Origin of the sequence: Streptococcus hyointestinalis (genome assembly GCF_011039275.1) — a bacterium.
Lineage (GTDB): Bacteria > Bacillota > Bacilli > Lactobacillales > Streptococcaceae > Streptococcus > Streptococcus hyointestinalis_A.
Genome location: NZ_JAAKGB010000001.1, coordinates 286,169 through 400,505, shown reverse-complemented (window position 1 = coordinate 400,505; position 114,337 = coordinate 286,169). Strand labels below are relative to the sequence as shown.

Below are 114,337 nucleotides of genomic sequence, written 5' to 3'. Positions count from 1 at the left end.
ATAAATAGTATGCAACAATTTCTTGAAATGCTTTAGTATTTAAGTTTTCCTTAGTCATCATTTCTGGCTTGTTAGTTAAACTTTTACACTCAAAAATAACACCCACTTTTGAATCTGCTGTCTTACCGTTATAAATGGCTAAATCAATGCGATTAGAAGTATTTATAAAATTATGAGGTAAAACTTGCTCTAGAAAATGTTTAAGCAAATTTTTTTGATACTCTTCACTTTCAGTTTCATTATTTTTAAGATGAGCCAGATACTCTGTTAAGTGTTTTTCAAAATGTAATTTTTCATCATCTAATGGCATGATAGCTTGTACAAACTTATTCATGCTTTCCTTCAAACTAAGTCCTTTTCTACTATTTGTCAAGTATATCAACGATTTTTAGAAGAAATTATTACCAGAAGCTACTCTATTTAACTGGTATAGGAGTAATTTCCTTTATTTAACAGGAAACAGTGCACAACAAAACAACACCCTATCTAGCTATATTTTTAATAAGGTGCTAAAATGATAGTGCATAAAACTTTTAGTAACTTTTAGCTAAATCATAGTCATAAAGTTTGTTGTGCACAATGAGGTAATGTATCGTCCGAATGAGACGGTGCATAGCGGCAATCGTAGCTGATTTAGTTGAAATCACTTGCGATTGTCGTTTTCTTTTCTCGTAAAATTCGGCAATGTGACAAGGATGGTAATGTCCAGCCGTGGTGATATTGTGAATTGTCTTGAACAAAATCTTTCTGGCATAAGGGTTACCCCGTTTGGTAATGTGTTCCTGAGCCAGATAAATCCCAGATTCGTAATGTCTCAAATCAATACCGATAAAAGCATTGATTTGATTGGCAGACTGAAACCGACGAACGTCTCCCAATTCGCCAATAATGCTTGTTGCAGTAGTCTCTGCAATACCAGGAATAGAAAGCAGAATATCATATTCTGGTAAAGGCTGAGCTAGTTCTATCATGTTATCTAAAGTAACTTGTCGGCGTTCTGTAAGTCTAAGCAACTCTTGTGCATAGTATCTAACCTCTTCAATCATCGGAGAGGCTATCTTAACCGCACAATAAGATTGTTTAGCTAGCTCAAGTAATTTGGTTACCAAATAAGATACACGCTTGTCTGACATACGTTTAGCTGTTGATTGACGAATAACTTTAGTTAAGTCAGCTTCGCTCCAATCCAAGATAAAGTCTTTACTTGGAAAAGCAGTCACTAGGGACCAATATTGTTTACCTGTTGGTGCTGACAAAAGTGTTTCCAGCTCTGGAAAAGTGACCTGTAAGGCCTTATGAAGTCGATTTTTGGTACGGACAATGTCTTCAGTCAGGTTTTGATAGAAACGACTTAAATCACGCAACTCTTGATAAACACTCTTTTGAACATAAGATGGCTTACGATTGAGACTAAATTGTGATAGTGCGAGTTTCTCAGCGTCAATCTTGTCGGTTTTACGAACACGTAGGCTATCTAGCTGCTTTTTTGCTTCTAAGGGATTCAGCCGAGTATAAGTGTAGTCATTATTTTCAAGAAAGGTTTGAAGGCGACGCGAATAAACACCTGTTGCCTCAAAGATGACCTCTGGTTGATAGACAGAGTCAAGGTCGCTGAGGAGACGTGAAAAGCCAATACAATCATTGGGCATCGTGTAGCCGTGAACCTTTTCTCCATTAACTAAAATAGCTACTTCCGAACTCGCCTTACTCACATCAATTCCAAACACTGTTCGCATAATCTTACCTCTTTCGTCTTGAATTATTTCTGGTTTTAGTCATCTCATTTTCAATACACGACGTTAAACGTCCCACATACTTTGAACAGATTTTAACTAAAACAGATGTCTTGCCAGTTTTAGATACGACGTCTAGCGCCTAAGGACTTAGCGACTTAACAAGACACCTCTACTTTAACATAAAAAGTAGTGAAGAATTCTCCCGTCGGAGATTTCCTCACTACTAATCTTAGTATGTTTTACTGCCATACACAACTCCAATAAAAATCTTTTTCTTTAACTGATAGTTATTAGTCTTTTGTGTAAGCAAAAGACTAACCTAGGTTAGAAATTTCTATGCTCTAATTATATCATGGATTTAAGTAAAAAATTAACCCCTACCAAGAAAATTCTTGGTAGGGGTTGGTCGGAAATAAAATCATTCTCCCAATTTTTAATCTCCCTGAACAACTTAAAATCCTTTATTGCTAAGCTTTCTCAATCAAATCGCAATACCTATTATTTGACCCCGACAACAGCTGCGATAACGACAAGGGCAGCCAGTCCTAGATAGTATTGGTTAAAGGCAAAGCCTGCTAGCATAATGATAGACAGGATAAGGACTGCTAGAAAACGAGGGCTTAGTTTTTTCATACTAACCTCTCCATTCTATAAAGCGTAGTCGTAGATGGCTTTTGCGACGCCACAGTCATCGTTTGAGCTTGTCGTGTAGCGACATCTTTTTTTGATGTCGTCTGAGGCATTGCCCATAGCGACACTGACACCTGCAAAATCAAGCATTTCAATATCATTTGCCGCATCCCCAAGCGCCATAATCTCTGCTGGCAGGACGTCCAGTTTCTCCGCCAACTGTCTCAGCCCGCTAGCTTTGGTAGCACCTTGTGGCAAGACCTCGTAGATGTATTCTTGACTTCTTACCGTGCTAAAGTCCTGTGACAAGTCTCCATCTACCGCCGCTTGGAAAATATCCAGATACTCTTTTTTTGCCATGTACATGGCTTGGAAAATCAGCTCACCCTCTGCCTTTAAGCCTGCCATATCAATAGCTCTAGCCGTATCAAAGACAAGACTAGCGTCATACTGCACCAAGTCAGGCACCTCATCTGCCAAGGCATAGTAACTCTTATCTCCAGTAAGCGTCAAGCAGACCTCAGGATAGCTGGCACAAACCTGCGCCAAGCGCTCAATCTCGTCATAGGTCAACTCCTCAGCAACCATCAAGTCCCAATTTTTAGTGTTGTAAACACTACAGCCATTGTTCATGATGATATACTCCTCATCTGTCAACCCAAGCTGCTCAAAATAGGGCACAATCCCAGATTTTGGACGCCCTGTACACAGGACAATTTTGATACCTGCTTGGCTGGCTTTTTGGATGGCAGCGATATTTTCAGCAGGGATTTTCTTTTGGCTGTTTAAAAGCGTCCCGTCCATGTCAATGGCAATCAATTTTACACTCATCTCTTCTCCTCATTTCTAGCGTTCTTGTGACTATACTTTCAGTTTACCATTTTTAGTGCCGTCTGAAAACAATCTTGTCAAACAAAGTGACTTTTAGTACAATAAAACCAGTAACTACACATAAGGAGATGTTATGCCTACTATCGTTGCTAAGCGTGTTTCAAACTATGAATTGTTTTATGATTTGGTCTTTGTCTATGCGACCAGTCGCCTAACGACCTTGCTCCATCAAGACCATGTGACTTTTGGTGTTTTTCTCAACTTCATCATCTCAAGTGTCTTGGTGCTTTTCATTTGGATGCAGCAGACCTTTTACCTCAATAAATACGGTGAGCGTGACCGCCTTGATATTTACACCAACATCGCCGCTATGTTTGTCATTGGGAACTTTGCACTTAATATCGGCAAGCTCAACTACACGACAGTTGATGTCCTCGTCTACAATGGGCTCTTGATACTGGCTTATGCGCTCATCGTCTACCAGTACTACATGCGAGGGCGCCAGCACGGCTTCACGCAAAACATCAAGGTCAGCATGTGGACTTTGACGGGCTCAATCCTAGGCTTTGCACTTTTGACAGGTATCTGGCTCATCCTAAAACAGGTGGCAGACGCTGGGCTAGCTTATTTTCTGAGTCAGTATTTCTATGTGGCTTGGCTCTTGCCGGTTATTTTTCCCTTTTTCTTTTACAAGCGTTTTGATGAGACCTTAATTAATTTCCCACACCTTGTGGAGCGTTGTCAGTTGATTACCATTATCAGCTTTGGCGAGACGGTGCTTGGTATCATCCAGACCTATCCACTAGCAGACTATCCGATAGCTGGCTTTGCTTTCTTTGTCGGTATGTCCATGATGTTTATCGCCTATATCTCACAAACTTATCTCAATATCGACCATCATCAAATTACTCGGGCGCGTGGGCTTGTCGTCTCTCATGTCCTTCTCGTCATTGGGGTCAATCTCATGACAGTGGGTATCGAGTTTTTTGCTAATCATCACCATGTGGAAACTGGCTTTGTCCTTTTCCTAACAGCCCTTTATATCTACTATGTCGGGCTGCTGTCAACGTCGGTCTACAACCGTGAAACCTATCGTATCAATAAGCGTGTGCTATTTGAGTATGCTTCCTGGTTACTTATCTATAGTTTTCTCTTTTATGCCCTACGTCACGACCTTGTCTTTCTCAGCATTGCCTATGCTGTCTTTGGCTATATCATGACTCGTGTCGGCTTTTTGCAGCGCAGACGAGCTAGAGAAGCAGCAGGAATTACACTATAAGCAAAAAAAGCGACTAGGTCGCTTTTTTGTTTTAGACTTCATCGCCAAGCTCATACTTGGTGTCTTTTAGAGCACGCTTGAGGGAGAGTTTGAAGGGTTTACCTGTCACTGTGACTTGCCCTTTTTCAAGGTTGACGTCTACTTTTTCAACGCCACGAACAGCGCTCAATTTTTCGGTTACGGTGTTTGCACACCCTTCACATTTCATACCTGATACTTGATATGTTTTTTCCATAAGAATACCTTCTTTCTATGATACACGGTTATTCAAAATACATAGGCGAACAATGGTGATGGTGTTCAAAAGAACTCCGGTCACACTCGACAGCTGACTCGATGATATTGTGCGCTTGAAAAATATGATGAATCTGGTCTCGCACCAAGTCCATATCAGCGCCCTTTTGGCACTCGATATGCACCATGGCGATGTGATGTCTGCCATCAATCGACCAGACATTGAGTTGATTGATCGCCTTTAGACCGTCAATCGTCATCATTTCTCTCTTTAGCGGTTCAATAGCCAAGCTCGCTGGGCGTTTTTCTAAAAAGATTTGAAGATTAGAGATAAATTTTGGCAGTGCTTTATAGAGGATAAAGACTGCGATAACAAGGGACAATAAAGGATCAAGGAAGTACCAATCGGTAAAGCGTAAGATGATAGAAACAACAATCACAGCCAACCAACCCAGCGTGTCCTCCAAGAAATGCAGGCTCAAAATCGACTCCTGCTCTGAGTGCTCACCGTCTAAAACACGACTAGCAAGCACATTGACCACAACGGCTAGAATCCCCAAAACCAGCATACCATCATAGTTGACTGGCTGCGGGTTAAAGAGCTTGCCGACATTTTCAATCAAAACAAAGAGCGAACCTACAATGAGGATAACTGAGGTCAGCATGGCGCCTAGAAGGCTAAAGCGCAGGTAACCAAGCGTGTAGTTACCATCGCTCTCACGCTTAGAGAACCGCTCAAAGTAGTAAGATAGACCAATGGCTAGCGCATCTCCCAAATCATGCACCGAGTCCGCTACGATAGCACTGGAGTTAAAGAGTGTACCAAAGAGCAACTCGACAATGGCAAAGCCTAAATTTGAGATAAATGCGATAAATATCGGTCGGCTAGAACTTTTCTGTGACTTCGTTGTTGTCTCCATAAATACTCCTTTATGATAATTTCATGACCTTTAGACGTAGAGCATTTAGGATAACAGACACAGAGCTAAAGCCCATAGCAAGTCCTGCTAGCATTGGATTGAGGAGTGGTCCACCAAACAAGTGAAGCACACCCATAGCTACTGGGATAGCAAGGACGTTATAGATAAATGCCCAAAAGAGATTCTCTTTAATAATTTTAATCGTCAAACGACTAATTGTCAAACTTTTTACCACATCAGAGAGCTCAGGCTTCATGAGGATAATGTCCGCAGACTCGATAGCAATATCAGTCCCAGACCCCATGGCAATACCGACGTCACTACTTGCAAGGGCAGGGGCGTCATTGATACCGTCCCCGACCATAGCGACATTGCGTCCTTTGTCTTTGAGGTCAAGAATAGCTTGCGCCTTTTGGTCAGGAAGCACATCACTGATGACTTGGTCGATACCGACTTGTTTGGCAATGGCTTTTGCGGTCTTGCTGTTATCACCTGTTAACATAACAACATTGAGTCCTAGGCTGTGGAGTTTATCCACAGTTTCTTTACTGTCTGCCTTGACTTGGTCAGCTAGAGCAATCACAGCAAGAACCTTGCCGTCTTGTCCCACATAGATAGGGGTTTGACCAAGCTCAGCTGCTGTGTGCACAGCTTCTGTGGCTGGTGCGACATCAATCGCTTTGTCCGCCATGAGTTTATCATTGCCGACATAGAGGGTGCGTCCTGCAATATCCGCTTGCAAGCCAAGACCTGTCAGAGACATGAAGTTATCCACAGTGTGGAGGTCAAGTCCTTTTTCAGACGCTTTTTCCACAATGGCTTGGCTGAGTGGGTGCTCTGAGAGTTTCTCGATAGAAGCCACTTGAGCTAGCAAGTCATCCGCATCCACACCAAAGGTTGTCATATTAACAACTTCTGGTTTTCCTTGAGTGATAGTACCTGTCTTGTCAAAGACGATAGTGTCCACGTGGTGGGCATTTTCAAGCGTATCACCACGTTTGAAGAGGATACCATTTTCAGCGGCACGTCCAGTACCAACCATGATAGCTGTCGGAGTGGCAAGACCTAGCGCACATGGGCAGGCAATAACAAGGACAGCAATGGCAGTCTTGAGGGCAAAGACAAAGCTCTCACCCATAGCAAAGTACCAGAAGATACCTGTCACAAGAGCAATCCCAATAACAATCGGTACAAAGACACCAGACACACGGTCCGCAATCTTAGCGATTGGCGCCTTGGTTTGTTGCGCATCCTCAACCAGTTTGATGATTTGTGAGAGGAGGGTTTCGTCTCCAACTTTTTCAGCACGGATTTTCAGAGAGCCTTGTCCATTGATGGAAGCGCCGTAGACTTGGCTGTCCACAGTCTTTTCAACAGGGATAGACTCACCTGTCAGCATAGACTCATCAATGGCAGAATGCCCAGAGATAACCACACCGTCAACAGGGATTTTTTCCCCAGGTTTGACAAGGATGATGTCACCAACAACTACTTGGTCAATCGGGATAGACGCTTCCACACCATCACGGATAACCGTTGCTTCCTTAGCAGACAAGGTTAAGAGTTTTTTAATGGCGTCAGAGGTGCGCCCTTTCGATAAGGTTTCAAAATATTTCCCAAGAGTGATGAGGGTTAGGATAACCGCCACAGACTCAAAGTAGAGGTCGTGAGCGTGGTGGGCGTGACCAAGTCCGATATGATACATGCCATAAAGGCTGTAGATAAAGGCTGCCAAGGTAGCAATCGCAACCAACGAATCCATGTTCGGATGTCCCTTAAAGAGGGAGCGAAGCCCATTGACATAAAAGCGACGACCAAAGTACATAACAGGAAGTGTCAAAATCAACTGCACCACCGCAAAGGTCATCGGAGCGTGGTGTGGAGATAGAAAATCTGGCACCCAAAGCCCCATCATGCTCCCCATAGAGATGTAGAGAAGCGGTACTGCAAAGACCGCCGACCAGAGAAACTGGTGCCACATGTTGCTGGTTGCCTTGTCTTGGCGCTCAGCCTGCGAGCTACTCGTCTCAGGGTCAAAGATACTAGCAGAGTAACCTGCGTCTGCGACTGCCTTTTTGATGGCTTCTTCAGTTGCTTCGCCACCTTGGTAGTCAACGGTCATCTTTTCTGTAGTAAGGTTGACGACGGCATTGTCCACATTGTCCAGTTTATTAACCGCTTTTTCTATCGTTAGTGCACAAGACGCACAAGTCATCCCTTCAATCAAAAATACATCTTCTTTTTCAGCCATGTGATGCCTCCAGTTCTAAGTGTTCTTTACAGGTGCATTGCCCAGGAATACAGGTACAAGTCACCTCATCAACTGCAGTTGCTTTTTTGGCTTCAAGAAGCTCTTGCAACTGCTCTATATCGTCTAGTGTCATATCAGTTCGTGTGATGACATGACGGATAATATCCAAGTGCTTGGTCGGACAAAACTTATCAAAAAGCTCATCGACCTGATGATAAATGGCTTCCTGCTCAGAAATTAAGGCTGAGTAAACAAAGCCCTTGCCGACTTTCTCTGTCGCTAGATAACCCTTATCCACTAGGCGCTTGAGCAGCGTCTTGATGGTAGAGGACGTCCATTGCAACTTTTGGTTTAAAATAGTGAGAATAGCAGAGCTTGTGACACGCTCTTGTGCCCAAACCACTCGCATAATGTCCCATTCGGCATTTGATATGGTCATCACTGACTCCTTTCGTTTACGTTTGTAGATTTATTATAAATCATTCGTCTACATTTGTCAACAATAAAATCTAAAAAAATAGCTTCTTTTGACAAGAAGTTATCTATATGTCCATAATCTGCAGGGTTTTCCACTTAGTTTGCCAGTCTTTTTTCTGCTGTCGCTTGCGGTAAGTCTCCATCCGAGCGCTATCTTCTGTAAAGTGTGGCGTTGGACGAACGATAAAATTCACAATGTCCTCATCTCCATAGGGAAGAAACAGCTCCATTTTATCCTCTTTGAGCCTTGCAGCAATGGCTGTGCAACGCTCTGGGTACTTAGAAACAGCATCGCAAGCACTGGTGTAAGGAAGTGTGTTTGGACTGTGGATGTGCATGTAGACTTGATTTTTCAGCTCCCACTGATAGTTTGGAAAGCATTTCTGCAAGTCATGCTCTATCTGACAAGACGCCTCGTAGGACAGCTCTGGGTCAAAAAAGACCACGTCAACATCAGACATTTCCTCTAACCCATTTTTACCAGAGAGGGAGTTCCAGACATAGTTGCGAAGCGTCCCAGCAGCCAGCCAAGCATCCTTTAGTCCCAAGTCAGCAATGATGGACAAAATCACCATCAACTCCTCATCACTGGTAAATAAATGATCTAAATCCACAAACTATTCCTTTCTAATACCAATCACGTATAGACATGGTGCTCATGGCAAAGCCCTTTTCCAGATTTTCTCTCAAGGAAGAAGACGACAGCTTGTGATAGAGCTGACTGACTCCAACGCTCAGCTTTTCTTTTTGAGCCAGCTGTTGAAGAGCTAATCTCTCAAGAGCTGACTTCAGCTCACGACAAGCGACTTCAAAGTCCTTCCCAGACTCGACACTATGGTTAAACGCCAGAAGGAGCTTGCGCTCTTTCTCGCTTGTCCTCTCATCCAGTATCACGTTATAGCTCTCTGTGAGGAGAAGTTCTCTTTCCTTTTTCGTTTTCATAACACACCTCAACTCTTTCTATCACTGTCCAACATCCTCCGTGTGTGAACAACTATAAGGAGGGAAAAGACCAGAAAAACACAGCCATTAAAAGCAATCAATAGCGGATGAAAATGCCTCATGCAACTCCACACAATTACCAAAACAAAGCCAACGAAGAAACAAAGAGGCAGAATAAAGCTTTTGATACCTTTCATGACACACCTCAACTTTTTCTTTTGATGTCAATCAGCTGCTTGATAAACACTACTATAAGTGTTGAAAAGCCTACAAAGCCAATGGTGTTGCAAACAAATAAGAACGGACTCAAAGGTTTTGAGTAGTAATTATGGATAGCAGCAATGACAAAACCAATGGAAACAAGTAAGGATATGGTAAGATTTCTTGGATTTTTCATAGTAATCTCCTCTCTAGACCATTAAGAATGACCCTTTTTCATAAATAGCATTTTGAGTTTATGGTTGATTGATTTTTCAACAGACACGAGTCTACCTAGTGACAAAATCGCACCAATGGCATAGTAGGTAATGACAATATAGCCATAAAAATAAACCATGAAAGATGACACGCCACTTGTCAAAAGGTCATACAAAAGGACAAGGACAATCATGATAGGCACTAGGCTGGTGTACTTGGCAAAGAGCCAAAACTGTCTAGCGTATTCTTTTGCTGATAGCACTTCTTTTGAGTGCTTATAGACGGCTAAAAAGGCTGTTAGATAAAACATCAGACTCCATGCTATAAGAAGCAGATTTTTCGTCACAGAAAAGTGATAAAAGCTCCCAAGAGCAAACATAAGCAGGGCAGAAAGAACGACAATTCCTATAAATCTTAGCATGTTACGCATAAGAAACACCTCTTTTCCTTTTTAAAAACCAAATAATTGTACCTTTTTGTTAGTTTAAGTATATCACAAAAACGGTTACATGTTAATCCGATTTCCTAAATGGTCGCATTTTCGTCCTAAAAGGTCATCAAAAAACCAGTTTGACAAGTCAAACTGGTTTTTGCTTTATTTTTTAGCGTCCAAATCACGCAACATCTGGTCAATCTTATTGCCGTAAGCGATAGACTCGTCCTTGATAAAGGTCAAGTCTGGAATCTTATACATGGATAAGTTCTTTCCAAGCTCACGTTTGATAGTACCTGTTGCTTTTTCAAGTCCGATTTGGGCTTTTTCATTGTCAGATGCCAGGTCGCTCATGACGGTGTAGAACACCTTAGCCATGGACAAATCCCCCAGCATTTGAACGTCTGTTATCGTGACATTTTGCACACGTGGATCACGGACTTTTTTCTGCAAAATCTCGTTCACTTCACGCTTAATTTCCATACCGACACGATCAACACGAAATGAATTTGCCATAATAGTCCTCTCTATCTTCTAAAAAACTAGCTTATGGAATTAGCGACGGTCGATTTCTTCCATGATGTAGGCTTCAATCACGTCATCAACCTTGATGTCGTTGTAGCCTTCAATCATAAGACCACCCTCTTGGGCATTGCCGATTTCTTTAACGTCGTCTTTGAAGTGTTTCAGACTAGCCAGTTTACCATCGTAGATAACGACACCATCACGGATGACACGAACGCTAGAATCTCTAGTTACCTTACCACTTGTCACCATGAAGCCTCCGATAGTACCCACTTTAGAGACTTTGAAGGTTTCACGGACAATTGCTTCACCGATGATTTTTTCTTCAAATTCAGGGTCAAGCATACCCTTCATAGCGTCTTCGACTTCTTCGATGACCTTGTAGATGATAGAGTGCAAGCGAATCTCAACATCGTCGCTATCTGCTTGCTGGCGAGCTTGCGGTGTCGGACGGACGTTAAATCCGATGATGACAGCGTTAGAGGCTTCCGCAAGTGTCACGTCTGATTCGTTGATGGCACCAACGGCAGAGTGAACGACATTGACCTTGACACCTTCAACATCAATCTTAAGAAGAGACGCAGCCAAGGCTTCGACAGAACCTTGCACATCTGCTTTGATGATGACGTTAACAGACTTGACTTCACCAGCTTTGAGGGTATCAAAGAGGTTTTCAAGGCTGACACGGTGTGTCATTTGACGTTGTTTGAGAAGGGCACGTTTAGCACGTTCTTCACCGGCAGCACGAGCAGCTTTTTCATCTGCATAAACCGCAAAGTGGTCTCCTGCCATAGGCGCTTCATTGAGCCCTGTGATAGAGACTGGTGTTGATGGTCCAGCGACCTTAACACGACGTCCAAGGTCATTGACCATGGCACGGACACGACCAAAGGTATTGCCGACAACGATTGGGTCTTGGACATGCAAGGTACCTTGCTGTACAAGAAGGGTCGCAACAGCCCCTTTTCCTTTGTCAAGGCGTGCTTCGATAACAGTACCGATAGCACGAACCGTAGGGTCTGCTTTTAGCTCTTCCATCTCAGCAACCAAAAGAACGGTCTCTAAAAGCTCATCGATGTTTTGTCCAAATTTAGCAGAGATTTCGACAAACTCGCTATCGCCACCCCAAGCTGTTGAGATGACACCGTGCTCTGCCAATTCACCGATAACACGCTCAGGATTAGCTCCTGGCTTATCAATTTTATTGATAGCAACGATGATTGGGACACCAGCTGCTTTTGAGTGGTTGATGGCTTCGATGGTTTGTGGCATAACACCGTCGTCTGCTGCAACAATCAAGATAGTAATATCAGTGACAGAAGCACCACGTGCACGCATACTTGTAAAGGCAGCATGCCCTGGTGTATCAAGGAAGGTAATCTTCTTGCCATCTGCTTCGATCTGATAAGCTCCGATATGCTGAGTGATACCACCAGCTTCACCTGTTGCCACACGTGAATTACGCAGCGTATCTAGAAGAGTTGTCTTACCGTGGTCGACGTGACCCATGATGGTAACAACTGGTGGACGCTCCTCGAGTTTATCTTTGTTGAGGTAATCGTCATCAACAAAGAAGCGCTCGATATCGGCTTCATCCACTTCTACCTTGGCATGTGCCTCAATACCATAATCCACCATCAAAAGCTCAATGGTATCACCATCTAGTGATTGGTTTTGCGTTGCCATCACACCCATCATAAAGAGTTTTTTAACAATCTCAGCAGGTTCACGTTTGATACGTTTTGCGATTTCGGCAACAGTCATGCCTTCTGTGTACTCAAATTCTTTTGGCAATTCATGGAACTTACGCTCTGTGACTGGTTTTGGAGCGCTATTACGATTGTTCTTGCCTTTTTTGTTTTTCTTAGGATTCCAGTTACTATTTCGTTGATTTCTCACTTGGTTCTGACTATTCCAACTTCTCTTATTTTTTGTTTGTTTTGGTCCGTCCTCGTTGTCACGATTGTAATCACGACTTTTATCGGGACGGTTTTGTTTTTTACGTCTTGTGTCAACCGCTTCTTTGGCTGGCTCTTGAGCAACAGCCACTTTAGCCGCTGGGGCTTGTTTGGCTTTTTTCGCTTCTTCTTGAACTTTAGCTTCGCTCTTAGCTTTTTTAGCCAGAGCTTCTTCTTTTTGGCGGTTGGCTTTGGCTTCTTGTTCCTTGTGGAAACGCTCCTCGCTCATACGAGAATACTCTGCATTTTGCTCTGCCTTGAGCGCCGCAGCTCTTGCCTTAAAGTCAATGCGACCACCAGACTGTTTATTGGCACGATTATCCGCTTGACGGTTGTTTGCAAAGCGATTTTGTCCGTTTTGCGGACGATTGTTGCGGTTTTGAGATGATTTTTGGTTGCGATTATCACGACGCTCACCTCTATCAGCCTTGCGGACGTTTCTGCGATTATTTTGGCGACGTTGCTCTTGCTCACGTGCCTTTGCTTCACGCTCAGCCTTAAAGTTACGGCTTTGCGGTTTTGCTTGCGTAGCTGGTGCTGACTGTACTTTTTGCGCCTTAGGCGCTTCCTTACGCTCAGCAGCTGGTTTTGCTACGACGTTCTTGTCATTTGTCTTTTGTGGAGCTTTTTCAACTTTTTTAGGAGCTGAAAAATTCGCTACAATACGTTTAGCATCGCTCTCTTCGACACTAGAGGAGTGGCTTTTCACCTCTAACCCCAGTGATTGAGCATAAGCGACAATTTCCTTACTAGGCTTGCCGACTTCTTTTGCGATTTCGTATAATCTCTTCTTTGACAAATTATGTCCTCCTATTCTATTCGTTCATAAGAGTCCTCATTTTCTTTGAAAATCCAGCGTCTGTAATGGCAAGAACCTTGCGAGCCTTGCCAACAGAAGCGCTTAATTGCAATGTTGTTAACACTGTGGAGACTTCTATTTGATAATATTTACCTTTATCTGTTATCTTCTTGGTCAGATTGCTCTTAGCGTCACTCGCTAAAAAGACAAGCTGCGCTTTTTGTGTTTGGATGGCTTTAATCACCTGCTCTTCGCCAGAGACAAGACAGCCTGCACGCTGCGCTAGACCAATCAGATTGCACAATTTTTCTACACTAGTCAAGACCGAGCTCTCTTCTTTTGACTTTATGATCGACATAAGCAATCAATTCATCATAAAAACTATCTGGTACATCCATGGAAAAACTGCGATTAAAGACCTTGTTTTTCTTAGCCAAAGCAGCCTCGCTATTATCTAACTTGATATAAGCTCCACGACCATTTTGTTTGCCAGTCGGGTCAATGAAAACCTCACCGTCTTTGTTTTTGACGATACGCAGAAGGTCACGCTTGTCAATGACCTCCCCTGACACAACTGACTTGCGTAAAGGTATTTTTCTTGTTTTAGCCATGAAACACCTCTATTTCTGTTTTATTCTGCTGCAGTCTCTTGCTCATCACTTGTTTCTTGAGCTTCTTGACTGGTCAAATCTTCTGCCAATTCTGCGATATTTTCAGCCAAATCCTCTGCTAAGCTATCGCTAGCTTCAAGAGCTGCTTCTTCGATGGCTTTAGCTTTTTCAGCTTCAATCTTTTCGTATTCACTAGCTGACTTGATGTCGATACGATAGCCTGTCAGATGTGCTGCCAAGCGGACATTTTGCCCACGGCGTCCAATAGCAAGAGAAAGTTTGTTGTCTGGAACGACAACAGTAGCACGCTTGCTATCCTCGTCATCAAACAAGACCATATCCACCTCAGCTGGTGCAATGGCATTGTAGATGAATTCAGCTGGATCTTCTACCCACTGGATGACATCGATATTTTCCTCAACAGGAATTTCAACGCCTGTCTTTGGATCGATGCGTTTTGGATGGAAGTTGCTGACCACTTTTTTGATGTTGCTGCCACCACGACCAACGATTGTCCCGATAGCGTCAACATTTGGATTGTGGCTACGAACAGCAACCTTTGTACGGTCTCCAGCCTCACGAGCCACACTCATAATCTCAACTGTGCCATCAAACACTTCTGGAATTTCACGCTCCATAATGCGCTTGATGAACTCTGGGTGGCTACGGCTTACAAAAACATTGACCCCTTTAGGGTTGTTTTCAACCTTGTAGACATAAACATCAATCATGTCATGCGATTTGAAGCGCTCACCAGCAATTTGGTCTTGGTGAGACAATTGCGCCTCAAGTGAGCCGAGATTGACATAGATAAAGCGTTGGTCAAAACGTTCAACCGTTCCTGTCATGATTTCACCTTCATGCTCTTTGTATTCATTGTAGGTAATTTCACGCATTTGACGGCGCATTTTTTCCATGATGGTCTGTTTAGCGGATTGTGCTGCGACACGCCCAAATTCATTGACAGACTCTTCAAAGCGAATCTTGTCTCCCAACTCATAAGCTGAGCTAATCTTAAGAGCATCTTTTAAGCTAATTTCCAAGCGACTATCAAAAACTTCGTCTACAACCTCACGAACGGTAAAGACTTTAAAGTCACCTGTCTTTTCATCAAACTCAATGGCACAGCTTTCAGACTGTCCATAACGACGCTTATAAGCCGCTTTTAGGGACTCAGTCACAGCATCGATGATGTCAGCTTTATTGATGTGTTTTTCTTCTTCCAAAACGCGGAAGGCTTCTAGCATTTCTTTGCTCATAATGTCTTCTTCTTGCTTAACAAGAAATTTCCTTTCTTAAAGTTTAACAGCTAAGCGGGCTTTGGCTACCGTCTGATAGGGAATCGTAACGGTTTTTGTACGTGTCTTGTCCTTATAGTTTAGCGTCAGCTCATCCCCATCAAAAGCAACCAAGTCTCCCTCAAACACCTTGACCTTATCAATAGCTTGATAAAGGCTGATATTGACATAAGAGCCAACAGCATTTTGTAAGCTTTCTTTGGTCTTTAACGGACGCTCTAAACCAGGACTTGAAATCTCTAGCATGTACTGCTCTGGAAATGGATCTGGCTTTATAGTATCAAGTAGTGGGCTGATGACCTCAGTCAAATCCGCCGTATCCTCAACGGTGATCCCTTCTGGCTTATCCACCAAAATACTTAACACATAATCACCGCCAAGCTTTCCATACTCGACATCCACCAACTCAAATGGTGCCTTGATCACAGGACTCACAGTCTCTGTGACAATGGCAATAATATCTGCTGCTGCGATACTCATCCCCTCCTTACTCTCTAGCCTTAGAAAGACAGAGCTTTCTAAGCTATTTATTCAACTTGTGCTTTGGCACTTTTCGTACAAGATAAGAGGCGAAGTCATCAACTCCGCCCCTCCTATTCTAGTACTACTTTATAGTCATTATACCACAGACTTGACTATAAGACAAGTCCTAAACTCAAAGGAGAGGAAGCTCTATTAGATAATTAGCTTGAACATAACGTCATAAAAAGAGTGACTGGTAAAACTGTACCAATCACTCTTATATAGTCAAAGAGATTTTTCAAAAACTTGAAATTTAACGGATGAAAAGCGGGTGAAACACTCTAAACCCTTGATATATCAACACATTAAAAGGAGAGGAGGGGATTCGAACCCCCGAGCCCCGTTAAGGACTACACGCTTTCCAAGCGTGCGCACTCGGCCTCTATGCGACCTCTCCACATAAGAAGTCTATGGTAGACATAAACTCCATTTATTGTATCATGAATTGAAAGAAACTTCAACCCTGTAGATCACCTGACCTTTGTTTGAAAATTTCTCTTCGTACTCTGTCATGACATTTCCCTCAAAGTCACTAGCATGCAAATCTAGCCAAACCTGCTTGATGGTCATGCCGTACTGGGACATGCTAGCAAGACTGTACTCAAACAGACCACGATTATCCGTCTTAAAGTGAATCTCACCCTTTTCAGGCAAAATCTGCTGATAAGTGTCCAAAAAAGTCTTGTAGGTCAAGCGACGTTTTTCATGACGTTTTTTAGGCCAAGGGTCGCTAAAGTTCAGATACATCAGATCCACTTCGCCATTTTCAAAATAATCAGTCAAGCTAGAGCCGTCTACTAAGAGCAGCTTGACATTGGGACAATCACTTGCAATCACTTTATCAAGCGCATAGCTAAGCACAGACGGCTGCAGGTCAATGCCGATATAGTTGATATCAGGGTTTTGCTTTGCCATTCCTGTGATAAAAGCACCTTTTCCTGAGCCAACCTCGATGTGGATGGGGTTGTTATTACCAAAAAGCTCCTGCCAATGTCCTTTGGCGTCTTCTGGTTTTGAAACTACAAACTGAGGATGGTTTGCTAGGTGTTCCTCGGCACCTTTACGTCGTCTAACTCGCATCTTCTTTTGTCATCATTTCTCTAAATTTACGTAAACCATAGATTTCTTGGTTGACATACTCCATATCACGTTGGTCAAAACATGTGGTAATCTGATTGAGATAAGAGAACTGCCCAAACCAATTGATTTTACGGCGGACCTTCTCATTATCCTTGTAGCCATAGCCTTTTAGCCACTCATGCCAACGATTTCTAGGGATGTAGTGACTAAGGAGATAGGCCACATCATACATCCGATCGGTCAAGCGTACAGAATCCCAATCCACCAGATAAATCAGCCCACTCGTTGTGATAATCCAGTTGCTGTTTTTAATGTCACCGTGGACAATGGTTGCAATATCTGAATTGAACTCAGGGAGACTACGGCGAAGATCCTTGACAACGCTTTGCAGATAAGTATTTTCACGGATTTGCAGCGCAGCATTTTTCTCCCAAGACACTAATAAATCATAGGGATTTTCAATTTTATAGTCCAACTGTAAGAGTTGGTTGACTAAGGGTCTTGACTTGTGCAGGCGCACTAGGATTTGCATGACTTGTTTACTGGTCATGTCCTCACGTGTCAAAATCCGTCCATCCAACCACTCCTGCGCACTCATCATATCACCATTTGCGGTACGTCTTGCCCACAAAAGTTGCGGAGCGATTTGTTCTTTTGCAAGGGCAGGTAAAATCGGAGTGGTATTTAACTTGACAAAGATACGCTCTCCATTAGGATATTGTCCAATATAAGCCTTGCCACTCTTGCCACGTAAAGGCGTGAGGGTAAGCTCTTGTTCTGAATTAGCCACAGGCTTCTCCTTTCTAGATGACTTGATTTCTATCACCATTTTACTTGTTTTTAAGCACTTAGTCAATCATCTTCCGTATCTTGTAAGAAAGATAGCCCTCAACTAAGACAACCATCACAAGCACAAGTAAGAGGCTAGCTTGAAGATTAAAGGTCAATACCAGCTCGACAGCTGTCATAAGATAAGCAAGCACACGTAAAAACTGCTTGAGATCCTGCTTTTTTTCTTGATTTCCAATCGGATAGAGTTTGATGAGGTATTGGTAATCATAATGGCTATAGAGTGCTAAGAGCTGAAAGAGCAAGAGATAGTTAAAAACGAGAGCCAGACCTGCTGCTAAAAAGCGGTTGCTAATAAAGAGCAGAGACAACACAGCTAGCGCAAATAGACGCACAAAAAGGGAAAAATAGTCACCACTGCGTAGGAACGCCCTCACATAGAGGTTGGACCAGAGTTTTTTCTTTTGTAGGAGCTTGAGTACACCGTCTAAGAATTTACGGCGCTTAACCGAGGTGGAGATACCCTTGACTGTTGTAAACAGGGCAAAGAACTTCAAGAGAGATTGCTTGCGTCTCTCCTCATCAAAAATAGCACGCTCCCAGTCTAACTTGCCAGCTTGCACCCATTTTTTTGCTTTATAGTCCATGATAAACCACTTGACAAAAGCTAGAATCACAAGCATGAGCACAAAACTCAAAGGCGCAAAACCGAGCTTTAGAAAAATCGGTGCTAAGATAATAAGAACAATAGTCTGCACACTCACCCATACACTGTAAGCTCTGGTCTTTGCACGCTTGATTTGCGCAAGGACTGCCTCTTCTTTTGGCAATAAAAACTGCTGGTCAGCACTCTCCAAATAAGTCGCAATGCTTCCAAAACCTAAAAGGACGAGTATCACCAAAATCATAACTAGCCACACGACCCAGGTGTCTTTTGGAAAATGCGCTAGCAATTGGCTGTATTGTAGCAAAACAAACCCAAGCAAGAACATGAGAGCTAGGACAAAATGGTCATTAAAAACATAGCGCAAATACTTCAGCACCTGATTGGTAAAGGTGCGTCGCCTCTTATCAAATAGTTCTCTCATCCTAGACCTCTTTTGTTAGTAGCATGTAAATGTCATTGAGACTAGCGTTTTCCATGTGAAATTGCTGACGCAAATCAGCCAGTGTCCCATCTGCTAAAACCTCGCCATGGTGCAAAATGACAAAGCGATCACACATCTTCTCTGCCGAATCCAGCACATGCGTACTCATAAGAATCGACGTCCCCTTCTGCTTTTCCTCCTCCAAAAGAGCAATCAAGTCTGTAATCGCCAGCGGGTCAAGCCCTAAGAAGGGCTCATCCACAATCAGCAAACTCGGCTGGATGATAAAGGCACAAATAATCATGACCTTTTGCTTCATCCCCTTTGAAAAATGCGTTGGAAACCAATCAAGCTTGTCCTTAAGACGAAAGAGCTCTAATAGCTTCTCGCTACGCTCCAGGGCTCCTTTGACGGGAATATCATAAGCCATAGCCACCGTCTCAATATGCTCACGAAGGGTCAACTCCTCATAGAGACTAGGCGTCTCAGGGATGTAGCCAATCTTTTTGCGGTAGCTCGCTTGGTTTGCCTCAATCGTCTCACCATCAATCCTAATCTTGCCTTGATAAGGCGTCAAAAGACCGATAATTTCCTTAATCGTCGTTGACTTTCCAGCACCATTTAGCCCAATGAGACCTACCAACTCACCGTTAGCGACCTCAAAAGAGACCTTTTTTAACACGGGGATATTGACATATCCGCCAGTAACATTTTCGAGTTTTAACATGCGATTTCTCTCTAACTTTGTTATACTTATAGTAAGTATTATAACAAAAAGACGGATAGAAAGGGTACTTTTATGGATAATTGTATTTTTTGTCGTATTGTCTCTGGAGACATTCCTTCTTCTAAAGTGTATGAAGACGATGAGGTTTTAGCCTTTTTAGATATTTCTCAAACCACCAAAGGACACACACTAGTCATTCCAAAACAGCATGTGCGAAATGTCCTTGAGATGGACGAAGACGCTGCAAGCACTGTCTTCTCACGTGTCCCTAAGATTGCACGTGCCCTCAAAAAAGCAACTGGCGCTGCTGGCATGAACATCATCGCTAATAACGAAGAAATCGCTGGACAAACAGTCTTTCACGCTCATATCCATCTTGTCCCACGCTACGGTGACAATGACGGGCTCGCTATTTCCTACACAGAGCATGAGCCTGACTTTGAAGCATTAGCTAAGCTCGCTGAAACCATCCAAAAGGAGATGAGCGTATGAAAAAACGTCAAGCCATCACCTTAGGACTCGTCGCAACGGCTGGTCTTGCGACTTATCTGACTTACAAAAACCGCTACCGTATCCGAGCACTGCTCCAATTTGGTAAAGATGAGATAACAACAGCAGCCGCTTCTATGGATAATATCCAAAAAAACATCCAAATCATCCAAAACCAAACAGAGCTCATCAAACAGCTGAGCCAAGAGAGCAAAGAAAAATGGCGTCTCTTCCAGCAAGAAACCGCACCAAGATTAACAGAAATCAACACAAGACTTGATCACATTAAAGAACTCACTCAATAACAAGAAAAACTCTGAGGAAATCCTCAGAATTTTTTTACTGCCCATAATTGTAATAAGAGTTTTGTGTGCCGGTATCATAGGTCTGACCAGAGTAGGCACTGCTTGCCGTTCCTGTATCTGAATAGGTACCGTAGGTGTTTTGACTACTGTAGTTACTATAGGTCGAAGCTCCTCCACCTGTATCATAACCTGAGTAAGAACCATAAGATTGATTGTAATCCGTGCTATCACCTGACGATGACAGACCATAGTAATCTTCATAGGTAATCGCCGTTGTGGTAAGAGTCTTGGATGTTTTCTTACCAAGCGCTTTTTTGATGTTATTTTGAATCTTGAGCAGGTGGTCATTACTTACAATCTGATAAGACACACCGTTGATCTCTTGACCGTCACCTTTTAGCTGATAAGACTTGATGTTTGAAAGAGCGTCCGAATAGCCTAAGAGACTTGGAATGGTGCTGGAGTTAATCTCGATATTGGTCTGCATGTTCTTGCTGACCGCTGATAAAATCTTACGATAAGAAGCGACACTATCGAGTGACAAAATCTTCTTCATCACTTTTTGGATAACCTCACGCTGACGCTTCTGACGTCCATAGTCACCCTCTGGGTCGTCGTAGCGCATACGAGCGTAGACAAGGGCTTGGTCACCATTGATTTTATGAGTTCCAGGCTCTACTGTCGCCGTATAATCGGGCTCATTTTCAGCAATAGAGATTGGGAAATCAAAGTTATTGGTTACGGTGATACCACCAACGGCATTGACCAAGTCAACAAGCCCTTGCATGTTCATCTGCATGTAGTAGTCAATATTCATATTGAGAAGTTTATTGACCGTCATCAGTGCCATCTCAGCGCCACCAGAAGCGTAGGCAGCGTTGAGTTTTGCAGCAACACCGTTCATGTCATTGTCTTCTGGACCAGTCAGATTGACATAAATATCACGCTCAAGACTGGTCATAGTCGTCTTTTTGGTCTTAGGATTAATGGTGACAACAATCATGGTATCACTATTTCCCGACCAAGTGTCTGTACGGTTATAAGTCCCTGTATCTACCCCCATAAGGAGAATCGAAATGGGTTTGTTTTCCTTGATGGTCGTATTGTCAGACTTGATATTTTTGTAGTTTTTAAAGGTTTTTGAAAACTCATTGGCTGAGAAAAAGTAAGCAGAGGTGGCATAAGCCCCAATCGCAATCACCGTTGTCACAAAAATCGTGACAAGCATTATTAAAATCTTCTTTCCGATACTCATCTTCGTTTCTTTAGTTACCTTCGATCATTTTACTCATCATACAGACGTCTAAAAAGTCACCTGTCTGGGCTCTTGCCCCACGTTTTTTTATACCTTCTAGCAAAAAGCCATGCTTTTGGTAGATGTGAAGCGCCGCTTGATTACGCTTTTGCACGGTCAACTCTAAGCGCCTTATCACACCGCTGTGCTCTGCCCAGTCAATCGCTTCTGCTAAAAGTAGCTGCCCCAGACCACAGCCCCAGTAGGACTTTTTCACCGCTAGAAAAATATCGCCGATATGGCTGACGCTGTAGTCTTGCTTTCCTGCGACATTGAGCACTGCTATCGCTTCATCCTCCAACATCACCAGTAAACACAAACAATTGTCGTGAAGCTGACTTGAGCTGATAAATGCTTCCATCTCATTTTTAGTCAGCTGGTCTTGACTATCTTCTGTGATAAAGTCAGACTCAAGACGCACGCACTCTAGCAATTTAACAAGTGCATCAGCATCACTTGGCTCAGCCACTTTTACAATAACTTCTTTAGCTTCTTTCATGGATATCGTCTATAATCGCTTGAGAACGCTCGCCGTGTGCTTTAAATCTAAGCGTGCGTCCATCGTCTTTACGCTCAAGGATAATTTCTAAATAATCGCCTAAAAGCGCATCATCTAACAGCTCACCCCACTCGATAACAGTGACACCCTCTCCATACAAAAAGGTATCAAGGTCAATCGAATCTGGATCGTCACCGATACGGTAAACATCCAAGTGATAGAGCGGAAACCTGCCCTCATACTCACGAACAATGGTATAAGTCGGACTTTTCACCATCTGCCTAACACCTAGCCCTCTAGCTATGCCTTTTGTTAGCGTGGTCTTTCCAGCTCCCAAATCACCTGTCAAAACGATAATATCACCAGCCCGCAGACTTTTAGCGAAAGCTTCGCCATAAGCCTCAAGCTCTGTTTCATTATGACTATACAACATGACACCATTATACCAAAATTTAAAGAGACTTCCAAATTAAAATTAAGAGAAAAGTCAAAAAGAAATAGCACCTACCTAAGTAAGCGCTATTTCTGACCTCATTATAATAAAGCAAGACTGACAAAGTTTAGGATAAAGAGAATATCAAGAACCCAGATAAGTCCATGCACTTCTCTTGCTTCGCCCTTAAAGATTTTTGCCAAGGTGTAAAAGAGGAATCCAACAGCAATACCGTGTGTGATACTGTAAGCAAATCCCATGAAAATAGAGGTGAAAAATGCAGGAATCGCAACACTCAAATCATCCCACTCGATGTTTTTCAGATTAGACAACATCATAACCCCAACGATGATAAGAACAGGAGCTGTCGCTGCATTTGGCACAATAGCAAGTAGTGGACTAAAGAAACTTGAGATAGCAAAGAGAATAGCCACAACAAGAGCTGTCAATCCTGTACGTCCACCAGCGCCAATCCCTGCTGCAGACTCAACGTAAGTCGTCACATTTGACGTACCCGCAATAGCCCCAACGGTTGTGCCGACAAGGTCTGAAAAGAGGGCACGGTCAAGTCCTTTAGACTCATTGTTTTCCCCTGTTTGTGCTACAATACCAACCTTTTGCCCTGTTCCGATAAGTGTCCCAATGGTATCAAAGATATCTGTCAGAGAAAAGGCAAGAATGGCCATCAAGACACTTGGGATACGAGACACGTCTGAAAAGAGCGAGCCTAGCCCCTCATGACCAAGCGCAACACCAAAGATAGATTTAAAATCCTTGAAAGCTGCTGTGATATTGGTTGAGGCAAAGTTAATGTCTGAGAGATTCACCACACCTGCTAAAATCGCAACAACAGTTGTTAGGGCAATCGAGATGATAACCCCACCCTTGATGTTCTTGATAACAAAGAAAGCTGTAATCACAAGACCAATAATAGCGACAATCACAGATGGCTCTGTAAAGGCAACTAGAGACGGTGTTGCAGAAGCATTTGCTGTGATAGAGGCTTTAGCAGCGTCTGCACCTTTTCCAAGAACCGTGTACTTGCCTGGGTCAATAGCAAACTGCAAGAAACCAGCGTTTTTAATCCCAACATAGGCTAAAAAGATACCGATACCAGCTGAAATGGCTGATTTCATAAAAGCAGGAATGCACTCAATAATCATCTTGCGCACCTTGGTAACGGTGATGATAACCGAAATGACACCACACAAGAACACCATAGCAAGCGCTTCTTGCCAAGTGTAGCCTAGCGACCCACAAACGGTGTAGGTAAAGAAAGCGTTAAGCCCCATCCCAGGCGCTTGCGCATAAGGCATATTGGCATAAAAAGCCATCATCAAGGTTCCTGCGATTGCTCCAATGATAGTCGCTAAAAAGACACCTTGTGCTGGCATACCAGTTTGAGATAGCATGGCAGGATTGACAAAGAGAATGTAGCTCATTGCAAAGAAAGTTGTCAAACCAGCAGTCACTTCTGTTTTGACATCAGTACCATGCTCTGTTAATTTAAAAAACTTATCCATGATAATATACGGATACTCCTTTTGATAATAGCATCGTCTCTTATAAATACCGAACGATACTTCTATATTATCAAATAAACGTTTCTATTTCAAGCTTTATTTAAGGTTTCATCTTCTAGAAAGACAAGTGTCAAGATTTGTAAAAAAGTAAAGCCCAGCACAAAATAAGCAGCTGTTCCTGTCGACCACACGCTAGCCAACTCATCAATAACAACTTTTGGTCGGGTGAGAATATCCCAGCTGTTGAGCCTTGCGTAGCGTCCAATATGAATGGCAAAACTAGAAATCACAGATAAAGCGCAAATCAAAGCGAGACGCAAAGGATAAGAGGTCACCTTAAACGATTTGAACATGACCTTGACACTCTCAGTGCCTGATAAAACGCCAAAAAGGATACTGGAGACAAAGAGCATGTACAAAATCAAGCTAGTCTTTTCCCACAAGACTGTGCTTGTAAAGTTCATGTGCACGATGTCTGTTAGCATGTAAAAGGTATTGGGATAGAAAAAGAACCAAAAAAGTGCGAGAAAAAGCTTAATAATCGGCTGTTTTACAAAATAAACCAAGGCTGCAAAATCAAAAGCCACCAGCGCTAAAAACATATTCCAAACCAAATCTGGACCGCTAACCTGATAATACTTAATCCCTAATGAAATCACAGCAAAAAACAAGTGAATGAGGATAATTTTTTTCTTCATGAGTCCCTCCTTCTTTTGGTGAGTGTTTTTTATTATATCAAAAAAAGCGACTAAGACCCAAAAAAGACTGTCTAAAAATCGGACTGAAATGGATTTTTACAGTCAAAGATAAGCTTTTGTGCTATAATCTTAACATGACTAAAAAAATAATTGCACTAGATTTAGACGGTACTTTGCTGCGCTCTGACAATACCATCTCAGATTACACGGTGGATGTGATTAACCGTATCAGTAAGCAAGGACACAAAGTCGTCATTGCAACAGGGCGTCCTTATCGCATGGCGCTTGAGCACTACAAACGTCTGCAGTTAGACACGCCCATGATTAGCTTTAACGGCTCTTTGACCCATTTGCCAGAGAAAAAATGGAGTAAAGAGCAAAACGTCACCTTGGATAAGAAATATCTCCTTGGCACGCTCCAGATGAGCGAGACCATCCAAGCTGACTTTATCGCTAGTGAGTACCGCAAAAACTTTTACATTACCCTTAACTACCCAAACAGTATCAATCCCGCTCTTTTTGGTGTCCATAAAATCACAGAAAACATGCGCATGGATGTGGATAAAATCACAAGAGACCCCAATGCCCTTCTCATGCAGACACGCCATAAAGACAAGTATCAGCTGGCTAAAGAGCTGCGCAAGCACTTTGATTACAATGTCGAAGTCGACTCATGGGGTGGTCCGCTCAATATCCTCGAATTCTCCCCAAAAGGAGTCAACAAAGCCTTTGCTCTAAGCTATCTCCTGTCTGCTCTCAATATGACCAAAGATCAGCTTATCGCCTTTGGAGATGAGCACAACGATACTGAAATGCTTGCCTTTGCAAGTACTGGCTACGCTATGAAAAACGCTAGCGAGACACTTCTGCCATACGCTGATAAGCAGACAGACTACACCAACGAAGAAGACGGTGTCGCAAAAGAGCTTGAAAAACTTTTCTTATAGCTTATGGTTTACACTTTTTGAAAAATACGATATAATGACAACAACGGATAAGTAACGCTATCGCCCTTTTTAGAGAGTCTGCGTGTGGTGTGAGCAGATAAGAGTCAGCGTGAAATCTACCGTGACTATCTTTATCGTAATCAATAAATCAAGTGCACTCAGGTGAAGCTGGATGGAACCGCGCATTATGCGCTCCAGCGGCTTTGCTTGGGTGCTTTTTTTGGAGGAAACTGATGTTAGATTTGAAACGTATCCGAACAGACTTTGAAGCAGTCTCAGACCAGCTGGCGACACGTGGTGTCAAAAAAGAAACGCTTGAAGAACTCAAAGCGCTTGACCAAAAACGCCGTGACTTGCTCGTGACATCCGAAGAGGCAAAAGCAAAACGCAACACTGCGTCAGCTGCCATTGCACAAGCAAAGCGTAACAAAGAGGACGCTAGCCAACAAATCGCAGCCATGCAAGAATTGTCTGCGACTATCAAAGGCATTGACAAAGAACTGGCAGAGCTTGATGAGACCGTTCACTCTATCATCACAACTCTTCCAAATATCCCAGCAAAAGATGTGCCAGTCGGTGCTGATGAAGACGAAAATGTTGAAGTGCGCCGTTGGGGCACACCTCGAAACTTTGACTTTGACGTCAAAGCACACTGGGACTTGGGTGAAGACCTTGGTATTCTTGACTGGGAGCGTGGCGCTAAGGTCACTGGTTCACGTTTTCTTTTCTACAAGGGCTTAGGCGCTAGACTTGAGCGTGCACTTTACAACTTTATGCTAGACGAGCACTCTAAAGAAGGCTATACCGAAGTGATCCCACCTTACATGGTCAACCACGACTCTATGTTTGGTACAGGGCAATATCCTAAATTTAAAGAAGATACTTTTGAGTTAGCAGATAGCGACTACGTGCTCATCCCAACTGCTGAAGTACCACTCACTAACTACTACCGTGGTGAAATCATTGACGGTCAAGAGTTGCCAATTTACTTCACAGCTATGAGCCCTTCTTTCCGCTCTGAAGCTGGTTCTGCTGGACGTGACACACGTGGGCTTATCCGCTTGCACCAATTCCACAAGGTTGAAATGGTCAAATTCGCTAAGCCAGAAGAGTCCTACGATGAGTTGGAAAAAATGGTAGCTAACGCTGAAAACATCCTTCAAAAACTAGAACTCCCTTACCGTGTGATTACCTTGTGTACTGGAGACATGGGCTTCTCAGCTGCTAAGACTTATGACCTTGAAGTGTGGATTCCAGCGCAAAACACTTACCGTGAAATCTCATCATGCTCTAACACCGAGGACTTCCAAGCTCGCCGTGCGCAAATCCGCTACCGTGACGAAGCTGACGGCAAGGTGAAATTACTCCACACCCTAAACGGTTCTGGTCTCGCTGTTGGACGTACTGTCGCTGCTATCCTTGAAAACTACCAAAACGAAGACGGCTCTGTCACTATCCCAGAAGTGCTTCGTCCATACATGGGTGGCGTTGATGTGATTAAGCCCTAATAAATACTAAAAGACGACTCCAAAAGGAATCGTCTTTTTCTTATACTATAGCCATTTTTCCATGTAAACCATATCCATGCCTGCCTGCTCTGGTTCGACCTTGATAGGCTTGTAGCCTAACTTTTCATAAAAAGCGACCAGCTCTTTTTCTTGTAAAACTGTGCATAAAACCCAGCGCTTGACAGAAGGATAAAGCCTCTCCAAGTCCAACATGGCCTTGCTGGCATAGCCTTTTTTCCTGGCACTAGGAGCTAGACCAATCAGACCAATCCAGCCTTCATCGGCATTTTCAGCCACAGTCGTCCGAATGAGACCGACAGTCCTCTTCTCCTCAACGATTTTATAGTAGCGACAATTGGGTCTAGAAAAGCGTGAACAAAAATCCTCCAAGCTTTCTATAGCCGGATTGTACTGGTCATGGTAGGTCTCATAGAGTGCAGCAAAAGCACTGTGCTGCAAGTCTAACAATTTTTTTGCTTCTGAAACATCTGCTAATACTAACATCACAACCTCCACAATAAGTTTATCTCTATCTTTCATTATACCATAAAAACGCTTTCAAAAATAGACTTGTCTTTCTCAGTCTAATCTGCTAGTCTGATAGTGAAAAGGAGGAGTATTCTATGCTATTTATTGTCATCAAATTATTTGCTCTAGTCGTTTTTGGCTTTTTCCTCTTTTTGGCTATCGCTGTCATGCGCTTTGTCGCTAAGCGTTTATCACCCTTTTGGCAACTCGTCACCTTCATCCTCATTTGTCTCGGGCTTGGTGCGCTTCTTTACCCCGTCCTTTTTATCCTCATGTTTGGCTACAACTCCTAGCTTCCCAGACTAAGTCTGGGATTTTTTTGTCAAATGAGCTAGTATCTCATCTGTTGACAAGATAGTGGCAAACTCGTCCTTGAGACTAGCGAGATTGATCCTGTGGATAAGCTCCGCTGAGAGAAGATGATTATCCACATCAGAAAGAGCAAAGCTAGCTGTCGCATCGCTGATGAGATAGGTTGAAAAGCCAAAATTATCTGCCATACGAGTGGTCGTTGATACACAGTGTGGCAAGGTCAATCCACAAATCACCAGCGTCTCTAGCTTTTCCTTGTGCAGATACGCTTCTAACGCTGTCCCGATGAAAGCACTGTTGACCGCCTTTTGAAAAAGAACCTCACCTGCTAGAGGTTCAAAACCAGCCTTGAAAGCACAGCCGTCTTTCTTTTCATAAAACTGCGACTCTGGTATCGAACTCACGTGCTGGATATGCACAATCGGTAACTCTCGCTCCCTAAAAAAGGCCAATAAACGCTTGGCATTTTCTTCAGCAAAAGGGTTATTGCGCTCACCCCAAGTGCCATTGTCAAAAGCCTGCTGAAAATCAATCATAACCAATGCTGTGTCCATCTACGCCTCCTTTGTCGCCCAATAATAAGGCAGAACCTTTTGAAAACCATCTGCCAGCTTATCCGTCAAGTCCTCTAAAGTCTGCTCCTTAGAAAGAGGCACGTCATACTTGACCAGCACTTTCCGAACTAACTTATCTCGCACCTGCTCTTTTAGCATTTGGCGGTTAGATTCACTTCCTGAAACAGGATAGCTCTCCCCATCTTTTTGCACTTGATAATAAAGAGGAGCAGCAATGGGCACATCCAAGACACGCTCCTGCCTAGTTAAGGTCGTTTCTGACTTTTTACGCTCAATAAAACTCACCTCGCAGCTAATCCCAAAAGCGTCCGTCTTGCCATAAAGTCTAATAGCTAGCGCCACCTCGTCCTCTCCATCTTCTGGGCGTTTAAAATAGCACCAAAAATGCGGTCGCCCAAGCTGGGCTTGACTCGCCCAATTGCTGACACGCTCCATCTGAAAAGGAGCCACCTTTTCTTCTAGCGCCTTTGAAATAGCGGTAAAAGCCTTTCTCGCTTCTTGGCCTGCAGCTTTAAAGGTCAGCATTTCCTTCTCTAGCGCACCTGCTTTTTCAGGCTTGATATACTTCATCCCTTGATAAGAGAGGTAGTGGTTTAGTGCTTGGTACATTTTCAATCTCCTTACAATCTCTTAGAACGACTAAAAAGACGACTCCGTCTTTGACGAGCAATCTTTTTAGTATTTTCGAAAGCGTTGATAACGCTCTTCTAGCAATTTTTCTAAAGGTAACTGGCTAAGCGAGTCGATCTCTTCAATGAGTGCTGCTTTTAGCATATCGACAATTTCACTAGAGAAATAGCCGTGCTCTGGGATGATACGGTCAATCACACCCATCTGTAGCAGCTCGCCTGCTGTTAACTTCATCAATTCTGCCGCCTCAGGTGCTCTGCTGCCATCTTTCCACAAGATAGAGGCAAAACCTTCAGGACTCAAAATAGCATACATGGTATTTTCAAGCATCCATACCTTATCAGCTAGCGCCAAGGCAAGCGCCCCACCAGAGCCACCCTCACCGATGATAACGGCAATGATAGGCACCTTGAGGTCACTCATCTCAAGGAGATTGCGAGCAATCGCCTCACCCTGTCCACGCTCCTCAGCACCAACACCGGGATAAGCGCCAGCGGTATTGATAAAGGTAATAACTGGACGACCAAATTTTTCTGCCTGCTTCATCAAGCGGCATGCCTTACGGTAGCCTTCTGGATTAGGCTGTCCGAAGTTACGCTTGAGGTTGTCTTGTAGGTTTTTACCTTTTTGGATACCAATGACAGTGACAGGACGACCATCTAGGCGTGCGATACCTCCGACAACAGCACCATCATCACCATAGTGTCTATCACCATGTAGCTCGATAAAATCGTCAAACACTTTCTCGGCATAATCCAGAGTCGTCAGACGATTTTGGTCCCGAGCTTCTTTTAAAATGCGGGATACATCACTCATAACTCACCTCCGTGCAATGCTAATAGCTGAGCGATGGTCTGACGTAAGTCTGTACGCTCCACAATCTTGTCCACAAAGCCATGCTCCAAGAGAAACTCTGCCTTTTGGAAACGGTCTGGCAAATCCTCACGCACCGTTGTCTCAATGACACGACGCCCAGCAAAACCAATAAGAGCTTGCGGCTCAGCAAGGATAATGTCCCCTTCCATAGCAAAGCTAGCTGTCACCCCGCCCGTCGTTGGGTCAGTTAGAACAGTCAGATAAAAGAGACCAGCGTTTGAGTGACGCTTAACAGCTGCAGAAATCTTTGCCATCTGCATCAGACTCATGATACCCTCTTGCATTCTGGCACCACCAGAAGCGGTGAAAATGACAACAGGGAGCTTTTCTTTTGTCGCTAGCTCAAAGAGGCGAGTGATTTTCTCACCGACAACCGTTCCCATACTTGCCATGATAAAGTGTGCATCCATGATAGCAAGTGCTACTTTTTGGTCGCAAATAGTCGCTAAACCAGTAAGCACTGCCTCATCAAGACCCGTTGTCTCTTTTGCTTTTTCGAGTTTTTCCTCATAGCCTGGAAATTGCAGTGGATTTTTGCTAGCAATACCAGTAAACAGCTCTTCAAAACTGCCCTCATCCACCGTCAGCAAGAGACGCTCTTTGGCGCTAATGCGAAAATTATAGTGACACTGTGGACAGATTTTGGCAAGCCCTAGGTCCTTTTGGTAAATCATGTGCCGACATGCTGGGCACTTGGCAAAGAGCTCATCAGGAACTTCTGGTAACTCTAGCTCTTCTTGACGGCGCACCGAACGGTTGGGATTGATACGGATATATTTATCTTTTTTACTAAAAAGTGCCATAAGTCCTCCTAGTCCTCAGTTTGTTCGTACTCGGGTAAAAAGGTTTCCATCAAAAAGGCAGTATCATAATCACCTGCAATAACACGAGCGTCAGAAATCAAGTCCATCTGAAACTCGCTATTGGTTACCACACCTTCAATTTCAAGCTCATACAGCGCACGCTGCATTTTCATCAGCGCATCAAAACGGTTGCTGCCATGAACGATGATTTTAGCAATCATACTGTCATAGTAAGGCGGGATGGTGTAGCCTTGGTAAACAGCAGAGTCCACACGCAAGCCAACACCACCCGATGGCAAGTAAAGTTCAGTAATCTTACCTGGACTTGGTGCAAAGTTAAACTTAGGATTTTCAGCATTGATACGGCACTCAATAGCGTGCCCTTTTAAGCAAATATCCTCTTGAGAAACAGACAATGGCTGCCCAGCTGCGATACGAATTTGCTCTTTGACGATATCAACGCCTGTCACAAACTCAGTCACAGGGTGCTCTACTTGAACACGTGTATTCATCTCCATAAAGTAGAACTCGCCTGTTTTTTCATCAAGGAGAAACTCAATCGTTCCTGCATTTTCATAGGAAACAGCTTTGGCAGCTCGAACAGCAGCCTCACCAATCTTTTGACGAAGAGTCGCCCCAATCGCAATAGATGGGCTTTCTTCCAAGACCTTTTGGTTGTTACGCTGCAATGAGCAATCACGCTCACCTAGATGGACGATATTGCCAAAATGATCGCCTAAAACCTGAACCTCAATGTGGCGGGCAGGGTAGATGACCTTTTCAATGTACATAGCACCATTACCAAAGGCTGCAAGAGCTTCCTGTGAGGCAGACTCAAAAGCTGCCACCAAGTCTTCTTGGCGCTCAACCTTGCGGATACCTTTACCACCGCCACCTGCTGAAGCTTTAAGCATGACTGGATAGCCAATAGCGTCTGCCACTTCAAGCGCTTCTTGAGTCGTTGTGACCTCACCTTTTGAGCCTGGAATAACAGGGACATTAGCTTTTATCATCTCAGCACGTGCATTGATCTTGTCACCCATCTTGTCCATGACAAGTCCAGATGGTCCGATGAATTTAATGTGCAATTCCTCGCACATGGTGGCAAATTTTGAGTTTTCACTCAAAAAACCAAAGCCTGGGTGAATAGCTTGCGCTCCTGTGACAATGGCTGCAGAAAGCACAGTATTCATATTGAGATAAGAGTCGCTTGATTTACTAGGGCCAATGCAAATAGCTTCATCTGCTAGAATGGTATGAAGCGCCTCTTTATCAGCTTCTGAATAAACCGCAACCGTTGCAATTCCCAGTTCACGTGCCGCACGGATAATCCGCACCGCAATTTCCCCACGGTTTGCAATCAATAGTTTTTTGAACATCCCATTCTTCCCTTCTAGTTACTCTCTAGTTTTTACCAAGCGCAAAGGTTAAGGTTCCACTAGCGGCTAATTGTCCGTCTACTTCTGCCTTAGCTTCTACTACAGCGATTGTGCCACGGCGTTTGACAAATTTTGCCGTCATGACAAGCTGATCGCCAGGAACAACTTGCTTTTTGAAGCGAACCTTGTCCATACCAGCGTAAAAGACGAGTTTTCCTTGGTTTTCTTCTTTTGACAATTCCAAGACACCTGCTGTCTGCGCAAGAGCTTCCATGATGAGCACTCCTGGCATAACAGGGTATTCTGGAAAATGCCCATTAAAGAAAGGTTCGTTGATGGTCACATTTTTAATAGCTGTGATTTCGTCCTCAGATACTTCTAGGACTCTATCAACCAAAAGCATGGGATAACGATGAGGAAGTGCTTCACGAATTTTTGTAATATCAATCATTTAATACGTACCAATCCTTTACCAAATTCTACAACTTCTTCATTTTCAACCAGAACTTCAGTGACCACACCGTCTTTAGGTGCCGGTACTTCGTTCATGACTTTCATCGCTTCGATGATAAGAAGCGTTTGTCCTTTTTTGACAGTATCGCCAACAGAGACAAAGTTTGGCTTGTCAGGTGCTGGTGCTAAGTAAGCCACACCAACCAAAGGACTCTCTACAAGGTCGCCCTCTGCAACAACTTCTGTGCTTACTTCTACCTCTACTGGTGCAGAATTAACACTAGCAGGCTGCGCTTCAATAGGTGTTAGCGGAACTTCTAAGATAGGCTCAGCTGTCTTTTCAGCAGACACTAAGCTGTTTTTGCTGAAGTGCAATTCATCACTAGCATTGCGGTAAGAAAACTCACGCAAGCTAGAGCTGTCAAACTGCGCCATCAATTCTTTGATTTCTGAGATATTCACACTAATCCTCCCAACGTTTGAAAGCTGTCACGGCATTGTGTCCACCAAAGCCAAAAGTGTTAGAAAGAGCGTACTCAATTGGAGCATCCACACCTTGACCATAGATGACGTTAGCTTCGATATCTTCTGATAATTCCTTGGTACCAGCTGTCATTGGCACATACTGGTGACGAATAGCTTCGATAGTAGCAATAGCTTCAACACCACCTGCAGCCCCTAGAAGGTGTCCTGTAAAGGATTTTGTAGAAGATACTGGCACATCTTTTCCAAGAACAGCGACAATAGCTTGGCTTTCACTGTGTTCATTGGCTTGTGTAGATGTTCCATGGGCATTGACATAGCCAACTTGACTAGCGTCGATACCTGCTTCATTCATCGCTAGTTTCATAGCTTTTGCTGCACCTGAGCCGTCTGGTGTTGGTGTTGTCATGTGATAAGCATCACAGGTATTTCCATAACCAACAACTTCTGCTAGAATAGTAGCGCCACGTTTTTGAGCGTGCTCTAGGCTCTCTAAAATAAGGATACCTGCTCCCTCACCCATGACAAAGCCATTTCTATCCTTGTCAAATGGGATAGAAGAACGTGCTGGATCTTCTGTTTGAGAAAGAGCTGTTAGGTTTTGGAAACCTGCGATACCGATTTTTGTGATAGAACTTTCAGAACCACCACAGATGACCACATCTTGAAGCCCAAATTTGATTTCACGAAAGGCTTCGCCGATAGCGTCATTAGCAGACGCACAGGCTGTTGTGACAGACTTACATACCCCTTGAGCATTTAAGCGCATAGCGATATTTCCAGCAGCCATATTAGACAAGGCTTTAGGGATAAACATCGGCTGTACACGCTTTGGACCACGGGCATTTAAGCGTGTAATCTGATCTTCTAGCTCTTGTAGACCACCGATACCGCTTGAAACGATAACACCAACACGGTCGTGATCGAGATTGTCTGTCTCTAATTGTGCCATTTCTACAGCCTCTAGCGCTGCATAAATCGCATAAAGAGAGTACATGTCCATTCTATTTTTGTCTTTACGTACAAAGTATTTATCAAATGGGAAATCTTGGATTTCACCGGCATTGTAAACACTAAAATCTGTTGTGTCAAACTTTGTGATCGGACCAATTCCAATTTTTCCTGTTTTTAAACTGTTCCAAAATTCTTCTGGAGTATTTCCGATTGGTGATGTGACACCATAACCTGTTACAACTACTCTATTTTCAGTCATTAACCTACCCTCTTCTTATTGCATGGTCATGCCACCATCAATGGCAAGCACTTGACCTGTTAGATATTCTTGTTTTGCTAAAAATGCGACCACTTCAGCAACCTCTTCAGGTTTTCCGATACGCTTCATCGGGATTTGCGCTAGCATGGCATCCTTTAGCTTATCAGGAATAGCATCTGTCATATCAGACTCGATAAATCCTGGCGCTACTACATTGACACGGACACCACGACCAGCAACCTCACGTGCTACTGACTTGCTAAAGCCAATCAAACCTGCTTTTGAAGCTGCATAATTGGCTTGTCCGACATTTCCAACCAAGCCAACAACACTTGAGATGTTGATAATAGCACCAGAACGTGCCTTACTCATAGGCTTTAGAACTGCCTGTGTCATGTTAAAGGCACCTGTCAAGTTGACTTTCAAGACTTTTTCAAAGTCCTCTTGTGTCATTTTGAGCATGAGCTTATCGTTTGTGATACCTGCATTATTGACTAGGACATCAATGTTACCTAAAATCTTAGTTGCTTCAGCTACCATGCGTTTGCTATCAGCCTCATCAGACACATCGCCACTAACAGCTAGAACCTCGCCATTGTAGTGTGAAAATGTCTCAAGTAGGCTCTCAGGCACCGCACGACGTCCATTGAGGACAACATTGGCACCTAGTTGCGCAAATTTATGAGCAATCGCTAAGCCGATACCACGTGTTGAACCTGTTACAAAAACCGTTTTTCCATGAAGTTCCAAATTATTGCCTCCTATCTCGCAAGTAGTTCTTCCAAGCTAGCCTTGTCGTAGACAGAAACACTTGGAATTGTCTTATCAATTTTTTTCAAGAAACCAGCCAACACCTTACCTGGACCAATCTCAATCACATCTGTCATACCCAGTGAAACCATTGTGTCAATCGACTCATAAAAACGCACCGGCTCCATGACTTGACGAGCTAGTAGAGTCTTAATCTCACTTTTTTCCATGACACGTGCTTTTGTATTGCCAATGAGTGGCAACTTAAAGTCCTCAAAAGTAACTGCCTCAAGCTCTTTAGCTAACTTGTCACTGGCAGGCTTCAATAAAGCCGTGTGGAAGGGACCAGATACTTTTAGTGGGACAAGGCGCTTAGCGCCAGCTTCTTTGAGGTAATCCACAGCCGCATCAACTGCTGCAACTTCGCCACCGATAACGATTTGTGTCGGTGTATTGTAGTTAGCTAGAGAGACGATACCCTCTCTAGAGGCTTTCTTACATGCCTCCTCAATCGTGTCCACCGGTGTATTGAGGACAGCGACCATCTTACCACTACCACACGGAGCAGCTGACTCCATGTATTCACCACGCTTTACGACAAGTGCCAAAGCACTCTCAAAATCAAGTGCTCCAGAAGCTACTAGAGCTGAGTACTCGCCCAAGGAAAGACCTGCAACCATATCTGCGGTAATTCCTTTTTCAAAAAGCAAGCGATAAATCGCAACAGAAGTTGTTAAAATAGCAGGTTGGGTGTAGCGGGTTTGATTGAGTTTTTCCTCATCTTCGTCAATCAACTTGCGCACATCATAGCCTAAAACCTGACTTGCTTGATTAAAAGTTTCTTGTACAATCGGGTAGGTCTCATAGAGATCACGCGCCATTCCAAGACTTTGGGCACCTTGACCTGCAAATAAGAATGCGGTTTTCGTCATTTTGTCCTCCATTCTCTAAGATCAGTTAGAGAGTGTTTTTTGTTTAGCTCAAAAGAAGTGTTAATCTTCTTCCCAGCGTTTAGCTTCTTCTAGGATAACATCACGGGCGCCGTAGTAGAGGTCTTTTAAAATCTCTTCACAGGTTTCTTCTTTGCTAACAAAACCTGCAATTTGACCTGCCATCACAGAACCATAGTCGACATCACCATCAACAACGGCATTACGGAGTGCACCAGCGCCGAGTTCTTCGATTTCTGCTTGGGTGATTTTTCCAGCTAAGAAATCTTTTTCAGCCTTAGCATAGGCTGTTGCCAATTTATTTTTAAGGGCACGTACAGGGTGTCCCACAACTTGTGCAGACACTACCGTATCGATGTCTTTTGCTTTTAAGATTTTTGCCTTAAAGTTAGGGTGAGCATTAGACTCTTTAGCGACAACAAAGCGAGTACCGACTTGGATAGCTTCAGCTCCCAACATAAAGCCTGCTGCAGCACCTCGTCCATCAGCAATACCACCAGCTGCAATAACAGGAATAGACACCGCATCCACCACTTGGCGCACAAGTGTCATAGTGGTCAACTTACCAATGTGACCTCCTGCTTCCATACCTTCAGCAATGACAGCGTCAGCTCCCATTTTTTCCATACGACGGGCAAGAGCTACACTTGGAACCACTGGGATAACAGTAATCCCTGCTTCGTGAAAACGATCCATGTATTTCCCTGGATTACCAGCACCAGTTGTGACAACCTTGACCCCTTCTTCAATGACAAGATCAACAATGTCTTCGACAAATGGTGAGAGGAGCATGATATTAACCCCGAAAGGTTTGTCTGTCACGGCTTTAATCTTATCAATATTAGCCTTGACGACTTCTTTAGGAGCGTTACCACCACCGATAATACCTAAACCACCTGCTTTTGATACGGCAGCTGCCAAATCACCATCAGCAACCCATGCCATACCACCTTGAAAAATAGGATATTTAATGTTTAATAATTCTGTAATACGACTTTTCATATCTACACTTTCTAAATCTTGGCTAAGCGACTAAAGCGGAAACAAAACGCTAGAAGCGTTCTATTCCACCTTTAATCGCTTATCTAGCTCTATATTACTAAAGCGCTTGTCAATAGAATTTGATAAAGATGTGACCTTTATAATTTGAAGGTCAAACTATCTAGCTACTAATAAGGAGCGAACACAAGCCTTTGTGCTTGCTGTCCACTCCTGCATGGTTTTTATGCTATTGCAACCACCATGCGCTAAAAAAGCATCTGCGTTAGTTGCTAGTCTTTATTTTGTTTTTTCTTCAACGTAAGCAACCAAGTCACCAACTGTGTTAAGACCTTCTTCAGTTTCGATTTGGATGTCGAATTCATCTTCGATTTCAGAGATTACTTGGAAAACATCAAGTGAGTCTGCGTCAAGATCATCAAAAGTTGTTTCCATTGTCACTTCATCTGTCTCTTTACCAAGTTCTTCAACGATAATTTCTTGTACTTTTTCAAATACTGCCATGATATAGCTCCTTTTAAATAAATAATGTGATTGATTAGCTAACAACTAGCTAAAGTCTATATAACTGTGCTTATGCACAATATACCTAAATTTTAACAATTAGACTGCCCCATGTCAATCCTCCACCAAAACCTGATAGTAAAATTGTTTGGCTGCCGTCTAATCTAATAGTGCCATTGTCTACCGACTCGGATAATAATATCGGAATACTTGCGGCACAGGTGTTGCCATACTCCATCATATTGGCTAAAAACTTCTCTCTATCAACACCGATTTTCTTAGCCATCTTGTCTAGGATACGGATATTAGCCTGATGAAGCAAGAGATAGTCAATGCTATCTGCTGTAAAGTTTGAGCTCTCAATGAGCTCTGCAATACTTTTTGACACATCACGGATGGTAAAGTCAAAAATAGCACGCCCATCCATAGTCACATAAGGAAGATTGTCCTCAACCACTGAAAATGGTGAGTTAAGACCGACAACACCCGAGATGAGCCCATCTCCTCTACTACCGTCTGCATGCAGAGACTCTGCTAAAAAGTGTGCTTTATCGGACGCTTCAAGCAAAACCCCACCAGCACCATCACCAAACAGCACTGCCGTTCTGCGGTCGCTCCAGTCAATGGTCTTAGAAAAGGTTTCAGCTCCAATCACCAAACCCTTTTGGTAAAGCCCAGACTGGATAAACTTTTCAGCCGTTGATAAGGCAAATACAAAGCCACTACACGCCGCTGTCAAATCAAAGACAAAAGCATTTGTCGCACCGATAGCTGCTTGAACCTTGGCTGCGGTTGACGGCATCATACTGTCTGGCGTCACTGTCGCTACGATAATAAAATCAATGCTACCAGCCTCAAGAGAAGCTTTCTCAAGTAATTGTTTGGCTACTTGACTCGCTAAATCAGCTGTTGATTCATCTTTTGTGATATGGCGATTTTTAATACCTGTACGGCTTGAAATCCACTCATCACTCGTATCCATTATCTGTGATAAATCATCATTTGTAATGACTTGTGAGGGCACATAATGCGCCACTTGACTAATCTTTGCATATCTCATTAGACGAGCTCCTCTAAAAATTGATGTAAATTGCTCAACCCCTTGGTCAGAGCTTCAACATCTGTTTCGTCAAAATCCTCGACAATTTGATCAACCAAACGCTTATGGAATTTGCTATGCAACCGATCAACCAAACGCCCTTTTTTCGTCAAACTCAGATAAACAACCCTACGATCAGACTGTGAACGCCTGCGCTCAATATAGCCTTTAGCTTCAAGCTTATTCAGACTTGCTGTTACTGTTCCTAGTGTGATCATCTGCGCACGAGCGATGTCACTTGGAGTCACTTTATCATCCTTACCAATAATTTCAATCGTGTGCATCTCTTTTAGCGAAATGTCACTAAACTGGCTTGTTTTCAAGCTCATTTCCTCGATGACTAAAACCTTATTGAAAATATCTACGAGATAAGCATTGATTTGACTATAATCCAAGTTCCCTCACTCCTTTACATAAAACTTTGACTATCAAAGTTTAACAAAAGTCACGCTTTTTTGCAAGTCTTTCAAAGAATGGCTTTCTTTTATTTTCCCTTAAACTGAGGACGACGTTTTTCAGTGTAGGCACGCACACCCTCTTTAAAGTCGTCGGTAAAGGCTAAGGATTTTTGCAAATCAAGCTCTAACTTCGCATAAGCCTCCCAGTCGGTAAAGGAACTTTGCCAAACCATTTCTTTGATGGCTTTAAAGGAGTTGACTGAGCTGCGCTTCAACTTTTTGATGAGTTGTTGCGCCGTTTTTTCTAACTTTTCAGACTCACAAACCTTGTAGACAATGCCGTATTCAAGAGCTTTATCAGCTTTTAGCCCTTCTCCTGTCATGGCAAGATGAGTGGCACGATTAACGCCAATAGCTTTTGCTAAGAGGTACAAACCACCTGCATCAGGCGCCAAACCAACGCCCACAAAAGCTTGGATGAACTTAGTCTTGTCAGAAGCAATGACAAAATCACAAGCCACTGCCATATTAGCTGCAGCACCTGCAACAGCACCGTCTGTTAGCATAATAACAGGCTTTGGCAATTTCTTGATAGCAAAGGAAATGTCATTGACCAACTCAGCGATTCGAACAAGTGATTGAACATCGTCTGCTGCAACAGCACGCTCCATCTCAACCAAGTCGCCCCCTACTGAGAAAACTTTTCCATTGGCAGCAAACGTAAGGATACGCACTGCCTCGTCCTTTGCTGCCATATCAAGAGCAGATAAGATTTCTTCGCAAATGGGGATATTAAAGCCGTTTGACACTTCTGGACGATTAAGCGTTAGTCTAGCGACCTCATCCTCCACATCATAGGTAATGTGTTTAAAAGACATCATGTCTCCTTTTCTCTATACTTTTAATTTGATAATCAAACTATTCAAAAACAAAACTATTCTAGCATAAACTACGGCTTAAAATCAAGTTATTTTAAGAATTTTTTAATTTGATGATTCAAGCTATTTTATAAAGCAAAGTAAAAAAGATTAGACAATACGTCTAATCTTTTTCCAACAAATCACTCAAACGCTGAATAAAACCTGCTGCTTGTGACTGATCCATACCAAAGCGTGTATCCTTGACTGCCCAAGTGGTCAGCCCAGCAGCCACTCCCGCTGCGATACCTTTTTCGCTATCCTCAACCACTAAAATGTCCTCTTTTGGACAACCAATTTGGCGTGCTGCCTCCTCATAGATGGTTGGATCAGGCTTACTTTCTACAAATTCCTCCCCAGATAAAATAACCTTAAAGTAAGACCTGATATTCATCGAATCCAGCGCTTTTAGGATATCTGATTTGGTTGAGCTGGACGCAAGACCAAGCGCAATGCCTTTTTTATCTAAAGCCTCAATCACAGAAACCGTGTCATCAAAGACCAGACTTGGATAAGGCAGAGGGTGCTTATCCTTGTAGGCAGTATAGTCTTTTTGCAGCTTGTCAACATCCCATTTGTCATAGTCATCACGCAGTATATGCTGCCAAACCTGCTTCATATTGCCACCAATAAAGAAACTTGGTGGCAGGTGCTTGATAGAAATCCCTCGGTCATTTAAAAAGACCTCACGACGCCGATAATAAAAACTCTCGGTGTCAAACAAAACGCCATCCATATCAAAAATTATCGCTTTAAAATTCATCATAGCTCTATTATACTATCATTTTCTTTGAAAAACTACTGACACATTGTCTGAATTTTGCTATAATTTAGACAAAACGCAATAAAGGATGTTTTCATGAAAGTTACAAAATTTGGAGGCAGCTCACTCGCCTCCGCAGCACAACTCTGTAAAGTCTTAGATATCATCAAAGCCGACTATGAACGCCGCTTTGTCATCGTCTCAGCCCCTGGAAAGCGCACGTCTGAAGATACCAAGGTCACAGATGCTTTGATTAAATATTATCAAAACTATAAGGCAGGTAACGACGTCACTGCTGATCAAGAGTGGATTATCGAGCGCTACCGTGCTATTATCGAGGAATTGAGCCTTGGCTCTGCTATTTTAGACAAAATCGCAAAAGCTATCAAAAATCTTGCTACGCTTCCTATCGAAAATAATCGCTTTTTGTACGATACTTTCTTAGCAGCTGGCGAGGACAATAATGCCAAGTTGATCGCTGAATTTTTCAGCCAAAATGACGTGCCTGCTCAGTACATTCACCCTAAAGAAGCGGGTATCATCGTCTCTAGCGAACCTGGCAATGCTCGCATTCTCCCTAGCAGCTATGATAAACTGGAAAACCTGCGTGAATACAATGACGTGCTTGTCATTCCTGGATTTTTCGGAGTGACTGTTGACGATGAGATTTGTACCTTCTCTCGTGGCGGTTCTGATATTACAGGCTCTATCGTAGCAGCTGGTGTCAAAGCAGACCTCTACGAAAACTTCACAGATGTCAACGGTATCTTTGCCGCTCACCCTGGGGTCATCGACAATCCACACTCTATCCCTGAGTTGACTTATAAGGAAATGCGTGAGCTTGCTTATGCTGGCTTTTCAGTGCTTCACGATGAAGCGCTTATCCCTGCTTACCGTGGGAAAGTCCCTCTTGTCATCAAAAACACCAACAACCCAGACCACCCAGGAACCAAGATTGTCATCGAGCACACTGGAAAGGATATCCCGGTCATTGGTATTGCTGGAGATGACCACTTTGTCAGCATCAATATGTCCAAATACCTCATGAATAGAGAGGTCGGCTTTGGACGTAAGGTCCTTCAAATCCTCGAAGACCTCAACATCCGCTTTGAGCACATGCCAACGGGTATTGATGACATGTCTATCGTTCTTCGTGACCGTGAGTTGACTCCAATCAAAGAGCAAGAAATCATTACGCAACTCACTCGCAAACTCGAAGTGGATCACGTTGATATCCAGCACGACCTCTCTATCATCATGATTGTCGGCGAAAACATGAAGAGCCAAGTTGGTGTCATGTCAACGGCCACCAAGGCGCTCTCTGACAACCACATCAACTTGACCATGATTTCACAAGGCTCAAGCGAAGTATCTATCATGTTCGTTATCAACAGCGAAGATGAGAAAAAAGCCGTTCGTGCCCTTTACGACGCTTTCTTTAAGTAAATGAAAAGCCACTTTCTGTGGCTTTTTTGCTACGCTCATTCCTACTTTAGAGAAACAAAAAAGCCGAGCTTCTTGCTCGACCAATCTGCGGAAAGAGGGACTTGAACCCTCACGACCTAAAGCGGTCACAGGATCCTTAGTCCTGCGCGTCTGCCAATTCCGCCATTTCCGCTCATCAACATAATAAATTATATCAATTTACCTTGTTGATGTCAACACTATTTTCCATATTTTTTCAAAAAAAGTGAAATTTTTTCTTTATAGGTTTGCGGGTCTTTTTCAAATGACTTGGCATGACCAGCTCCTTTTGCGATATAGAGCTCTTTTGGTCCTTGTGTGGCAGCGTAGTTTTCATAGACCATTTCTGTCGGCACAAAGGTGTCATTGCCACCGTGGATAAAGAGCGTCGGCAAATGGTTTTTGGCTAACTGTTTGACACTGCTTGCCTCACCGTAGCTAAAGCCTGCACGAATCTTAGACAAAGCAGAGACCTCGTAAAGCAGTGGAAAGGCTGGCAGATGATAGAGCTGCTTGGCTTGATAGGCGAGCTCATCCCAAACGCTAGTGTAGCCACAGTCCTCGATAATGGTTGTAATCTGGCTCGGCAGTTCTTCACCACTTGCCATCATGACGGTAGCCCCACCCATGGAAACCCCAAACAAGGTGATTTCAACCGAAGGATTTTGACTGATGAGGATATCTGCCCACTTGAGGACATTTAAGCGGTCGTTCCAACCGTAGCCGATAATCTGCCCCTTGCTGTTGCCGTGAGCGATATTATCTGGCATGAGCACATTGTAACCCAGCTCATGAAACATATAGCCATAGGCTTTCATGTATTTTTTACTGCTGGTAAAACCATGTACTACGATGACCGTTTTATCCGTTTTCTTTTCCGCTGGCACATACCATGCTTCTTGCTTAATGCCTTGATTTTCCATGGTATCTGTCTCATAAGTCAGCTTATCAAAAGCCTTCTCATAAGCGTACAGAGGGCTGGTCTTTGCGATACCGCCACTGCCGACAAAGGACTTCTCCCCACGCACTTGAGCGACGTGGAAAAAGTAAAAACTGGCTAAAACCGTCCCTAAAAAAAGAATACCTACTATAATCGCAGCTAAGCGTCGTTTCCTTAATTTTTTCATAACACCTATTATACACTAATTTAGCAGATTGGCAACATGAGAAAAAGTGAGAAAACCAAGTTCTCTCACTTTAATCACTTATTAGTCATTCATGTTTTCAACCGCAGCTGTCACAAAGGCTGTGTAGAGTTCTTCGGCACGGTTTGGACGTGATTGCAACTCTGGGTGATATTGAGCAGCGACGAAGAATTTCTTGTCTGGTAATTCGACAATTTCCATGAGGCGGTTGTCTGGAGAGACACCAGAGAAGACAAAGCCTGCTTCTTCAAACTGTTCACGGAAATCTGTGTTAAACTCATAGCGGTGACGGTGACGGCGTTGCACCACTTCTTGGTTGTTATAGGCTTCAGCCGCTTTAGAGCCGACTTTTAGCTTACATGGGTAAAGCCCTAGGCGAAGCGTTCCACCCATATCTTCGATGTCAATTTGGTCACGCATGATATCAATGATTGGATATGGTGTTTCTGGGTCTAGCTCAGCAGAGTTTGCCCCTTTAAGGTTAAGGACGTTACGAGCAAACTCGACACAGGTCAACTGCATACCAAGACAGATCCCTAGCATTGGCACATCATTTTCACGTGCATAACGAATGGCTTCAATCTTACCTTCTGTCCCACGATGACCAAATCCACCAGGCACAATGATACCATCTGCGTCACCGACAAGCTCAGCGATATTCTCACTTGTCACATCATTGGCATTGACCCATTTGAGGTCAATAGCCACATCATTGACATAACCTGAGTGCTTGAGGGCTTCTACGACAGAGAGATAAGCGTCTGGCAATTCCACATACTTACCAACCAAGGCGATTTTGACTTTCTTCTCAAGGTTCATCACCTTGTCTACCATAGCTGTCCACTCGGTCATATCAGCCTTAGGCGCATCGATTTTCAGATGGTCACAAACAATCTGATCCATGTTTTGTGCTTGCATATTAAGCGGAATTTGGTAGATGTGATCAACGTCTAGTGACTCAATAACGGCTTCTGGTGCCACGTCACAGAACTGTGCTAGTTTGTTTTTGATGTTTTGACCAGCTGGCTGTTCTGTACGAATAACCAGCATGTTCGGTTGAATCCCAAGACCACGCAACTCTTTAACAGAGTGTTGAGTTGGTTTTGTCTTCATCTCACCAGCAGCCTTTAGGTAAGGCAAAAGCGTTGTGTGGATGTACATGACATTGTCAGAGCCGACATCCGCTTTCATTTGGCGAAGCGCTTCAAGGAAAGGCAGGCTCTCAATATCACCAACAGTTCCACCAACCTCAGTGATAATCACGTCTGAGTCTGTTGTGGTCGCAGCACGTTTGATTTTTTCTTTGAGCGCATCTGTGATGTGTGGAATAACCTGCACAGTTGCTCCCAGATACTCACCACGGCGTTCTTTTTTCAAGACTTCGCTATAAATCTTACCCGTTGTGACATTAGAGTATTTGTTGAGGTTAATATCAATGAAACGCTCGTAGTGACCAAGGTCAAGGTCTGTTTCCGCCCCATCATCGGTCACGTAAACCTCACCGTGCTGATAAGGACTCATAGTCCCTGGGTCAATATTGATATAAGGATCAAACTTTTGAATCGTCACTTTTAACCCACGATTTTTCAACAAGCGACCAAGACTTGCAGCAACAATCCCTTTACCAATAGAAGAAACGACACCACCAGTTACAAAAATATACTTTGTCATTAAAGCACTCCCCTAAAAATAAAATTAGTCGTCATATTCTGACGATTGCAAAAGAGAAAACCGATTGCTAAGCAACCGTTATTGACCATAAAACAAAAATAGCTCCCTATGGTACTAGGGAGCACGACCTCAAAATGAGGTGCCCGATATTTACTATAAACTATATGTGGGCTTTTGTCAATTAAAAATCAACAGAAAATCTTATTCTTCCTCATCCTCGTCGTCTTCATCTTCTTCGTTGATGTCAACTTCTTCATCTAAGTCAGCGTCTGGGATGATTTCATTGATTTCAGAGTCGTAAGATTCGACTTCTGATTTTTCATCGTCTGGATTTTCATCGTCATATTCGCTATTAGCATTAGCTGAGTAATCCTCATCTTCTGGATCATCGTCGTTGTAGTCAATAGCGTCTTCGTCACCATCCATAAAGGCATTGACACGTTTGTGCTTGCGTTTTGGTGCATTGTCATCCTCTTCTTCAAGGGTGATGACTTCTTCGTCAATCTCATCAATAGCGTACCAAGAACGCAGTCCCCAACGGTTGTCCCCGAGAGGAATAAAGCTACCGTCAGTGTTTAGGTCAGAGTAAAATCCTGGTAGTGCTTCACGAATAGTCGCATCTGATTTTTCAAGGTAGACTTGAATTTCATTGACAAGGTCACTGAAATACATCTCATGGTCACGTCCACGCTCTTCTAGGATGGCACGTGCCACTTCAATCATTGACAATTCGCTTTTTTCTTGCCCTTTAAATACATCTAATTCCAAAGCAGTTCTCCTTATCGATGTTAAATTAGCATCCTGTATAAACAGTCCCCTAATTGTCATTACTCTCTATTGTACGCTATTTTTGCGGTTTCGTCAAAGGGAATTCAAGAAATTTGAACAAAATCAAGAAAAAACAAGCTTGAACATCTCCAAACTTGTTTTGGTAAACATTATTTGACTTTTGCAGAGCTTGTCACAGCTTCGATCGCTTTTTTCATTGCGATGTCGTGTTTAAGCATTTCTGGTGAAAGGAGGTTGCGTACTTGTTCAGCTTCCATGCTGTACTCTGTAGCAAGGTCGTTGATTTCTTTTTCGACTTCTTCATCACTTGCTTCAAAACCTTCTGCTTTAGCAATAGCTTCGATGACAAGGTTTGTTTTCACACGTTTGTCAGCGTCTGCTTCGTATTGTTTGTGAAGGTCTTCTTGGCTTGTTCCAGTCATTTGGAAGTAAAGGTCTGGTGAGATACCTTGACGTTGAAGGTTACCAAGGAATTCGTTCATCGCACGGTGAACTTCGTCGTGAACCATTTCTTCTGGAAGGTCGATGATTTCAGCGTTAGCTACTGCAAGCTCGATAGCTGCATTTTCAACAGCGTCATCAAAGGCAATTTCTTTGGCAGCTTCAAGTTCTTTGCGGTATTTTGCTTTCAACTCATCAAGTGTGTCCACTTCTTCGTCGATGTCTTTAGCCAACTCATCGTCAAGCGCTGGAATTTCTTTTGCTTTGACTTCGTGAACAGTTGTCACAAACTTAGCGTCTTTACCAGCAAGGTCTGCTGCTTGGTAGTCTTCTGGGAAAGTAACATTGACATCTACTGTGTCACCAGCTTTGCTACCAACCAATTGGTCCTCAAAACCTGGGATGAATTGACCTGAACCAAGTTCAAGTGAGAAGTCATCACCTTTACCACCGTCAAATTCAACACCGTCAACAGAACCAACAAAGTCGATCACAACAGTGTCACCTTTTTCTGCTGCGCCGTCTTTGATAGCAAGTTCAGCAAGGTTGTTGCGTTCACGCTCAATCTTAGCGTCTACTTCTTCGTCAGTCACTTCTTTGCTAGCTTCTACTGACACTTCAAGGTCTTTGTAGTCACCAAGTTTAACTTCAGGTTTTGTCACAACTTCAGCAGTGATAACCCATTCTTGACCTTTTTCCATAGAAGTCACGTCAAATTTTGGTTGTGCAACAACATCCAAGCTAAGCTCAGCAACTGCTGCTTCGTATGCTGCTGGTAAAAGAGCGTTCAAAGCGTCTTCGTAAAGCGCTTCTTCACCAAATTTTTGATTGAAAACAGCACGTGTGATATGACCTTTACGGAAACCTGGAACAGTCAAATCTTTCTTAATTTTATTAAAGCTGTTGTCAAGTGCTGGCTGGATTTGGTCTTGACTAATTGTAAATGTAACGACACCACGGTTTGTGGCTGTATTTTCAAATGATGTAGACATGACGTCATTTCTCCTTAAATAATATTAGATACAGTTTAGTTTATCATATTTTGGCGGCTTTTAAAAGTTTTTTATAGCTTTTTTATGCTTTGCAGGCTTTTTTGCCAATTTTCAATTAAGACTTGCTCTCTTTTTTATTTTTTACTAAACTTATCTTATGACTATTTTAGAAAAATACTGGGATCAACTACATCTTGACCAAATTGGAGTGACGCTCATTTCAAAGACAGTTGCTCTCATCAATCTTTTTATCCTCTTTCTCATTTTAAAGCGTGTGGCAGAGTTTTTCTTTAACAAGATGGTCGTCAAGTCTCTAGCACTCACGACCCAATCTGACGCTCGAAAAAAGACCATCGCAAGGCTACTGCACAACTGCCTCAACTACACGCTTTATTTCTTTTTGATTTACTCCATTTTAAATATCATCGGAGTGCCTATCTCAAGCCTTTTAGCTGGGGCTGGGATTGCAGGGCTAGCCATTGGGCTTGGAGCGCAGGGCTTTTTATCCGATGTGGTCAACGGCTTTTTCATTCTGCTTGAAAATCAATACGAAGTCGGTGATTCTGTCGTTATCGGCAGTGTCACAGGTACCATTACAAGCTTAGGATTACGCACAACGCAAGTCAGAGATTTTGATGGGACACTGCATTTTATTCCTAACCGCAGCATTACTGTCGTTAGCAATCAATCACGTGGCGATATGCGGGCTCGAGTTGACCTGCCTATCTACGCCCATACAGACTTAGAAAAGGTCACTGAAGTGATCAAGGCGGTCAATAAAGAGGAACTTCCAAAATACCCACAAGTCGTTGAGACACCAAACATCCTAGGACCCGTCTATACCAGCGGTGGGCAGCTGGTCTTTCGGATTGATTTGTTTGTGGATAGTGGGCAACAAAATAGCATGTACTCCACCTTTTATGGGCTTTATCAAACAGCGCTGATAGATGCTGGTGTGGAGCTGCCAACACCCATCCTAACCACTTCAAAAACAAATTCATCAACAAGCAAAAAGAGCTGATTATCAGCTCTTTTTTAGTATTTTCGGATTGGATCTGCTAGATACTGCGCACGGCTGCCACCGATTAGCTTTGGACGGCTGGCGAGCGCTGTCACGTGAGCGCCACCAAGTTCTCTCTGCAAAGGGACAAGAGGCACCTGCACACGCTTAATGTGCATGCCAATGCTGGTATCACCAATATCAATCCCAGCATGTGCTGTAATTTCCTCCACCTCAACAGGGTCATCCATGAACTTAAAGGCTGCTAACTGCCCGCTACCACCTGCATGGAGACTTGGTAAGACATTGACAATCTCTAGGTCCTTTTCTTCTGCCAGACTGCGCTCCACAACCAAGGCACGGTTCAGGTGCTCACAGCCCTGAACTGCTAGAAACAAACCTCGCTTATCCAGCTCATCAAGGATGGTTTTAACGATGACTTCGCCAACCTCGACACTAGAATTTTGCCCAATGACAGAACCAAGCACTTCACTGCTTGATAGCCCTAAAACAAAGATACTCCCTGCTCTTAAGGCACTTTTGTCTAAAATATCGCAAACAATCTCCTGCGTTTGCTCTTTAAGAAGCTGTAAATCCATCTAATCTCCTTTTGTCATCTCATCATCATAGCTAATCTCTCTCAGATAAAGCCCTTGCCCAGCAGCTGTTGGACCTGCTAGCTGTCTATCCTTTGTCTCAAGGACGGTTTTTATCTGGCTGACTGGCATGCGGTTATTGCCGATTTTGAGCAGCGTTCCCACCATATTACGCACCTGCTTATAGAGAAAGCCTGTCCCTGTAAAGGTAAAGGTGATGAGGTGACTCTTCTCATCATAGCTCAGCTCTGCTCTTGTAATGGTGCGCACCTTATTGACAACGCTGGTGCCTGAGGCGGTAAAGCCTGTAAAGTCATGCTCCCCCACCAAGTCTTTTATCGCTTCTGCCATCTTCTCTATATCAAGTTCATAGGGAAATGGCGTTGCGTAGTGGCGCATCATGGGATTTTTAGGGCGACCATTGTCCACCAAAAACTCATAGGTTTTGAGGTGCTTGTTGTAGCGAGCATGAAAGTCGCTAGACACTTTTTCCACACTGACCACGTCAATATCATCTGGCGTCTGAGTATCAAAGGCAAAGCGTAGCTTTTCTAGGTCCCTATCCTGCGGTAAGTCAAAGTGGATCACCTGTCCATAAGCATGCACCCCACTGTCTGTCCTGCCAGCTCCATGCACCTGCACCGGCTCACCACTATTTAAGCGCTGTAATGTCTTTTCTAGCTCTCCTTGGACAGAGCGCATGCTTGGCTGGCGTTGAAAGCCAGCAAACAAAGTCCCATCATAGGAGATGATAGCTTTATATCTTGTCATAGGTTGATTATACTCTATTTTCAGCTTTAATTTCAACTATTTTGGTGAAGAAAGGTATTCAAAAAGAAAAAACGATAACGTTTTTTCTCTTTTTTATTAAGGTTTAATACGGTGAAGCATACGTGGGAATGGGATGGCTTCACGGATGTGCTTAGTACCTGCCACAAAGGTCACCATACGCTCTAAACCAAGTCCAAAACCACAGTGTGGGACAGAGCCATACTTACGCAAGTCAAGATAGAAAGCGTAGTCGTCTGGGTTCAGACCGTTTTCTTTGATTTTCTCAAGTAGCTTGTCATAGTCAGTCTCACGCTCTGAACCACCGATGATCTCACCATACCCTTCTGGAGCTAATAGGTCAGCACACAAGACACGCTCTGGGTTGCCTGGGACAGGCTTCATGTAAAAGGCTTTAAAGCTTGCTGGGTAGTTGACGATAAAGGTTGGCACACCAAAGTAGTTTGAAATCCATGTTTCATGTGGTGAGCCAAAGTCATCGCCATGCTCTAAGTGCTCATAGTCAGCCCCCTCTTCACCCTCATGCTCTTGCAGCAACGTGATAGCATCGTCATAGCTGATACGCTTGAACGGCTCTTTGATGTATTTTTCAAGCAGAGTCACATCACGCTCTAAGATGTCAAGAGCTTGCGGTGCACGATCAAGCACACCTTGGATGAGCGCTTTGACATAAGCCTCTTGCAAATCAAGCGATTGGTCATGGCTAAGGAATGGATACTCCGCATCCATCATCCAAAACTCAGTCAAGTGACGGCGTGTTTTTGATTTTTCCGCACGGAAAACAGGTCCAAAGTCATAGACACGACCAAGCGCCATGGCACCCGCTTCTAGGTAAAGTTGACCTGATTGGCTGAGAAAGGCAGGGTTGCCAAAGTAGTCTGTCTCAAAGAGCTCCGTTGTGTTTTCAGCGGCATTTCCAGACAAAATCGGACTATCAAACTTGATAAAGCCATTCTTGTCAAAGAAATCAGCTGAAGCATAGATGATGGCGTTGCGGATTTGCATGATTGCCATTTGACGGCGTGAACGCAACCACAAATGACGGTGGTCCATCAAAAAGTCTGTACCGTGCTCTTTTGGTGTGATAGGGTAGTCAACAGACTCGCCAATAACCTCAAGGTCTGTCACATCAAGTTCGTAGCCAAATTTTGAACGCTCGTCCTCTTTGACGATACCTGTCACGTAGACAGAAGTTTCTTGGCTGAGGTGTTTGATGGTGTCAAACTTTTCAAGTCCTAGCTCTTCACCGTACTTTTCGATGAGATTTGGCTTGAAGGCAACAGCTTGGAAGTAAGCTGTCCCGTCACGCAATTGCAAGAAGGCTAATTTTCCTTTTCCTGATTTATTGGCAACCCAAGCGCCGATAGTCACTTCTTGACCAAGGTGCTTAGGCACATCAATAATGGATACTAGTTCTTTTGACATAAGATTCTCTTTTCTATTTTTATTCGGCTTCCATAAAAGCTTTGAGGCGAGAGACCGCTTCTTTTAGCGTATCAAGGTCAGTGGCATAAGACAAGCGCACATTTTCAGGTGCACCAAAGCCCTCACCTGTCACCAGCGCAACACCTGTTTCTTCTAGGATAGCGTCGGTGAAGTCTGTGACGTTGGTGTAGCCTTTCATCTCCATGGCTTTTGTGACATTTGGGAAGAAATAAAAGGCACCTTGTGGTTTGACCACTTCAAAACCTGGCACTTCACACAGTAGCGGATAGATGGTATTTAGTCTTTCTTCAAAGGCTTGGCGCATGGTCTCAACCGTATCTTGAGTGCCAGTCAGCGCTTCGATGGCTGCGTATTGAGAGACGGTCGTTAGATTTGATGTCGTCTGGCTGATGATCTTACTCATCCCTGCGATAATCTCGCTATCCCCAACTGCAAAACCAACACGCCAGCCAGTCATAGCGTAAGTTTTTGACACACCATTGATGACAATGGTTTGTTTTTTAATGGCTTCAGACAAGCTTGAGATCGGTGTGAAGGTCGTGCCATTGTAGACCAAGCGTCCGTAGATATCATCAGCTAGGATGAGAATATCATGCGCTACCGCCCAGTCTCCGATAGCCTGTAGTTCTTCTCTCGTGTAGACCATGCCTGTCGGATTTGACGGGCTGTTAAGTAGAAGCACTTTTGTCTTAGTAGTTCTGGCAGCCTCTAGCTGGTCAACAGTGACTTTGAAGTGATTTTCCTGCGTGGCATCCACAAAGACAGGCACACCCTCTGCCATCTTAATCTGGTCAGCATAAGACACCCAGTATGGCGTTGGAATGATGACTTCATCAAGCGGATTGATGACCGTCATGAAAAAGGCATACAGGATAAACTTGGCACCAGTCCCTGCAACGACTTGATTGGGCGAAATCGTGTAGCCGTAAAACTGCTCAAAGTAAGTCCCAACAGCCTCTTTTAGCTCAGGCAGACCGCTCGCTTGCGTATAAAAGCTCGCACGCCCGTCTGTGATAGCAGAAATGGCTGCTTCTTGGATATTTTGTGGTGTTACAAAGTCAGGCTGTCCCAAAGTCAAGGGCAGGATATCACGTCCTTGACTGGCTAATTGCTTCGCTTTTGCGGCTGCCTTTAAGGTAACACTCTCTTCCATGGATAAAACACGCTCGGATAATTTTGTCATTTAAATCACTCCCTCTAGCACGGCGTAGTTAGTACTATTATAGCAGAAAAAAAGCGATATGGGTATAGCATTTCCGCTTTAATACAAAAGAACTTGGACTTATCCAAGTTCTTTTTTCTATTCTTGATGTTCTTTTTTGAAGTTTTCGGCTTCTTCTTCTGTTGACCAGACGAAGTGCCCTGGTGTGATTTCACGCATTTCACGCTCTTGCCCATCAAGCTCAGCACTTGGGTCATACAGGGTATGAACACGTTTGCGTTCCTTAATCGGATCTGGCTCTGGAATAGCAGAGAGCAGGCTCTTTGTATATGGGTGGATAGGATGATTGTAGACATCATCTGACGTTCCAATCTCAAGGAGTTTACCCCAGTGCATAACACCGATACGGTCTGAGATGTACTTGACCATAGACAGGTCATGGGCGATAAAGAGATAAGTCAACCCTTGCTCATGTTGCAGTTTTTGCATCAAGTTAACAACTTGCGCTTGGATAGACACGTCAAGCGCTGAAATCGGCTCATCAGCGATGATGAATTTTGGCTCAACTGCCAAAGCACGAGCGATACCGATACGTTGACGTTGTCCACCAGAGAACTCATGCGGGTAGCGTGTTAGGTGGTCTTTATTGAGCCCTACAAGCTCTAGCAACTCCTCCACTCGCTGGTCACGCTCTGCCTTGCTGTGAACGAGATTGTGAATGTCAAGCCCCTCAGCCACGATGTCACGGATTTTCATACGACCGTTAAGACTGGCTTGCGGGTCTTGGAAAATCATCTGCGCATCCTTGCGGAAGCCATGGAGCGCTTTTCCTCTGAGGTTTGAGATGTTTTCACCGTTGAAAATCATCTCACCACCGTCAATGTCGTACAGTTTTAAAATCGTACGTCCGACAGTCGTCTTACCAGACCCAGACTCACCAACGAGTCCAAAAACCTCTCCCTCATAGATGTCAAAGCTGACATTGTTGATTGCTTTAACTTCGTTTGATTTTCCTTTGTTAAATGTCAGGGAAACATTTTTCAATTCCACTAACTTTTTAGAGTGGTTCACCATGTCTAGTTAGCTCCTTTCATTTTTTCCCATCTCGCCCAGCGTGCTTTGATTTTTTCAGGGACGTCCACTTTTGGTGCACGCTCATCTAAAAGCCAAGTCGCCGCATAATGGGTATCTGAAACCTTGAAAAATGGCGGTTGTTCCTCGTGGTCAATATCAAGCGCAAAGGCATTACGTGCCGCAAAGGCATCTCCTTTTGGCGGATGAAGAAGGTCTGGCGGCGTTCCTGGGATAGACTGGAGACTACCAGACTCGGTATCTGTCGTTGGCATAGAGTTCAACAAGCCCCAAGTGTATGGGTGTTGTGGGTAATAAAAGACCTCATCAACCGTTCCGTACTCAACGATTTTACCAGCATACATAACCGCCACACGGTCAGCCATACCTGCAACCACACCCAAATCGTGCGTGATAAAGATGATAGACGACTCACGCTCTTTTTGGATTTTTTTCATCAATTGTAAAATCTGTGCTTGGATAGTCACATCAAGCGCTGTAGTTGGCTCATCGGCAATCAAGACTTGCGGATTCGCAGCCAATGCAATAGCGATAACAGCACGTTGACGCATCCCACCTGACCATTGGTGAGGGTAGTCGTTGATATGCTCTTCCGCATTTGGAATACCAACGTCCTTCATCAATTGGAGAGCTCTATCAAGCGCTTCTTTTTTCGAAATCTTCTCGTGAATCAAGATAGGCTCTGCAATCTGCATACCAATACGCATAGTAGGGTCAAGGCTGGTCATCGGGTCTTGGAAAATCATGGCAATATCATTTCCACGCACCTTTGTCCACTCACTCTCAGTCAGCTGTGTCAAGTCACGTCCTTGATAGAGGATTTCCCCAGAGATTTCAGCATTTTTAGCGTTTAAGCCGATAAGAGTCTTTGTGGTAACAGATTTACCAGAACCAGACTCCCCAACGATAGCCAGCGTTTCGCCCTTTTTAAGGTCAAAATTGACATCACGAATCGCCTTTACTTCCCCAGCATAAGTATGAAAATCAACGTGGAGATTTTTGACGTTTAAAAGTGTTTCTTTAGACATGTTTCTTCTCCTTAGTCGTTACTTGATTTAGGGTCAAAGGCATCACGCAAACCATCACCTAAAAGGATAAAGGCAAGTGAGATAACCACAAGAGCTAGGGCTGGTAGCACCACTTGGTAAGGGTAGTATTGCAGATTTTCTTGCGCATCCGCAATCAATGAACCTAGAGACGCCGTTGGTGGTTTTACCCCAAGGTTGATGGCAGAAAGCACCGCTTCGTACATGATGGCACTTGGAATGGTCATCATGATTTGCACGATGATAATCCCAGAGATATTTGGCAAGATATGCTTAAAGGCAATCTTTGGACCACTCTCACCTAGAGAGCGTGCAGCTAAGACAAAGTCCCGCTCACGATAGGACAGCGTCATGTTACGCACCTGCCGTGACATACTGGTCCAGCCTGTAAAGGCGATGGAGATGACAATAGCGGTAATACCATTTCCTAGCAAAAGCCCAAGCATGGTCACGATAACAAGGTTCGGAATAGAAGAGACGACCTCAACGATACGCTGCATGACCGTATCGACCTTACCTCCGACATAACCTGAAACCAGACCATAAGTCACCCCGATAATCAAGTCGATAATCGTCGCTGAAATAGCAACCAATAGAGAGATACGAATCCCTACAATCAGACGTTTTCCAAGACTACGTCCGACACTATCTGTACCAAAAATAAAGCTTTGATTGTCTGGCACACCTTGGTCTTTGTAGACATTAGTGCGCTCTGTCGCTCCAGCGTACTTCATGGTACCATTCCAAAATGGCAGATTACCACTTAGTTTTGGTGGCAAGTTACGGTAAACTTCAACTTCTTTGTTGTTGATAAGGGTATTTGCGGACTTACTTGAGACAAATAAGTTTGACGCTAACGAAAAGATAATCAAGAAAATCAAAAACCACATGGAAATAACGGCAAGCTTGTTTTTCTTGAGACGACGCCAAGCATCCTGCAAGAATGATAAGGCTGGTTTTTCAATTTTTTCCTGTTCACTGGTTGAACTAACCCCAACCAGTTTAAATGATTTTGTTGTGTCCATGTATCCTCCTTATTGCAAACGCACACGTGGGTCAACGATACTTGTAATAACGTCAGTAATCAAGATAGCGACCATGAGCATGGCTGCGTAGACAATCGTTGTTCCCATGATAACGGGATAGTCCTTGGCTGGGATAGAGGTGACAAAGAGTTGTCCGATCCCAGGGATTGAGAAGATTTGCTCAATCAAAGCAGAACCCGTCAACAGACCAGCGGTTGTTGGACCGATAAGGGTCAAAACGGGAATCATCGAGTTGCGGTAAGCGTGCTTAATGGCAACTTGACGTCCATTGAGACCTTTAGAGCGAGCCAGCTGGATGTAGTCTGAGTTGAGCGTTTCAATCATCTCGCTTCTAAAGAAACGTGATACTGTCGCAAGTGTTGGAAGACCAAGTGAGAGCGTTGGAAGCACGGACTGTGCAAAAGTTCCCCAACCTGATAGCGGAAGAAGGTTCCACTTGAAACCAAAATAATCTAACAAGAAAAGACCAATAATGAATGAAGGCATTGAAATCGCCAAGGTCGCAAGCACACTAAGTGTTGCATCAATCTTGTCATTTTTGTGACTAGCAGAAATCCCACCAACAATGATACCGCCGACCAAACCAACAATCAAGGCTTGGATACCCAGCTGAACGGAAATACCAAGACGTTGGGCAATCATACGTCCTACAGGTTGGTTGACAGACTGATAACTTGTCCCAAAGTCACCGTGGAGAACATTCCAAAGGTAGCTTAGGTATTGTTGCCAGACAGGCTTGTCTAGTCCATACTGTTTGTTCAACAAAGCAATCATCTCATCGCTAAGTTTAGGATTGTTATAAGGGGTTCCTGGCAAAATCTGCATCAGAAAGAATGAGAAAGTTACCACGACCCACAGTGTTACTAATAAAATAGCAAGGCGTTTTAAAATATACTTGACCATTATACCATTCCTTTTTTCACTAGTTTGTTTGTCGCTGTTTCAGCTATTTCCAAAAAACAATCTCAAAAAACTCATTACTATATTATCAGCTTTCTGTCAAAATAGCAAAGTTCTTTTGAAATATTGTGAAAAAAGCTAAAGCAGTTTTGATGATAAAACCCCTTAGCCTTCTTCTTTTTTCTCCTGAAATAGACCATTAACAAAAGCAAGAATTGGGGCTTGCCAATTCCTGCTTTAACGGTTAAACGACAATGTCTATTGATTATTTTTTATAAGCGTGAGTGAAGTCTGTTTTCAGACCTGTTGTGTTTTCGACAAGTCCAGTAAGTTTTGGATTGCGAAGATATTTTTTGTTACGGAAGTAAAGTGGGTTGTAAGCTGCTTCGTCATAAAGAATCTTTTCAGCTTCTTTGTAGTCTTGAGCGCCAGCGTCTTGGTCTGTAGCGTCTGTTGTGATGGCTTTAGTGTAAGCAGCATCGTAAGCTTCACTGTTAAACTTACCGTAGTTGTAAGCTGCTGTTGATTGGAAGAGTCCATAGAAAGTAGAACCTTCTGGATAGTCACCACCCCAAAGTGTCACAACAACGTCAAAGTTTTGGTTCTTAGAGTCTTCAAGACGTTGCTTGAAGGTAACGAATTTTTCCTCAACAGTAAGACCTGGAAGTGTTGATTCCCAAGCAGACTTGATATAGTCTACAAGGTTCTTAGCAGCTGGGCTATCTGCGTCTGCTGTGATAGCAATCTTAAGGCTTGTTAAACCTGCTTCAGCAAGACCTTCCTTGAAGAGCTTAGCGGCTTCTTTAGCGTCGTACTTGTAGCCTGGTGCAACGATATCTGTCAAGTCTTTACCGTCTGATAGGGTTTCAAGCTTGTAAGGGACAAGGGCAGTTGCAGCAGTTGAACCTGTATCAACAGAGGCTTTTACGACAGCGTCACGGTCAGTTGCCAAGTTGAGGGCTTGACGGATTTTCTTGTTGTCAAGACCTTTTGTTGAGCCTGACATGTTGTAAGCCATGTAAGCTGTTGTTGCTTCAAGAACGTCTACAACGTCTTTGTTGCTCTTGTTAGCATTGTAGATAGCTGTTGTTCCTGAAATATCTGCAGTATCAAGCTCGCCACGTTTGTACATTTGAACGGCTGTATCTGGTTTTTTAACGGTTTGGATGTTGACAGTGTCAGTCTTAACATTCTTCGCATCCCAGTAGTATTTGTTTTTCTTCAACTTGAAGGTACCGTTTGAGCCGTTCCAGCCTGTCACAGTGTAAGGACCAGAGTAGACTTGGTATTTAGAAGCAGTCGCATAGTTTTTACCATATTTTTTAACAACTGATTCTTTTTGTGGCATGAAGTTAGGGAAAGCTAGGAAGTATTTGAACTGAGGTGATGCGCTTGTCAAGGTAAAGACAAGTTTCGTGTCACTTTCAGCCTTAACACCAAGTTGGCTAAGGTCTGTGATTTGACCAGAGTTGATCTCAGCAGCGTTTGCCACGTGTGCTTCACTGACAAGGTAAGCGTACTCAGACGCTGTTGATGGGTCAACCATACGTTGCCAAGAGTAGACAAAGTCTTTGGCAGTTAGTTTGCTACCGTCTGACCATTTTAGGTTGTCACGAAGGGTAACTGTGTAAGTTTTACCGTCATCAGAGACGTCCACTTTTTTAGCAAGGTCAAGCTCAAGCTTGTTATTGTTACCCATGCGATAGATGTTACTTCCAGAGTTACCGATAGCAGTACTAGAGTAAGTATCTGTCACTTTAGAGTTGTCCAGTGTCAAAATCTCAGTTGGCAAGTACCAATTGATGTCTTTTGATGAGCTTGTGCTACTAGAGCTGTTACCGCAGGCTGCCAAAGTAGCAGCTGCCACTAAGGCAGTTCCTGCTGCGACGAGCCATTTTGTTTTTTTCGCCATAAACATTTCACCTCATAGTTAATTTTTTCTTAATGTCTCAAAAAGACGTTATAACGAACACCCTTATTATACCTTAAAAGTTCCTAAAAGAAAAGTTTTATTGTGTTATATTCTGAATATTTGTACAAGCATTGTCTAAAAAATCCTTAAAATATGCGTGTTTTTGGCATATTTTTACAGTAAAAAGGACCTAGCAGGCAAGCTAAATCCTTTTTACTTATTTTTAATTATCCAAGACGTTGTCTAGCGTCTGCTACACGTTGAAAGGCTTGTCCAACATAGTTGATACTTAACATCATCACAAGGATGAAAACAGTCGCTGGCAGCCAAATCCAAGCTTTATTTTGCAAAATATCCTGATTACGAGCATAAGCAATCAAGGTTCCTAGACTCGGTGATGTCGCTGGCAAACCAAAGCCAAGATAAGTCAGTGACGTTTCAATCCCGATGTTACCCGCAAAGTTCAGTGTCAAGTTGACAATGACAAGCGAGCTGATATTGGGCAAAATCTCACGCAACATGATGACAATATCACTCGTTCCCAGTGTCTTAGAAGCACTGACATAGTCAAGGCTGGCTTCAGATAGAACCCGTGTCCTAAAGAGCCTTGCCTTTGCCGTCCAATAAAAGGCGCTCATAATGAGGATAAAGTGATAAATGGTGTAAGACTTGATGACCGTTACAAACACGATGATGAGGAGCAAAATTGGCAAAATCATGATAAAGTCCACAATCCGCATCAAGATACCATCAATACGACCACCATAGTAACCTGAAATCAGACCGACAGACACACCGATGACACTGGTGATAATCGTGATGGAAAAACCAATCAAAATTGAATTTCTAGCACCGATAATCAATTGCCCAAGGACATCACGTCCATAAGAGTCCGTTCCCAAAAGGTGTCCTTCATAGCCTGGTGGCAAGTTTTTAGAGATGATGTTTACACCCATAACCTGCTCTTGGTCGATAAAGAGTGAGCCGATAAAAACAAATGCCAAAATCAAAACCAACAAAGTCAGCGAAACCAAGGCTACCTTGTCTTTTAAAAATTCGCGACTAATAACGCTAAATCCTGTTGGATTGAGAGTTTTAGTTTGTGTATTTTCCTTACTCAAAAGAGAACCCCCTTCTACTTAATCCGAATACGAGGATCGACAATACTCATGATAATATCTGATAAAAGCGTTCCTAGTAGTGTCGCTAGTCCAAACATCAACAGCAGTGCCAAGATGACAGCATAATCCCGCTGAGAGATAGAGGTCAAAAAGAGCTGACCAATCCCTGGATAGGTAAAGATACTTTCAATAAACACTGACCCACCAATCAATCCTGTCAATTCATAACCTAAGAAGGACGCAATTGGTAGCAATGAGTTTCTAAAAATATGACGATTGTAAACCACACGCTCTGGCACACCCTTTGCCCTAGCTGTACGGACATAGTCCTGTGACTTGGCGTCAATGATACCTGTCCTTAGGTACTGGATAGTCCCTGTTGTGGACAAAATAGCTAGCGTAATCGCCGGCAAAATCATATGATAAAGCCTGCTAAAGAGAGCACTCACACCTGTCAATCCTGCCTCGACAGAACCCCTCGTTGGGAACCAGCCCAAAACATAACCAAACAACCATAAGAGCAAAATCGCAAAGACAAAGGTTGGTGTAGAGTAGGTCAAAAAGTTATAGATGGTGATGAGCTTATCTGCAAGGGAGTTTTGATAGCGCCCTGCTATCATCCCCAGTGGCAAAGCGATGAGATAGGTCAAGATAAGGGTCAAGAGTGACAACCAAACCGTGTTATTTAACCGTTGACCAATAACCGTCAAAACAGGTTGCTTGAAAGTGATACTTTGTCCAAAATCACCATGTAAGATGTTACCCAACCATTTGAAATACTGGATATAGACAGGGTCATAATAACCAGCTTTTATGCGCAGCTGCTCAACGACTTCTGGGCTGATTTTAGGGTCTTGCTCAAGTGCTGTATAGGCATCCCCTGGCATCATTTTTGAAATAAAGAAGGCGATAATACTAAGGATAATCAACTGAGGTATCATCAGCAGTAAGCGCCTTAAAATTGTCTTCCACATATTAGCGACCTCCTTTGCTATCAAGAGCTACCTTATGGCTTGGTGTGATGTCCTGAAGGTCAAACACTCTGCCATTGGCATCAAAATACTGCGCCTGCTGCTCACGAAAGGCTTTTTCGGTCTCTCGTCTTTTAGCTTTATTAGCGTCACGATTGACAGGGTCAAGGGTTGGAACAGCAGATAAGAGTCGCTTGGTGTAGATATGACGAGGATCGCTATAGATTTCAGCTTTTTTTCCTGTCTCTACGAAACGTCCACGATACATGATATAAAGCTCATCACACATATGACGGACAACCCCTAGGTCATGGGAGATAAAGAGATAGCTGACGTTAAACTCCTCTTGGATACGCTTCATGTAGTTGAGGATTTGCGCTTGCACGGACAAGTCAAGGGCTGAGACAGGCTCATCTGCGATGATGAGACGAGGGTTACTGGCTAGAGCACGTGCAACACCGATACGCTGACGTTGCCCTCCTGAAAACTCATGCGGGTACTTGTAGAGCGCTTCCTCACCGAGACCAATCGTGTCCAGCAAAGACAGCACTTTTTGGCGTTCTTCGCCTGCTGACAAGCGCTCAAAATTGCGAATAGGCTCTGCGATGATATCTAGAATACGCTTTTTAGGATTAAAACTAGAGAGCGAGTCTTGGAAAATCATCTGCACGTTTTTGCTAAAGTGCTCCTTGTCACGGCGTTGCTTGTTGGTGACGTCCTTGCCCTCATAAAAGACCTTACCAGAAGTCGCTTTTTCAAGACCGATAATAGTTTTTCCAATCGTTGACTTGCCAGAGCCAGACTCTCCGACGAGACCATAGGTCTTACCAGCTTCGATGTGCAAGTCAACACCATCCACAGCATAGACATAGTCTGTCACACGATTGAAAAAGCCACTGCGAATCGGATAATGAACCTTTAAATCTTTCACTTCAATAAATCCCATAGCTATCTCTCACTTTCAAAGTCAAAATATTTATAGCAGGTGCAGCGGACAAAATGTCCTGGTGACACTTCGTGTAAGCTTGGATGAGCCTCGTGTTTATCATCTGCTATCCATTTGATACGTGGTGCAAAGCGGCAACCTTCTCGCTTGATATTAGCAATAGACGGAACGGCACCTGCGATGACATAAAGCTCCTCGTCGTCACGGTCAACCTGTGGGTTGGAGCGCAGAAGCGAGCGTGTGTAGGGGTGTTTTGGATGTAAGAAGAGCTCTTCTACTGGAGCAATCTCGACAAACTCGCCAGCATACATGACCGCCACACGGTCTGCCGTCTCAGCAACGACCCCAAGGTCGTGTGTAATCAAGATAATCCCTGACTTGGTTTCTTCTTGGATATCCTTTAGCAAGTCCAAGATTTGCGCTTGAATGGTTACATCAAGGGCTGTTGTCGGCTCGTCTGCGATGATAACCGCAGGTTTACAAGACAGCGCCATAGCAATACCCACACGTTGGCGCATACCTCCAGAGAGCTCATGAGGGTATTGGTTGTAGGTACGCTTTGGATTTGGGATACCGACTTGGTCTAAGAGCTCAAGCACACGTGCCTCACGCTCTTTATCCGTCATTTTCTTGTGGAAATAGAGTGCCTCATCAATCTGTGCCCCAACAGTCATCAAAGGATTGAGCGAAGCCAGTGGATCTTGGAAAATCATGCCGATGTCATTGCCACGGATGGCATTAAAGGCTTCTTCGGATAAGCCAACGAGATTTTGCCCTTTGTAGTTAATCTCGCCTGTGATTTTGGTGTTGTGCGGGTTGTGTAGTCCCATGATGGCAGTTGCTAGAGTAGACTTACCACAGCCAGACTCACCGACGATGGCTATGATTTCATTTTCCTTGACCGCTAGTGAGACATCATCAACGGCGTCATAGAAATCATCTCGTATCCTAAAGCCAACATGCAAGTCCTTTATATCTAATAGCGTATCACTTGTCATTGTTTTTCCTTTCTTCGTGTATAGAAAAAGAGGAGAAGGCTTGTATCAAACGTTTTGTTTGATACCTCCTACCTCCTCAATGTCATCAAGACTATTTATCAGCTACACCTTTGTCTGAGACAACTTCGATGTTGTTCGTTTGACCGTCCTTTGCTCCGATTTCAGTATCGTAAGCTTTGACACGTTTATTGACTGCTACAACAGCGTTTGTCTCAAAGAGTGGGACAGCGTAGAGTTGTTCGTTAGAGTATTCTTGCCATTCTTTGTAGGCTTTGATACGGTAGTCTTTGTCCATGGCTTTTTCAGAGACAAGTTTCTTAAAGAGCTTGTTTTGTTTTTCAGAGACAAAGCCTGTGTAGTTCAGGTTGGTTGTATCTGGTCCCCAGAGTCCGAGCGGTGATGGGTCAAATCCTGTACCAAAAGCACCTAAGAACATATCTACTGAACTGTCACTCTTTTGCACTTCTTCATAGAAGGCGTTCTTTTCCATGGTACGTCCACCATAGAGCTCTACCTTGACACCGATTTCTTTCCACCATGCGATGTACTGCTGAATCATAGACTCAAAGGCGTCACCACGCTGGGGTGCTGCAAGAGTGAGCTTGAAGGATTTACCTTTAGGGTCTTCAACGTAGCCGTCGTTATTCGTATCCTTGTAGCCTGCTTCTTTGAGCAGTTTTTTCGCCTTATCTTGGTTAAAGCTGTAGCTCTTGACATCATCAGAGTGAAGGTCTCCAAAGAAACTAATCTCAAGCGTTGTCGCTGGGAACCAGAGTCCATTGTAGACAGAGTCTCCGATTTTCTTGTTGTCAAGGGCGTAAGCGAGGGCTTGACGAAGTTTGACATTGCTTGCTTTAGCACTTGAGTTCATGACACGCTTGTCATTTTCAATCTTACCAAGCTTAAAGCCAAGATAGTGAAGCGTGTTTTCTTTTGAGCCTAGCAAAGTGACATTGCTCAAATCTTTGAACTGGTCATATTGGTCGCTTGGCACAGTTGTGATGTCGTAGTGTCCTGCCTTGACCTCTTGGGCGATAGTGTCTGGTGATACCACATCCACCTTGAGGTTTTTAGTCTTTGGCTCGCCCTTGTAGTAGTAAGGGTTTGCTTCGTAGACGACTGACTCCCCTGAGACAACGCTTTTAATCTTGTAAGGTCCCATGCCGACAAACTTAGCCGTTCTAGCATAGTCGCTCTTTTCCCAATCTTGGACAGGGATGTCTTTAAAGATATGTTGTGGAGCGACAAAGTTAGGCAGGTAGCTCACATAAGTCATTGATGGGTTCATCTCGCTGTAGTGGAGAACAACGGTATAGTCGTCTTTCTTTTCCACACCTGAGATGGTGTCGGTCTTGCCTTCGTGGTAGTCTGCCATACCGACAATACCAGCAAAACCATCGGAGTAACGAATACCTGCGTAGTCTTTACTTCCAATTTGATAGATGGTAAAGATATAGTCGTCAATGGTAAAGGGTTGACCATCTGACCATTTGTAGTCTTTACCTGTTAATGTGACCGTAACTGTCTTTGCGTCATTATCAAACTTAACAGAAGCTAGACCTGAATCGTCAATTTGTAGATTTTTATCACTACCAAACATAGACTCATCCACATAACCAGCGAAATTAAGGTCAATATTTCGTTCTGCTATCTCATCCATAAAGATTCCCGTACCGCCTGATGAATCTACAATGGCAGCATTCAAAGTTGCGTTAGCTTTAGCTGTCCCTTTGTTTTTCACTGTTGTAGGGAGCGAGCTTTGGTCTACGCTCTTACTGGATGATGATTTGTTGCCACATGCTGCTAAAGCGCTTACTGCAAGCAAAGTCACACCTGCTGTTATAAACCATTTTGACTTCTTCATATAAACTACCTCTTTTTCTTTTGACATCCCTTATCGATCTCTCGTAAGAAGTACCTCTATTTTACCTTAAATTTTTCTAAAAAGGAAGTCTTTTTGTCGTTATTTTCTGAATATTTGTGCAACAAAACGCTTTAAATCCTTTATTTTCAAGGCATTTGCCTTTTTTAAGTGAGAAAGTCTTTTTTCTTCTTTTGATTTCTATGGTATAATGTGTGTATGAAAAATACTCGATTTTCTTTTGCCTTAAAGGCTATTTTTCTGTCTGTTTTGCTCTGCTTTGTATTGGCGACAAGCTCTGCTTTGGCGCAGGATTTTGACGCTGCGGCTGAGCATGCTATCGCTGTCGAGGCAAGCACAGGCAAGATTTTATATGAAAAAGACGCTGATACACCAGACGGTATCGCCTCCATCACAAAACTTTTGACCATTTATCTGGTTTATAAGGACATCAAAGAGGGAAAGCTCTCTTGGAACACCAAGGTCGACATTTCAGACTATGCCTATGACCTGACGACCGACTCACTGGCTAGTAACGTCCCTATGGAAAAGCGCCAGTACACGGTCAAAGAGCTGGTTAATGCTTCTCTTGTCGCTAGTGCTAACAGCGCAGCCATTGCCCTTGCCGAAAAAGTCGGAGGCAGCGAGTCCAAGTTTGTCGATATGATGAGCGCTCAACTCAAAGAGTGGGGGATAAGTGACGCTAGTCTGGTCAATAGCTCTGGGCTCAACAACAGCATGCTGGGCGACAATATCTATCCAGGCTCTAGCAGTGACGCTGAAAACATGATGAGCGCTAAGGATGTCGCTATCGTGGCGAGACATCTGATTTTGGACTTTCCAGAGGTGCTGGATATCACGAGCCAATCGACCAGCGACTTTGACGGGGTGACCATGACCAGCTCAAACCTCATGCTCAAGTACATGACCAGCTATCGTGACGGCGTTGATGGGCTCAAGACTGGTACAACTGACCTTGCTGGCGCTTGCTTTGTCGGCACGACCGAGGAGAATGGCATGCGCATTATCACGGTTATCCTAAACGCTGATAATGGCGATACAGACAGCACTGCTCGCTTCACTGCCACCAACAACCTCATGAACTATATCTACACGACCTACACTGTGCAGACCGTTCTTGAAAAAGGGCAAGCCTACAAAAACAGCACCGTAGAGGTGCTCGACGGGAAAAAGCCTGACGTAACTGCCGTTGCCAAAGACACCTTCAAGGTCATCACACCACGCACGACAGCTTCTACTGCCCTCACCTTTGACCTCAAGAAAGAAACACCAACCGCTCCTGTAACAAAAGGGCAGACGGTAGCCACCCTGACCTACAAGGACAAGAGCTTAGTCGGTTCTGGCTACCTAGACGGTGAGCCTAGTGTCCAGATGGTCGCTAAAACTGATGTCAAGCGCAGCTTCTTCCTCAAAGTCTGGTGGAACCACTTCGTTCGCTACGTCAATGAGAAACTATAAAAAGATTGGAAACGATGTTTCCAATCTTTTTTTCTTATCCAACGGAACCTTCCATCTCGTAGGAGATGAGACGGTTGAGCTCAACGGCGTACTCCATTGGGAGTTCTTTTGTAAAGGGCTCGACAAATCCCATGACAATCATCTCGGTCGCTTCGCTCTCAGAAAGCCCACGGCTCATGAGATAGTAGAGCTGTTCTTCTGAAATTTTGGAGACCTTGGCTTCATGCTCAAGAGCCACTTGCGAGTTGTGAATTTCGTTAAATGGAATGGTGTCTGAAGCTGACAAGTCATCCATGATGATGGTGTCACACTCGATATGGCTGACGGATTTTTTCGAGTTCTTGGCAAAGGTCACCTGTCCACGATAGTCTACCTTACCGCCACCTTTTGCGATAGACTTAGAGACGATAGAGGAGCTTGTGTGTGGAGCGTTGTGAATCATCTTAGCCCCTGTGTCTTGGTGCTGTCCTTTATTGGCAAAGGCGATAGAGAGCATAGTCCCACGAGCACCCTCACCGTCTAGGTAGACAGATGGGTACTTCATGGTCGTCTTAGCGCCCAAGTTTCCATCAATCCACTCAACAGTAGCGTATTTCTTTGCTGTAGCACGCTTGGTGACAAGGTTGTAAACATTGTCAGACCAGTTTTGGATAGTGGTGTAGCGCATGTAAGCACCGTCTAGTGCAAAAATCTCAACGATAGCAGCATGCAAGCTGTTGCTTGAGTAGGTCGGTGCGGTACAGCCCTCGACATAGTGGACGCTAGCGCCCTCATCAACGATAATCAGGGTACGTTCAAACTGCCCTGTATTTTCGTTATTGATACGGAAATAAGTTTGCAAGGGAATGTCCACCTTGACACCCTTTGGCACATAGATAAAGGTACCTCCTGACCAGACAGCAGAGTTGAGCGCAGCCAGTTTATTGTCCGTTGGAGGAACGAGCTTCGCAAAATACTGCTTGAAAAGGTCTGGGTATTCCTTTAGAGCAGAGTCGGTATCGGTAAAGATGATACCTAGCTTTTCAAACTCGTCTTTCATGTTGTGGTAGACGACTTCTGACTCATACTGAGCAGAAGCTCCCGCTAGATAAGCACGCTCTGCCTCTGGAATACCGATACGCTCAAAGGTTTCCTTGATCTTGTCTGGCACTTCATCCCAAGAGCGAGCAGGCTTGTCAGACGGCTTTTGATAGTAGATGAGATCGTCAAAGTCAATCTCAGACAAGTCTGGTCCCCACTCTTGCATGGGCATTTTGTTGAAAACTTCTAGCGACTTGAGACGAAAATCAAGCATCCACTCTGGCTCGCCTTTAGCGCTTGAGAGCTCTCTTACAACGGCTTCACTAAGCCCTTTACCTGTAGAGTAGATAGGCTCGACATCGTCGTGAAAGCCAAATTTATATTCTCCTAAGTCGATGGGCTTAGGTTCTACTTTTTCATTTACTTCAGACATAGGTTTCTCTCTTTCATTTGTCATCTGTTCTCTCGATTGCTTTTTTGAGGGCATTCCAAGAGAGGGTCGCACATTTTATCCTTTGGGGAAATTTTGAAACACCTGCTAGATACTGGGCTTCTCCGAGTGCTTTTTGGCTGTCCTCTTTTTGTCCTTGAACCATTTTTGAAAAGCTATCTGCTAGGGCAAGCGCTTCTTCCTTGGTTTTTCCAATAACAGCGTCTGTCATCATGCTTGAAGAGGCTGTTGAGATGGTACAGCCATCTCCTGAGAAGGCAATATCTGAGATGACATCACCGTCAAACTGGACAGATAAGCTAATCACATCACCACAGGTGGGATTGTTGAGCACAAATTGCTCGACATCCTCAAGTGTCCCGTGATGGTGGGGATTTTTAGAGTGGTCAGCAACCACAGCCATATAAAGACTATCTAATCTAGAGAGTGCCATTGAAAAACTCCTTTGTTTTGATAATTGCCTCAATCAGCTTGTCACAGTCCTCTTTACTATTGTAGAGGTAAAAGCTTGCCCGCACAGCAGAGTTGAGCCCAAGGTGATTGATCAAAGGTTGTGCACAGTGGTGCCCTGCTCGCACAGCCACACCCTCGTAGTCAAGAGCTGTTGCGACATCATGCGGGTGAAGCCCGTCTAGATTAAAGGCAATGACACCGACATGCTTGTCTGCGTCCTTGGGTCCATAGACCGTAAGACCAGAAATAGCTTGCAGTTTTGGCAGAGTATAGCGCATTAGCTCACGCTCATGCTCATAGACACGCTCCATACCAATCGCTTCTAAATAATCAATAGCTGCACCAAGCCCGATAGCCCCAGCGATGTTTGGCGTTCCTGCTTCAAACTTCCACGGCAATTCTTTCCAAGTCGCCGTCTCCTCATAGACAAAGTCAATCATCTCACCGCCAAACTCAACAGGCGACATGCGCTCTAGGATTTCCTCCTTGCCATAAAGGACACCAATACCCGTTGGGGCTAACATCTTGTGCCCTGAAAAGGCGAGAAAGTCGCAGTCCAAATCACGCACATCCACTGGCATGTGGGGCACAGACTGCGCTCCGTCAACCACCATATAAGCACCCACAGCGTGCGCTCGCTCTGCGATTTCCTTGATCGGCGTCAATGCTCCTAGGACATTTGAGACATGAGCGAGACTGACAAACTTGGTCTTAGGAGATAGCTTGCTGTAAAGGTCGTCAAGATCGAGCTCACCGTCCTTTAGGTAAGCATAGACCAGCTTTGCACCGGTCTTTTGGCACGCTTGCTGCCAAGGAATGACATTGGAGTGGTGCTCCATGATAGAGATGAGCACCTCGTCTCCTGGCTGCAAGACCTCCTCAGCAAAGCGTCCGACCCAGTTGAGTCCTGTCGTTGTCCCTCGTGTAAAGAGGATTTCCTTGGTCGTTTTTGCTCCGATAAAGGCACGCACTTTCTCACGTGCCGCTTCATACTTACTAGTTGCACGCTCTGCTAGGGTGTGTACACCTCGGTGCACATTGGCATTGTCCTCTTGATAATAGCGCTCTAAGACGTCTAAAACTGCTTTTGGTTTTTGTGTGGTGGCAGCATTGTCCAGATAAACCAAAGGTTCATCATTGACGATTTGGTCTAAAATGGGAAAATCTGCTGCTTTTTTTGCGAGTTCTTCTGTCATGACTATCTCTTTTCCAGCTTGCTATCAACAACGTCAATCATCTCATCACGCACAGCTTTTATCGGAATCTCGGTGATAACCGTGCCTAAGAATCCACGAATGACCAGCTGTTCAGCTGTTTTTTGATCCAAGCCACGGCTCATGAGATAATACAAGTCCTCTGGATCCACCTGACCGATAGAGGCGGCGTGTCCAGCGGTGACATCATTTTCATCGATGAGAAGAATGGGATTGGCGTCGCTTCTTGCCTTGTCGGATAACATCAAGACACGGCTCTCCTGCTGAGCGTCGGCACCTTTTGCGCCTTTGATGATATGTCCGATACCGTTAAAGGTCAATGTCCCACGCTCTAGGATAACACCGTGCTGCAGGATATGCCCAACAGAGTTGCAACCGTAGTTGGTGACACGTGTGTCAATCCCTTGGACTTGACGTCCTGATGAGACAGCTACCACCTTGAGATTAGCGTGACTGCCGTCACCCATCAAGTCAGAGTCAAAGTCTGCGATGACATCTCCCTCATTCATCACACCGAGCGCCCAGTCAATAGTCGCATCACGTCCGTGACGCCCACGGCGGCTAATGTAGGTCGTCACATGCTCACCCAAACGGTCAATGGCTGAAAACTTGACCTGCGCACCGTCAGCAGCGATGACCTCAACACTGATATTAGCAGTCGCTTTTGTACTTCCTTGTCCGATACTTTCAAAGCGCTCAAGGTAGCTAACACTGCTGTTTTTTCCTACGATGACAAGGACGTGCTTGTTAAAAGGGGTATCGCTATCGCTGTCTTGGTAGAAAATCCCCTCAACAACTGTCTCCACTTCGACATTGTCTGGCACATATAGAACCGCTGCGCTGTTAAAATAAGCCGTGTGATAGGCTGCTAGCTTGTCCTCGTCGTAGCTGGCTGCGCTACCAAAAGCTGCCTCAATCACCTCTGGAATCTCATCAAGAGCGCTTGCTAGGTCTGTAAAGACGACGCCCTTTTCCACAAGCTCACTTGGCATTTGCTCAAGGATAGTCTGTGTCCCTACTTGCACCAGCTTTGGATTGTCCCCAAGTGCTGTAAAGTCAGGAACATTAGCTGAGAGTGGGCTGTCTGAGATGGTACCGTCTCCAAGGTTCCAGCGATGAAACTTAACACGCTCAATCTTTGGCAATGCCAACTCTTCTATCACATCATAAGCTTTTAGGCGGCGTTCTCTCAGCCAGTCAGGCTCTGCATGTGCCCTTGAGAAGTCTAAAATAGCTTCTTTTGTCATCATTTCCTCCTTCTAGTATGGTAAGTAGCAAGCGACGTGCTTACACTTCTTCTTTGTACTCAATGCCGAGTTCTTCTGCGATTTTAGCGTAGCCTTCTTTTTCAAGGCGAGCAGCTAGGTCAGCCCCACCAGAGAGAACGACACGTCCGTCCATCATGACATGCACCACGTCTGGTGTGATGTAGTTGAGCAAGCGCTGATAGTGAGTGATAATCATGGCACCAAAGCCTTCGCCACGCATAGCATTGACCCCTTTTGAGACGACCTTAAGAGCGTCAATATCAAGCCCAGAGTCAATCTCATCAAGCAGCGCAAACTTAGGCTCTAACATCAAGAGCTGTAAAATTTCGTTACGTTTTTTCTCACCACCTGAGAAGCCTTCGTTGAGGTAGCGCTCTGCCATTTCCTCTTTCATGCCAAGCAGCGCCATTTTTTCATCCAGCTTTGTGATAAAGTCAATGACTGAAATCTTGTCCTCATCTGCTTTTCCTGCATTCATAGCTGCACGGATAAACTCAGCATTAGTGATACCTGGGATTTCAGATGGGTATTGCATAGCAAGAAACAGACCTAGTCTTGCACGCTCATCCACTTCAAGCTCGAGAATATTTTCCCCGTCAAATAAAATCTCGCCTTCTGTGACTTCATAGTTTGGATTTCCCATGATAGCAGCTGACAAGGTAGACTTACCTGTCCCGTTTGGACCCATGATTGCTGCGATTTCACCTGTTTTCAAGGTCAAATTCAAGCCTTTTAAGATTTCCTTGTCTTCAATAGACACATGAAGATTTTTGATTTCAAGTACAGACATCTATGTTACTCCTTTTTCCATTATTACTAAGGGCAAATCTTGCTCTAGACTAAGTGTTTACAATGATTATTATAACAAAAAAGCGCTAGGCTTTCTATTTTGGCGTTTTGGATTTAAGAAAATGACTGAAAGAGTTTCAGTCATTTTTGTTTATTTACGGCGGTACTCGTCTTGTTTACGTTTGCGGTAAGCTTTATTGCCGATGAACTTAAAGGCATTAAAGAGAGGTGTGCGATTTTCACCCCAAATACCAAGCCCTTCGATAAAAATCTCAAGGGCAAATAAGAGCCCAAATATCAAAAGCACACCACCAAAGCGGCTAGAGACATTTAATAAGAGAGCAATCAAAGAAAAGATAAAGGCAATGGCATAAACCATCCAGACCGCACCTCTATGGCTAAAGCCCATCGAAAGGAGTCTGTGGTGCAGGTGCAATTTATCTGGCTCATAAAACTTTTGACCAGATAGCGTCCGTCTGATGATGGCAACAACCGTATCAAGGATAGGCACGCCAAGGATGATAACAGGTGTGACCACCGCAACGGCTGTTGAATTTTTCAAACCTTGTAGAGACAAAACCCCAATCATAAAGCCAATAAAAAGCGCTCCAGTATCTCCTAGATAGATACTTGCAGGATGATAATTGTAAGGGAAAAATCCTGCAATAGCCGCTACCATGACCAAGATAGTCAAGGTCAAAAACAAATCCGCCTTAGGCAGGAAAAAGTAGGACACAATAGCCATGGTCACAAGGCTAATGATAGACACCCCACTCACTAAGCCATCTAAACCATCAATGAGATTGATAGCATTGGTAATCGCAACAATCCACAAAATGGTCAAAAAGCAGGTCACAAGCGGATTAAAGTGGATGAGCGGTCCTCCAAAAGGAATCTTAAAACTGTCAAAGCGAAAATCTGTAAATGCCCAGACAATGGTCGCTGCAATGACAATCCCAAGGAGTTTAGGTAGAGGTTTTAGCTCAAAGATATCGTCTAAATAACCCGTCACCACAATCACCAAAGCCCCAATGACAACTGGTAAGATGTAAACCTGATAAGGCTCACGCCACCAAGGATAGGTGTAGTCCTTTGAGATTAACGGTAAAATCACCAAGGTAGCAATGACGAAGGTTAAAAAGATAGCTAAACCACCACCACTAGGCATATCCACCTTGTTGATGCGACGTGCATTGGGATGGTCTACTGCTCCTACTTTCAGTGAAAAACGTCTCACAAGTGGCGTTAGAATAGCTGAGAGGAGACAAGTCCCAAGGAGCACCAAAAAAAGATTTATTGTCATTGATTTATCCCATCTTAATCAACTGTAAACGGCTAATAGCGTCATCAACAATCAACTGCACACCGTGCTCTTGCAAGTAAGCACGTGTTTTCTTGGACTGACTGGCATGCTCAAGTAACCTTGCATACATGAGATTGGCATAGTAGCTCGGCTGGTCTTTGATGTCCAATAAAACCGTCATGTAGTAGCCATCTTGCTCCTTGTAGAGCTCAGACGCTTCTGTCTCAAAGTCCACAGCTTTTGAAAAGCTAATGGCATCTTCAAGTTTTGGAAAGAAGAAAACGTAATGCACATAGTCTGTTTCTGGCTCATCAAGCGTTTCTGGCTCACTAGTTGCCTCGCCCTCCAAGGCATCTTCCATCATCTGCTCGAGCTGTTCAAGCTTTTCATGCGCTTGCGTATCGCCTTTTGATTGCATGGTTTTCTCAAGCGTTTTGAAAAATTCCTCTGGTGACATCTGTGATACATCGCCAAAATCTGCTAGATCATCAAAGTTTAAGTCCTTGTCAATCTCAGACTTGGTCACAAAGACATCAATGCGGTCTTTTCGTGGAGTTACACGAAAACTAAGCATACCGCTGTTTTTAAAGTTATCTGGCAAGTCTAGCTCATCCATGACACTGTAGAAAAACTCCTCTGTCTTTTCCTGCGGCAAAAGAAAGTCCTTCAACTCCATGCCACGATCTGCTAAATCTTCCATACTGATTGTAATTTTCAGTGTTGTTTCACTAATTTGTTTCATTTCCATACTAATCTACCTCGTACGAGTCGTCTTGAGAAATCAACTGTTATCAATCTCTCGCTCTAATGTATTATACAGAAAAAGTCCGCTTTGTGCAATCCACAAGAAAAAAAGAGGCAAGGAAACAAGAAAACCTTGGCTCTTTTTAGTTTTTTAGGCTACTACCATTTTAAGGATTAGGTAGAGGATGATAAGTGTTCCTAGGATGATACGGTATTTCCCAAAAACGGTGAAATCGTGCTTTTTGACATAGCTTGTCAAGAAACGAATAGCGTACAAGCTGACGATAAAGGCTGTGATACTTGCAGCTAGTAAAATCAAGACTTGGTTGAAAGTCAGGTGATTGCCGTCAATGAAAAACTTGACCATTTTAAGACCACTGTAGCCAAACATGGTCGGAATGGCAAGGAAAAAGGTGAAGTCAGCAGCCACAGAACGACTAGTGCCTACGATAATCGCCCCTAAAATCGTAGCTCCTGAACGGCTGGTCCCAGGGATGATACTCAAAACCTGAAAACAGCCAATCCAAAAGGCTATCTTATAGGGCATACGAGCAAGTGACGTCACCTCTGGGACGACATCTTGATTGCGCTTTTCAATCCAGATAAAAGCAATCCCATAGACAATCAATGCAAGAGCAATGGTAAACAGCGATGTAAAGTGCTCTTCAAACCAATTGTCAAAGGGAACTGCAATCACAATGGATGGAATGCAGGCAATCACCACCTTGAGCCAGAGTTGCCAAGTCAGACGAATTTCCTTTGCTGACTTGCCGGGCTGAAAGGGATTGAGACGTTCAAAGTAAATGACCATAACCGCTAGAATGGCTCCCAGCTGGATAACGATATTGAACATCTCCATAAAGCTAGCCGATTGTTTGAGGTTGACGAACTCCTGCAGCAGTAACAAGTGCCCTGTACTTGATACTGGCAACCACTCCGTAATCCCCTCAACAATCCCAAAGAGGATAGCTTTCAATAATTCAAGCAGTAACATAATGTCTCCTTAGTTTTAGTGCTTTCATTATACCATATTGTCACAAGCACCGCCAATACGATTGACGGGCTCTTTTTGACTAGAAGGCGCCTCCGCCTCCACCGCCACCTCCGCCGGTAAAGCCACCAGAAACCCCAGTTCCTGAACTTGCTGGCAAACTAAAGCTTGAAGCGGACGCAACACCTGTGACGCTTGATATATAGTGGCTGGCTGATAAGGCAAAGGCATAGTTGAAATCTGAAAATGTAACAGTAACAAAATTGTCTGGCAAGTGCATACCATGCACACGCAGTGCCTTTTCGACCTTGTCAGCGTAGCCAAACAGAGTCGCATAGACCAAGATACGGTTCCAGACAACGATACTCTCGAGCTCTGCCCGCTCAAAGGTCTTGACCGCTAAGAGCATTTGCTTAAAGCTGTGCCATTGATAGAGCCTATAAGCGCCCTCTTTGGTCACTACACCTTTAGTCTGAAGCGGCTTCATCAAGTGGTACACAAGCCCCGCATAACCAAGCGCCAAGACCACTAAATAAGCATAAGCTGGCCAAAGCTGTGGCAGCGTCATCAAAATATAAGCAAAGAGGCAAAGACTAACTAAGCCAAAGCTAAAAGCCCAGATGTAGATGAGGTAGCTCGCTAGGGTCTCACGATTAGTCAAATCACGATAAGGCGAGTCAATGCCTTTAGCCACAAGCTCAGACTCAACATCCCTGTCAACAGCCGCTGTGCGCTCATTGAGCAAACGAGAAATAGAGCGTGAGCTTTTTTTCATCTCATCCTCCAGCTGACTGCCACTGTAGCGTTTTTCTAGGCGAGCTAGGGTCTTGTCATAGTCATAAGCATAGTCTGAAAAGAGAGCCTTAACCGTCTTGACCTCGGCGTCGCCAAAGGCAAGCGTGAGAAAGTCAAGCTCGGAATCCGTCGCACGCTCTAGCTTATCAAAGGAAAGCTCATGCCCATCATAGCTTAACACCTTGCGGTCAATCAAATCTAGTATGGTCGCTTGAGCAAGGTTGGTAAAGCTGATGTCACTGGAATTGCCGTTTTGGGCATCCTCAAGTGTCGTTGCATAGACACTATTTGCCACAAGCAATGGCGAGAGGTCTTCAGGCACCTCATAGAGCCTGTCATGCTTTTCAAAGCGAGCAAAGCGGTTAATACACCAGACAAAGACCACAAGAAAGATAAGACCCACAGCGCCTGCTATAAGGATAATCACTGGAATCTCTTTTCCAAAACGTGTCAACTTTTCTTGGTACTGCTTGACTAGCAGTTTCTCTTGCTTTAGGATAATGGTTTTACGCTTACTTGCAATCGGATGAGCCACACTTGTCAAGTAGCTCCTATCCCAATACCCATGCAACTCTAGCTTGTCATCAACATTTTTTCGTGTAAGAGTGTAGGTCTTATCGCTCAAGCTTGCCTGTAAACTTGGTGTAAACGCACCTAAATGCCCCCAGAGCTTGCTGTCTTTGACCACTTTGTCCGTTGAGACGCTAAACTTTACTTGCTCTAAAGGCACACTCCAGTCTGTAATCGGTAGCCACCTAAGCTCCGCAACGTCCTGATAAGCGTAGAGCATGTTCTTTAAATGCCAGCTCACTGTGACTGTGACCTTGTCGTCCTCATAGCCTTTATTGTAGATTTTGAGCTTGTAGCCAGCCGCCTCCTTTGTCAAGTCCCAGCGGAGTTTGGCAGACCTTTTCTTGCCATTTCTGACAATAACAGCAGACACTTTTGGTTCTTTATCAACACTAAAGCCTTCTGGCATTCTGCCTGTTCCTAGGGTGACAATTTGACCGTTATAGTCGGTATCAAACTGATAGCTGATTTGCTGCTTAAAGTCTGCGCTATTGTCCTGATGAATGCGCAACTCTCCCTTATAATCTGGAATACTATACTCCACATCATCTGCCAAAACACTAGGCATGATAAACAGCAACATAGCGCTCACTAAATAAACAATCCCTTTTTTCATGGCGCTCCTCCTTTTTCTTAATTATACCATAAAATTAAGACAAAAAAACAAGCTAAAAACAGCTTGTTGATTAGTGGGAACGGTTGAAGCGAGAGGCAAGTCCTAAAAGATAAAAAAGAAGGACGAGCCAAACCAGCAAGGCTATAAAGGAGGTGTCTGTTAGCTGGTAGCCAGTACTAGCATAGAGGTAGTTGCTGCTGGCGCCAAAAAAGCTAAAGGAAACGATTGTTTTGACCATATCATTTGTGAACATTAGCATGGGCAGGAAACTGCCTAGAGCCATAACCAGCATGCTGCACATGGCTGCCTGCACCTGCGTTTGACACACCAGCGCAATGACAAAGTTAATGGCAATATAAGCTAACGCCGTCAAAATGGTGACAAGGCTGTACACCAGCCAATTGGCAACAGGTCTTTGAAAAAGAAAGGGAAGAAGAATAAGCGACAAAACCGATAGGATGAGAGGATAGGCGATGACGGAGATAGCATAATCCAGCTGATGTACCCCTGTCAAAATCAAGGTTCTGATATTCTTTTTCTCCTTTTCCTCAGCGACTATCAGCGTCACAAAAGAACCTGCTGTCACGCTATAGACAAGCCCTGTCCCAAAAGACAGTAGCATGGCGTCAGCACTAGGACCTAAAAGCGACATCAAGTAAACATCTACAATCGGGCTCAACACCACCACTAAAAGCACTTTATTGGTCACAATGTACTGCCACTTTAACCACAATAAACTACGCATACTATTTGTCATCGAATCTCTCTCCTGTCACCTGAATGAAAACACTCTCAAGGGTTGGCTCTAAGCTATGAATGCTAGCGGCTTTCCCAAGATAAAGCCCGACATCTTCTTGAGGAACCAGCTTAACCTCACCAGAGAGCATGCGCACCTCCACTCTATCATCATCACGATAGCGATCTAAAATGTCACGAGGGCTGCCATACTCACAGATACGCCCACGGTGCACGGTGCAGCAGCGCCAGCTTATCACAGAGTCTTGTCGCTTCTTGCATATCATGAGTGGTTAAAAAAATTGTCATGCCACTTTCTTTAAGCTCAAGGAGCAGCTCATGCACCTTTTGAGACATGACAGGGTCTAAGCCTGACGTTGGCTCATCTAAAAAGACAATCTTTGGCTCATGTAAAATCGCTCGGATGAGAAACATGCGCTGCCGCATTCCTGTGGATAACTTCTCTGCTCTGGTCTTTCGACTCTCCCACAAGTCCAGACGTCTAAGCAAAGCCTCCAAGTGCTCCATTGGCACCTTATGAAAACGAGCAAAAAAAGCGAGGTTTTGATACAAGCTCATCTTTTCATAAAAACCAACCGTATCACTCATAATGCCTAAGTTGACCATATCATCTGCGACGAGCTTGCTCGACGCCTTTCCAAGCACAAGAGCTGTTCCGCTCTTAGGCGGCAGCTGACCTGTCAAAATATTGATGGTCGTTGTCTTTCCCGCACCAGACGGACCTAGAAAACCAAAAATCTCGCCCTCATCCACCTCAAAACTAATGTCCTCCAAAGCAGTCTTTTCATGAAAGCTGCACACCAGATGATTTACCTCTATAACAGTCATATTTCTAATCTCCACTCGTTATTGACTTAATATTCTGACAAAATTATACCACACGACAAGAGGTCTGTATAGGGTATCAAAAAACTCACTGCTTGATGTGGCAGTGAGTGCTTTGTTTTTTAGAAATCTGCAACGTTGTGGTAAACTTTTTGCACGTCGTCATCGGCTTCAAGGGCGTCGATGAGTTTTTCAAAAACTTCGAGGTCTTCGCCCTCAAGAGTGACCTCAGATTGTGGAATCATCTCAAGTTCAGTCACTTGGAACTCTTCGATACCATTAGCACGAAGAGCTTCAATTCCTTTGTGCAAGTCAGTTGGTGCTGTGTAGACAGTAATAACGCCGTCTTCTGCTTCAACGTCATCTACATCAACGTCTGCTTCAAGCAATTGCTCAAAGATACTGTCTGCGTCATCTCCAGCAAAGACGATAACGCCTTTTTTGTCAAAGAGGTAAGATACAGAGCCTGACGCTCCCATGTTACCGCCGTTTTTACCGTAGGCTGAACGCACGTTGGCAGCAGTACGGTTGACGTTTGAAGTGAGGGTATCTACGATAATCATTGAACCGTTTGGTCCAAAGCCCTCATAGCGCCCTTCAACAAAGGTTTCGTCTGTATTTCCTTTAGCCTTGTCAATGGCTTTATCAATAACGTGTTTTGGTACTTGCGCTTGCTTAGCACGCTCCAAAACAAACTTCAAAGCTGAGTTTGACTCTGGGTCTGGCTCACCTTTTTTGGCAGCAACATAGATTTCAACACCAAATTTAGCATAAATTTTTGAGTTTGCACCATCTTTGGCAGTTTTCTTGGCAACAATATTGGCCCATTTACGTCCCATTCTGGTCTCCTTTTTGTCTAATAATGATAAACACGGCTGTTAAAAAACAGTCAAATCTTCTTTATTATAGCACGTTTCATCTAAAATGTTAATCTCTTTTACTAACTCGCTCGCATACTGGCTAGTAAATCATCTGCTGTCATGCTTGGCAGCACCCGCACCCGATCAAGAGACAGCAGCCCATCACTGTACTCTGCCAAGCCTTCATTGGTCGTGACAGCCAGTTTATAACTTTGCCCTGCCGTTTGCAAGGTCGTGTCGTTATAGCGCCCAGACGGATAAGCAAGGGCGATAGTGTCTTGAGAGAGATTGCTGTCTAAAAAGCTCTTGCTGCCTGTCATCTCGCTACTTTGGCGCTCTGGTGTCTGTACTGACAAGTCTGGGTGTGTGACGGTGTGCGCCTGAAAGGACATACCGTTTTGCTTCATTTCCTGCATCTGCTCAAGGGTGAGATTAGCAGCATTGCCATTTTCCACAAAGCTTGTAATGACATTGTTGGTGGCTTTAGCACCGTATTTTTTGAGAATAGGGTAAGCCTGCGTGTAAAAGTCCTCATTCCCATCATCAAAGGTTAACCAAACCACTTTTTGGCTGGGCAAGCTGTTTTCAGTCAGCGCCTTATAAGCCTCCTCTGGCGAGAGGAAATAATAGCCCTCTTCCTTTAAGCGCTTGATGTGCGTTTCAAAAACGCTGGGTGAGACGATGAGATTGGCACTCGCTGCTTCTGACGGATCCATGTCATGAATGGCATGATACATCAAAATCGGAATGCGGACGGGCTCATCCTGCTTTTGCCAGCTCACTTCTTCTGCTTTTTCTTCACTCTGTACCGTTGATGTGCTAGTGCTTGCTGTACTTGAGCTGATTGTGGTCTTTTCAGCTGTTTTATCCTCAGAGAGAAAAGCTTTTGAGAGCGCAAAAGCCCCCAGCAAACAAAAACCTACAAAAACAAAACCAAGCGCTAATATAACTTTATAAGATGACTTTCTTTTTCTGCGACGACGCATAACTTCCTCCTAAATAATCATTCCTCTTAATTGTACCACCAATACAGACACTTGACTAGAGCTTTTAAAAAACAATTCCTGCTAGTCGCAGGAATTGTCTTGTGATTAAAACATGTCAATCAAGAGTTGTTTGAGTTCTTCGATGTATGGTTGGCGTGGGTTTGCTGGTGTGCATTGGTCGTCATAGGCAAGGACAGCCAACTCATCCACAGCAGCGTCAAAGGCTTCTTTTGTGACACCGTTAGCTGAAAGGGTTGGTGTGACGTCAACGGCTGTCATCAAATCATTGATACGCTGGCAGAGCGCTTCGACAAGGTCAGCGTCTGTCTTGCCTTTGAGTCCGACAGCACGGGCAATATCAGCGTAGTCTTTTTGACCACGGTAAACTTCGTAACGTGGGTAGACACTGCGTTTGACATTACCAGAGACACCGTTGTAGCGGATAACGTGCTGCATAGCAATAGAGATAGCAAGACCATGTGGCAACTCAAACTCACCACCTAGCTTGTGGGCGATAGAGTGGTTGATACCAAGGAAGGCATTTGAGAAAGCCATACCAGCAAGTGTTGCTGCGTAGTGCATGTTTTCACGCGCCAACTCACCCTCAAGCGTTGGGTGTTGTGGGTCGTACTTGTAAGACGCTTCTAAGTTTTCAAGAACCAGCTTAATCGCCTCTAGTGACCAAGGACGTGTAAAGTCTGACGCCATGACAGACACATAAGACTCAAGAGCGTGTGACAAAGTATCAAGCCCTGACCAAGCACAAGTGCGTTTTGGTACTGTCATGACAAACTCTGGGTCGACAATAGCAACCTGTGGTGTCAATTCATAGTCTGTCAGTGGGTATTTGACATGGGTATGATCGTCTGTGATAACAGCGTATGGTGTCACTTCTGAGCCTGTACCAGATGTTGTTGGAATACAGAAGAGACGTGTTTCAGCTTGGTGTTTGAACTTGACGATACGTTTACGAATATCGATGAATTTTTGTTGGAGACGAAGGAAGAGCTCGCTAACAGCTTCATAGCTTTCAAGGAAGCCTTCTTCTTGGTCAAGAGAGTACTCGTAGATGTAGCGGGCAATTTTCGCTGCGTCCATAGCAGAACCACCACCGACAGCGATGATTGTGTCTGGCTTGAAGCTTGCCATTTGTTTAGCAATCTCTATAGTTTGCCCAAGTGTTGGGTCTGGCTTGATAGTGCCGTAAAGTGAGGTCACGACTTTTTCCTCACGAAGGGCTAGCTGAGCAAGCACAGTGTCAACAAAGCCAAACTGCACCATACCTGGGTCAGCAACAACCAAAGCACGTGTGATAACTTCTGACTCGTCTTGAAGGTAAGAGATGGCATTTTTTTCGTAGTAGATTTTTTCTGGTAAGCGTACCCATTGTGGACGGTTACGACGTTTAGCGACAGTTTTGATGTTCAAGAGGTCGCCAGTTGATAGATTGTGTGACAATGAATTTTTCCCCCATGATCCTGTTCCAAGTGTTAGGCTGGCTTTAAGGGCATCTGTGTAGATATCACCGATACCACCGATAGAGTCTGGCTGATTGACAAGTACACGAGAAGCTTTGACCTTGTCGCCAAATTCAGAAACAAATGGGTCTGCTTGTGAGCCGATTTGGATAGCCGCATTGTGCCCAGCACCTTGGTAGTCTAGAAGGGCAGAGACAATCTCAACACCGTCTGTACGGTCTTTTGCTTTATAAACAGAAAGGAGTGGAGAGAGCTTTTCAGATGAGAGTTTTTCGCCGATATTTTTCTTATCAAGCTCAAAGAGAAGCACGTCTTTGCCTTCAGGAAGCTCGACACCTGCCTGCTCACAAATCCAAGCGGCATTGCGTCCAGCAACAGGACCGTTGACACCGTGGTGGTCGTTAAAGACAAAGTCCTCAAACTTCTTGTAGTCTTTTTTAGGTACCAAGTAAGCGCCTTTTTCCTGCATCTTCGTCAGCCATTCTTTGTAAATCGGCGCTTCAACGACAGCAGAGTTTTCTGTCGCACAGATCATACCATTGTCAAAACGTTTTGACATGAGTAAATCCTCAACCGCACGGTCAAGATAAGCTGTGTGGTCAACATAAACCGCACCATTTCCGGCACCAACACCCATAGATGGGTTCCCAGATTTAAGAGCGGCATTGACCATACCAGGTCCACCAGTCGCTAGGATAGAAGCAATCTTTTTGTTTTGTATGAGTGCTGATGTATTGGCAATAGATGGCACTTCAATCCACTGGATGATGTTTTCTGGTGCGCCAGCTTCAAGAGCAGCCTCATAGAGGATTTTCGCAGCGTGTGCTGAACAGTTTTGCGCCTGTGGGTGGAAAGCAAAAACAATAGCATTGCGTGTTTTTAGCGCCACCAAAATCTTGAACATGGTCGTTGATGTTGGGTTGGTCGTTGGAACAATCCCTGCTAAAACACCAAGCGGTGCTGCGATTTGGACTTGTCCTGAAATCTTGTCCTCGCCGATGATACCAACAGTTTTCTCATCTTTGATAGAATTGTAGATATTTTCAGTCGCAAAGTGGTTTTTGGTATCCTTATCCTCAACCACACCACGTTTGGTTTCAGCGACTGCTTCTTGGGCAAGCTCTAAGGAATGCTCAGACCCCGCAAGCGCCATAGCGGCTACGATTTTATCCACTTGCTCTTGTGAGTAAGTGGCATAAAGTGCCTCTGCGGCTAGCGCTTTTTCAACCAAGCTATCTGTGTAGGCAATCGCCTGCTCCTCTACAGATAATTCTGCTGTTTGTGCTTTCTTAACCATTTCTCTTCCTCCATAGTCTTATGTCAATAATAACGAAAAAATATCTTTGTGATTTTCTTCACCTAGTATTGTACATTATTTCACAAATAAATGCAACCGTTTTCTGTGTTTTTTACATTATTTTTCGACAATTCAAAAAACAGCCCAAAAGGACTGTTCTTCTTTTCTACTTGACATAGATGGCGATGGCTTTGTTGACGTAGTTGGCTGTGCCACGACCACCTGCTTGATCAATAAAATCTGTAAAGCGCTGATCTGTGACATAAAGCTCACCCAGACCCTTTAGAATGTCATCTGTGCACTCGTAAAAATGCTCGCTGATGTAGTCTTTTAGCGCCTTGACTTGGGCTTGGACTTCCTCAGTATCTGCTGGTAAATCCTGCATGCGTCCAAAACTAGCAAACAATAAAGGCAAGTCATCTACAGCAGACGGCAGCTCTTCTTGCGTGTGCTCGGTAAAGTCTTGATAAGCCTCGCTCGGTATCTCCCAATTTTTCCTTAGCTTCTTTTTGAAAAGCTAGGACTTCCTCTTTTATGTAACTCAGCATAGTAAGCCCTCCTTTTTTCTCCTGCAAATGCTTGAGACGATTGATTTTCTGTGTTAGCGCTCTGCTCTCTTGCTGCAGATAAGCAAGCTGCTGCCCTAACAGGATATATCTATCGTCCCTTGAGCACATCAAGAGTGTTTTGATCGTCTCAAGAGGAAAAGACAGGTCACGAAAATATAAAATCATCTGCAATCGACTAAGAGCCGTCCCATCATAATAGCGATAGCCATTTTCAGAGACAATCGTTGGCTTTAACAAAACAATCTTATCGTAATAATGCAGCGTCTTGATACTAACATCTGATAGGCGACTCACTTCTTTTACCGTTTTCATGATTTTTCCTCTCTACAGCTAGTATAAAGGATTCCCTAAGGGGAGAGTCAAGCTTTTAGCGCAACATTTTTGGAATCCGCCCCCAGTTTTGCTCAAGGACTTGGCTATTGCCTAGCTGATAGACGGTGTCTGCCTGCTGGGTCATAGCGTCCCAAGGGAGTTTACCAATCCGTGTCACAAAGTCCACCTGCCCTTTTAGGCTGGCGAGATGTTTTTGCCCAGCTTTAGAAAAGCCCAGCACATGCACGGCTTCTGGCAAGGGAGCTTCTCTAGCATTGACTAGGATGTAGGTGAGGATACGTCTAATGCGTGCCTTGGTGTAGCGTTTAGTGCTGACCGTATCCACCAAGTCTTCCACACTAGTTGCCGTCTTGATAGCGGACTGAATGCGGTGCGCAAGCTCGTGATTGACCTGATAAACCTCGGTCAAATCCTGATGTGTGATAATCTGGTAACGCAAAAAGGTAAAATAATCCGCCCAGCTGACCTGAGGCTGACTGCGTAGAAGCGCAGCATTTGGCATGACACTATCGACAAAAGCGTCGTCTCCTCTGTGCTTACGGATACTGGTCGCTGAAGCGAACTGCTCTCTTTTTTCCTGCGAATGATAGCCAGCCCCTAGACGCTTGATAGGGTTGAGTGAAATACCATGAGGTCTTGCTACCTTAGCATAGCTCAGCGCTAGGATATGATTGGGCGTCGCTCCAGAAAAGGGACTTCCTGTGAACTTCTCCCACATGGCTTGGGTCTTTTGCGGATAGGAGAGCGCCTCGGGCAGACTCTCAAGGTAAGCAGCCATCTCCTCTTTGTGCGCTATGTAGCGATCACCAATAGCATTGTAATCCAGCATTTCCTCCGTGCCAAAAGTCAAGTTATCCACACCCAGTTTAGAGAGAATATCAACCGCTCCCTGCGCAAAGTAATCTGCCGCCTGCACCGCTACCATAAAAGGCAGCTCCACCACCAAATCAGCCCCACACTCAAGCGCCATCTGTGTGCGTGTCCACTTGTCCACAAGAGCTGGCTCACCACGCTGGACAAAATTGCCACTCATAGCGACAATCGTAAGCCCCTGTGCCTGCTCCAGCAGATATTTGTGTCCATTGTGCAGCGGATTAAACTCTGCGATGATTCCTGTTGTGGTCATCTCACTTCTCCGCTACGAAAAACCAGCGTAAGCTCTCGTCTGTCGGTGCTTGGTCACTAAAGTCAGCATAGACTTGGACCTTGCTAAAGCCAGCTTCTTTTAGTAATTTTTCAAAAGTCGCTATCGGATAGGTGCGCTCCTCGTGCAGCTCATCACGTCTAGTGAAGCGACCATCCTCTTCCTTGACAAAGAAAGTCAGCTCGTGAGCAATCGAGTGCGGCTCTTCTCCCTCATAAGTGTCCCAGACAAAGGCAAAGTCCTCGTAATTTTCATGATAAGCATAGCCTGGGAATATATCGTCCATCTGATGAACAGAATGCACGTCAAACAAAAATCGACCACCTGTTTTTAGGACACTTGCCGCCTGTGAAAAGACCTGAGCAACAGCTTTTTCATCAGGCATGTAGCAGAGACTGTCTGAGTAGCAGGTCACCACATCAAAAGTGCCAACACCTGCCATATCCAGCATGTCTGCCTGCACCAAATCCAGCTGCGCCTGCTCACGCTCAGCACGCTTCCTAGCCACCTCCAACATCTCATAGCTCAAATCAAGACCTGTCACCTCAAAGCCAGCCTTAGCAAAGCGCACCGCTTGGATACCCGTACCGCAAGCCATCTCTAGGATAGAGTGCGTCTTTTCTGGAAAATGCCGTAAGCTAAAGGCTGTCCAATCGTCATAAAGACTATCATCCATAATCTCGTCATAGACTGCCGCAAAGGTTTCATAACTTGCCATTTTATCCTCATTTCTAACAAAAGAGACTGCAACATCCGCCACAGTCTAGCTTGGTTAATCTTCTAAAAGTGCTGTGACATCAAGACTCTCTGCCTCATGCCAGAGCTTTTCAAGGTTGTAGTGTTCACGCTCATCTTGAGAGAAGATATGCACAACAACACGGCCAAGGTCAAGCAAGACCCAGCCTGTCTTGCTATCGCCCTCATGGTGGCTACTATCGCCTCCAGCTTCCTTGACCTTCTCACGGATATTGTCGGCTATCGCCTCTAACTGACGGCTGTTCATAGCAGAAGCAATGACAAAATAATCCGTGATACTGGTTAGCTTTGTCACATCTAAAACAAGCATGTCCTCAGCACGCTTCTCATCAGCAGCCTTCAGGACTACTGTTAACAATTCTTGTTCTTTCATAGGTTCCTTTCTGTGATTTCGTTTTTAATAAAAGTAGAATGTGTCTATTTTAAATAGCTTATGTAAGCATTATAAGTCTCAATAGTCTGTGGGTAGATAGGCTGTGCTTTTTGAGCGAGAAAGGCAACGGTTCTTGCTGTCTCGTAAGCGACTGCCCTATCAAGCGAAGTTGCGGCAATCTCTCTTGCCTCACCGACTCCAGGAAAGTCTCTGCCATCCTCGATATAGTCGGCAACGTAGATGATTTTATCCAGCAAGCTCATCTCTTTTGAGCCCACCGTATGGGTCTCAATGCTGTGTAAAATTTCAGCGTCACTAAGCCCCAAATCCTCTTTGATTTTGTAGATACCGACCACGCCATGCCAGATGTTATTGCCCCAGTTTTTGAGGTCACTATCTAGCTGATATTTGTCAATCAAAGCCAAAAAGTCCTCATCAGACACTTCCTTGGCATAGTCATGTAGAAGCCCAGCCAGACCAGCCTTTATCTCGTCTGCACCGTAGCGCTTAGCTAGCTGAATAGCTGCCGCTTCAACGCCCAAAGAGTGCTCCAAGCGTTTTGTTGACATCTGCTCTGCCATTTTTTCTAGCAAACCCTCTCGACTAATAGCAAGATACGCTTCATAGCTCATCGGTATAGACCTTCTTTCTCGATATAGTCTAGCACAGCTTGAGGTAGGAGAAAGTTTGGTTTTTTGCCTTCTTCAAGCTGGCGTCGAATCAGACTGGATGAGATGTCGAGTAGTGGCACATCCACCCAGATGACGGGGTAAGACGTCCCCGCCTTGTACTTAGGGCGTTGCACGCCGACAAACTGCACCATCTGGATAAGCTCTGAAATGCGGTGCCACTTGGGCAGATAAGCTACCATGTCCGCTCCGATGATAAAGTAATAATCCACATCTGGATTTTTCTCGGTCAAAAGCTTCATGGTGTCATAGGTGTAGCTAATGCCCTTTCTCTCAAGCTCAATGGTCTCAATACCAAGTCCATCAATGTCACGCACAGCCAGCTCAAGCATCTTCAAGCGATGTTTTTCGCTAATGGTTGTCTTTTTATCCACATGCGGAGGTTGGTATTCAGGCATCAGAAGAACCTCATCAAGCCCTAGCTGCTGGCGCACTTGGTCAGCAATGGTCAAATGCGCATTATGGACAGGATTGAAATTCCCACCCAAAAGCCCAATTTGCTTACGGTTGCTTGTGACTTTTTCTTCCTCTAACTCCACCTTGGTAAAAGGTGTTAATAATTCTAATGCCATAAATTCCTCCTAAAAGAAGCGCTTATAGCGCCTTGACTTTGACCGATAGTTTGCGGTTTTCCTTGCGGGCTGACTGCTTGTAGAGAATGAGAATGCGCCCAATTTTAAGCACGGTATCGCAGCCAATCTCCTCTTCTAAGATGTCAGCTACGTCGTGGATGTCCTCATCTGTATTTTGCAAGAGCTGTACCTTAATCAACTCACGAGCGTCAAGTGCATTTCTAACACTTGTCTTAATCTGGTCGTTGAGACCATTTTTGCCAATCTGTACAATTGGCTTCATGCTATGTGCTTCTGACTTTAAATAAGCACGTTGTTTTGATGTTAATGCCATATGTTTTCCTCGTCTTTAAATAATCGCTTTTCTCAGCACAACAGCGACACCCTTTGGTGCCCAAGCGGCTAGCACAACTGGCTTATCTTGACTGGCATTGACACGCACCCAGCCAAGACCAGAGTAGACCACGTCCGTCTTGTCCTTAATGGTAAATTCATGGCGGACAAGTTCTGGGAAGTTCTCAAGCGTCTTAGCACTTGGTGGTTGCAAGAGTTGCCCGACGTGCTTGTCATAAAAAGCATCTGCGCCAGCTAATTTTGTCCTGTGGATGTTTAGGTTATTGTCCATATAGACAGTGAAGCCCTGCTTTTGCCCTTCTACAAAGTCAAAACGAGCAAGACCGCCTAAAAAGAGCGTCTGCTCTGGATTGAGCTGGTAGGTCTTGGGCTTGATTTCTTTCTTAGGGCTGACGTATTTCAAATCCTTGGCTGAAAGGTAATGAGCCATCTGGTGGCGGTGGATAATCCCCGGTGTGTCAAAGAGGAAGCTTCCGTCATCCAGCGGAATCTCAATCTTATCAAGCGTCGTGCCTGGAAAACGTGACGTGGTGATAGTGTCCTTGTCCCCTGTAATCTCACGGATAATAGCGTTGATAAGCGTTGACTTGCCGACATTGGTCACCCCAACGATGTAGACATCACGTCCCTTTCTCAGGCGCTCAATGGTCGCTATCAAGTCTTTGATGGCTTGGTGGTTTTGCGCAGAGGTCAGCACCACATCAAGTGGACGTAAGCCCTCTTCATGCGCACGCTCTAGGAGCCAATTTTTGATTTTACTGTCCTTGACAGACTTTGGTAGGATGTCTTTTTTATTGCCGACAAGGAGGATATCATTGCCAGAAACAAAGCGGGCAAGCCCTGGGATGAGCGAGCCATTGACATCAAAAATGTCAATCACGTTGACTACAAGCGCATTGCTGTCGCCAACTTCGTGAAGCAATTTTAAAAAGTCATCATCACTCATCTGCACATCCGTGATGTCATTGTAATGACGCAGTCTAAAGCAGCGCTGACAATAGAGTTGTCCCGTCTCTAAGCCCTTTTCAAGAGCAGCCTTTGGGGTGTAGCCAAGCGCCTTTGGGTCTTCTGTTTGAATGGGTGCACCGCAACCGATGCAAGATAATGTTTCGTTCATTAAATTCCTTTTTGATAGGTTAGTTTTCCGTATTTTTTCTCAAGTTTACGCCAAATGCGGCGCTCACGAAAGCGATTGAACTTGGTATTCCAAGCGTCTGATGTCACTAATGGCTTGACCAAAACCGAGCGAATGCCAGCCCTGTGGCTAGCACGGATATCGGTCATGAGCTGATCGCCTACCATGATGACCTCATCTGGCGAGAAACCATAGCGCTCCATGGCAATCTTGATACCCCGTGTGAAAGGCTTCATGGCACGACTGACAAAGTCCACACCAAATAAAGACACCGCACGCTCGACACGTGAATGCTTGTTATTTGAAACCACGACAATGGCAATATCTGCTGTTGTCATCTCATCAATCCAAGCACGCACTTCAGCAGTGCCGTCTGGATTGTCCCAAGCAATCAAGGTGTTGTCTAAATCTACTAAAACGGCATGAATGCCGTGCTTAAGCAGGTCTTCTGCTTTTAAATCATATACTGCCTCAACCATAAAGGTCGGCCTATAATCGTCTATACTCACATGTTACTCCAAAAGGTTAGTTTAGCTTTTATTTTACCATATTTTAGCTTATAAGGCGAATTGAAAATGCCTTGCCAAAGGCAAAACATTTTACTGAGATGATTTGGGTGTGTTATCCACCACTTTGTAAAGGACAAGCCATTCGATAACAGCAAGCACTAGTAAGCATATAAATGCCATCTGGCTGCCTTTTGCGGTGGCTTGGCTCTGACTGATATTAGACGCAGACTGGCTAATAGCAACGATGAGTGACGCTAGCGTTGTTCCAACTGCTCCTGCAAACTGCTGCAGGGTGTTAAAGATAGCATTGGCGTCTGAGCGATTTTTCTCAGGGACACCCTTTTGCCCGCTGGTCATGATATTGCCAAAAGCAATCCCCATCCCGCACATAAAGATGATGTAAATAGCGGTCAAATAGCCATTTGGCAAGTGACGCCCAAGGACAGAAAAGAGCGCAAGAGCAATCACAATCAAGCTCGTCCCAAACAAAATCGGTTTTTTAGCGCCCAGCCTATCTAGCAAATAACCACTAAATGGCGAGCAAGACGCTCCCAGAAAGGCTGCTGGAAAGACTAAAAGCCCTGCGATAGTCGCACTTGAGTGATTGACCAGCTGGATGTAGTTTGGAATCAAGAAGGACATACCAAGATTAACCGTCTGAAAGAGGAAAAAGGCAAGCACATGCCCTGCAAAAATCGGATTTTTCAAGACATCAAGAGCGATGATGGGCTGCGTGAGCTTTTGGCTGCGCTTGATGAGAAGGACAAGCCCACAAACACCCAGCAAGAACCAAGCCCAGACCTCAGGCTGGTAAACAGCGTACTCCGCTAGATTATTAAGCGCTAAAATCAAGCCGATAAAAAGTGCTAAGATAGCTAAAAAGCTGATGATATCAAGCATTTCAAAGGCAACCTTTGTCTTTTGCTCAATCGCTGTCACGCCTAAGATAAAGGAGATGATGAGTATAGGAAGCAGCAAGATAAAAATGTAGCGCCAGCCAAGGCTAGAAGCCACAAAGCCACCAAAGGTAGGACCGACCGCAGGCGCAACCGCAGTAATCAAAGTTCCGACCCCCATCATGGTTCCAATCTTACTCATAGGCACCTGATCTAGGATGATATTAAACATCAAAGGCAGCGCAATCCCGACACCTATCCCTTGAATGACACGCCCAAAAAGCAGCAACCCAAAGCTTGGTGCGACAATATCCACCAACAGCCCGATGATAAAGAGAATATTAGCTGCGCAAAAGAGTGTCTTGGTCTTAAAAGAGCGCTTGAGATAGGCTGATAAAGGCACTACCAGAGCCACAACCAAAAGATAAATGGTGGTCATCCACTGCACGGTGGAAGTGTTGATATGAAACGTTCTCATCAAAATGGGAAAGGTAATATTCATAGCGGTCTCAACGACAACACCACAAAATGACAGTAAGCCAACAGCAATCACTGCTCTGATGACTTTTGCAGATAAAGTTTCTTCGGACATTACAGCGTAGCTCCTTTCTTTCTAAGCTTTTCTAAGAGCAAATCTTGAATGGAAATCAGCATGACTGCTAAGATGATAAGCACCATACCAAACAGGTCACTAGCGTAAAAATGCTCTCCAAAAATCAGCACGGTCAGAAGTACAGACGAAATCGGCTCAACCGACGCTAAAAGGCTGCCTTTGACCGCTCCGATAATAGTTGTTCCCTTTAAAAAAGCCGTGTAGGCAAAGAGCGTCCCAATACCAATAATACCAATGTATGCTAATAAAGAGCGGACGTCTACTGGATAGTGATAAGTCCACGCCTGCGTCAAAAGACTAAAGAGCACACCACCAAAGAGCATGCTCACCCCAAGCACCAAGAGACTCCCCCATTTGCGAATGGCATTGACCGGAATCAAGATATAAGCCACGTAGGTAAAGGCGGATAAAATCCCCCAGAAAAGCCCTGCTGGCGTCAGCGCAAGGCTACCTAGCTGACCGTGCGTTGCCATGATAAAAGTCCCAAACACAGCCAAAAAAATAGAGATGACCTCAACCCATCTCGGCAACTGCCGTTTTTTGATACTGGCTAAAACGATGATAATAACTGGCGCCATGTACTGTAAGACCGTAGCTGTCCCAGCATTGGTGTAAGAAATGGCTTTTAGATAAGCGTATTGATTAGCTACCAAACCAAAGCAGGAAAAGATAAGCACTGTCACTAGAAACTCCTTGTCCCTAAGCGCTGCTCTTACCTTAGTAAAATCACTTATCGCAACCACTCCTAATAAACAAATCCCCGAAATCAATAGCCGAATAGACGATAAAGCATTGATATTAAGACCATGAGACATCAGATACTGCCCACTAATGCCCGAAATCCCCCAAGCAACACCTGCAATCAGCGTCAACAGCACACCAACTCCTTGTTTAGACATAACCCCTCCTTAATCATTTTTCTTCATTATAGCAAAAAGCTAGTGCCAAAACAATGACACAAAGGAAAAAAGAGAGTGGGACAAAAATCGGTCATTTCTCAGAAATGCGATTTTGTCGTCCCACCTCCGCACCAGTTGAGTAGGGCTATAACAGTTGATTTATCAACGCATTAGAGCCCACTCAACCACTGCGTCTTGTATTTTAGTCTATAAAAATAATAGAAATTAAACTTACCCCAGCTTCTCCTTTTAGACCTTACCACCAATGCCTTTAAACTTTTCAACGAAACGGCTGATTTTTTCAAAAACCGTTTGTTTTTTGGTGCGGTATTTAGGGTTGAGCGGGCTCATCTTTGGCAGGATAGCGTTCAGGTCGGTACCATTTTCGCTGGCGTACTCATGCCTAAGAGAGGTCATGATGTAGCGTTTAGCATGGTCTTCATTAAGATTTTCCTCAGCAATGAGATTTTCCGCCTCATCTTTTTGAACTTCTTGCGCATAAGTGTAGAAACGCTCCATGATGTCCGCCTTGTCCTTAATCGTGTCAAGGTCGGTCTGATTGATAAAGTCCACAATCAAACCTTCTTTGGCACGATTGCCAAGGCTTGAGCGAATGGTACGTGTAATATCCGCAATCAAAGCCTCTTTATCGGATCCTTTTTGGTGTTGCTCAAAAATCAACTCCAGAATATAGTCCAAGTTAATCTCCTGTGACTTGAGCAACTCCACCTCAAAGGTCACGTCATTCCAGTCAATCTGACTTTCCTTATCTTCTCTATTTTCCCGCTCTTCACGTCTGCGCCACTCTCTGATGTCGTCGTAAGCAGAGCGATAGTCTTGGACTTCACGATCCGTTGGGATATCTAGCCCTGCTAGCTCTTCTAACTGCTCATCACTCACTTGATACTGAGCTTGAAAATCAGCTACTACCGTCTCGTCCTCAAAGTCAATACTTTGTAAAGCCTGCAAGCGAGTAAAGTCATCGTAGTTTTGCAAGATATTGTCCAACTTTAGAAACTGCCCAAAGAGCTTGACAAAAGCTTTCTTATCCGACTCTTTGTTAATCTGCGTCGGGTCTGGAAATTTCTCCTGCAACTCTGCGACCACATCCAGATAACCTTTTCTGGTCTCGCCACCTTCGACAAAGCCCTCCATGTAGTCGCTGTACTTGCGTTCTAAGAGCACTTGAGCTGTCTCAGTCTTTCCAAAAAGCTTAATAGCGTCAATAGTCGCCTGCTCCAAATCACGGAAAGTCACGATATTGCCAAAAGACTTAGTCGCATCATAAATCCGATTGGTACGAGAAAATGCTTGAATAAGACCATGATAACGCAGATTCTTATCCACAAAGAGCGTGTTCAAGGTCGGTGCGTCAAAACCTGTTAGAAACATGCCCACCACAATCAAAAGGTCAACCTCACCACTCTTGACCCGCTTTGCCAAATCTCGGTAATAATTTTGAAAATCATTGCCATTGATGGTGAAGTTGGTGCCAAACTGGCTGTTATAGTTTGCGATGCAGCGACTCAAAAACTCCTTGCTGGACTGGTCAGCCATAGTTTCTGGCGAAAAAGTCTCATCCACAATATCTCCTTTTGCCGACTGTTCTTCATTTGCCGCATAGGAAAAGATAGTCGCAATCTTGAGCGGTTTGTCTCGTCCTTCTTGCTGGTGGTTGAGCTCAGTATAGTAGAGTTTTGCTGCCTCGACACTAGAGACTGCAAACATGGCATTAAAGCCCTTGTCTTTACCTGCTGTGCGGTGGGTCTTGTGGTCAAAATTATCCAGGATATAGCGGGAAATCTCACGAATGCGTTCCTCGTGAAGCAGTGCTTTTTTAGTCTCGTAAGCACTCAGCTTATCCACATCTTGCTCACGCTCAAGCTGGGAGAAGTTAGGGCGCACGTCATTATAGTCCACCATGAACTTGAGCACCTTCTCATCTCGGATGGCGTCGGTGATGACATAGGCATGCAGTTCTTTACCAAAGACACTGGCTGTCGTTTCAGAACCCAGAGCATTCTCCACCTTGATAGGTGTCCCTGTAAAGCCAAACTGGCTGTAGCGCTTGAACTTTTGGCGCAGATTTTTCTGAGCCTCACCAAACTGTGAGCGGTGGCACTCGTCAAAGATAAAGACCACCTGCTGATTGTAGATAGGGTGCGCCTTTTCCTTTTTCATAAAGTTATTGAGCTTTTGGATGGTGGTAACGATAATCTTTTGGTCGTCTTTTTCGATGTTGCGCTTGAGCCCTGCGGTATTTTCAGAGCCATTGACGGAGTCAGGAGAAAAACGCTGGTATTCTTTCATGGTCTGATAGTCTAGGTCTTTTCTATCCACGACAAAGAAAACCTTGTCCACCTCGTCCATCTCGGTAGCTAGTCTCGCTGCCTTAAAGGAAGTCAGGGTCTTACCCGACCCTGTGGTGTGCCAGATGTAACCACCAGTATCTGGTCCACTTTTTTGCTTGCTGGCAATAGCTGACTTAATCTTCCAGATAATCCGCTCCGTCGCTGCAATCTGATAAGGGCGCATGATGAGTAGGGTATTACTAGTATCAAAGACCGAATAGTTGATGAGGACATTGAGCAGGGTCATCTTGCTCAAGAAAGTCGCTGTAAAGTCCTTCAAGTCCTTGATAGGGTCGTTATTTTTCAGTGCCCAGTTCATGGTAAAGTCAAAGGAGTTCTTCTCACGCTTGGTGGTATTGGCAAAATAGCGACTATCTGTGCCGTTTGAGATGACAAAGATTTGCAGGTACTTAAAGAGAGACAAGTCCTCGTTGAAACTTTCCTTGCTGTAGCGGTGAATCTGGTTAAAGGCTTCACGAATGGCTACGCCTCGCTTTTTCAGCTCAATCTGCACCAAGGGCAGACCATTGACCAAAATGGTCACGTCATAGCGGTTAGAACTGCTACCTGTTTGCTGCATTTGGTTGATGACCTGCAGGCTGTTGCGGTTGATATTTTTCTTATCTAGCAAGTAGATATTTTCAATATGCCCATCATCAAAGATAAAGTCATAGATATAGTCGTCATGGAGCCTGCGGGTGCAGTCGATGAGGGTATCGCTGGGTTTGTTGAGATATTCGGACAAAAAACGACGCCACTCGCTGTCTGAAAAGGTCACAGCATTGAGACTCTCTAGCTGAGCCTTGAGGTTAGCTAGCAAAGCTTCTGGTGTCGTGATGTCCTTACGATAATCGTAGCCCTGCTTAACAAGGTCAGAAATCAACTCACGCTCCAAGTCCGCCTCGGACTGGTAGCTTCCTGCCTGCTCCTTTTTGGTGTAAGTGTCTAGGATGATAAAGTTGTCGGATTCAGCGATAGGCGCTGTTTGGGTAATGTCTGTCATTGTCTCACTCCCTATAAAAATTATATCTCTTATCAAAATCTTCAAAAAGGTAAATCAACATCTGCTTATGTTGTTCGTTCAAAATAGATATTTCTTCGCTTGAATGCTTTGAATGACTAGAAATATCAAGAATCCGCTTTTTATAACTGTTTCTAACGGATTCATTTGCCTCATCGGGAAAAAGTTCTTTCCAGTCTTTATATCCTAAAAATGTTGATGTTTTTTCATAAAGATTTCTTAAAAAATTAAAATGATATTTTTGAATATTATTCTCATCAATCGCTCTTTGCAATTCATGCCTTAAAAATAAATGATAAGCAAATGGAGAATCTTTCCATTGTTTATGTAGTTCATAAGTTCCATCTTCTAGCTTCTCTAATCTACGTTTATCTGCATTAGACAACTCATTATGCAAAACATTATAAAAAAGAGGATTGTGCGTTGTTACAATAAATTTTAAACCTAATTTTTCTCTATTACTTTCCTTGATGAGATAGGCTAAGTTTGAAGCGACTTCAATAAGATGATTTTCGTCCAATGAAGATACTGGGTCATCAATAAAAACATATTCTAATCTATCAAAATCATTTGTACTTCTATCTCCAACTTCTGGAATCCTCAATTCGCTAATGACTAGTTCTAGTAAAGTATAGAAAATTGACCAAATAAAATTACTCTCCTCCCCTTTTGACAACTTTACTTGCTCAGGCGTTTCATCATTTCCTCTCTGAAAAGAAAAAGTTATTTGATGATTATCTAAGTCAAAGCTCGGTGTTAGCTTATCATCTGTGTAATGTTGAAAATTAAAAATAATGTTTTGGTCTTGTCCCTGCTCGTCAATAATCCATCTAATAAAGGAGTTTGCCTGAATCTTCAGAGAAAATTCCTTATCATCAGCTAAGTCATTGTCCCAATAAAATAAATCTTCCGTAAAGGCATTATAATACAAAATCTTCTCTCGTGTTAATGAGTCATCCCCATTTTGTGAAACTAGATTTGCAAACTCCTTAGATAGCCTAGTTTTCCCCGTACCATTAAATGCATAAATCAGATGTACTGTTTTATTAGATTTTTGTAATTCCTTAGCTATATCAGATAATTCTTTTCCCATCTTACTTCCTCTTCAATTTTTAAACAAAAGTTAATAGCTTATCTCTAAAGTAAGCATACTGCTTCTCTCGAAGCTCAATTTCTCTTGGCAGACCTTGCGTTAGGCTATTGGTCAAGGTATCAAAGCGGTCAAGAATAGAGACGATATGGGCTTGGTCGGAGAGAGAGGGTAAAGTAATCAGAAATCTCTCCATATCTTTTGCATTGATACGGATGACCTTTGTCCCTGTCACCTTTCTTTCTTTTTGCATTTGAAAATGAATAGATTTAAAGTAGTAATTGATAAATCTAGCATTCTGTGAAGTGCTGATGACATAGGCATCTCCTGAGATACCTACATCCTCCTGACCCTCCCAGACAAGAGCTTTACCTACATCTTCTACGTTTTCAGAAGTTGTTGCCATTATAATATCAAACGGCTTGGCTTTTTTTAGCTTATCAAAAACAGCTTTATTAGCAAACGATACTGTGCTATCCGTCGAAAAGCCATACTTCGTATAAATTTGACCATAGTGAATAACAGGATAACCTGTTTCTGTAAAATCTTTCTTTTGCAAACCAATTCCTCGTGTGAAGTTGCAAACAGCCCCCAACTCGACCCGTATCGTACCAAACACCCACTGTAAGAGCGCAATTACCCAGTTACTGTACTGTACTGTACTGTACTGTACTGTACTGTCAGTGTACACGCCTTCGGCGGTGAATGTCAAGAGCTTATCTCTAAAAAATGCATACTGTTTTTGACGTAGCTCAATCTCCTTGGGCAGCCCGATATTGAGGTCGTGACAAACCGTATCAAAATGGTCGAGAACGTAAACGATACGTTCTTGGATAGCAAGAGGAGGGACGGGGAGTTTGAAGTTTTCAGTATCTCTACTAGAAATCTGAGGCATTTGCATATCATCAGCTATGTTCTGAAAGTGAGCTTTGTTATGTTTCAAATAATAATAAACATATTTCAGATTAACCGTTTCATTTTCAGAACTATACGACCAAAATTCATTTTTAAAACTAAACGGTTTAGTATAGTATTCAAAATCAATTATTCCCCTTGATTTTACAACGATAGCTTTTTCATTGTGTATATCTTTATCAGGTATATCACCATAATCTACATCTGCGTAAGTTTTTCCACCAGCAAAGATACGAATTGGCGCACCTTCTTTATGCAAACTCTTCATTTGACTTGCTGTAATTTTGGTGCCCCGACCTTTTTGTAAAATATCTCCCAAAGTCTTCCACTCGACTTGATAAACCTCATCCTCAAAAGAGAGTAATTTATCCCTATAAAAAGAATATTGCTTTTTACGGAACGTAAGTTCCGCCGTAAGTTCCGCCGTAAGTTCCATAACATATTCTGTGAATTTGTCAAGTATTTTTACGATTTCTTCTTGAATTTTTAGAGGTGGGAGAGGGATTTTGATTTTAGAGTATATTCCAATCCACTGCCTACCATGCTGCTCTGGTTTATAATGTATAGTACCTAAGCAGTGCCAAATATATCTTATCATTACATCTTCTCTATTATCTTTAATTCTCAATATTTTCATAGCAGAAGACTTAACTTTAAAATCAAAATCAACCCATTTTTTAGCTGTTGTAAAGTCATCAAAAATTATAACTGGTTCATCTTGCGAGGCTTTATATATTCCTTCTACCTCATCTGTATATCCTAAAATAAATGTTTGACCGGCTGTCAAAACAGGAATACTAAATCTATCACTATATTCTTTTGATGAAACAATATACTTGGTCGGTTGTTCATAATCCAAGACTTCTCCCAACTCCTTCCACTCCACCCCATTTGGACAGAGTTCTTTTAACATCTCATCTATTTTAGTCATTTTTTCCCTTTCTTCGCCAGCTAAGTGGTTGACAGTTGGTAGAACCATATTGTTCAGGCATTCCTCCTACAACTCCTCCGTCTTATACAGCTGATAGCCCTCATAATAGTAGGAAGCATCGACACCTTTAAAGAAGGTGGCTTGGCTCAGGTCATCTGTCAAGTGGTTTAAGAGAAGATACTTGAGTTCTCCTGTTGCGATAGGGCTACGCTTCATCGCCATGAGATAAGCCTCTTTATCCACACTGTTCCAGTCTACGACATGCCCTAGCTGAATTCGCAACATGCAGTCTAGCCAGATACGCATGGCACGCCCATTGCCCTCACGAAAAGGGTGCGCAACATTCATCTCCGCATACTTATCCACAATCTCGTCAAAGGTCGTATGCGGCAGCTTATCCAGATAGTCTAGCGATGACGCTAGAAACATCCTCGGCGCAAACTGAAAATTATCCTTAGCGATATTGACATCTCGCAACTTGCCTGCAAAATCGTAAATATCCGCAAACAAAGCACGATGTATGTCCGCTAAGCCCTTAAAGGTTCCCACTTCAAAGCGAAACAACTGCCCTGTCTCTATCAGCTCTTTGGCTCTTGACTTTGTTAAGCGCTCCTCTTCACGTGCCAAGTCAGCACTGCTGGTGAGTCCCAGCTTATTATCTAACACCATCAGCTAAGCTCCTTGACAATCTCGTCAATCTCAGCACGCAAGCGGTCAATCTTTACCACCGTCTCTGCGATTTCCTTGTTCAAGACATCAATGTCAATCTTCTCACGTGTTTCTTCCCTTTCCACATAGGTAGAGACTGAGAGTTTGTAGTCCTCCTCGACAATCTTGTCATAAGCCACTGCCTGCGCAAAGTAGTCCTTACTCTCCTTATTCTCAAAGCTAGAGAGAATGGTCGCAATGTTGTCTTCAGTCAGGACATTATTATTAGTCTCCTTTTTAAAGCACTTGCTAGCGTCAATGAAGAAAACATCTGTATTGGGCTTATTCTTAGCCAAAACAAGGATACACGTCGCAATGCTGGTGCCGTAAAAGAGATTGTCTGGCAACTGGATAACCGCCTCGACAAAGTTGCCATCAACCAAGTACTTGCGAATCTTTTGCTCCGCACCACCACGGTAAAAAATCCCAGGGAAAGTGACAATAGCAGCTCGCCCTTGTGAAGACAGATAGCTGAGACTATGCATGATAAAGGCAAAGTCAGCCTTGGACTTAGGCGCCAAAACCCCGGCAGGGGCAAAACGGTCATCATTGATGAGCGTTGGATCGCCAGAGCCTACCCACTTGATAGAGTAAGGCGGATTTGAGACGATAGCATCAAAGGGCTTATCATTGCCATGCTTAGGGTCAAGGAGCGTATCTCCACGCTCGATACTAAACTTGTCATAGTTGATATTGTGAAGAAACATATTCATACGAGCTAGATTATAGGTGGTCATGTTTATTTCTTGACCGTAAAAACCATCTTCGATGATATGCTCTGTAAACTGTTTCTTAGCTTGGAGCAAGAGAGAGCCCGAACCGCAGGCAGGATCGTATATTTTGTTGATTTTATTGTCCTCATTACGCCCCACCATGACGATTTGCGCTAGCAACTTAGACACACTTTGAGGAGTGAAAAACTCACCTCCGGATTTTCCGGCATTCGAAGCATACTTAGAAATCAAGAACTCATAAGCATCCCCAAAAAGGTCAATCTGACTGTCCTCAAAGTCACCAAAATCCAGCTCTGCTATGCCTTCTAAAATATCAGCCAAACGCTTATTACGCTCTGGCACAGTATTGCCCAGACGGTTGCTGGTCGTGTCCACATCATCAAAAAGACCCCTGATGTCATCCTCACTAGCATAACCCATAGCACTAGACTGGATATTGTCAAAAATGGTCTTGAGGTCAGTGTTGAGATTATCGTTTGTGCGAGCTTTTTTGACGACATTGACAAAAAGCTCATCAGGCATGATGAAATAACCCTTGGTCTTAACACCATCCTCAATGACCTCAGGCGTGATCATGTCCTTTGGCACCTGTGCATAATTGACCTCAGGATCGCCGCCCTCGATGTAATCAGTGAAGTTCTCGCTAATAAAGCGGTAAAACAAAATCCCTAAAATATACTGCTTAAAATCCCAACCATCTACCGCACCACGCACATCATCTGCTATCTTCCAAATCTTATTATGCAATGCCTGCCTTTGCGCTTGACTTGTCATTTCTTACCTCTCTTGTGTTTATTGGTTTTATTATATCAGATTTTTAAATCCATTAGAATACTTTTGCAACTCCATTCACTGACTCCACAAAAAAGAACACCCAAAAGGGTGTTCCATATAAAACTGTAATTCTTTCGAATTAACGTTTTGAGAATTGTGAAGCTTTACGTGCTTTCTTAAGACCTGGTTTTTTACGTTCAACCATACGAGCGTCACGAGTAAGAAGACCTGCACGTTTAAGTGAATCGCGGAAGTCTGGGTCTACTTGAAGAAGTGCGCGTGCGATACCGTGACGGATTGCACCTGATTGACCAGCGTATCCACCACCAACAACGTTTACAAAGACATCATAGCTACCTTGAGTAGATGTCACAGCAAATGGTTGGTTGATGACCAAGCGAAGGTCAGCGTGTGGGATGTACTCTTCAACATCTTTTTTGTTAACAGTGATTTTACCTGTACCTGGTATCAAACGAACGCGTGCAACAGCGTTTTTACGACGACCAGTACCTGTGTATTGAGCTTGTGCCATTTATATACTCCTTTCTCTCTTAGATAAGACCTTTAATATCAAGGACTTCTGGTTGTTGTGCAGCATGTGTATGTTCACTACCGACAAATACTTTCAATTTCATGCCTTGTGCACGTCCAAGAGTATTGTGTGGGAGCATGCCTTTTACAGACTTTTCGATCAAGCGAACAGCGTTTTTAGAGCGCAATTCACCAGCTGAGATTTGTTTCAAACCACCTGGATACATTGAGTGAGTGTAGTAGATTTTGTCTGTTGCTTTTTTACCAGTCAATTTCACTTTTTCAGCGTTGATGACGATAACAAAGTCACCTGTATCAGTGTGTGGTGTGAAAGTTGGTTTGTTCTTTCCGCGAAGTACGCTAGCAACTACTGCAGAAAGGCGTCCAAGAGGGACATCAGTCGCATCAACGACATACCATTTGCGTTCAACTTGACCTGGCTTAGCCATGAATGTTGTTTTGTTCATGATTTCTCCTATACGAATTCGTTTTTGTTTACAGATGTGGATGTTCCGGTCCACGAGTTATTTGAAAGGTTCCGGGGCCTTACAAATGGGGTAAACAATACCGCTTATAATCATATCAAAAATAGACGAGGTAAGTCAAGCCCTTTGCCAGTTTTTTTGGAAAATTTATAGGACAGGATAGTTAGAGTAGCACTTACTCTTTATCTAGCGGAAAATAGAGGGTGATACGGGTTCCTTGCCCTTCTTGGCTATCAATAAAGATACTGGCGTGATGGAGTTTTGCGATGTGTTTGACGATAGAGAGCCCTAAGCCAGTGCCTCCGACCTGTTTTGATCTGCTCTTGTCCACTCGGTAAAAGCGCTCAAAGATACGCTCTTGGTTTTCCTTTGAAATGCCAATACCTGTGTCTCGGACTTGAAGGATGACCTTGTCGCTATCAGGCATGACCTCGACAAAGACTTGACCGCCTGCTTGATTGTACTTAATGGCATTGTCACAGAGATTGTAGACAAGAGAGTGCAAAAGAGAAGCATCTCCGTAAAGGCTAGCGCTACTTCCCGTTAAGATAAGCCCAATCTGCTGTTGGTCTGCCTTGAAAGAAAGGCTGTCAACGACATTCTCCGTCACTTGATACAGATCCACCTTGTCTGAGGCTGTATAGGCGGACTCATCTAGCTGGGAGAGATAGATGATGTCCTCAACCAGCTGGACAGTGCGCTGGGACTCAGCGTAAATCTTCTCCGAAAAAGTTTGAATATCGCTTGGGGAAGCCAGATTATTTTTCATAATCTCTGAGTAGCCCAAGATAGACTGGAGAGGCGTTTTGAGCTCGTGCGAGATATTGGCAGTGAACTCTCTACGCATTTGCTCGTTTTTAAACTCTTCGCTCGCATCAAACAAGAGAAGCACCACTCCTGTCAGCTGACCGTCTGAGGTGACAGGTCGCACCAAGGTTTGATAGGTTTTATCCTGAAAATGCAGCAGGCGCTCTGCCTTGTGATTTTGAAAGCCTGTATCTAGCAGAGCATTGAGCTTGCTATCTCGGCTGATGTCCAGCATATTTTTCCCAACACAGTCGCCCTCTAGTCCAAAGAGAGCTTTTGCGGCTGGATTGATACTGACAATCTGTCTCTGATTGTCCAGCAAAATCATGCCTTCCTTGATCTTTGCGATAATGGTATCAAACTCGCTAATCTTGCGATCCAGCAGACTTTCTTTTTGAGCGATTTCTTTTTGATTGTGGTCAATTTTTCTAAGCAAGGGCGTCAGCTCTTCGTAGGCAAGGTCATTGTCCAAGGGATGGTCGAGATTGAGATGATTTAGGGGAAAAATCAGCTTTTTAGCAATAGACCTTGCCATCCAGATGGAAAGACTCAGCGTAATCACGATAATCACCACAATGTAAGGCAACATGCCCATCAAAAGACGGATGATACTGTCTTGACTGACAGACAGACGGACAATGGTGCCATTGTCTAAGCGCTTGGCGTAGTAAACGTATTTTTGCGTCAGGGTTTGTGAATAACGCATGCTCTTGCCGTAGCCTGTGCTTAGTGCTTCTTTGATTTCTTCTCGGTGCAGGTGGTTTTCCATCTGCGAGGCTTCTGACTTGGTGTCATAGAGGACATCGCCTCGATTATCCACCCAAGTAATGCGGACATTTGCTAGCTTGAGGTCATCAAAGTAGGTTTTTCCCTCCTCTGTAACTCCATGCGCTACTAGTGTTGCCTCCGTTTTGAGCTGGTCGAGCTGCACTTGACTAAAATAGCGGTAAAGAGCGCCCAGACTCAGCACCAGCGACACCACAAATACGCTCATGGTCGCAAGCAAAATCGAGCGAAAAATCTTTTTGGTCATTTGGGTACCTCCAAGTGATAACCAACACCTCTAAGGGTTTTGATGTATTTGCCACAATCCCCCAGCTTGGTGCGTAGTGTCCCGATATGCACATCCACCGTGCGGGTCTCTCCAAAATAATCCGCTCCCCAGACCTTATCTAGCAACTCCTGCCGTGTAAAAACCCTTTGCGGGTACTTGATGAGGAGATGAAGCAAGTCAAACTCCTTGAGCGTCAGCTGAACCTTGCTGTTTTTGACATAGACAGCGTAGGTCTGTGTATTGACCGCCAAATCACCGATTTGTAAAAGAGAGGTTTCTGTGCCTTGGCTACGTCTAAGGACTGCCTTGATACGTGAAATCATCTCCATCATCCCAAACGGCTTGACCAGATAATCATCAGCCCCCAAGTCAAGCCCCTTGACCTTGTCATACTCTGTACCTTTAGCAGTCGCCATGATGACAGGGATTGCCTGGGTTCTAGGGTTTTTACGTAGCTTTTCTAAAATGGTAATGCCGTCCTCATCTGGCAGCATAATGTCAAGGATGATAAGCTCAGGCAGTTCATCATCCAGTCGGCTCCAAAAGGCTTGACTGCTTGGAAAGCCCACACTGTCAAAACCTGTTGATTTTAGGGTGTAAACCATCAACTCTCTGATGTTGTCATCATCCTCAACACAAAATAGCATCATTCTCCTCCGTCTATGTCCAATTGACCTGTGATCGCATAGAGCACCCACTTAGCGATATTGACCGCATGATCGCCGATACGCTCGATGTATTTTGAGACCATGAGAAGGTCAATAGCGTGTTCGATGTCAAGGCTTTTGCTAGCAAAGCGCTCTACTAATAATACTTTTATTGTATCAAAATTTTCATCAACTTCCTCATCTTTTGCAATGACTTTTAGGGCTAGCGCTTCATCCTCATGCACAAAAGCGTCAATACTCATGGTCACCATTTCACGCACACTATCCACCATGTGCTGGAGGACATGAAGCTCCTTGCTCTTGACAATGTGCCCCTGCGCCACAATCTCTGAGACCTCGTAAGCTTGTGTGCCGATACGTTTAAGATCATAGACCATCTTGAGAGCAGACGAGACCGTGCGCAAGTCCTTAGCCACAGGCTGCTGACGCAGTAAGAGCTTTAGGCACCTGCTTTCGATGTCTTGCTCCATTTGCTCGATTTCTTCGGCTAGAGTGGCTATTGTCTTGGTGTTTGGTAACTGTTCTTTTTCGATAGCCTTAAAAGTCTTTAGTATAATCTCCTCACACAGCGAGCCCATCTCGATAAGCTCTTGATGTAGGGTCAGTAGTTGCTTTTCAAATCTTGCACGCATTATCCAAATCTCCCTGTAATGTACTTTTCTGTTCGCTCGTCCTTTGGCATGGAAAAAATCTGGCTGGTCGCTCCTTTTTCGACCACCTCACCCATCAAAAAGAAGGCGGTCTGGTCTGAAATCCGCACAGCTTGTTGCATATTGTGCGTGACAATGGCAATGGTGTATTTCTTTTTCAGCTCAATAACCAAATCCTCAATCTTAGCCGTTGAAATCGGATCAAGCGCACTGGTTGGCTCATCCATGAGGAGAATATCAGGTTCAATAGCCAGCGCTCTTGCGATACAAAGGCGCTGCTGTTGACCACCTGACATGCCAAGAGCGGACTTGCCTAGACGGTCTTTGACCTCATCCCAGATAGCCGCATTTTTTAGCGATATCTCGACAATCTCATCTAGCTTTGCCTTTGAATGAATGCCGTGCGTTCTAGGACCAAAGGCGATATTGTCATAGATACTCATGGGGAAGGGATTGGGCTTTTGAAAGACCATGCCGACTTTCTTGCGCAAGATATTGACGTCCAAATCTTGGTAGATGTCCTCATCGTCAAGCAGGACGTTGCCTGTGATACGGCAGTTGGCAACGAGGTCATTCATGCGGTTGAGGCTTTTTAGAAGCGTTGATTTGCCGCAGCCTGACGGTCCGATAAAAGCTGTGATTTCCCTTTCCTTGATGTCTAGTTGAATGTCCTTTAAGGCGTGAAAATCGCCATAATACAAATCCAAATGACGGACACTGATGTTACTCATGAGCGTCTCCTCCTAATTTTCGTGAAATAAAAGCTGACAAGAGATTGATGATAATGACAACAACCAAGAGAACAACGGCTGTTGCATAGGTCTGATTGAGGTAGATACCCTCGCCTGATATGGCGTACATGTGCACTGCCAAGGTGCGTGAGGAGCTAAAGACGCTCTTTGCCACCTCAGCAACTGTCCCTGCCGTGAAAATCAAGGCAGCAGACTCCCCAACGATTCTTCCGATAGCAAGGATGACACCAGAAAAGATACTGGAGCTGGCACTTGGTAGCACAATCCTAAAAATCGTGCGTAATTTTCCAGCGCCTAGGGCAAAACAGCCCTCACGGTAGCTGTCTGGCACAGACAAAAGGGCTTCTTCCGTCGTTCTGATAATGAGCGGCAGCACCATGATACTAAGGGTCAGTGCTCCTGCCAAAAGGGACAGCCCCAGCTGCATGTATTTGACAAAAAACAAAGAACCAAACAAACCGTAGATGATAGAGGGAATCCCTGATAGGGTCTCTGCTGCTGTGCGGATGACAGACACAAAGAAGTGACCACGCCTAGCATACTCCACCAGATAAATAGCAGCTCCCACACCTAGAGGAATGGCAAGGATGAGCGATAAAAGCACCATAAAAAGCGTGTTGATAAGGGCAGGAAGCAGCGAGACGTTCTCACTGGTATAAGTCAGAGAAAACAGGCTTGGGGTCAAGTGTGGAATGCCCTTGACTAGGATATAGCCAATAATCAAGCAAATAGCGGTACCAACTAGCATAATAGCCGCATATACCAGAGCAGCTAATAGCAGAGACAACGGGTCTTTTTGACGTGTTTTTTTCATAGACTATTCCTTTCCTCTGCTCAAGACTGAAAAGGTCAGGTTGATGAGCAGGATAAAGACAAAGAGCACAACGGCTGTTGCTATCAGCGCCTCACGGTGTAGGTCAGTCGAATAGCCCATTTCCATAACGATATTGGTTGTTAGGGTTCTGACACCAGAGGTCAGCGAGTCTGGGATGATGGCTTGATTTCCCGCCACCATAATCACCGCCATAGTCTCACCGATAGCACGTCCAATTCCAAGTACAATCCCTGCTAAAATCCCACGCTTTGCCGCAGGCACCATGACAAAGAAAACACTTCTCTCATGACTAGCCCCAAGCGCCACAGCTCCGTCATAGTAGCTAGAGGGCACTGCCTGCAGGGCTGACTCTGACACGGTGATAATGGTCGGCAAAATCATGATACCAAGTAGTATAGACGCTGTTAAGACCCCCATACCGTAGCCACCAAAATTATTTCTAACAAATGGCACCAACACCACTAAACCAAAGAAACCATAGACAACTGACGGGATACCTGCCATCAGATTGATTGCCGCTCTTAGTGGCTTATAGAGGGGCTTAGGGCAAAATTGAGCGAGGAAAACCGCACTCAAAACACCTAGAGGTACACCAATAACCAAAGCCCCTGCCGTCACATAGAGGGAACCCAAAATCATGGGCAAAATACCATAAAGATTGTTGGCTGGTCGCCACACTGTCCCAAAAAGAAAATCTGAAAGACCAATCTCCTTGATGGCTGGCACACCACTAGCAAATAAAAAGATACAGATTAAAACAACAGCTAAAACAGAAATGCAGGCAGTCAGCAAAAACACGACCTGCATTCCCTTTTCTCTCAATTGATTCATGTTACTCCCTATTTAGAGACGTCACTCCACTTGGTGGTGTCGCCTGTAAAGATAGACTTGACTTGCTTACTGGTCAGGCTCTTGGCGTCATTTTCTTTATTGACAATAACGGCGATACCGTCTTTTGCAATGACAGTCGCTGTCACGCCCTGGCTGGTTTCAGAGTCTTTGAGCTCACGAGACGCCATACCGATGTCAGCTGTGCCGTCAATAGTTGCGGTCACTCCTGTTGAGGAATCGCTTTGTTGCACTTCGACTTTGATATTAGCGTTCACCTTAGCGTAAGCTTCTTTTAATTTCTCCATGACAGGAGCTACCGAGCTTGAGCCAGAGACAACAACCTTGCCAGAATCTACAGTTGATGTGTAAGTGCTGCTTGCCTCAACTGGGATGTAGCCATCTTTTTCCACCACTTTTTGACCATCACTACTCATGATAAAGTTAATGAAATCTTGTGCAGCGTCGCTCACTTTAGCTTTTGTTACGATGTTAAAGGGACGTGAAATCTTGTAGCTGTCGTTTTCGACATTTGCCACACTTGGCTTGACACCATCGATAGACACCGCTTTGACCGAATCGTCAAGAGCTCCAAGCGAAGTATAGCCAACCGCCTGCTCATCTCCAGCAACTGTCGTCAACATGACAGCTGTGGAGTTTGTGACAATGGCGCTAGACGTTGTCAAATCCACTTTTTCACCATCTTTTTCTTCTTCAATGCCAAACAGCTCCACAAAAGCGCCACGTGTCCCTGAGCCCTCCTCACGAGAGACGACACTAATGGTTTGTGCGCTCGACGCACTTTTACCACAAGCAGCCAAGGCTGGCAAGAAAAAGCAGCTCGCTAAAACAGCAACTGAAAACATTGTCTTCTTTGACATAAGAAATCCTTTCTTCTTGTACTCTCTAAAGAGCAGTGATTGATGTTTGTTACAAGCTTATTTTATCCCGCTATTATCAAATGCAAGTACTAGCTTATGTAAAATCTATGTAAAGTCGCACAAAATTAAAAAACAGCAAGAGAACTTCTTGCTGTTTTTTATGTTTTAATCTTCTTTCAACTTAGCCAATTCTTGAGCTAAAAGTTTTAGGGCAACTTGTGGGTTGGCTTGTCCTTTAGTTGCTTTCATGAGGAAGCCTGTAAAAGCTTTGTCGGCATTACGTTTGCCAGACTTGAAGTCAGCGACGGCTGCTGGATTGTCCTCAAAGACTTGGTGAATGATTGGAATCAAGACGGCTGGGTCAGAAATCTGTACCAAACCTGATGACTCGACATATTCACGTGCAGAGCCACCGTTTTTCGCCAAATGCACAAAGACTTTCTTGGCAATCTTAGACGAAATCGTGCCGTCCTCAATCAAGCCAATCATCTCAACCAGATTGTCTGGTGTGAGGGCGATTTCTGGCAAGGTCTTAGCCTGTGCGTTGAGGTACTGTGCCACCTCACCTTGCAGCCAGTTGGAGATTTGCTTAGCGTCACCGCCAAGTGCCACTGCTTGTTCAAAGAAGTCAGAGGTCGCCTTAGTCGCTGTCAATTGCGCCGCATCGTAGGCGCTTAGACCATAGCTAGACACATACTTGGCACGACGCTCTTTTGGAAACTCTGGCAAGGTCTTTTGAACCTCGTCAATCCACTCGTTAGAAATCTCAAAAAGCGGAAGATCAGGCTCTGGGAAGTAGCGGTAATCAGCTGCGCCTTCCTTGACACGCATGAGGATAGTAGCTTTATTTGCCTCGTCATAGCGGCGTGTTTCTTGACGGATTTGCCCACCGCTGCGCAAGATTTTAGCTTGACGCTCAACCTCGTAAGCCAGCCCTTTACGGACATTGTTAAAGGAGTTGAGGTTTTTAAGCTCGGTCTTGACACCAAATTCCTCTTGACCGTAAGGACGTAGCGAGATGTTAGCGTCCACACGCATAGAGCCCTCTTCCATCTTGACGTCTGAGATACCTGTGTACTGGATGATTTCCTTGAGAGCTGTCAGATAAGCATAAGCCTCCTCTGGGCTACGCATGTCCGCCTCAGATACAATCTCAATCAAAGGCACGCCTTGGCGGTTGAGGTCAACATAAGAATAACCGTCTGTACCATGGGTGTTTTTCCCAGCGTCCTCCTCGAGGTGGGCACGCTCGATACGAATTTTCTTGGTCGTGCCGTCCTCAAGCTCAATCTCAATCCAGCCATTGTAGCCGATTGGCTCGTCAAACTGCGAAATTTGATAAGCCTTTGGATTGTCTGGGTAGAAATAGTTCTTGCGGTCAAAGTGCATGTGCTGGTGAATGTCCATATTGAGCGCAAGCGCTGCTTTGATACCGTAGTCGATGACACCCTTGTTCATCACAGGTAGCACACCAGGGAAGGACCAGTCAATGACATTGGTATTGGCATTTGGATCTTCACCAAAGTGGGCTGAAGATGGTGAGAAAATCTTTGATGCGGTATTTAACTCAACATGGACTTCTAGTCCGATAATGGTTTCAAAGTTCATTAGTTCTCACCTCCAAAAAGAATCGGTTGTTGCTTGTGGTAGTCCGTTGTCGCCTCAAAAGCACTAGCTGCTTGGTAGATGGTGCTTTCTGAGTATTTTGGTCCAATCAATTGTAGCCCTACTGGCAAGCCTTCTACAAAGCCTGCTGGGATTGAAATCCCTGGTAACCCAGCTAGATTGACCGGAATAGTCAAGATGTCTGCTAGGTACATAGCAACTGGGTCATGATTGAGCGAGTCAAGATCGTAAGCCACGCTAGGCGCTGTTGGTCCCAAAATCAAATCGTAGTCCGCAAAGACTTTCTCAAAATCTTGGATGATAAGCGTACGCACTTGCCCTGCTTTTTTGAAGTAAGCGTCGTAATAACCAGATGACAAACTGAATGTCCCAAGCATGATACGGCGCTTCACCTCATCGCCAAAACCTTCTGAGCGGGTATTGACATAGATGTCCTCAAGGTTTTGGTAGTTTTCTGTACGATAGCCGTAGCGGATACCGTCAAAACGCTGCAAGTTGGATGACGCTTCAGATGAAGCGATAATGTAGTAAACAGCGACACCGTATTTAGAGTGAGGCAGAGACACTTCCTCAACGACAGCACCCAATTTTTCAAAGTGCTTAGCTGCTTTGAGGATAGTTTCTTTGACTTCTGGTGCGATACCTTCGCCTAGATATTCTTTTGGCAAGGCAATCTTCATGCCCTTGATGTCTTGACCAATCTTAGCGGTAAAGTCCTCAAAGTCACAGTTCGCTGAGGTTGAGTCTTTAACGTCATGCCCAGAGATAGCTGTGAGCAATTGCGCATTTTCCTTAACCGTTTGAGCAAAAGGTCCGATTTGGTCGAGCGATGAGCCAAAAGCGATAAGCCCAAAGCGAGAAACACGACCATAGGTAGGCTTCAAGCCGACAACACCGTTAAAGGCAGCTGGCTGGCGAATAGACCCACCAGTATCAGAACCAAGAGAGAGACGCACCTGACCAGAGGCAACTGCTGTCGCAGAACCACCAGATGAGCCACCAGGCACCTTGCTGTGGTCCCAAGCGTTCTTGGTCTTTTTGAAGTAGGATGTTTCAGTAGAGCCCCCCATGGCAAACTCGTCCATGTTGGTCTTTCCGATGACAATCATATCCTTGCTATAAGCCTTCTCCACCGCTGTCGCATCAAAAATCGGCTCATAGTTGTAGAGCATTTTAGAGGCTGCTGTGGTGAGGATACCTTTTGTTGAGATATTATCTTTAATAGCAAGAGGGATACCGCTCAAAGGATTTTCCGCATCAATCCCACGCTCATCAATTGCCTGTGCTTGCGCAAGCGCAGCGTCCTCAGCCACCGTGATAAAAGAATCCACCTTGTCCTCACGCGCTTTGATACTCTCAAGCGTGTCCTTGGTCAACTCCACCGCTGAGATGTCTTTATTGACCAAAAGCTCATGTAATTCATCAATTGACTTGTGTGTCAAACTCATCAAGCGTCACCTCCATCCTCTAAAATCGCTGGTACTTTAATATAGTAGTTTTCTTGCTCAGGGACATTTTTAAAGAGCTGGTCACGGTCCTCTCCTTTTTGGGCAATGTCCGCACGCACAACTGTTTTTTGGTCTGCCATGGTCGTGGTCACTGGCACACCTGTGGTGTCTACTTCATTTAAAAGCTCAACCATGTCCACAATCTTTGAAAGAGTCGTTGCAAACTCTGTTGTCTCTTCCTCAGAAAAAGACAACTTCGACAGATTGGCAACATGACGCACTTCTGCTTCTGAGATTTTCATGTTCGTTCTCCTCTATGTTAGTCTCTCCTATTTTATCACATTTTAGCTTATTGTGGAAATCTCTCCTAACCACGCTAAGCAAAAAAGCTAGGAACTTCCTAGCTTTTATATGATTTTTGCTCCAAGGACATGTTGAAAATGATTGAGGGCAAACTGGTGCGCCTCATCTGTCAGAGCAGCGATAGCACTCTCAACAATTTCGATCTGATAGCCTAGATTATAAGCGTCAATAGCTGTGTGCAGGACACAAATGTCAGACAGCACACCCGTCAAGACGACAGTATCCACTTTTCTCTCACGTAGTCTGATGTCAAGGTCAGTTCCTGAAAAAGCGGAGTAGTGGCGCTTGTCCATCCAAAAGACACGGCTGTCCTCCTTGATAGCGTCATAAAGAGAAGCTAGCTCACCATAGAGATGACGTCCGCTGGTTCCCTTGATATTGTGAGGGGGAAAGAGCTTGCTTTCTGGATGAAAAGGATCATTTTCATCATGGGCGTCAATGGCAAAAAAGATGTAATCCCCAGCCTCGTAGGCTTTTTTCGTCGCATCCACTAGGGCAGACTCAATCGTCTGTGCAGGCTTTCCTGCTGTCAGCTTGCCATCATCGGCTACAAAATCATAGGTGTAGTCAATCGAAATCAGTGCTTTGGTCATTATTGATAATCCTTAATCTTGTCGTAAATCCCTTCGTTAATCACTTTGAGGTAAGTCCCTTTCATCCCTAGAGAGCGTGACTCGATGATACCAGCACTCTCAAGCTTACGCAGGGCATTGACAATGACAGAGCGGGTGATACCGATACGGTCTGCGATAACAGAAGCTGTCAAGCGTCCTTCACGCCCATCAAGCTCACCCAAAATAGCCGCAACAGCCTTCATTTCAGAGTAAGAAAGGGTGTTAATCGCCATGTTGACTGCTGTCTGCTGACGAATGGTTTCTTCTAGATTTTCCGTTTGCAAGTTCAACAATTGAATCCCAACAACGGTACTTGCAATCTCAACCAAAATCAAAGCGTCATCGCTAAAGGCTTTGTCATTGCGCCAGATGATGAGAGAACCAAGACGCATACCGCCACCGTAAATCGGCGCAATTGTTGTCAAACCGTCTGGGTAGATGTCTTTTGACTCCACTGGAAAGACAGACAAGTCGCTATCAATCGGCAAGTTTGCCTCTGTATCGTAGACACGGCTAGCTGCCTTGACATAATAGTCTGGAAATTGCTTTGCCTCAAAGAAATCCTCAACACGGTCGTTGTTGGTCTTGTACTTCATGGCATAGCCTAAAAGTGTCCCACCGCCATTGATAATGCAGGCATTGCAGTCAATGATGTCAGCTAGCTGCGCTGCGATGGTATTGTAAGGTAGAGTCTCGTCTAAACTCTCTACTGAGCGTTGCAAAATAGAGGTAATCTTTCGTGTTTTTTGTAGTAAATCCGCCATTATCTATTCATTCCTTTTGATTGTATTCGTCTCAATTATATCAAAGCCAATCGTAAATTGCAATCAATTGTCAGAAAATTGATGCACTTCCCATTTTACCAAAGTAAAATCGGTTAAAAATGCTTTCTCGAAAAAAGAATACCGAACTCTTTTTTCTGTCATTTCTAACCGACTTTTTCTTCATCATACCAAAATCGCATGTTTTGGCTTATCTCCAAGAGATGGTTTTGATAGGGTGCCGTGAGACAAAAGCACCCCCTCTAAACAGCTTAGAGGTTCTTTGATACGGAAAAAAGCACACTCAACACAACATCACCTAGGATGTCAGGAGGACTTTTTAGTCAAACACTATTATTCTAATCCTTTTTGCGCAATTTAGCAAGCTTTTTCAGTATTTTTATCTCGCATTTTTGCCAATAGTAAAAATTGCCAGAGTATTTGGACCGACATGAGCCGAGATGACAGGACCTAGTGGCAGGATAATGACTTCTGTGATGGTTTCATTTTCAAGAAGGCTGGCTTTTAGATTCTCAGCTGCCTCACGGTCATTGGCATAAGCGACAACAGCTGTGCTATGTCCAAGATCTTCTGTAGCGCACTCAACCATCTTTTTCATGCCTTTTTTGCGCCCACGCACTTTGGCTAATGGCACTAGGCGCCCTTTAGTATCAATCCAAAGAAGAGGCTTGATATTCGCTAGGCTACCCACAACCGCCGTTGTTTTTGATAAACGCCCTCCACGTACCAAATGGTGCAAATCATCCACCAAGAAATAGGTCCTAAGACGAGGTAGGATATCCTCTATCATGGCTTTGGTCTCAAGAAGAGACTTGCCTTGATTTCTAGCCTCTACAGCTAGCATGGAAAGATAGCCCTCACCACCTGCAGCAGCCAGCGTATCGATAATCTCAATGGTAGCCTTAGGATAATCCGCCAACACCAAATCTCGTGCCATGACAGCACTCTGATAAGTCCCAGACAGCACAGACGAAAAAGCAATATACAGCACCTCTTGCTCATCCTTGGCTGCTTGTCTAAAGATCTCCTCAAACTGACCGACATTGACCTGACTGGTCTTTGGCTGTGCGCCATTTTTCATTTGCTCAAGAAGGGTTTCTACCTTGATACGATTGTCCCCAGTCGTGTCATAGCTTTTCCCATCCAGCTCAATGGTCAAGCCCATAATGGTAACGGCATGCTTTTTTGCCCATTCTTCATTGAGGTCTGCAGTAGAATCCGTGATAACCTTAAAGCTCATAAGTCTCTCCCTTGTCATCTTAATCTCTTCATTATAGCAAAAAAAGAGAAGAAAAACTAGCTCTCTAAACCTCATGGCCTAGAGAGAGTCACAGTAGAGCAGATGTACAAAAAGTATCTAACAGGTTTTGGCATGGATTAGCTCCTATTCATGAAAACGTATACTACATTAGTATAGCAAATGAGCTATCTTTCTCAAAAATAGACGCTTAGAGATAGTGTTAGCTTCGTTTAGCTACATGATAGATTCATCAACACAAAAAAGAGAGGACTACTTGTCCTCTCTAAGTGTTAACCAACTTCCTCACAAGACTACTTATTCACCTTGTAATAAGCCAAACCAGCAAGAGCGCCTACGACAATGATAGCTCCTAAAATAGATAGGACAATGCCGCTACGACTTCCTGATGATGGAAGGAATCCTGACTTTTTATTTGATGATTTTGGTGGTGTTGTTGGTTTCTTCGGAGTGTGTGTGTTGGTAATCGTCACGTTGCCGTTTTCCACATTGCCGACTGTAGTGGTGTATCCATCCACCTTTGTGACTTCTTTGACAGTATAGACGATGTCTTTCTTCTTCGCCTTTTGAGCAAGACCGGTCCAAGTATAGGTCCAGTTGTTGGCTGCGCTCAGGGTAACCACGTCACCAGATTTTTCACCATTTGCGTACAATTGCACGTCAATAGTCTTTGGACGAAGACCATCTTGGTCGTTGTTGTCGTCCCAAGCCTTGGTTACAGTGAAGCTGGTCTTTCCTGGGGTATAGCTGTTGGTGATGTTATAACCATCAATTGTTGTCGCATAACCAGAAACGGTATCTTCTGTGACTGTGTAGACAATTTCTTTTCCATCTGCATATTTTGGTAGATTGGTAAATGAGTATGCCCAGTTATTGTCTGCACTCACTTGTTGTGAGTCAACTTTCTTGCCATTTGCTAGAAGGTTAACGGTGATAGCGCTTGGTCGTTTGCCGTCTTGGTCGTCGCTATCTTTCCATGTCTTCTTGCCAGAAACTTTTGTGGTTTCTGGGGTATGTGTGTTGGTAATCGTCACATTGCCGTTTTCCACATTGCCGACTGTTGTAGTGTAGTTATCTACCTTTGTGACTTCCTTAACAGTGTAGACGATGTCTTTCTTCTTCGCCTTTTGAGCAAGACCAGTCCAGGTGTAAGTCCAGTTGTTAGCTGCACTCAAAGTAACCACGTCGCCAGATTTTTCACCGTTCGCATAGAGTTGCACGTCAATAGTCT

General features: G+C 44.1%; 116 protein-coding genes, 2 tRNA genes and 3 pseudogenes (2 of these 121 cut by a window edge). 9 read left to right on the top strand and 112 right to left on the bottom strand.

Annotated features, from left to right (window positions below; all coding sequences use genetic code 11):
- From G5B60_RS02140 to G5B60_RS02130, 4 genes are all read right to left on the bottom strand, one after another.
- Positions 1–334, bottom strand: partial view of a DUF7149 domain-containing protein gene (locus G5B60_RS02140; protein ID WP_164682357.1) — the beginning only. It extends 3,260 nt beyond the left edge of the window; only the first 334 of its 3,594 coding nucleotides appear in the window; the start codon lies at positions 332–334; the stop codon falls past the left edge of the window.
- A 199-nt stretch (positions 335–533) separates the two neighbouring features.
- Complete coding sequence (locus tag G5B60_RS02135; RefSeq protein WP_164682356.1) at positions 534–1,736, bottom strand: IS110 family transposase; 1,203 nt, start codon at positions 1,734–1,736, stop codon at positions 534–536.
- A 498-nt stretch (positions 1,737–2,234) separates the two neighbouring features.
- On the bottom strand, positions 2,235–2,369 hold the full coding sequence (locus G5B60_RS11560) for a hypothetical protein (protein ID WP_277423781.1): 135 nt from the start codon (positions 2,367–2,369) through the stop codon (positions 2,235–2,237).
- A gap of 15 nt (positions 2,370–2,384) precedes the next feature.
- A complete protein-coding gene (locus tag G5B60_RS02130; protein ID WP_164682355.1) occupies positions 2,385–3,197 on the bottom strand; it encodes a Cof-type HAD-IIB family hydrolase in 813 nt (270 codons plus the stop codon).
- A 133-nt stretch (positions 3,198–3,330) separates the two neighbouring features.
- On the opposite strand from G5B60_RS02130, the gene G5B60_RS02125 reads away from it, so the two are divergent.
- Positions 3,331–4,476: a low temperature requirement protein A gene (locus tag G5B60_RS02125; protein ID WP_164682354.1), complete on the top strand. Its 1,146-nt coding sequence runs from the start codon at positions 3,331–3,333 to the stop codon at positions 4,474–4,476.
- 31 nt (positions 4,477–4,507) lie between these two features.
- On the opposite strand, the gene G5B60_RS02120 is transcribed toward G5B60_RS02125, so the two are convergent.
- The 20 genes and pseudogenes from G5B60_RS02120 to G5B60_RS02030 all read right to left on the bottom strand — a co-directional run bounded on the left by G5B60_RS02120 (position 4,508) and on the right by G5B60_RS02030 (position 19,547).
- A complete protein-coding gene (locus tag G5B60_RS02120) occupies positions 4,508–4,711 on the bottom strand; it encodes a heavy-metal-associated domain-containing protein (RefSeq protein ID WP_115268400.1) in 204 nt (67 codons plus the stop codon).
- Between the two features lie 28 nt (positions 4,712–4,739).
- Positions 4,740–5,630 (bottom strand): cation diffusion facilitator family transporter, encoded by an 891-nt coding sequence (locus G5B60_RS02115; protein ID WP_164682353.1) that lies wholly within the window; start codon positions 5,628–5,630, stop codon positions 4,740–4,742.
- 10 nt (positions 5,631–5,640) lie between these two features.
- Positions 5,641–7,881: a heavy metal translocating P-type ATPase gene (locus G5B60_RS02110; RefSeq protein WP_164682352.1), complete on the bottom strand. Its 2,241-nt coding sequence runs from the start codon at positions 7,879–7,881 to the stop codon at positions 5,641–5,643.
- On the bottom strand, positions 7,874–8,320 hold the full coding sequence (locus G5B60_RS02105; protein WP_115268394.1) for a CopY/TcrY family copper transport repressor: 447 nt from the start codon (positions 8,318–8,320) through the stop codon (positions 7,874–7,876). Before G5B60_RS02105 ends, G5B60_RS02110 begins: the two co-directional genes overlap by 8 nt.
- A 103-nt stretch (positions 8,321–8,423) precedes the next feature.
- Positions 8,424–8,972, bottom strand: a complete 549-nt coding sequence (locus tag G5B60_RS02100; protein ID WP_241154467.1) for a nucleotidyltransferase family protein — start codon at positions 8,970–8,972, stop codon at positions 8,424–8,426.
- 13 nt (positions 8,973–8,985) lie between these two features.
- Entirely contained in the window at positions 8,986–9,300 is a 315-nt protein-coding gene (locus G5B60_RS02095; RefSeq protein WP_164682351.1) for a bacteriocin immunity protein, read from the bottom strand.
- Positions 9,301–9,505: 205 nt separating this feature from the next.
- Positions 9,506–9,697: a hypothetical protein gene (locus G5B60_RS02090; RefSeq protein ID WP_164682029.1), complete on the bottom strand. Its 192-nt coding sequence runs from the start codon at positions 9,695–9,697 to the stop codon at positions 9,506–9,508.
- Positions 9,698–9,718: 21 nt separating this feature from the next.
- Positions 9,719–10,147, bottom strand: coding sequence for a hypothetical protein (locus G5B60_RS02085; protein ID WP_164682350.1), 429 nt, complete (start codon positions 10,145–10,147; stop codon positions 9,719–9,721).
- Positions 10,148–10,312: 165 nt separating this feature from the next.
- The gene (gene rbfA / locus G5B60_RS02080) at positions 10,313–10,666 is read right to left on the bottom strand and encodes a 30S ribosome-binding factor RbfA (protein WP_115268380.1); all 354 of its coding nucleotides are present in this window, start codon (positions 10,664–10,666) and stop codon (positions 10,313–10,315) included.
- Positions 10,667–10,705: 39 nt separating this feature from the next.
- Positions 10,706–13,159 (bottom strand): annotated as a pseudogene (gene infB / locus G5B60_RS02075) (translation initiation factor IF-2); the annotation flags it as partial.
- A gap of 110 nt (positions 13,160–13,269) precedes the next feature.
- Positions 13,270–13,432, bottom strand: a pseudogene (locus tag G5B60_RS11720) (translation initiation factor IF-2 N-terminal domain-containing protein); the annotation flags it as partial.
- Positions 13,433–13,448: 16 nt separating this feature from the next.
- Complete coding sequence (locus G5B60_RS02070) at positions 13,449–13,754, bottom strand: YlxQ-related RNA-binding protein (RefSeq protein ID WP_115268375.1); 306 nt, start codon at positions 13,752–13,754, stop codon at positions 13,449–13,451.
- Positions 13,747–14,043, bottom strand: coding sequence for an RNase P modulator RnpM (rnpM, locus tag G5B60_RS02065; protein ID WP_115268373.1), 297 nt, complete (start codon positions 14,041–14,043; stop codon positions 13,747–13,749). The genes G5B60_RS02070 and rnpM overlap by 8 nt, the downstream gene beginning before the upstream one ends.
- 20 nt (positions 14,044–14,063) lie before the next feature.
- Positions 14,064–15,302: a transcription termination factor NusA gene (gene nusA, locus G5B60_RS02060; protein WP_164682348.1), complete on the bottom strand. Its 1,239-nt coding sequence runs from the start codon at positions 15,300–15,302 to the stop codon at positions 14,064–14,066.
- 36 nt (positions 15,303–15,338) lie between these two features.
- Positions 15,339–15,821 (bottom strand): ribosome maturation factor RimP, encoded by a 483-nt coding sequence (gene rimP, locus G5B60_RS02055; protein WP_164682347.1) that lies wholly within the window; start codon positions 15,819–15,821, stop codon positions 15,339–15,341.
- Positions 15,822–16,173: 352 nt separating this feature from the next.
- Positions 16,174–16,260: transfer RNA gene (locus G5B60_RS02050), tRNA-Ser, on the bottom strand.
- A gap of 41 nt (positions 16,261–16,301) precedes the next feature.
- Positions 16,302–16,943, bottom strand: coding sequence for a tRNA (guanosine(46)-N7)-methyltransferase TrmB (gene trmB, locus G5B60_RS02045; RefSeq protein WP_164682346.1), 642 nt, complete (start codon positions 16,941–16,943; stop codon positions 16,302–16,304).
- Positions 16,933–17,733 (bottom strand): cell cycle regulator CcrZ, encoded by an 801-nt coding sequence (gene ccrZ, locus G5B60_RS02040; protein WP_115268365.1) that lies wholly within the window; start codon positions 17,731–17,733, stop codon positions 16,933–16,935. The genes trmB and ccrZ overlap by 11 nt, the downstream gene beginning before the upstream one ends.
- A 58-nt stretch (positions 17,734–17,791) precedes the next feature.
- A complete protein-coding gene (locus G5B60_RS02035) occupies positions 17,792–18,820 on the bottom strand; it encodes an ABC transporter permease (protein WP_164682345.1) in 1,029 nt (342 codons plus the stop codon).
- A gap of 1 nt (position 18,821) precedes the next feature.
- Positions 18,822–19,547 carry an ABC transporter ATP-binding protein gene (locus tag G5B60_RS02030; RefSeq protein ID WP_164682344.1) on the bottom strand — a complete coding sequence of 242 codons (726 nt, stop codon included), beginning with the start codon at positions 19,545–19,547 and terminating at the stop codon, positions 18,822–18,824.
- 72 nt (positions 19,548–19,619) lie between these two features.
- Here G5B60_RS02030 and G5B60_RS02025 point away from each other — a divergent pair, with 72 nt between their 5' ends.
- Positions 19,620–20,039 (top strand): HIT family protein, encoded by a 420-nt coding sequence (locus G5B60_RS02025; protein WP_164682343.1) that lies wholly within the window; start codon positions 19,620–19,622, stop codon positions 20,037–20,039.
- On the top strand, positions 20,036–20,341 hold the full coding sequence (locus G5B60_RS02020) for a hypothetical protein (RefSeq protein WP_164682342.1): 306 nt from the start codon (positions 20,036–20,038) through the stop codon (positions 20,339–20,341). The genes G5B60_RS02025 and G5B60_RS02020 overlap by 4 nt, the downstream gene beginning before the upstream one ends.
- Before the next feature lie 34 nt (positions 20,342–20,375).
- On the opposite strand, the gene brpA is transcribed toward G5B60_RS02020, so the two are convergent.
- The 5 genes from brpA to G5B60_RS01995 form a co-directional block, all read right to left on the bottom strand.
- Entirely contained in the window at positions 20,376–21,596 is a 1,221-nt protein-coding gene (gene brpA / locus G5B60_RS02015; RefSeq protein WP_164682341.1) for a biofilm formation/cell division transcriptional regulator BrpA, read from the bottom strand.
- A gap of 10 nt (positions 21,597–21,606) precedes the next feature.
- On the bottom strand, positions 21,607–22,134 hold the full coding sequence (locus G5B60_RS02010; RefSeq protein ID WP_164682340.1) for a GNAT family N-acetyltransferase: 528 nt from the start codon (positions 22,132–22,134) through the stop codon (positions 21,607–21,609).
- Positions 22,121–22,567 carry a tRNA (adenosine(37)-N6)-threonylcarbamoyltransferase complex ATPase subunit type 1 TsaE gene (tsaE, locus tag G5B60_RS02005; protein ID WP_164682339.1) on the bottom strand — a complete coding sequence of 149 codons (447 nt, stop codon included), beginning with the start codon at positions 22,565–22,567 and terminating at the stop codon, positions 22,121–22,123. Before tsaE ends, G5B60_RS02010 begins: the two co-directional genes overlap by 14 nt.
- Positions 22,568–22,668: 101 nt before the next feature.
- The gene (locus G5B60_RS02000) at positions 22,669–24,090 is read right to left on the bottom strand and encodes an NCS2 family permease (protein ID WP_115268346.1); all 1,422 of its coding nucleotides are present in this window, start codon (positions 24,088–24,090) and stop codon (positions 22,669–22,671) included.
- Positions 24,091–24,179: 89 nt separating this feature from the next.
- A complete protein-coding gene (locus tag G5B60_RS01995; protein WP_164682338.1) occupies positions 24,180–24,788 on the bottom strand; it encodes a DUF1361 domain-containing protein in 609 nt (202 codons plus the stop codon).
- Positions 24,789–24,922: 134 nt separating this feature from the next.
- Between G5B60_RS01995 and G5B60_RS01990 the strand changes: the two genes are divergently transcribed.
- Complete coding sequence (locus G5B60_RS01990; protein WP_164682337.1) at positions 24,923–25,735, top strand: Cof-type HAD-IIB family hydrolase; 813 nt, start codon at positions 24,923–24,925, stop codon at positions 25,733–25,735.
- A 233-nt stretch (positions 25,736–25,968) separates the two neighbouring features.
- The gene (gene serS / locus G5B60_RS01985) at positions 25,969–27,243 is read left to right on the top strand and encodes a serine--tRNA ligase (protein WP_164682336.1); all 1,275 of its coding nucleotides are present in this window, start codon (positions 25,969–25,971) and stop codon (positions 27,241–27,243) included.
- 45 nt (positions 27,244–27,288) lie between these two features.
- Here serS and G5B60_RS01980 read toward each other — a convergent pair whose 3' ends face one another.
- Complete coding sequence (locus tag G5B60_RS01980) at positions 27,289–27,747, bottom strand: GNAT family N-acetyltransferase (RefSeq protein WP_164682335.1); 459 nt, start codon at positions 27,745–27,747, stop codon at positions 27,289–27,291.
- Between the two features lie 119 nt (positions 27,748–27,866).
- On the opposite strand from G5B60_RS01980, the gene G5B60_RS01975 reads away from it, so the two are divergent.
- Positions 27,867–28,064, top strand: a complete 198-nt coding sequence (locus tag G5B60_RS01975) for a hypothetical protein (RefSeq protein ID WP_164682334.1) — start codon at positions 27,867–27,869, stop codon at positions 28,062–28,064.
- A gap of 9 nt (positions 28,065–28,073) precedes the next feature.
- Here the strand turns inward: G5B60_RS01975 and G5B60_RS01970 are convergent, their stop codons facing one another.
- The 16 genes from G5B60_RS01970 to G5B60_RS01895 all read right to left on the bottom strand — a co-directional run bounded on the left by G5B60_RS01970 (position 28,074) and on the right by G5B60_RS01895 (position 40,878).
- Entirely contained in the window at positions 28,074–28,637 is a 564-nt protein-coding gene (locus G5B60_RS01970; protein ID WP_164682333.1) for a cysteine hydrolase family protein, read from the bottom strand.
- Positions 28,638–29,267, bottom strand: a complete 630-nt coding sequence (locus G5B60_RS01965; RefSeq protein WP_164682332.1) for a ribonuclease P — start codon at positions 29,265–29,267, stop codon at positions 28,638–28,640.
- A 66-nt stretch (positions 29,268–29,333) separates the two neighbouring features.
- On the bottom strand, positions 29,334–30,104 hold the full coding sequence (locus G5B60_RS01960) for an acetyl-CoA carboxylase carboxyl transferase subunit alpha (RefSeq protein WP_164682331.1): 771 nt from the start codon (positions 30,102–30,104) through the stop codon (positions 29,334–29,336).
- On the bottom strand, positions 30,101–30,967 hold the full coding sequence (gene accD, locus G5B60_RS01955) for an acetyl-CoA carboxylase, carboxyltransferase subunit beta (protein WP_164682330.1): 867 nt from the start codon (positions 30,965–30,967) through the stop codon (positions 30,101–30,103). Before accD ends, G5B60_RS01960 begins: the two co-directional genes overlap by 4 nt.
- 8 nt (positions 30,968–30,975) lie before the next feature.
- A complete protein-coding gene (locus G5B60_RS01950) occupies positions 30,976–32,346 on the bottom strand; it encodes an acetyl-CoA carboxylase biotin carboxylase subunit (RefSeq protein ID WP_164682329.1) in 1,371 nt (456 codons plus the stop codon).
- A 25-nt stretch (positions 32,347–32,371) separates the two neighbouring features.
- Positions 32,372–32,797 carry a 3-hydroxyacyl-ACP dehydratase FabZ gene (gene fabZ / locus G5B60_RS01945; protein ID WP_115268327.1) on the bottom strand — a complete coding sequence of 142 codons (426 nt, stop codon included), beginning with the start codon at positions 32,795–32,797 and terminating at the stop codon, positions 32,372–32,374.
- On the bottom strand, positions 32,794–33,261 hold the full coding sequence (gene accB, locus G5B60_RS01940; protein ID WP_164682328.1) for an acetyl-CoA carboxylase biotin carboxyl carrier protein: 468 nt from the start codon (positions 33,259–33,261) through the stop codon (positions 32,794–32,796). Before accB ends, fabZ begins: the two co-directional genes overlap by 4 nt.
- Position 33,262: 1 nt before the next feature.
- Entirely contained in the window at positions 33,263–34,495 is a 1,233-nt protein-coding gene (gene fabF / locus G5B60_RS01935; RefSeq protein ID WP_164682327.1) for a beta-ketoacyl-ACP synthase II, read from the bottom strand.
- Between the two features lie 15 nt (positions 34,496–34,510).
- Positions 34,511–35,245 carry a 3-oxoacyl-[acyl-carrier-protein] reductase gene (fabG, locus tag G5B60_RS01930; RefSeq protein WP_164682326.1) on the bottom strand — a complete coding sequence of 245 codons (735 nt, stop codon included), beginning with the start codon at positions 35,243–35,245 and terminating at the stop codon, positions 34,511–34,513.
- An 11-nt stretch (positions 35,246–35,256) separates the two neighbouring features.
- The gene (gene fabD / locus G5B60_RS01925; RefSeq protein WP_164682325.1) at positions 35,257–36,177 is read right to left on the bottom strand and encodes an ACP S-malonyltransferase; all 921 of its coding nucleotides are present in this window, start codon (positions 36,175–36,177) and stop codon (positions 35,257–35,259) included.
- A 60-nt stretch (positions 36,178–36,237) separates the two neighbouring features.
- Positions 36,238–37,197 (bottom strand): enoyl-[acyl-carrier-protein] reductase FabK, encoded by a 960-nt coding sequence (fabK, locus tag G5B60_RS01920; RefSeq protein WP_115268317.1) that lies wholly within the window; start codon positions 37,195–37,197, stop codon positions 36,238–36,240.
- A 276-nt stretch (positions 37,198–37,473) separates the two neighbouring features.
- Entirely contained in the window at positions 37,474–37,698 is a 225-nt protein-coding gene (locus G5B60_RS01915; RefSeq protein ID WP_115268315.1) for an acyl carrier protein, read from the bottom strand.
- An 85-nt stretch (positions 37,699–37,783) separates the two neighbouring features.
- Positions 37,784–38,758, bottom strand: coding sequence for a beta-ketoacyl-ACP synthase III (locus G5B60_RS01910; protein ID WP_164682324.1), 975 nt, complete (start codon positions 38,756–38,758; stop codon positions 37,784–37,786).
- Positions 38,758–39,192: a fatty acid biosynthesis transcriptional regulator FabT gene (gene fabT / locus G5B60_RS01905; RefSeq protein ID WP_164682323.1), complete on the bottom strand. Its 435-nt coding sequence runs from the start codon at positions 39,190–39,192 to the stop codon at positions 38,758–38,760. The genes G5B60_RS01910 and fabT overlap by 1 nt, the downstream gene beginning before the upstream one ends.
- A gap of 89 nt (positions 39,193–39,281) precedes the next feature.
- A complete protein-coding gene (locus G5B60_RS01900) occupies positions 39,282–40,073 on the bottom strand; it encodes an enoyl-CoA hydratase (protein WP_164684093.1) in 792 nt (263 codons plus the stop codon).
- Positions 40,074–40,236: 163 nt separating this feature from the next.
- Positions 40,237–40,878, bottom strand: coding sequence for an HAD family hydrolase (locus G5B60_RS01895; RefSeq protein ID WP_241154466.1), 642 nt, complete (start codon positions 40,876–40,878; stop codon positions 40,237–40,239).
- 93 nt (positions 40,879–40,971) lie between these two features.
- Between G5B60_RS01895 and G5B60_RS01890 the strand changes: the two genes are divergently transcribed.
- Complete coding sequence (locus G5B60_RS01890) at positions 40,972–42,321, top strand: aspartate kinase (protein WP_164682322.1); 1,350 nt, start codon at positions 40,972–40,974, stop codon at positions 42,319–42,321.
- Between the two features lie 86 nt (positions 42,322–42,407).
- Here G5B60_RS01890 and G5B60_RS01885 read toward each other — a convergent pair.
- The 5 genes from G5B60_RS01885 to tig form a co-directional block, all read right to left on the bottom strand.
- Positions 42,408–42,493 (bottom strand) — tRNA-Leu (locus G5B60_RS01885).
- 46 nt (positions 42,494–42,539) lie between these two features.
- Positions 42,540–43,466, bottom strand: coding sequence for an alpha/beta hydrolase (locus tag G5B60_RS01880; RefSeq protein ID WP_164682321.1), 927 nt, complete (start codon positions 43,464–43,466; stop codon positions 42,540–42,542).
- 81 nt (positions 43,467–43,547) lie between these two features.
- Positions 43,548–45,155, bottom strand: a complete 1,608-nt coding sequence (locus G5B60_RS01875; protein WP_164682320.1) for a CTP synthase — start codon at positions 45,153–45,155, stop codon at positions 43,548–43,550.
- A 201-nt stretch (positions 45,156–45,356) separates the two neighbouring features.
- Positions 45,357–45,923, bottom strand: a complete 567-nt coding sequence (rpoE, locus tag G5B60_RS01870) for a DNA-directed RNA polymerase subunit delta (RefSeq protein ID WP_164682319.1) — start codon at positions 45,921–45,923, stop codon at positions 45,357–45,359.
- A gap of 170 nt (positions 45,924–46,093) precedes the next feature.
- On the bottom strand, positions 46,094–47,377 hold the full coding sequence (gene tig, locus G5B60_RS01865; RefSeq protein WP_164682318.1) for a trigger factor: 1,284 nt from the start codon (positions 47,375–47,377) through the stop codon (positions 46,094–46,096).
- A gap of 157 nt (positions 47,378–47,534) precedes the next feature.
- On the opposite strand from tig, the gene G5B60_RS01860 reads away from it, so the two are divergent.
- Positions 47,535–48,398: a mechanosensitive ion channel family protein gene (locus G5B60_RS01860; protein WP_164682317.1), complete on the top strand. Its 864-nt coding sequence runs from the start codon at positions 47,535–47,537 to the stop codon at positions 48,396–48,398.
- A gap of 14 nt (positions 48,399–48,412) precedes the next feature.
- Here G5B60_RS01860 and G5B60_RS01855 read toward each other — a convergent pair whose 3' ends face one another.
- The 14 genes from G5B60_RS01855 to G5B60_RS01790 all read right to left on the bottom strand — a co-directional run bounded on the left by G5B60_RS01855 (position 48,413) and on the right by G5B60_RS01790 (position 64,266).
- Positions 48,413–48,976 carry a TIGR01440 family protein gene (locus G5B60_RS01855; RefSeq protein ID WP_164682316.1) on the bottom strand — a complete coding sequence of 188 codons (564 nt, stop codon included), beginning with the start codon at positions 48,974–48,976 and terminating at the stop codon, positions 48,413–48,415.
- Positions 48,977–49,744 carry a tRNA pseudouridine(38-40) synthase TruA gene (gene truA, locus G5B60_RS01850; RefSeq protein WP_164682315.1) on the bottom strand — a complete coding sequence of 256 codons (768 nt, stop codon included), beginning with the start codon at positions 49,742–49,744 and terminating at the stop codon, positions 48,977–48,979.
- Positions 49,745–49,840: 96 nt separating this feature from the next.
- Positions 49,841–51,187 carry an asparagine--tRNA ligase gene (gene asnS, locus G5B60_RS01845; RefSeq protein ID WP_164682314.1) on the bottom strand — a complete coding sequence of 449 codons (1,347 nt, stop codon included), beginning with the start codon at positions 51,185–51,187 and terminating at the stop codon, positions 49,841–49,843.
- Between the two features lie 19 nt (positions 51,188–51,206).
- The gene (locus G5B60_RS01840) at positions 51,207–52,391 is read right to left on the bottom strand and encodes a pyridoxal phosphate-dependent aminotransferase (protein WP_164682313.1); all 1,185 of its coding nucleotides are present in this window, start codon (positions 52,389–52,391) and stop codon (positions 51,207–51,209) included.
- A 117-nt stretch (positions 52,392–52,508) separates the two neighbouring features.
- A complete protein-coding gene (locus G5B60_RS01835) occupies positions 52,509–53,444 on the bottom strand; it encodes an ABC transporter ATP-binding protein (RefSeq protein WP_164682312.1) in 936 nt (311 codons plus the stop codon).
- A gap of 2 nt (positions 53,445–53,446) precedes the next feature.
- Positions 53,447–54,490 (bottom strand): ABC transporter ATP-binding protein, encoded by a 1,044-nt coding sequence (locus tag G5B60_RS01830; RefSeq protein ID WP_164682311.1) that lies wholly within the window; start codon positions 54,488–54,490, stop codon positions 53,447–53,449.
- Positions 54,491–54,501: 11 nt separating this feature from the next.
- Positions 54,502–55,533 carry an ABC transporter permease gene (locus tag G5B60_RS01825; RefSeq protein WP_164682310.1) on the bottom strand — a complete coding sequence of 344 codons (1,032 nt, stop codon included), beginning with the start codon at positions 55,531–55,533 and terminating at the stop codon, positions 54,502–54,504.
- Between the two features lie 9 nt (positions 55,534–55,542).
- Complete coding sequence (locus tag G5B60_RS01820; protein ID WP_164682309.1) at positions 55,543–56,457, bottom strand: ABC transporter permease; 915 nt, start codon at positions 56,455–56,457, stop codon at positions 55,543–55,545.
- 262 nt (positions 56,458–56,719) lie between these two features.
- Positions 56,720–58,366 carry a peptide ABC transporter substrate-binding protein gene (locus tag G5B60_RS01815; RefSeq protein ID WP_164682308.1) on the bottom strand — a complete coding sequence of 549 codons (1,647 nt, stop codon included), beginning with the start codon at positions 58,364–58,366 and terminating at the stop codon, positions 56,720–56,722.
- A gap of 227 nt (positions 58,367–58,593) precedes the next feature.
- Positions 58,594–59,487 (bottom strand): ABC transporter permease, encoded by an 894-nt coding sequence (locus tag G5B60_RS01810; RefSeq protein WP_164682307.1) that lies wholly within the window; start codon positions 59,485–59,487, stop codon positions 58,594–58,596.
- A gap of 14 nt (positions 59,488–59,501) precedes the next feature.
- Positions 59,502–60,461 carry an oligopeptide ABC transporter permease gene (gene opp4B, locus G5B60_RS01805; RefSeq protein ID WP_115268267.1) on the bottom strand — a complete coding sequence of 320 codons (960 nt, stop codon included), beginning with the start codon at positions 60,459–60,461 and terminating at the stop codon, positions 59,502–59,504.
- 1 nt (position 60,462) lies between these two features.
- Positions 60,463–61,404 carry an ATP-binding cassette domain-containing protein gene (locus G5B60_RS01800; protein ID WP_115268265.1) on the bottom strand — a complete coding sequence of 314 codons (942 nt, stop codon included), beginning with the start codon at positions 61,402–61,404 and terminating at the stop codon, positions 60,463–60,465.
- Positions 61,405–61,406: 2 nt separating this feature from the next.
- Positions 61,407–62,402, bottom strand: coding sequence for an ABC transporter ATP-binding protein (locus G5B60_RS01795; protein WP_164682306.1), 996 nt, complete (start codon positions 62,400–62,402; stop codon positions 61,407–61,409).
- A gap of 91 nt (positions 62,403–62,493) precedes the next feature.
- Positions 62,494–64,266, bottom strand: coding sequence for an ABC transporter substrate-binding protein (locus tag G5B60_RS01790; RefSeq protein ID WP_164682305.1), 1,773 nt, complete (start codon positions 64,264–64,266; stop codon positions 62,494–62,496).
- A gap of 216 nt (positions 64,267–64,482) precedes the next feature.
- On the opposite strand from G5B60_RS01790, the gene pbp3 reads away from it, so the two are divergent.
- Complete coding sequence (gene pbp3 / locus G5B60_RS01785; protein ID WP_164682304.1) at positions 64,483–65,742, top strand: D-alanyl-D-alanine carboxypeptidase PBP3; 1,260 nt, start codon at positions 64,483–64,485, stop codon at positions 65,740–65,742.
- 34 nt (positions 65,743–65,776) lie between these two features.
- On the opposite strand, the gene sufB is transcribed toward pbp3, so the two are convergent.
- From sufB to G5B60_RS01550, 47 genes and pseudogenes are all read right to left on the bottom strand, one after another.
- Complete coding sequence (gene sufB / locus G5B60_RS01780) at positions 65,777–67,195, bottom strand: Fe-S cluster assembly protein SufB (RefSeq protein ID WP_164682303.1); 1,419 nt, start codon at positions 67,193–67,195, stop codon at positions 65,777–65,779.
- Positions 67,196–67,208: 13 nt separating this feature from the next.
- The gene (gene sufU, locus G5B60_RS01775; protein WP_164682302.1) at positions 67,209–67,646 is read right to left on the bottom strand and encodes a Fe-S cluster assembly sulfur transfer protein SufU; all 438 of its coding nucleotides are present in this window, start codon (positions 67,644–67,646) and stop codon (positions 67,209–67,211) included.
- A complete protein-coding gene (locus G5B60_RS01770) occupies positions 67,633–68,862 on the bottom strand; it encodes a cysteine desulfurase (RefSeq protein WP_164682301.1) in 1,230 nt (409 codons plus the stop codon). The genes sufU and G5B60_RS01770 overlap by 14 nt, the downstream gene beginning before the upstream one ends.
- A 2-nt stretch (positions 68,863–68,864) precedes the next feature.
- Complete coding sequence (gene sufD, locus G5B60_RS01765) at positions 68,865–70,127, bottom strand: Fe-S cluster assembly protein SufD (protein ID WP_164684089.1); 1,263 nt, start codon at positions 70,125–70,127, stop codon at positions 68,865–68,867.
- Positions 70,128–70,167: 40 nt separating this feature from the next.
- Positions 70,168–70,938 carry a Fe-S cluster assembly ATPase SufC gene (gene sufC, locus G5B60_RS01760; protein WP_115268248.1) on the bottom strand — a complete coding sequence of 257 codons (771 nt, stop codon included), beginning with the start codon at positions 70,936–70,938 and terminating at the stop codon, positions 70,168–70,170.
- A 150-nt stretch (positions 70,939–71,088) separates the two neighbouring features.
- A complete protein-coding gene (locus G5B60_RS01755; protein WP_164682300.1) occupies positions 71,089–72,240 on the bottom strand; it encodes a glycosyltransferase family 4 protein in 1,152 nt (383 codons plus the stop codon).
- 4 nt (positions 72,241–72,244) lie between these two features.
- Positions 72,245–72,988 (bottom strand): adaptor protein MecA, encoded by a 744-nt coding sequence (gene mecA / locus G5B60_RS01750; RefSeq protein WP_164682299.1) that lies wholly within the window; start codon positions 72,986–72,988, stop codon positions 72,245–72,247.
- A 147-nt stretch (positions 72,989–73,135) separates the two neighbouring features.
- Complete coding sequence (locus tag G5B60_RS01745; RefSeq protein WP_164682298.1) at positions 73,136–73,978, bottom strand: undecaprenyl-diphosphate phosphatase; 843 nt, start codon at positions 73,976–73,978, stop codon at positions 73,136–73,138.
- A 79-nt stretch (positions 73,979–74,057) separates the two neighbouring features.
- Positions 74,058–75,956 (bottom strand): DUF2207 domain-containing protein, encoded by a 1,899-nt coding sequence (locus tag G5B60_RS01740; protein ID WP_164682297.1) that lies wholly within the window; start codon positions 75,954–75,956, stop codon positions 74,058–74,060.
- A gap of 70 nt (positions 75,957–76,026) precedes the next feature.
- Positions 76,027–76,713, bottom strand: coding sequence for a hypothetical protein (locus tag G5B60_RS01735; RefSeq protein ID WP_164682296.1), 687 nt, complete (start codon positions 76,711–76,713; stop codon positions 76,027–76,029).
- Positions 76,703–77,540, bottom strand: a pseudogene (locus G5B60_RS01730) (ABC transporter ATP-binding protein). Before G5B60_RS01730 ends, G5B60_RS01735 begins: the two are co-directional and overlap by 11 nt.
- A 119-nt stretch (positions 77,541–77,659) precedes the next feature.
- On the bottom strand, positions 77,660–78,376 hold the full coding sequence (locus G5B60_RS01725; RefSeq protein WP_164682295.1) for a YebC/PmpR family DNA-binding transcriptional regulator: 717 nt from the start codon (positions 78,374–78,376) through the stop codon (positions 77,660–77,662).
- 101 nt (positions 78,377–78,477) lie between these two features.
- A complete protein-coding gene (locus G5B60_RS01720) occupies positions 78,478–79,383 on the bottom strand; it encodes a polysaccharide deacetylase family protein (protein WP_164682294.1) in 906 nt (301 codons plus the stop codon).
- Between the two features lie 105 nt (positions 79,384–79,488).
- Entirely contained in the window at positions 79,489–82,158 is a 2,670-nt protein-coding gene (adhE, locus tag G5B60_RS01715; RefSeq protein WP_164682293.1) for a bifunctional acetaldehyde-CoA/alcohol dehydrogenase, read from the bottom strand.
- 166 nt (positions 82,159–82,324) lie between these two features.
- Complete coding sequence (locus G5B60_RS01710; protein ID WP_164684087.1) at positions 82,325–82,642, bottom strand: TipAS antibiotic-recognition domain-containing protein; 318 nt, start codon at positions 82,640–82,642, stop codon at positions 82,325–82,327.
- Positions 82,575–83,039, bottom strand: a complete 465-nt coding sequence (locus G5B60_RS01705; protein ID WP_164682292.1) for a MerR family transcriptional regulator — start codon at positions 83,037–83,039, stop codon at positions 82,575–82,577. The genes G5B60_RS01710 and G5B60_RS01705 overlap by 68 nt, the downstream gene beginning before the upstream one ends.
- 55 nt (positions 83,040–83,094) lie before the next feature.
- Complete coding sequence (locus G5B60_RS01700) at positions 83,095–84,186, bottom strand: nucleotidyltransferase (protein ID WP_164682291.1); 1,092 nt, start codon at positions 84,184–84,186, stop codon at positions 83,095–83,097.
- A gap of 1 nt (position 84,187) precedes the next feature.
- Positions 84,188–84,922, bottom strand: coding sequence for a class I SAM-dependent DNA methyltransferase (locus tag G5B60_RS01695; RefSeq protein ID WP_164682290.1), 735 nt, complete (start codon positions 84,920–84,922; stop codon positions 84,188–84,190).
- 54 nt (positions 84,923–84,976) lie between these two features.
- Positions 84,977–85,333: a ribosome silencing factor gene (rsfS, locus tag G5B60_RS01690; protein WP_164682289.1), complete on the bottom strand. Its 357-nt coding sequence runs from the start codon at positions 85,331–85,333 to the stop codon at positions 84,977–84,979.
- 44 nt (positions 85,334–85,377) lie between these two features.
- Positions 85,378–85,965 carry a bis(5'-nucleosyl)-tetraphosphatase (symmetrical) YqeK gene (yqeK, locus tag G5B60_RS01685; protein WP_164682288.1) on the bottom strand — a complete coding sequence of 196 codons (588 nt, stop codon included), beginning with the start codon at positions 85,963–85,965 and terminating at the stop codon, positions 85,378–85,380.
- Positions 85,962–86,594, bottom strand: a complete 633-nt coding sequence (locus G5B60_RS01680; protein WP_164682287.1) for a nicotinate-nucleotide adenylyltransferase — start codon at positions 86,592–86,594, stop codon at positions 85,962–85,964. Before G5B60_RS01680 ends, yqeK begins: the two co-directional genes overlap by 4 nt.
- A 22-nt stretch (positions 86,595–86,616) precedes the next feature.
- Positions 86,617–86,928, bottom strand: coding sequence for a ribosome assembly RNA-binding protein YhbY (yhbY, locus tag G5B60_RS01675; RefSeq protein ID WP_164682286.1), 312 nt, complete (start codon positions 86,926–86,928; stop codon positions 86,617–86,619).
- 15 nt (positions 86,929–86,943) lie between these two features.
- The gene (gene yqeH / locus G5B60_RS01670; RefSeq protein WP_164682285.1) at positions 86,944–88,065 is read right to left on the bottom strand and encodes a ribosome biogenesis GTPase YqeH; all 1,122 of its coding nucleotides are present in this window, start codon (positions 88,063–88,065) and stop codon (positions 86,944–86,946) included.
- Positions 88,065–88,592 (bottom strand): YqeG family HAD IIIA-type phosphatase, encoded by a 528-nt coding sequence (locus G5B60_RS01665; RefSeq protein ID WP_277423780.1) that lies wholly within the window; start codon positions 88,590–88,592, stop codon positions 88,065–88,067. The genes yqeH and G5B60_RS01665 overlap by 1 nt, the downstream gene beginning before the upstream one ends.
- 90 nt (positions 88,593–88,682) lie before the next feature.
- Complete coding sequence (locus tag G5B60_RS01660) at positions 88,683–90,080, bottom strand: MFS transporter (protein WP_164682284.1); 1,398 nt, start codon at positions 90,078–90,080, stop codon at positions 88,683–88,685.
- A complete protein-coding gene (locus G5B60_RS01655) occupies positions 90,080–91,000 on the bottom strand; it encodes a DMT family transporter (RefSeq protein WP_164682283.1) in 921 nt (306 codons plus the stop codon). Before G5B60_RS01655 ends, G5B60_RS01660 begins: the two co-directional genes overlap by 1 nt.
- 249 nt (positions 91,001–91,249) lie before the next feature.
- Positions 91,250–94,354: a type I restriction endonuclease subunit R gene (locus G5B60_RS01650; protein WP_164682282.1), complete on the bottom strand. Its 3,105-nt coding sequence runs from the start codon at positions 94,352–94,354 to the stop codon at positions 91,250–91,252.
- Between the two features lie 4 nt (positions 94,355–94,358).
- Positions 94,359–95,465: an AAA family ATPase gene (locus G5B60_RS01645; protein ID WP_164682281.1), complete on the bottom strand. Its 1,107-nt coding sequence runs from the start codon at positions 95,463–95,465 to the stop codon at positions 94,359–94,361.
- A 19-nt stretch (positions 95,466–95,484) separates the two neighbouring features.
- A complete protein-coding gene (locus G5B60_RS01640; protein ID WP_241154465.1) occupies positions 95,485–97,356 on the bottom strand; it encodes a restriction endonuclease subunit S in 1,872 nt (623 codons plus the stop codon).
- Between the two features lie 18 nt (positions 97,357–97,374).
- Positions 97,375–97,977, bottom strand: a complete 603-nt coding sequence (gene fic, locus G5B60_RS01635) for a protein adenylyltransferase Fic (protein WP_164682280.1) — start codon at positions 97,975–97,977, stop codon at positions 97,375–97,377.
- Entirely contained in the window at positions 97,977–99,524 is a 1,548-nt protein-coding gene (locus tag G5B60_RS01630) for a type I restriction-modification system subunit M (RefSeq protein WP_164682279.1), read from the bottom strand. The genes fic and G5B60_RS01630 overlap by 1 nt, the downstream gene beginning before the upstream one ends.
- 139 nt (positions 99,525–99,663) lie before the next feature.
- On the bottom strand, positions 99,664–100,056 hold the full coding sequence (rpsI, locus tag G5B60_RS01625) for a 30S ribosomal protein S9 (protein WP_164682278.1): 393 nt from the start codon (positions 100,054–100,056) through the stop codon (positions 99,664–99,666).
- Positions 100,057–100,075: 19 nt separating this feature from the next.
- On the bottom strand, positions 100,076–100,522 hold the full coding sequence (gene rplM, locus G5B60_RS01620) for a 50S ribosomal protein L13 (RefSeq protein WP_003063191.1): 447 nt from the start codon (positions 100,520–100,522) through the stop codon (positions 100,076–100,078).
- Positions 100,523–100,715: 193 nt separating this feature from the next.
- Positions 100,716–102,380: an ATP-binding protein gene (locus G5B60_RS01615; RefSeq protein ID WP_164682277.1), complete on the bottom strand. Its 1,665-nt coding sequence runs from the start codon at positions 102,378–102,380 to the stop codon at positions 100,716–100,718.
- Complete coding sequence (locus G5B60_RS01610; protein WP_164684083.1) at positions 102,377–103,048, bottom strand: response regulator transcription factor; 672 nt, start codon at positions 103,046–103,048, stop codon at positions 102,377–102,379. The genes G5B60_RS01615 and G5B60_RS01610 overlap by 4 nt, the downstream gene beginning before the upstream one ends.
- On the bottom strand, positions 103,048–103,704 hold the full coding sequence (gene phoU, locus G5B60_RS01605) for a phosphate signaling complex protein PhoU (RefSeq protein ID WP_164684081.1): 657 nt from the start codon (positions 103,702–103,704) through the stop codon (positions 103,048–103,050). The genes G5B60_RS01610 and phoU overlap by 1 nt, the downstream gene beginning before the upstream one ends.
- A complete protein-coding gene (gene pstB / locus G5B60_RS01600) occupies positions 103,701–104,450 on the bottom strand; it encodes a phosphate ABC transporter ATP-binding protein PstB (RefSeq protein ID WP_164682276.1) in 750 nt (249 codons plus the stop codon). Before pstB ends, phoU begins: the two co-directional genes overlap by 4 nt.
- Positions 104,443–105,285, bottom strand: a complete 843-nt coding sequence (pstA, locus tag G5B60_RS01595; protein WP_164682275.1) for a phosphate ABC transporter permease PstA — start codon at positions 105,283–105,285, stop codon at positions 104,443–104,445. Before pstA ends, pstB begins: the two co-directional genes overlap by 8 nt.
- 3 nt (positions 105,286–105,288) lie before the next feature.
- Entirely contained in the window at positions 105,289–106,137 is an 849-nt protein-coding gene (pstC, locus tag G5B60_RS01590; RefSeq protein WP_164682274.1) for a phosphate ABC transporter permease subunit PstC, read from the bottom strand.
- An 8-nt stretch (positions 106,138–106,145) separates the two neighbouring features.
- Positions 106,146–107,015 carry a substrate-binding domain-containing protein gene (locus tag G5B60_RS01585; protein WP_164682273.1) on the bottom strand — a complete coding sequence of 290 codons (870 nt, stop codon included), beginning with the start codon at positions 107,013–107,015 and terminating at the stop codon, positions 106,146–106,148.
- A gap of 165 nt (positions 107,016–107,180) precedes the next feature.
- On the bottom strand, positions 107,181–108,623 hold the full coding sequence (gatB, locus tag G5B60_RS01580) for an Asp-tRNA(Asn)/Glu-tRNA(Gln) amidotransferase subunit GatB (RefSeq protein ID WP_164682272.1): 1,443 nt from the start codon (positions 108,621–108,623) through the stop codon (positions 107,181–107,183).
- Positions 108,623–110,089 carry an Asp-tRNA(Asn)/Glu-tRNA(Gln) amidotransferase subunit GatA gene (gene gatA, locus G5B60_RS01575; protein WP_164682271.1) on the bottom strand — a complete coding sequence of 489 codons (1,467 nt, stop codon included), beginning with the start codon at positions 110,087–110,089 and terminating at the stop codon, positions 108,623–108,625. Before gatA ends, gatB begins: the two co-directional genes overlap by 1 nt.
- Positions 110,089–110,391: an Asp-tRNA(Asn)/Glu-tRNA(Gln) amidotransferase subunit GatC gene (gene gatC / locus G5B60_RS01570; protein ID WP_164682270.1), complete on the bottom strand. Its 303-nt coding sequence runs from the start codon at positions 110,389–110,391 to the stop codon at positions 110,089–110,091. The genes gatA and gatC overlap by 1 nt, the downstream gene beginning before the upstream one ends.
- Positions 110,392–110,496: 105 nt before the next feature.
- Positions 110,497–111,045, bottom strand: a complete 549-nt coding sequence (locus tag G5B60_RS01565; RefSeq protein WP_164682269.1) for a cysteine hydrolase family protein — start codon at positions 111,043–111,045, stop codon at positions 110,497–110,499.
- Positions 111,045–111,830, bottom strand: coding sequence for a GTP-sensing pleiotropic transcriptional regulator CodY (gene codY, locus G5B60_RS01560; RefSeq protein WP_164682268.1), 786 nt, complete (start codon positions 111,828–111,830; stop codon positions 111,045–111,047). Before codY ends, G5B60_RS01565 begins: the two co-directional genes overlap by 1 nt.
- Before the next feature lie 397 nt (positions 111,831–112,227).
- The gene (locus G5B60_RS01555) at positions 112,228–113,088 is read right to left on the bottom strand and encodes a DegV family protein (RefSeq protein WP_164682267.1); all 861 of its coding nucleotides are present in this window, start codon (positions 113,086–113,088) and stop codon (positions 112,228–112,230) included.
- A 311-nt stretch (positions 113,089–113,399) separates the two neighbouring features.
- A protein-coding gene (locus G5B60_RS01550; RefSeq protein ID WP_164682266.1) for a Cna B-type domain-containing protein crosses the window boundary here: on the bottom strand, positions 113,400–114,337 show its end. The gene runs 2,941 nt beyond the window's last position; 938 of the gene's 3,879 nt are visible here — the last part of the coding sequence; the start codon falls outside the window, past its right edge — the gene reads right to left on this strand; its stop codon occupies positions 113,400–113,402.

What these genes read in the sequence shown, in the direction of transcription:
- G5B60_RS01800 (WP_115268265.1), bottom strand. Translation starts at nt 61,404, where the DNA reads ATGGGATTTATTGAAGTGAAAGATTTAAAGGTTCATTATCCGATTCGC.
- G5B60_RS01975 (WP_164682334.1), top strand. Translation starts at nt 27,867, where the DNA reads ATGCTATTTATTGTCATCAAATTATTTGCTCTAGTCGTTTTTGGCTTT.
- G5B60_RS02035 (WP_164682345.1), bottom strand. Translation starts at nt 18,820, where the DNA reads ATGAGAGAACTATTTGATAAGAGGCGACGCACCTTTACCAATCAGGTG.
- fabK (WP_115268317.1), bottom strand. Translation starts at nt 37,197, where the DNA reads ATGAAAAGTCGTATTACAGAATTATTAAACATTAAATATCCTATTTTT.
- G5B60_RS01695 (WP_164682290.1), bottom strand. Translation starts at nt 84,922, where the DNA reads ATGGCAAGTTATGAAACCTTTGCGGCAGTCTATGACGAGATTATGGAT.
- G5B60_RS01970 (WP_164682333.1), bottom strand. Translation starts at nt 28,637, where the DNA reads ATGGACACAGCATTGGTTATGATTGATTTTCAGCAGGCTTTTGACAAT.
- G5B60_RS01830 (WP_164682311.1), bottom strand. Translation starts at nt 54,490, where the DNA reads ATGTCTAAAGAAACACTTTTAAACGTCAAAAATCTCCACGTTGATTTT.
- rpsI (WP_164682278.1), bottom strand. Translation starts at nt 100,056, where the DNA reads ATGGCACAAGCTCAATACACAGGTACTGGTCGTCGTAAAAACGCTGTT.
- sufB (WP_164682303.1), bottom strand. Translation starts at nt 67,195, where the DNA reads ATGTCTGAAGTAAATGAAAAAGTAGAACCTAAGCCCATCGACTTAGGA.
- G5B60_RS01860 (WP_164682317.1), top strand. Translation starts at nt 47,535, where the DNA reads ATGACTATTTTAGAAAAATACTGGGATCAACTACATCTTGACCAAATT.
- fabD (WP_164682325.1), bottom strand. Translation starts at nt 36,177, where the DNA reads ATGACGAAAACCGCATTCTTATTTGCAGGTCAAGGTGCCCAAAGTCTT.
- serS (WP_164682336.1), top strand. Translation starts at nt 25,969, where the DNA reads ATGTTAGATTTGAAACGTATCCGAACAGACTTTGAAGCAGTCTCAGAC.
- brpA (WP_164682341.1), bottom strand. Translation starts at nt 21,596, where the DNA reads ATGAGTATCGGAAAGAAGATTTTAATAATGCTTGTCACGATTTTTGTG.
- G5B60_RS02105 (WP_115268394.1), bottom strand. Translation starts at nt 8,320, where the DNA reads ATGACCATATCAAATGCCGAATGGGACATTATGCGAGTGGTTTGGGCA.
- yqeH (WP_164682285.1), bottom strand. Translation starts at nt 88,065, where the DNA reads ATGAACGAAACATTATCTTGCATCGGTTGCGGTGCACCCATTCAAACA.
- G5B60_RS01555 (WP_164682267.1), bottom strand. Translation starts at nt 113,088, where the DNA reads ATGAGCTTTAAGGTTATCACGGATTCTACTGCAGACCTCAATGAAGAA.
- rimP (WP_164682347.1), bottom strand. Translation starts at nt 15,821, where the DNA reads ATGAGTATCGCAGCAGCAGATATTATTGCCATTGTCACAGAGACTGTG.
- rbfA (WP_115268380.1), bottom strand. Translation starts at nt 10,666, where the DNA reads ATGGCAAATTCATTTCGTGTTGATCGTGTCGGTATGGAAATTAAGCGT.
- G5B60_RS02120 (WP_115268400.1), bottom strand. Translation starts at nt 4,711, where the DNA reads ATGGAAAAAACATATCAAGTATCAGGTATGAAATGTGAAGGGTGTGCA.
- trmB (WP_164682346.1), bottom strand. Translation starts at nt 16,943, where the DNA reads ATGCGAGTTAGACGACGTAAAGGTGCCGAGGAACACCTAGCAAACCAT.
- rsfS (WP_164682289.1), bottom strand. Translation starts at nt 85,333, where the DNA reads ATGAAAGAACAAGAATTGTTAACAGTAGTCCTGAAGGCTGCTGATGAG.
- mecA (WP_164682299.1), bottom strand. Translation starts at nt 72,988, where the DNA reads ATGGAAATGAAACAAATTAGTGAAACAACACTGAAAATTACAATCAGT.
- pbp3 (WP_164682304.1), top strand. Translation starts at nt 64,483, where the DNA reads ATGAAAAATACTCGATTTTCTTTTGCCTTAAAGGCTATTTTTCTGTCT.
- G5B60_RS01790 (WP_164682305.1), bottom strand. Translation starts at nt 64,266, where the DNA reads ATGAAGAAGTCAAAATGGTTTATAACAGCAGGTGTGACTTTGCTTGCA.
- G5B60_RS01645 (WP_164682281.1), bottom strand. Translation starts at nt 95,465, where the DNA reads ATGGGAAAAGAATTATCTGATATAGCTAAGGAATTACAAAAATCTAAT.
- G5B60_RS01915 (WP_115268315.1), bottom strand. Translation starts at nt 37,698, where the DNA reads ATGGCAGTATTTGAAAAAGTACAAGAAATTATCGTTGAAGAACTTGGT.
- gatB (WP_164682272.1), bottom strand. Translation starts at nt 108,623, where the DNA reads ATGAACTTTGAAACCATTATCGGACTAGAAGTCCATGTTGAGTTAAAT.
- opp4B (WP_115268267.1), bottom strand. Translation starts at nt 60,461, where the DNA reads ATGTGGAAGACAATTTTAAGGCGCTTACTGCTGATGATACCTCAGTTG.
- G5B60_RS02030 (WP_164682344.1), bottom strand. Translation starts at nt 19,547, where the DNA reads ATGTTAAAACTCGAAAATGTTACTGGCGGATATGTCAATATCCCCGTG.
- G5B60_RS01910 (WP_164682324.1), bottom strand. Translation starts at nt 38,758, where the DNA reads ATGAGATATGCAAAGATTAGTCAAGTGGCGCATTATGTGCCCTCACAA.
- truA (WP_164682315.1), bottom strand. Translation starts at nt 49,744, where the DNA reads ATGACAAGATATAAAGCTATCATCTCCTATGATGGGACTTTGTTTGCT.
- yqeK (WP_164682288.1), bottom strand. Translation starts at nt 85,965, where the DNA reads ATGAGCTATGAAGCGTATCTTGCTATTAGTCGAGAGGGTTTGCTAGAA.
- gatA (WP_164682271.1), bottom strand. Translation starts at nt 110,089, where the DNA reads ATGAGTTTGACACACAAGTCAATTGATGAATTACATGAGCTTTTGGTC.
- G5B60_RS02090 (WP_164682029.1), bottom strand. Translation starts at nt 9,697, where the DNA reads ATGAAAAATCCAAGAAATCTTACCATATCCTTACTTGTTTCCATTGGT.
- G5B60_RS01770 (WP_164682301.1), bottom strand. Translation starts at nt 68,862, where the DNA reads ATGACAGAAGAACTCGCAAAAAAAGCAGCAGATTTTCCCATTTTAGAC.
- G5B60_RS02085 (WP_164682350.1), bottom strand. Translation starts at nt 10,147, where the DNA reads ATGCGTAACATGCTAAGATTTATAGGAATTGTCGTTCTTTCTGCCCTG.
- adhE (WP_164682293.1), bottom strand. Translation starts at nt 82,158, where the DNA reads ATGGTTAAGAAAGCACAAACAGCAGAATTATCTGTAGAGGAGCAGGCG.
- G5B60_RS02025 (WP_164682343.1), top strand. Translation starts at nt 19,620, where the DNA reads ATGGATAATTGTATTTTTTGTCGTATTGTCTCTGGAGACATTCCTTCT.
- G5B60_RS01950 (WP_164682329.1), bottom strand. Translation starts at nt 32,346, where the DNA reads ATGTTCAAAAAACTATTGATTGCAAACCGTGGGGAAATTGCGGTGCGG.
- G5B60_RS01875 (WP_164682320.1), bottom strand. Translation starts at nt 45,155, where the DNA reads ATGACAAAGTATATTTTTGTAACTGGTGGTGTCGTTTCTTCTATTGGT.
- G5B60_RS01795 (WP_164682306.1), bottom strand. Translation starts at nt 62,402, where the DNA reads ATGACAAGTGATACGCTATTAGATATAAAGGACTTGCATGTTGGCTTT.
- G5B60_RS02125 (WP_164682354.1), top strand. Translation starts at nt 3,331, where the DNA reads ATGCCTACTATCGTTGCTAAGCGTGTTTCAAACTATGAATTGTTTTAT.
- G5B60_RS01610 (WP_164684083.1), bottom strand. Translation starts at nt 103,048, where the DNA reads ATGCTATTTTGTGTTGAGGATGATGACAACATCAGAGAGTTGATGGTT.
- yhbY (WP_164682286.1), bottom strand. Translation starts at nt 86,928, where the DNA reads ATGGCATTAACATCAAAACAACGTGCTTATTTAAAGTCAGAAGCACAT.
- pstC (WP_164682274.1), bottom strand. Translation starts at nt 106,137, where the DNA reads ATGAATCAATTGAGAGAAAAGGGAATGCAGGTCGTGTTTTTGCTGACT.
- asnS (WP_164682314.1), bottom strand. Translation starts at nt 51,187, where the DNA reads ATGTCAAAAGAACTAGTATCCATTATTGATGTGCCTAAGCACCTTGGT.
- G5B60_RS01630 (WP_164682279.1), bottom strand. Translation starts at nt 99,524, where the DNA reads ATGACAAGTCAAGCGCAAAGGCAGGCATTGCATAATAAGATTTGGAAG.
- tig (WP_164682318.1), bottom strand. Translation starts at nt 47,377, where the DNA reads ATGTCTACATCATTTGAAAATACAGCCACAAACCGTGGTGTCGTTACA.
- G5B60_RS01755 (WP_164682300.1), bottom strand. Translation starts at nt 72,240, where the DNA reads ATGACAATAAATCTTTTTTTGGTGCTCCTTGGGACTTGTCTCCTCTCA.
- G5B60_RS01880 (WP_164682321.1), bottom strand. Translation starts at nt 43,466, where the DNA reads ATGAAAAAATTAAGGAAACGACGCTTAGCTGCGATTATAGTAGGTATT.
- sufU (WP_164682302.1), bottom strand. Translation starts at nt 67,646, where the DNA reads ATGGCACTCTCTAGATTAGATAGTCTTTATATGGCTGTGGTTGCTGAC.
- fic (WP_164682280.1), bottom strand. Translation starts at nt 97,977, where the DNA reads ATGGTGTTAGATAATAAGCTGGGACTCACCAGCAGTGCTGACTTGGCA.
- G5B60_RS01650 (WP_164682282.1), bottom strand. Translation starts at nt 94,354, where the DNA reads ATGACAGACATTACCCAAACAGCGCCTATCGCTGAATCCGACAACTTT.
- G5B60_RS01890 (WP_164682322.1), top strand. Translation starts at nt 40,972, where the DNA reads ATGAAAGTTACAAAATTTGGAGGCAGCTCACTCGCCTCCGCAGCACAA.
- gatC (WP_164682270.1), bottom strand. Translation starts at nt 110,391, where the DNA reads ATGAAAATCTCAGAAGCAGAAGTGCGTCATGTTGCCAATCTGTCGAAG.
- G5B60_RS01565 (WP_164682269.1), bottom strand. Translation starts at nt 111,045, where the DNA reads ATGACCAAAGCACTGATTTCGATTGACTACACCTATGATTTTGTAGCC.
- G5B60_RS02095 (WP_164682351.1), bottom strand. Translation starts at nt 9,300, where the DNA reads ATGAAAACGAAAAAGGAAAGAGAACTTCTCCTCACAGAGAGCTATAAC.
- G5B60_RS02010 (WP_164682340.1), bottom strand. Translation starts at nt 22,134, where the DNA reads ATGAAAGAAGCTAAAGAAGTTATTGTAAAAGTGGCTGAGCCAAGTGAT.
- G5B60_RS01705 (WP_164682292.1), bottom strand. Translation starts at nt 83,039, where the DNA reads ATGAAAACGGTAAAAGAAGTGAGTCGCCTATCAGATGTTAGTATCAAG.
- G5B60_RS01720 (WP_164682294.1), bottom strand. Translation starts at nt 79,383, where the DNA reads ATGCGTCGTCGCAGAAAAAGAAAGTCATCTTATAAAGTTATATTAGCG.
- pstB (WP_164682276.1), bottom strand. Translation starts at nt 104,450, where the DNA reads ATGAGTAACATCAGTGTCCGTCATTTGGATTTGTATTATGGCGATTTT.
- G5B60_RS01825 (WP_164682310.1), bottom strand. Translation starts at nt 55,533, where the DNA reads ATGGACACAACAAAATCATTTAAACTGGTTGGGGTTAGTTCAACCAGT.
- G5B60_RS01855 (WP_164682316.1), bottom strand. Translation starts at nt 48,976, where the DNA reads ATGGATTTACAGCTTCTTAAAGAGCAAACGCAGGAGATTGTTTGCGAT.
- G5B60_RS01725 (WP_164682295.1), bottom strand. Translation starts at nt 78,376, where the DNA reads ATGGGACGTAAATGGGCCAATATTGTTGCCAAGAAAACTGCCAAAGAT.
- G5B60_RS01815 (WP_164682308.1), bottom strand. Translation starts at nt 58,366, where the DNA reads ATGGCGAAAAAAACAAAATGGCTCGTCGCAGCAGGAACTGCCTTAGTG.
- pstA (WP_164682275.1), bottom strand. Translation starts at nt 105,285, where the DNA reads ATGAAAAAAACACGTCAAAAAGACCCGTTGTCTCTGCTATTAGCTGCT.
- G5B60_RS01995 (WP_164682338.1), bottom strand. Translation starts at nt 24,788, where the DNA reads ATGAAGAAAAAAATTATCCTCATTCACTTGTTTTTTGCTGTGATTTCA.
- accD (WP_164682330.1), bottom strand. Translation starts at nt 30,967, where the DNA reads ATGGCACTTTTTAGTAAAAAAGATAAATATATCCGTATCAATCCCAAC.
- G5B60_RS01895 (WP_241154466.1), bottom strand. Translation starts at nt 40,878, where the DNA reads ATGATGAATTTTAAAGCGATAATTTTTGATATGGATGGCGTTTTGTTT.
- G5B60_RS01740 (WP_164682297.1), bottom strand. Translation starts at nt 75,956, where the DNA reads ATGAAAAAAGGGATTGTTTATTTAGTGAGCGCTATGTTGCTGTTTATC.
- G5B60_RS01700 (WP_164682291.1), bottom strand. Translation starts at nt 84,186, where the DNA reads ATGACCACAACAGGAATCATCGCAGAGTTTAATCCGCTGCACAATGGA.
- G5B60_RS01840 (WP_164682313.1), bottom strand. Translation starts at nt 52,391, where the DNA reads ATGACAAAATTATCCGAGCGTGTTTTATCCATGGAAGAGAGTGTTACC.
- G5B60_RS01965 (WP_164682332.1), bottom strand. Translation starts at nt 29,267, where the DNA reads ATGTACCAAGCACTAAACCACTACCTCTCTTATCAAGGGATGAAGTAT.
- G5B60_RS01640 (WP_241154465.1), bottom strand. Translation starts at nt 97,356, where the DNA reads ATGGTTCTACCAACTGTCAACCACTTAGCTGGCGAAGAAAGGGAAAAA.
- rplM (WP_003063191.1), bottom strand. Translation starts at nt 100,522, where the DNA reads ATGAACAAAACAACATTCATGGCTAAGCCAGGTCAAGTTGAACGCAAA.
- G5B60_RS01615 (WP_164682277.1), bottom strand. Translation starts at nt 102,380, where the DNA reads ATGACCAAAAAGATTTTTCGCTCGATTTTGCTTGCGACCATGAGCGTA.
- G5B60_RS01820 (WP_164682309.1), bottom strand. Translation starts at nt 56,457, where the DNA reads ATGGTCAAGTATATTTTAAAACGCCTTGCTATTTTATTAGTAACACTG.
- sufC (WP_115268248.1), bottom strand. Translation starts at nt 70,938, where the DNA reads ATGTCTGTACTTGAAATCAAAAATCTTCATGTGTCTATTGAAGACAAG.
- fabF (WP_164682327.1), bottom strand. Translation starts at nt 34,495, where the DNA reads ATGACTGAAAATAGAGTAGTTGTAACAGGTTATGGTGTCACATCACCA.
- G5B60_RS01735 (WP_164682296.1), bottom strand. Translation starts at nt 76,713, where the DNA reads ATGACAAATAGTATGCGTAGTTTATTGTGGTTAAAGTGGCAGTACATT.
- G5B60_RS02020 (WP_164682342.1), top strand. Translation starts at nt 20,036, where the DNA reads ATGAAAAAACGTCAAGCCATCACCTTAGGACTCGTCGCAACGGCTGGT.
- sufD (WP_164684089.1), bottom strand. Translation starts at nt 70,127, where the DNA reads ATGACAAAAGAAGCTATTTTAGACTTCTCAAGGGCACATGCAGAGCCT.
- G5B60_RS11560 (WP_277423781.1), bottom strand. Translation starts at nt 2,369, where the DNA reads ATGAAAAAACTAAGCCCTCGTTTTCTAGCAGTCCTTATCCTGTCTATC.
- G5B60_RS01835 (WP_164682312.1), bottom strand. Translation starts at nt 53,444, where the DNA reads ATGGTGAACCACTCTAAAAAGTTAGTGGAATTGAAAAATGTTTCCCTG.
- G5B60_RS02130 (WP_164682355.1), bottom strand. Translation starts at nt 3,197, where the DNA reads ATGAGTGTAAAATTGATTGCCATTGACATGGACGGGACGCTTTTAAAC.
- G5B60_RS01990 (WP_164682337.1), top strand. Translation starts at nt 24,923, where the DNA reads ATGACTAAAAAAATAATTGCACTAGATTTAGACGGTACTTTGCTGCGC.
- G5B60_RS02135 (WP_164682356.1), bottom strand. Translation starts at nt 1,736, where the DNA reads ATGCGAACAGTGTTTGGAATTGATGTGAGTAAGGCGAGTTCGGAAGTA.
- G5B60_RS01655 (WP_164682283.1), bottom strand. Translation starts at nt 91,000, where the DNA reads ATGTCTAAACAAGGAGTTGGTGTGCTGTTGACGCTGATTGCAGGTGTT.
- G5B60_RS01660 (WP_164682284.1), bottom strand. Translation starts at nt 90,080, where the DNA reads ATGTCCGAAGAAACTTTATCTGCAAAAGTCATCAGAGCAGTGATTGCT.
- G5B60_RS02110 (WP_164682352.1), bottom strand. Translation starts at nt 7,881, where the DNA reads ATGGCTGAAAAAGAAGATGTATTTTTGATTGAAGGGATGACTTGTGCG.
- tsaE (WP_164682339.1), bottom strand. Translation starts at nt 22,567, where the DNA reads ATGTTGTATAGTCATAATGAAACAGAGCTTGAGGCTTATGGCGAAGCT.
- codY (WP_164682268.1), bottom strand. Translation starts at nt 111,830, where the DNA reads ATGGCGGATTTACTACAAAAAACACGAAAGATTACCTCTATTTTGCAA.
- fabZ (WP_115268327.1), bottom strand. Translation starts at nt 32,797, where the DNA reads ATGATTGATATTACAAAAATTCGTGAAGCACTTCCTCATCGTTATCCC.
- G5B60_RS02115 (WP_164682353.1), bottom strand. Translation starts at nt 5,630, where the DNA reads ATGGAGACAACAACGAAGTCACAGAAAAGTTCTAGCCGACCGATATTT.
- G5B60_RS01585 (WP_164682273.1), bottom strand. Translation starts at nt 107,015, where the DNA reads ATGTCAAAGAAGACAATGTTTTCAGTTGCTGTTTTAGCGAGCTGCTTT.
- G5B60_RS02000 (WP_115268346.1), bottom strand. Translation starts at nt 24,090, where the DNA reads ATGGATAAGTTTTTTAAATTAACAGAGCATGGTACTGATGTCAAAACA.
- G5B60_RS01980 (WP_164682335.1), bottom strand. Translation starts at nt 27,747, where the DNA reads ATGTTAGTATTAGCAGATGTTTCAGAAGCAAAAAAATTGTTAGACTTG.
- rnpM (WP_115268373.1), bottom strand. Translation starts at nt 14,043, where the DNA reads ATGGCTAAAACAAGAAAAATACCTTTACGCAAGTCAGTTGTGTCAGGG.
- G5B60_RS01680 (WP_164682287.1), bottom strand. Translation starts at nt 86,594, where the DNA reads ATGGCATTAGAATTATTAACACCTTTTACCAAGGTGGAGTTAGAGGAA.
- G5B60_RS01900 (WP_164684093.1), bottom strand. Translation starts at nt 40,073, where the DNA reads ATGTCTTTTAAACACATTACCTATGATGTGGAGGATGAGGTCGCTAGA.
- G5B60_RS01745 (WP_164682298.1), bottom strand. Translation starts at nt 73,978, where the DNA reads ATGTTACTGCTTGAATTATTGAAAGCTATCCTCTTTGGGATTGTTGAG.
- G5B60_RS01960 (WP_164682331.1), bottom strand. Translation starts at nt 30,104, where the DNA reads ATGAGTGATGTATCCCGCATTTTAAAAGAAGCTCGGGACCAAAATCGT.
- nusA (WP_164682348.1), bottom strand. Translation starts at nt 15,302, where the DNA reads ATGAGCAAAGAAATGCTAGAAGCCTTCCGCGTTTTGGAAGAAGAAAAA.